Below are 111189 nucleotides of genomic sequence, written 5' to 3' on the forward strand. Positions count from 1 at the left end.
CGAGGGCTACGAGTGCCTGGCCTCGGAGCACGCCCTCGACAACCTCGCGAACGACGTCGCCAACGTACGGCGCAACGTCGCGCGCGCGTCGAATCCGGTCCTGCTGGTCGGTCACTCGTACGGCGGCACCCTGATCACCAACGCGGGTATCGACGAACGAGTTCGCGGGCTGGTCTACATCGCCGCGCTGGGACCCGACGAGAACGAGACGTCACAAGGTCAGCAGAACAACTACCCCAAGACCCCGATCTTCGAGCACATCGAGGTGGCCGAGGACCGGATCTGGCTGCTCAAGTCCGGCGTACCGTTCTTCGCCGGCGACCTGCCGGAGGCCGAGCAGGCGCTGGTGTGGGCGACGGCGATGCCGCCGGTTCCGGACCTGTTCGACCAGAAGGTCGAGGGAACGGCGTGGCGGACGAAGCCGAGCTGGGCCATCGTCGGCACGAACGACCAGACCGTCCAGCCGCAGCTCGAGCGCGACTCAGCCAAGCGGATGGGGGCCAAGACCTTCGAGCTGGACTCCAGCCACGTCCCGATGCTGTCGCAGCCGAAGGCCACCCTCGACATCATCCGCGAGGCCGCAGAGTCGCTGTAGCACTATGCGGCGGGTCCGGTTCTCCGCCGAACCCGCCGCCCGCCGGCTAGGTGCTGCTGCTCTCCGGGTCGGGCTGGGTGCTGATGTCGTCCTTGCTGGCCTTGACCAGGAGTAGGACGGCCACGAAGGCTGCGGTGATCATAGCTGCCCCGATCCAGAAGGCGACGTGGTAGCCGTGGATCGCGGCGGGTGGGTTGAATGCGGAGGGTGGGAGGTGATGGGCAACGACATAGGACGTGACCGCACTCGCGTAGAAGGTGTTCAACAGTGCGGTACCCAGGGATCCGCCGATTTGTTGGGTTGAGTTGAGGACCGCGCTGGCGACTCCCGCGTCATTGTTGTTCACTCCGGTGAGCGCGAGGCTCGACAGCGGCACGATCACGAGGCCCAGGCCGATGCTCATCAGTAGTTCTCCGGGCAGAACATGGGGAGCCCAACTGCTGTTGTCGGAGATGAACGTGAAGGTGCCCAGGCCGATTGCAACCATGGCGAGCCCGATCAGCATGAGTGGTTTGGGGCCGGTGCGCGGCAGCACGGCCGACACTGCGCCCGAGGTGACGATGATGCCGATGCTGAACGGCAGGAACGCGATGCCCGACTTGAGTGCGCTGTAGCCCAGGTTGTACTGGAAGTAGTAGCTCAGGAACAGGAACATCGCGAACAGCCCGGCGAAGACGAGCAGTGAGGCGAGGTACGAGCCGCCGCGATTGCGATCGAGTACGACCCGCATCGGCAACAGCGGGCTCGTCGTACGCAACTCGACGAGCACGAACGCGACCAGCAGGATAACGGCGCCCACGAGATAGCCGATCACTTCGATCGAGAGCCAGCCGACGCCGGTCTTGGCCGCTTGGGTGAATCCGTACACGAGGGCGACCAGTCCGGCTGTGCCGAGGATCGCGCCAGGGATGTCGTACGAGCCTCCGCCCGCGGACTTGCTCTCGGTGACCAGGATCGTGCCGGCGATGAAGGCGGCGATCGCGATGGGCACGTTGATCAGCAGGCACCAGCGCCACGATGCGTACTCGGTCAGGGTGCCGCCGAGGATCAGGCCGATCGCGGAGCCACCGCCTGAGATTGCGCCGTAGACGGCGAACGCCCGGGACCGCTCCTTCAGCTCGGTGAAGGTCACCGAGACCAGTGACAGCGCTGCGGGCGCGAGGAGCGCTGCGAACGCGCCCTGGAGGGCCCGGGCACCGAACAGCGTTGCGCCGTTCTGCGCCGCACCACCGAGCGCCGACGCCGCGGCGAACCCGAGCAGCCCGACCAGGAACATCCGCTTACGACCGGTGTAGTCGGCGATCCGTCCGCCAAGCAACAGCAGGCCGCCGAACGCGACGGTGTAAGCGGTGACCACCCATTGCCGGTCGGCGTCGGAGATGCCCAGGTCGCGTTGCGCCGATGGCAGCGCGATGGTCACGACGGTGCCGTCGAGCACCACCATCAGTTGAGCGATCGCGATCACCGCCAGGGCCCACCATCGATGGCTGGGTGGTGCTTCGACCGTTTCCCCGAGCGACTCGAGCCGGTTCTCGTCGGCCCGCTCAGCGTCTGAAGTCATGATCAGCGGGCTACGGCCTGAGGACGATCTTGCCGCGGGTGTGGCGGCGTTCGAGCTCGGTGTAGGCCTCGCGGACCTGAGCCAGCGGATAGACCCTCGCGATCGGTACCTCGAGAGCTCCGCCGGCGACCAGGTCGGCCAACTCCGCGAGCACCGTGGCGCCCGGCCCGGCTGCTGCGCCGCCCTCGGTCTTCACCCCGTATTTCTGGGCGGCCGCGAAGTCGACGATGGTGTCGATCCGCTCGGCCGCGACGCCGAGTGCGAGGGCCAACTCGACGTACCTGTCGCCGTTGGTGTCGATGAAGGCGTCCACGCCGCTTGGCGCGGCGGCCGTGATCCGGTCGGCGACGCCGGCGCCGTACGCGACAGGGATCACGCCGTGGCTCTTCAGCCACTCGTGGTTGTTCTCGCTCGCCAGGCCGATGACCGTGGCCCCGGTACGGCGTGCGAGCTGTACGGCGAGCGAGCCGACGCCCCCGGCGGCTCCCGAGATGACGACGGTCTCGCCCTCCTTGGGCTCGACTGCGTGAACTGCCCCCCATGCGGTCGTGCCGGCGACATACAGGCCACCGCCGACTTCCCAGGAGACCTTCTCCGGCTTACCTGTGAGGTTGCCGACCTCGACCAGGACCAGCTCGGCCTGGGAGGCCCGCGTGTCCGAGAACCCGATGACTTCGTCGCCGGGCGAGAATCCGTTGACCCCGGCGCCGACCTCCTCGATGACGCCGGCGAGGTCGCTACCCTGCCCGGAGGGGAACGTCGACGGGAACAGCTCGGCCACTGCGCCGGTGCGGATGACCGCCTCGCTGGGGTTGATGCCGGCCGCTTTCACCCGGACGAGGACCTGCCCGTCGCCGGGTACCGGGCGTTCCACCTCCTCGACCCGAAGCACGTCGATGCCGCCGAACTCGTCGTACCTGACTGCCTTTGGCATTTCTGCAGCTCCCTTTGGTTCGAATTCGCCGGGCATTCCCTGCCGGATGTGGGCCCAACTAGCAGGCTTGCTGTCAGGCAGGTGAGGAAGCGTCACCGGATCACGGTGATTCCCGAGTAGAGCGGGCGGATCACCGCGATCCGGTGACGACCGATCACCTGCTGGGCGGCAAACCTGAGTTTGTTGCGAAGGTCCGCCCGGCCCGTTGGAGGAGATCGACATGACTGCCGACGACGAGCAGGTGACGTCACGGATATCTCTTGGTACGTCGGTGCCCGCGGTACGGGTTGAGGGTGTGAGCAAGCGGTTCGGGACGACCGTGGCGCTGGATGGCGCTGGGCTGGAGGTTCCGGCGGGGATGGTATTTGGTCTGCTCGGCCCGAATGGTGCGGGCAAGACCACGCTCGTGCGGATTCTGGCCACGCTGCTGGCGCCCGATGCCGGCCGTGTGGAGGTCCTCGGCCATGACGTGACGGATGAGCCTGCCGCCGTCCGGGAGCTGATCGGCCTCACGGGTCAGTTCGCGGCGGTCGACGAACTGTTGACCGGACGCGAGAACCTGGAGATGTTCGGCCGTCTGTTCAATCTGTCCCGCGAGGACGCCCGCCGTCGCGCCGGGGAGCTGGTGGAGCGATTCGGCCTGGCGCAGGCGGCTGAACGGTCGGCCGGCACGTACTCCGGCGGCATGCGCCGCAGACTGGACATCGCCTCGAGCCTCGTCACCCGCCCGCGGATGCTGTTCCTCGACGAGCCGACCACAGGCCTGGATCCGCGCAGCCGCAACGAGATCTGGGCGATCGTGCGCGAGTTGCGGCGCGAGGGGACGACGATCCTCCTCACGACGCAGTACCTGGAGGAGGCCGATCAGCTGGCCGATCGGATCGCGGTCATCGACCGCGGGAAGGTGATCGCGGAGGGAACCGGGAACGAGCTCAAGGAGCGCGTCGGCGGCCAGATTCTGGAGGTGGAACTATCCAGCGCAGGGGACCGCGACCGCGCACAGGTCGTGCTCTCGAGGGTCGGTTGCGGCGAGCCGCAGCCGGACGAGCGGCCGGACCGTCTCACTCTTCCGGCCCCGCGCAACGGCCTTGCGTTGGTGGAGGAGGCTGCCGCCGGGTTGCGCCAGGCGCAGATCGCCGTCAGTGACATCGGGTTGCGCCGGCCCACCCTGGATGATGTCTTCCTGCAGCTGACCGGTGCCGCGCCGAGTGAGGACGGCAGCGAACCTGCACCTCGGCCTCGAGCCCAGCAGCCGCCGCCGAAGGGGCCGGCACCTCGCCGGCCCGCGCCTCGTCGTCCGGTCGTGCGGCTCCGCCGTCCATCGCCGCAGGCCGTGCGCTCGGCGGTGACAGACACTGCCGTCGTCACGATCCGCAACCTGCGTCACTTCATCCGCCAGCCGGATCTGCTGGTCTTCTCCACCATCCAGCCGGTCCTGTTCGTCCTGCTGTTCTTCTACGTGTTCGGCGGCGCGATCGGCCGCTCCTTGCCGGATGGCGTGGCGTACGTCGACTTCCTGCTGCCCGGGATCTTCGTCCAGTCGGTCACGTTCGGCGCCTCGCAGACCGCGGTCGGCCTGAAGGAAGACCTGACTCGCGGGGTGGTCGACCGGTTCCGGTCGATGCCGATGGCCCGTTCCGCGGTGCTGGCCGGGCGTACCATCGCCGACCTGGTCCGCAACATCGCGGTCATCGGGCTGATGATCGCTGTCGGGTACCTGGTCGGGTTCCGTTTCCTCGGCGGGGTTGCCGGTGCGATTGCGTGCGTTGCAGTCGTCGCCGCGTTCGGCTTGGCCCTCAGCTGGATCTTCGCCTTCGTGGCGCTGACGGTGCGCGGCGCGGAAACGGCGCAAACGGCCGGGTTCGTCGTGATCTTCCCGCTCGTCTTCGCCAGCTCGGTGTTCGTGCCGGTGGCCACCTTTCCGGAGTGGCTGCAGACGCTCGCAAGATTCAACCCCGTTACCGTCACCGGTGACGCCGCCCGCTCCCTCGCGTTGTACGGCTCCTCGGCGTCACTCGGCGCGGCCGCGGCGTGGGTCGCTTGCCTGCTGGCCGTGTTCATCCCCCTGTCCGTATGGAGCTACCGACGGATCGGCTGACCCCAGCGCCTGCCCCGCTGCTCAGATCGTGTCCAGCTCGGCGACTGCGTCGGGCGGCAGGGGCAGGGCCGCGCCCGCGATGTTCTCGCGCAGGTGATCGACCGACGACGTGCCTGGGATCAGCATGAGATTCGGTGAGTGCTGGAGCAGCCAGGACTCGGCGACCGCCGTCGTGGTCGCACCGAGCTGGTCGAGGCTGACCGTGCTCAGGCCGAGGTGCCGGATGAGACCTTGCCCTTGCAGTTCAGCGAGCGCCTCGAACTGGGGTACGAGCGTGTCTGTAACCGTTGCGCGGTCATCGATCCCGACGAGGGTCCGCAGGTTGACTATGTCGAGTACGTCGAGTCCGAGCCGGCGGAGGTTGTCGTGTACTTGCGCACGCAGCGCCTCCGGGGAGTTGGCAGCCAGCCAGCCGCCCTTCTCGTCGCGGACCACTCCGACCTTGGTCGCGATGTGCACCTGGCCGTCGTACGGGAAGAGCGCTTCCCGGATGATCTCGTTGGTGATGTACGGCCCGTACGCGTCGGCCGTATCGATGTGATTGACGCCCAGCTCGACAGCGGTCCGCAGCACCTCGATGGCGGCGGCGCGGTCGCGCGGTGGCCCGAGAACACCAGGGCCGGCGAGCTGCATCGCGCCGTAGCCGATTCGGTTCAGCTCGAGGTCTCCGACCAGGTACGAGCCGGCCCGCGCGGCCGGTGGGTTGATGACGGTCATGGATTTCCCTTCGGCTGACTGTGTTCAGTGCGTGCGGGCGGACGCCGCCACTGCGGACGCGTAGTCAGGCAGGATGCCGAGCTGTGCGTACAAGGTGGTGAAGGCGATATGGCAGTCGAACACCTCGACCTTGCCGTTGCGCAGGTACCAGAAGTCGGCGGTCGGGAAGTCGACCTTGGCCCCGGTGGGCTTGATCACGCCGGCGGGTGTCTCGAACCCGCCGAGGAAGGTGCCCTGGATCGACAGTTCAATACTGACGACGTCACCGTTCACGGTGATGTGCTTGAGCTCTCGGTGCACGTCCGGAAGGAATGTGCCCATCCAGACGATCAGACCGCCCAGTTGTTGACCCCGCAGGCTCGACTGTCCCTCGACGCCGCCGATGCCGTTGAGCACACCGTCCCTGGCGAACAGGTTCATGAATCCCTGGGCGTCCAGAACGTCACCCTCACCCGCGTGGTACGCACGCAGGACGACGGCGAGGTTGGCCTTCTCACGCTTGGTCAGATGGCGGTTGGTGAGCGGCAGTTTGGACAGGTCGGTCGCGCTCAACGTCGCGCTGACCTTCGGACTCTGGACGAGAGTCGCAGCCTGTGACGGCGTGCCGCTGATCGCAGGCGGCGCGGCGCCGATGGCAAGAGCCAGGCCGGCGGCCATGGCGGTGATCGTCTTCCAGCGATGAACCTTCATGGTCGTGCCCTCCTGTGCTTCAGAACCTGGGATCCAGGACGTCCAGGTTTGCCGTCAGGACGGTGGGAGGTGGTCACCGGATGCCGGTGATTCTTGCGTGCCCGACCATCCGTCCCGGGATTCTGCTGATGTGTGATCCGGGCTGAGCTGACGAATCTCGATCAGGTCGAGGGCGAGGGCCTCGATCTCCGCAAGTACGCCGTACAACGCTGACCGGTCCAGCAACCCGGTCAGCACGGTGTCGGAGCCGTCGCGCCGCGACGCCAGCGCCGGGAACGCAGACAGCACGCCGGCACCGAGGTGGCCGTGGATCCGGATGGCGTACCAGGCGGGCATGGCGTCCATGAAGCACATGGTCAAGGCCGGGCAGGTGACCGAGCATCACTGCTTTGAGGTGAACCCGGGCTACCTCGTGCGGCGGGCCGACAGCAATCGGAGTTCCCGCGCGCGCCGTACCGCCGCAGAGCGGTCGCCGACCTGGAGCTTGGCGTAGATGCTGCGCACATGCGTGCTGACGGTGTTCTGCGACACAGACAGTTCGTCGGCGATCTCAGGCCGGGTCAGGTTCGTCGGGAGATAACGCAGCACTTTCAGCTCGCCGGGGCTGAGCTCTCCTGTCGGTGGCAACGAGGATCCCCTCTTGGCCGGCGGAAGAGAGCCGTGCAAGCTATCGAGGATGTCGGCGGCCAGCGCGGCGTGCGCTGTTGCATGCCCGGGGAGCGCCTCGAGTAGCTCGCGGGAGCCTGTGATCGCGAACGGGAGGATCAACCGGTCAGACTCCGCCAGGTCCAGCGCCCGCTCAGTCGCCTGGTTTGCCGCGCGCTGGTCACCGAGCTCGCGATGGGCGAGCCCGGCCAAGAGGTGTGCCTCGATGACCGTGACGTCCCCGAAGACCGCCGCCGTGCCATTCAGAACGTCGGCTACTGCTGTCAGAGCCCCAGCCGGCTCGCTTTCGGCGAGGCGGATCACCGCGAGGGCGTTCAGGATCTCACCGGAGCCGGCCGACTCGTCATCGAGCGCCGCCAGCAAGGCGTGAGCCTCGTCGACCATTCCGAGGCGGGCCTGGGTGGCGAGCAGCCACCGGGTGGTCCGGGTTGCCAACGCCCGCGAGTCTGCAAGCTGCGATCCCATGTACTCGGCGGCGGTGAACTCCTCGAGCGCTTCCTGATGGCGGTTGCGGCCGGCGTGCAGCAACCCAGCAGTCTGGTGCAGGAGGAGTGTGATGTCCGGGCCGGTGTCTGTTTCCAAGGCCTGTCTGGTTCGTTCCAGCCATTGCTCGCCCTCGTCGAACTCACCCGTCCAGATCAGATTGGCGGCGAGCATGATCAGGGCAGGCGCGATGATCGGTTCTGCGCCCCATCCGTATCGCTCGGCCAGCGCGATCGCCTCACGGCAGCGCCGCTGGGTCGTGGCGAACGAGTGGAGGACCAGCGATGCGAACCCGAGTTGCGCCAAGCAGCCGACTTCGAGGTACGGGCGACCGATCTCCCGCGCCAGCGTGGCGCCCTCCCGCAGATGCCGTTCGGCGTCCGGCGCGTCTGACAGCCCGAGCGTCCACGCCTCGGCCGTCCCCAGGTTCATCAGCGCGACCGCCCGCAGATCGTTGCCTAGTGCAACGTCCCCGTCGGGCTGCTCAGTGAGCGGGGAGGCCAGGAATCCGGCCTGCTCGATCGCACCGGCAAGCTCGCCGCGCCGCCTGGCCAGCGACAGCCTCAGCGACGCGACCGCCACCAGGAGGCGTCGCCGGCGGTCCGATGACGTCGCCTGCACGTGCGCCTCGGCGAACGCAAGCTCGCTGGCGGCCTGGTCCAGACGTCCCTGCGAGAGGTCACCCATCGCGCGCACCAGCGCGAGCTCGGGATGTTCTGCATTCTTGGGAAAATTCTGCACCAGCGCCTGCATGGTCTGCGCTTCCCCGTCGAGGGTCAGGCTGAACGACTGATCCGCGAGCAGCCGGGCGGCATCAGGCCAGTCGCCCGCTGCCTGGGTGTGCTTGATGGCGTCAACGACGCGCCCGTGCGCGGTGAACCATCCAGCGGCGCGTCGGTGCAGCGCCGGCACTTCCTCGGCCAGCCTCCGGCGAAGCTCCAGCCGCAAGAGATCCGCGAACAGATGGTGGTACCGGAACCACGTGCGCTCGGGGTCCAGTGAGACGACGAACGCGCTCGCATCTTCGAGCTCCAGCAGGATCCGTTCCGAGCCGGACCCGTCGGTCAGCAGGTCGGCGAGTGCGCCGTTGACACGGTCGAGCAGGGAGGTACGGAGAAGCAGGTCCTGGACGTCTGGCGGCTGGCGTTCCAGCATCTCGGCGATCAGGTACTCGCTGACCGTGCGGTCGCTGCCGGAGAACTCGGCGACGAACCGCTCCGGATCGGGGCGACCGGCCAGGGAGAGGGCGGCGAGCCGCAGACCGGCGGCCCACCCCTCGGTTCGCTGGTGCAGCAGCGCGGCCCCAGCGGCCGACAGTGTGATGCCCGAGGCGGCGAGAAGGTCGCGTGTTTCGCGCCCCGAAAAGCGCAGGTCGGCCGCGCGGATCTCCGCCAGGTCGCCGGCCAGACGCAGTTGGTGCAGCCGCAGACGTACGTCGTGGCGCATGGTCAGTATCGCGTGTGCCTGAAGGGGAAGATCCGTCAGCAGCCGGGTGAGCTGAGCGAGGGCCTCGGGCGAATTCAGCTCGTGAAGATCCTCGATGACCAAGGTGATGTCCTGCGCGTCGGCGAGTTCCGACAGCACCCGGTCGACCATCGCACGTGCATTGAAGTCAGGTGTCGCTGCTTGCGGTTCCACGCGGCCAGCGGCAGCCGTACCCGGGCCGATCGCGTCGAGTACGGCCAGCCAGAACTGCTGGGCGTCGCGCTCGTCGCGTTGCACCTGCACGAGAGCGAGCCGGGACGTCTGCCCCGGCCGGTCGGCCCACGCGCGCAGCAGGCACGTCTTCCCGCTCCCTGCCGGAGCCGAGATGACTGTTACCTTCCGCGCCGCCGCGCGATCCAAGGCAGCGACAAGGCCACCCCGGTCGATAAGCCGTGCACTTGCTGGAGCCACCGTCAAAGGCCCGCCCTTATCTCCACACCGGACAAACTGGCGCCGGCTACCCGCGCTTGAGTTCGAGGACGGGGATAGTGCGGATGCCCGCGGTCTGGCGTTCGTACTCGGCGAAGCCGGGGTAGCGCTCGGCCTGGACGGCGTAGATCCGGTCGTGGTCGGGACCGGTGATCTCGCGGACCGTGACGTCGTACGTCTCGGTCCCGCGCTCGATGGTGGCGTTGCCCGCGGCGGTGAGGTTGGCGTACCAGTCCGGGTTGGTCGGGGCGCCGCTCTTGGTTGCGAAGATGTAGATGGTGTCGGGGTCGGTCTCGTGTGCGAGGTACATCGTGGGGGTCACGTACTCTCGTCCGCTCTTGCGGCCGCGGTGGTGCACCAGAACCATCGGCGCGCCTTCGAACGGGCCGCCGACCTTGCCTCCGTTGGCTCTGAACTGGGTGATGGTCTGGGTGTTCCAGTCACTCATATGCACTCCTGTGGTTCGATCAATGCCGGGGCTCGATGCCAGCGAGGGTGACTTCGGCTGGCAGGGGCTCTGCCGACAACAGTGCCTTGAGTTTGGGCCCGTTGTTTGTCCAGCGCGATATCGGCCGCAAATGCAGCCTGCCGCAGGATGGCCTCCAGGGTCGAGCGCTGCTCGGTAGTCACCGATGATCTCCCTCCACACGAACCGTCGTAAGTATCACCGCAGGTGACGTGCCCGGGCGTCACCAGATCCCGGTGATTCATTCGACGTGGGACTTGGTTCGAGAACAGACGGCGGCTGAGTCGCGTTCTCAGCTGACGCCGTTTGTCGCCACCCTCCGCCTTATCCTCGGCGGCTCCGCCCAACCCCGAGACCTCCAACACCTCGCCGCCGTCTGCGGCGAACGCGACGAAGAAGTCCGCAACGGGAGCCGCGTCTCCGACGGCGGCCGCACCACCTCCACCAGCACCCGGCGTCATCCGTACCTCCCCTTCGGCACCGGCATCCTGTGGCCCGCACCGCCCCACCCATCCTCCTCACCATGACTCCCTGGACCGACCGCACCGACGCCGACCAGATCCGCGCGAGCATCGGCAAGGCCACCCTCCGATGAACCGCGATGAAGAACTCGCCAGAGCCCTGGCCTTCGCTGCGCCCCCGGACCCCTACATCGTGTGCTGGCGCGACCTTGACCCCGCCAGCACAACCAAAGAACTAGAGCACTTCGCCGAATGGGTGTCCTGGGCAACCATTCGTTACAACCTCGACCACAAAGTCATCCCACCCTGCTGGCCCCACCGCGGCGCCATCGTCGAAGAACTCTCCGCCCTCCGCACCTACTGGGAATCCTGCTACCAAGACGCCGCCGCCCCCTCAGACCCACTTGCCTTCCACCGAGACCACATCCTCGCTGTACGCCGCATCCGCGACTGGACCTCCCTACTCGGATGCACCAGAACTACTCACCGACCCCAAACTGCTACATGAAGCCGGCGGCTTGATCCACGAGCAAGTGCGATACCGAATGTCTGGTCCGCGGGTTTATGGGCAGTGGGTTCACCGTTGACAGCGGTTGCGCGGCAGAGGATGGTGAGCCGCAATAGGGCGTATGCGAGTGGTGGTCTAAGGCGTATCCGTCGGAGACACCTAGGGGCGACCGGGGGGCCGCTACAAGGGGCGCACTCGCATGGCGAATCTGAGCGCACTGAGACGTACCGCGATCATCGCGGGCGTGTTCTATCTGGCCACGGAGATCACCTCGATCCCGGCGCTGTTGCTTTATCAACCTGTTCTGCGTGACGGCAACTACCTGACGGCTGCCGATGCGGACAACAGAGTGCTACTCGGAGGGTTTCTCGAGTTACTACTCGTTGTGGCCTGTATCGGCAGCGCGGTCACGCTGTATCCCGTCGTCAAGCGACAGAACCACAGCATCGCGCTCGGCTACGTCTGCGGCCGGCTCCTCGAGTCCGCGATCATCGTCGTCGGCGCTGTCAGCGTCCTGGTTGCCGTATCACTCAGACAGGACCTGAGCGGTACGGCGGATGCCGGCAATCCCGCGGTCGCTGCGATCGAGCGGTCGCTGGTGGCGATCCACGACTGGACGTTCTTGCTCGGACCTAGCTGGGTCCTTGGTTTCAACAGCTTCCTGCTTGCTTACCTGGTGTACCGATCAGGGTTGGTGCCGCGGGCTATCGCCGTACTGGGGATGAGTGGCGGGGCACTGGTCACCTTGTCTGCGACGGCGATGCTGTTCGGCGTCTATGGCCAAGGTGTCCACACCGTCCTGGCGCTGCCTGTGTTCGCGTGGGAGGTCAGCTTCGCCATCTGGCTCATCGTCAAGGGCTTCAGGCCGTCGGCGATCACGGCGATCAGGTCTCCCGAGGTAGCAGGGCACACGCCGCTGCCTCTTGGGTGAGACGCCCGGCTTCATCTGTGAGCAAGCCCTTTGGGAGATGGTTGTAGTGACAACATCTGTGGCATACCCGGTACATGTGAACGCGGCGACGGATCCGAGGTCGTCGCGGTGGCTCTGGTTGGTCAAGTGGATCCTCGTGATCCCGCACTACGTCGTACTGGCGTTCCTGTGGCTCGGATTCATGCTCGCCTCGGTGGCCGCGTTCTTCGCGATTCTCTTCACCGGTCGTTATCCGCGCGCCATCTTCACCTACAACGTCGGCGTGATGCGGTGGTCCTGGCGGGTGACGTACTACGCATACGGTGCACTCGGCACCGATCAGTACCCGCCGTTCACGCTGGCCGAGGTCGAGGACTACCCGGCGCACCTGTCGGTGGACTACCCCGAGCGTCTGTCCCGCGGCCTGGTGCTGGTGAAGTGGTGGCTGCTCGCGATCCCGCACTACATCATCGTCGGCATCTTCGTCGGCGGTGGAGCGTGGGCCGCAAACCGGTCCGACAACTGGCAATGGAACATCGGCGGCAGCGGTGGCCTCGTCGGGATCCTGGTAATCATCGCCGCCATCATCCTGGCGTTCACCGGCGCCTACCCTCGGTCCCTCTACGACCTGATCCTGGGAATGAACCGCTGGGCGCTCCGGGTCGCGGGCTATGCCGCCCTGATGACCGACGCGTACCCACCGTTCCGCCTCGACCAAGGCGGCAGCGACCCCGTCCTCGCCGTACCGCCTCCTTCATCCGGCGCCGACAACTCAGCATGAGCATCACCCCCACGTCACCGGCCGTACCCGACTCGGATCAGCGCGGTCCGTCTGGCCCTGATACCGGGCGCAGGGGACGGATCGGTTTGGTCGTGGCCGGTTTGTTGGCTGCTGGACTACTGGCTGCTTTGCTGTTCGTTGCGGCGCCAGTCGTGCCGGCGAAAGACAGCGAGGTCGTCGGCGCTGTGCTGTGCGGATTCGCGCTCGGCTGGGCATTGTTGGCGATGCTGTCGGTGCGGTTTACCGATCAGCCGCAGCGGTGGGCTGTGGTTCCTGCGCTCTTCATGGGTTTGAGCGGTCTGCTTCTGGTGCTGTTCGGCTCCAGGGTGGACGACGTGCTCAAGTGGGTGTGGCCGCCGGCCCTGCTGGTGCTGGCGATCTGGATGGCAGTCCGTGTCGGGCGAGAGCTTCACAGCCGAGGTGGACGGTGGCTGCTGTACTCAGTGATCGCGATCCTGGCTCTCGCCTCGATCGGCGGCGGGTACGAGACCGTCCGGGAAGCCGCGGACGCCAAGGCCTATCCGCCGCCCGGCCGGCTGATCGACGTCGGCGGGCACAGCCTGCATCTGAATTGCACCGGCTCAGGTAGTCCGACAGTCGTGCTCGAAGCCGGCGGCGGCGAGATGTCGTCGAATCTCGGCTGGATCACACCGGCCGTCAGTGGAACGACGCGGGTCTGCGTCTACGATCGCGCGGGTCGCGGGTGGAGCGAGTCCTCAAACTCCCCGCAGGACGGTAAGCAGATTGCGACCGATCTGCACACCTTGCTGCACCGCGGAAACGTGCCTGGACCCTACGTGCTCGCGGGTCATTCCTTCGGCGGACTGTACGTACGCACCTTCGCGGCCAGCTACCCCGATGAGGTCGCCGGAATGGTCCTGGTGGACTCCACCGCTGCGAAGTCGTCGGCAGGATCACCGGCGGATCCAGCCTCCTACGACCCGATAGGCCGTGTCTCCGCGCTGGTTTCGGCCTCGGCCCGAGTTGGTCTGGTGCGCCTGTACAACCAAGTTTCCTTCGAAAGTCTGCCGCCGCGGTCTCGCGACGAGGTGCGTGCTACCGGCGCGACCGCGAGCAATCTCCGCAGCACGATCGACGAGTACGTGCAGGCGAACAGCTCGATGGAGCAAGCTGCCGCTTTCAAAGATTTCGCAGGCAAGCCTTTGGTCGTCCTGACGGCCGGTAGCGGAAATGACGCCGCCTGGCAGGCGAAGCAGAAAGACCTGGCCGGCTTGTCGACGAACAGCTCGCAGCGCATCGTCCGGGGCGCGAGCCACGAGGCGCTGGTCGGGGACGAAGAGTACGCAGCCGCCACCACTCAAGCGATCCTCGACGTCGTCTCCGCGGTCCGGAGTCCCGCACGCTGATCGGAGAAAGAGGTTTCAGATGGACATCGACAGAGATCGGTGGAGCAGCACGGTCAACGCACGGAAGGTCGCCACCTTGACGGGTTGGTTGATGGTGGTCACCTTCGTCGCCTCGATCCCGGCGTACTTCGTTCTGTACGCGCCGGTGCGGGATCATCCCGGCTACATCACCGGAGTGGGCAACGATCCCACCGCGAGCGTGGCTTTGGGGGCCACGCTCGAACTCATTGTCATCATCGCCAATATCGGTACAGCCGTAGTGCCGTATGCGATCTACCGACGGTTCAGCGAGTCTCTCGCCCTGGGCTACGTCGCAGCGCGCCTGGTCGAGGCGACCTTCATTGCTATCGGCATCGTCAGCCTTCTCACGTTCCTGTTGATGCGACAAGAAGGAACGGCCGGTACGGACGCTGCACTCGGTCAGGTTTTCGTCGCGATCTACGATCGGGCATTCCTGATCGGGCCGGGTTTCTGCGCCGGCTTCGCCAACGGAATAGTTCTGGGCTACCTGATGTACCGGTCCGGTTTGGTGCCACGCGGCATGGCGATGCTGGGACTCGTCGGAGGTCCGCTGATCGTCGTCTCGGGAATCGCGGTGATGTTCGACGTCATCGAGCGCGGCGGCACGGTCCAGGGGATCGCAACGATCCCGGAGTTCTTCTGGGAGTTGTCATTCGGTATCTACCTCATCGTCAAGGGCTTCAAGCCGTCTCCGATGCTGGCGGGCCAGAGGGCGAACTTGTCTGCCGCGAAAGTAGACAACCGGCCGTAGACCTGACGGTCTTCGATCAACGATCGCGAAACCCAGGAGTCACATCGACCACGCTCATCGGTGGAGCCCGCCTGACGGTCTCTTGAAGTAGGACGGTGTACCAGGAAGGCCTGTCGGTTTCAGCTCCGCCCGTTCGCCGCCGAGTTCTCCACCGAGCCGCGAGTGCTTGCGCCACCTCGCTGGAACCACCTCGTCTGGTACGACGAACCCGTTTCCACGACCCATGTCGAACACCCCGGCATCGACCACTGAATCCGCGCCGAAGGATCATCTGCTCGCCGTGATCGGCGGATGCTCGCGAACGGTCGTTTATGGACAGTCGGTCCTGTACGGCAAAAGCGATCCGGATGTCCGCCGCCGCTTGTTTCGAGGTGACGGGCGTAGTCCTGACCGTCCGAGCGACAGAAGCAAGCGTCGCGGCGGTGCCGGGGGCTTAGCCTGCTGGTGTGAGGCGATCATGGCGTGGGCGTGGGGCGGCGGTTCTGGAGTTGGAGCGTGGCCCTTCGGGGGTTGGCGGTGCTGCTCTGGGCGTTTGCCTGGTCGGCAGGGCGTCAACTCGGGACCGTTCGCGGGGGCGTGTGTCTGGGTACCGGTCACCGACATCAGCAGCAAGGTGCATGCCTCGCTTCTGCTGCCCTAGCAAGGCTTGACTAGGTGTCTGTCCTCGGCAGCAGCCGAGAACACGTACGCTGCTCGAGGTTGATGCGGCCTCGTTGGTCGGCGGCGCAGAGACGGTCTGGAGATGATCTGATGAGTCCCGACGCGGATCAGAGCCACGATGCTTCGATGCCTGGCCTGACCGTTCAACGTCAAACCCCCAGCGTGGCGTTGCAGGCTGGGTTGATCGGAACCCTCGAGATCGACACCGTCACAAACTGCCTGGTTGTCCGCACCCAGATCAGCTTCGCAGTCGGCGTCCACAGCCTCGTCGACATAGATGTGGCCTGGCCTCTAGGCTGGAGTGTCGCACTCCGTGACGGTGTTATCGCCCTGCTCGATGCAGCTGGACAGATGGCCGGTCGCCTGGGCGACGAGGTAATCGTCGGTGGAGGTTTCGTAGATACAGCCATAGCCGATGTCGTCTCGTGCACAGGTCAAGAGCGAATATTCCAGGCGTACGAGCTCACGCGCACTTGAGCGTACTTGTCGAAGCTCGACGACGATGCCCTGTCCTCATGGCCCAACTCTGCTCGCGAACCAGAGTCAGTGATCCAACTGGTGACGTCCCCAGTCCACTTGTCCTTCGTGGTCGGGGGTGTTCGTCACCTGAACCAGACCGGTTCCGTTTGCTCGCACGGTGAAGATGTCATCCTGCCCGAGGGAGGGCAGGTACATGCTGAATGCGATGTGCTTGCCGTTCGGCGACCATACGGGTTCGAACGCGTCGTACCAACTCTCGCCGGTACGGAGAGGGATCTTGTGCAGACCGTCGCCATTCGGGTGCACGACAAACAGCGCGTGCTTATCCGGTGCTGGTGCGTCGAACAGGATCCATCGCCCGTCAGGCGACCAGCTGGCGGTACAGCAGCCGCCCTGACCCCAGCGGGTAATTTGCCGACTCCTGGATCCGTTGGTGTCCACAACGAACAGGGCCTTGTTGTGTCCTTCAGCGAGGTTCGGGTTCTCGCGCACAAACACGATCTGCGAACCGTCCGGTGAGTAGTCACCTGGGTCGTCGATCCCGCCGTACGGGTTCTTGGCCAGGCGCACCAGACCGCCACCGTCCGAGCTGCGAACCGTGTAGACACCGCTGCGAGATGGATCGTTGTCGTCCCAGCCGCTGCAGGCCAGTCGCTTCCCATTCGGTGACCAAGGAAAACAGCCGAGGTTCAATCCGGCAACTGGAATAGGCAGGACGTGGTAACCACTGCCGTCCGGGTTCACGATCGCAGTTCCGATCCGGCCATCCGGAGTGGGCCAGCCGGCCGGCCCAGCCAGGGCAAGCCTGCTGCCATCCGGTGACCAATCGGCGCAACAGCCCCCGACACCCAGCGGATGTTGCCCGGACCCGTCCGGATTGCTCGTAATGATGGCTTCGCCATCGGCACTCACACGATCGAAAACGATCTGACCGTTGTGGCTGTACACGTGCGCCTTAGCAGGCGGCGCGGATGCGCGTGCTTCAGCGGCACGCGTACTGCTCATCATCCCCATGGCGAGCACGAGCACGAGCATGAGCACGAGCAATGCTCTCCCCATGCGTCCAGTGGCCTGCACCCCAAAGATCTGCATCGCCCCCACGACCCCTCAATTCCCTGCCAATCAGTGTGCCGACCCCTCGATGCCGTGTACAGGCCGTGCGAACCCGAAGCCTGAGCGGGAGTTTCGACACGACTGCGGAGCGAACCTTCCTGGTCAGACGCAACGATCTGCGCTGATCTGTAGGCCGGGCCGCCGTCGTGCACCAGGTGCCAGCTCTACCCACGCTCGTAGTCAGGACCTACGGTGGGTCCGATTGGGGGAGGGGCCATGAGGAGATGGCTTGTAGCTGTATTCGCGCTGGTCGTGGCAGCGTGCCTTCTGTCTGCTCCGACCGCGGCATCGGCCGGCGGTGGACGGTCTGGCAACGGGCAGTGGATCGCTTACCAGTCGAGCCGATCGGGCCAAGAAGGTGTGTGGCTCATTCGCCCGGACGGGACCCACAACCACGAAGTGGCAACCGACGCTCCCGGCGAGCGCTTGCTGCCGGATTGGTCGCCGGACGGCCGCTACCTCGCCTTCATCTCACGCTCGGAGAACGGCGACCTGATCTATGAGTACGACACGATCAAACACACGTCGCGGCAACTGTTTGACTGCAACAGTCCCTGCGTGGGGTACGACGAGCCCGCCTATTCCCCGGATGGGCGGCACATGGCGTTCATCCGCTACCTGGGTCCGTTCAGCGACGAGGGACTCCCGGCGGACTGCAGCTTGTGGATCGGCGATCGTCGCACCGGCGCGGTACGCCAGATCACCAGCAACCGCGGCACCGAGTGCGACCGCGAGTACAACCCGACATGGTCACCGGACGGCAAGCACCTGGCGTACTGGCGTGATCCGTACGTCGATGGCCGTCCGACAGGCACCGCGGTATTCACGATCCGAGCCGACGGTACGGGCGAGCATCGACTCACCAACCCGGCGATGTTCGCGGGCTCGCCGTCCTGGTCACCTGACGGGCAGTGGATCGTGTTTTCGACGTACCCACTGGCGGAGTTCCAGTGCTGTCAGATCTCCAACCTCTACCGCATCCGCCCCAATGGCACTCGGATGCAGAAGCTCACCAACCTCCGGACCGACCAACTGCGGGCAACCCAGCCGCGCTACGCCCCAGATGGAAAGAACCTCGTGGTCACCGCTGTGACGCCAACGACGCGCAGCCTCTGGATCCTGCCCGCCACGGGCGGACGACCGCGGACCGTTGCGCCAGGCGGACCGTTCCCCGACTTCTACACGCACGGCACCTGGCAACCGAAGCATCGCTAGGTGCTGGCGCAGTCATCTACTACCGCTGCGCCAGATCCTCGATAGCCCGAAGGGCCCGGAATACCGCACACCTCGAATATGCACCGGTTTCCAACCCATCGGCTCTGCCCGCTGCGCGACGCCCATGGGGCGCGTACCCCTGGCTTGCCGACATCGAAGCCGGAACGCCGGACGATGTCGCACAGAGGAGTCATCCCCGCTCAGGAGCCGTGATGGCTGGGCGTGACACGGTTCGTCACGCGAACTGGAATCATCTGCTGGCTGTCAGAGGCTTCCAGAGAAGCGCGTCAGCCATTGCCCTGACAGCCGGATACGACGACAACGCGATCAGTGGCCCCATCACCGCAATGTCCCTCAGTTCGACCCCGTTCGAAACTTACGCGACTCGGCACGGGCGCGTCGTACTCTACAGCGCACAAAGCTCGGGTCGTCGCCATGAGCAGCGATATCAGCGACACCCGCTGAGTCGACGGAAACAGAGAAATCAGAAAGGATCAAAATGCGAGTCCCACGATTGTTCGCAGTATTCGCCGTAACCGCCATATCAGTTCTCGGGGTGAGCACGGCAAGCGTTGGCATTGCCTCCGCCGACATCGCCTCGGCAACCGGGTTTCCGCCCGGGACCGGGGACGGGGCCTGGCGTGCTTACGGCAACACCAACCCGATCACCTCGAGTAGCAGCACATGGAAGTGCACCAAGTCCATCGGCGCGGGGTGGAAGATCAACGCGCAGCTCTGCGCGGTCAGGTCGGCGTTCAGCCCCGGTGCCCAGACTGCAGTGATCGTGCGCAACAACTCTGGGGACCTCGTCACCGCAGTAGCGTACGCGGAGCTCTGGGACCAGCCCCACGGGGACATCATAGGGTCGTGGGGCTGCGGCAAATCGGGAGTGGCCGCGAATTCATGGTCGGTGTGCTTCGGACATACTGTTCCTTACGCCTACCCGGTATACGCGGCTAGCGGATATGTCACCGCCCTGGGCGGCACGAGCTACTTCACCGAGTCCACCCCAACTGTGTGAGCATGTGCTCTACATCTTTCTGCCGATGGTCGGGTGATGTGGGGGCTAGGGAGCGCCGGTGACACGCTCCACCTCCGGACCAGACAACCCTTGAATGGAGGTCCCCTTATGATGCCCGTCATGGTGGTGTCGCAACATGGCATCTCGCGCTGAGCCTGTCGAGGTGACTCAGGGAGACCAGTTGTATTGGTCGAACTCTTCCCGTTCGAGCGCTGGGGCGAGTAAGTCAACCGGTTGAGAATTGATGCGGGATCAGGCGGTATCCCAGTGTTCGATCTCGGCCGCACGTAAGCAGCGTCTCACTAGCTCATAGACGGCAGCTTCGCGCGGCGTCGGTCCCTGCGCCATCGGCTCCACCTCCCGATCCGCTGCACTTCCGCGGTGTTGGCAGGCTATTGCCACCACCTTCCAGCTCTTCCCTGTGTTGAAGTGCCGGGGGGGGGGAACCTCCCCATCGCGGCCATGCCTCGCCTCCCACCTACTGGGCCGCGCAACTGGGTGCGTCCCCGGGGTCACGCGTGTCGACAGTACTTCGCGCCGGCCAGACTGGCATCAGCACAACGCACGTCTCCCGGGCATCGCGCGGTACGTCGTCTCGGCCCGGCTTCGGACACGCCGAAGCTGGACCGCGAACTGCGCCACCGGGCCATCCACCGGGTCGAGCTGCTGCTCCCTGCGGGGCATCCGTTACCCCTTGGCCAGGAGTGGCGGCGGTCGGCGACGAGCGCGGTACCTGCCTTGATGGCAGCCTCGATGCGAGGGAGACGAACACGCCTTCACCGAGGGTCTGGCTGATTTTCAGGGCCGGCTAGAGCGAAACCGCGGTTCGACCAGGCTGCTCGGGGGGTGATCCTGGACGGGGCTCTCGAGGTGGCTCGATGCGTCGGCTGCGGCCGGAGTTCCGCGTCTCTGATTTCAGAGGGGTCGGAGGTCGGTGCCTGGGATCCAGGTGATGTGGCCGTTCTTGTCGCGGACTCGGCCTAGCCATTCGCCGTTGTCGCGGATCCAGACGTCGAGGTCGCCGGTGGACCAGGCGGCGCGCTGGACCCCTTGGGATGGCTGGACGTGCCGGATCGCGTCGGGTGGCCGTGGGCGTCGTACTGGATGTCGAGGTCGGACGCCAGTTCGCGGGCTTTCGGCTCGTCGGTGATGGCTGTTGCGTGCCATCCGTTGACCGCGCTGTCCCAGACGCCGAGCGTGTTGGATTCGGCGTCGGACGGGCGCACTTGAACCGATCGTGCATGACGTCGGAGTGCATGTTCTTCGGACATACGTTCTAGTCAGTTAGGTGTGCGCTGCTCCGTCACTGCTCCGTGAGGTGCTGCGAAATGGCGGTCAATGACGCGAGTTGATGAGTGTGGATCGGTCGGATGCGCGGCGGCCTGGGGGCACTCCTCAGGCCGCCGCGGTGGAGCGCTGGCTCGTTAGTTTTGGGAGGCTTTGAGCTCTTCGCGGTGCTTGTCGAGCCAGTCGGCGAAGGACTCCAGTTCGGGGTTCAGTTCGCGGACCTTGGCGACGTCGCGGTCGCCGGTGAAGCGCTTGTGGTCCTCGGCGTAGAACTGGAACATGTTCGACATCTCGACGGCCATCGGGAAGGGGTATTCGCGGAACTCTTCCCAGCTGGGGGCGTGGTAGAGGACTTCTTCGCCGAGGGCTTCGGAGAGGGCGGCGGCGTACTGGTCGCCGGTGAGGTGGTCGCCGGCGATGCTGATGGTTTCGCCGATCAGGTCGGGGTGCTTGAGGATGGCGAAGGCGGTGCGGCCGATGTCTTCGGAGGCGACGCCGGACAGCGGGCGGTCGGCCATCGGGATGGTGATGGTCAGCTTGCCGTCGGCGTTGCGCGCCGGCGGGAGGCCGGCGATGAACGCGTCGAAGTAGAACGTGGTCCGCAGGAACGTCGTCGGTACGCCGTACTTCGTGAAGATCTCGTCGGCCTCGCCCTTCGCGTCGAAGTGCGGGACCTTGTAGCGGCCGTCGTCCAGGCTCGGTACGTCGTCGCGCCCGGCGAAGAACGTCCTGGTGTCCTCGAGCGTCGACCAGACCACGTGCTGTACGCCGGCGTCGCGGGCGGCCCGCGCGGCGATCTCGGCCTGGTCGAGCTCCATCTCTGCGCGGGTGCGGGCGGCCTCTTCCTCCGGGGTCCGCTCGACCCAGTAGTTCGTCACCACGAAAGCGCCGTACACGCCGTCGAACGCGGCCCGCACGCTCGCCTCGTCGTCGAGGTCGGCCGCGACCACCTCGGCGCCCGCCGCAGCGAGCTCCTGGGCCTTCGCGGACGACGGGTTCCGCGTCAACGCGCGGACGGCGTACTCGCCGGACGTGTCGGCCAGGATCGCGCGGACGAGACCGCCGCCCTGGTTCCCGGTGGCGCCGACGACAGCGATCAGCTTGGTCATATCCAGTCACTCCTCGATGAGTTAGGTTGATGTGTCAACTCGACCGATCGTAGCTCGTTTGGTTGATGTGTCAACCCGACCGGGTAGGATGGGTTTCGTGAGCAAGGAACCGTGGCTCGACGACGACGAGCAGAAGGCGTGGCGCAGCTATCTGCTGATGACCCGGACGCTGGAGACGCACCTGGAACGGCACCTCCAGCGGGACTTCGGCCTGTCCAAGTCGGACTTCGAGATCCTGGTCAACCTGTCCGAGTCGGAGTCCGGCCGGATGCGCGCGTTCGAGCTGAGCCGGTCGACCCAGTGGGAGAAGAGCCGGCTGTCGCACCACCTGACCCGGATGGAGAAGCGCGGCCTGATCCGCAAGGAGGCCTGCGAGTCGCGGTACCCGGAGATCGCCATCACCGAGGAGGGGATGGCCGCGATCAAGGCGTGCGCGCCGGCGCATGCGGCCCGGGTCCGGGAGTTCTTCGTCGACGTGTTCGGCCCCGATCGCATGTCGGTGCTCGGCGAGGTGTCGGACGAGGTCGTCGCGACGATCGGCAAGCACTGCGACACCGACTGCCCGCTGGAGGACCGCTCCTGAGAGGTGCTCTCAGAGAGCTTTCAGCAAGACTTGACGGTGGCTTGATCTTCTCTTGGAGTGCGGCTGAGGGGCTTCGGCCGAGGCTGATGCCATGGTCACCACAGGCAAACCCCAGTCCACCCGCCGGCGCTGGTTGCACCGGGCGTCCGCAGCCGCGATAGCCACTGCCGTCCTCGGCGTCGGCGCGACCGGGATCTCGGTCGCGGTCGCGTCGTCGAAGAGTAACGACAGCACCGGTACGACGGCCACCTCGAGCAACTCCGACGACAACAGCGGCTCCAGTTCGAGCAGCAGCTCCGACGACAACAGCGGTTCCAGCTCGAGCAGCGGGCTCGGCTCGTCCAGCTCCGGCTCGACGTCGCAAGGTGGGAGCAACGGGTCATGACCGCCTCCCGAACCTGGACCGCGTGGAGTTGTACGGTCCGGCTGACCGTCGACGACCCCGCCGTACTGGGGGCGGCCTGTGGTGAGCTCAAGACGCTGATGGACCGAGTCGACAAGGCCGCCAGCCGCTTCCGTCCGGACTCCGAGCTGTCGGCCGTGAACAGTCGCGCCGGTGCGCTGGTACCGGTGTCCCGCCTGCTCGTCGATCTCGTCGACGTCAGCCTGGTCGCGGCCCAGATGAGCGGCGGCGCGGTCGACCCGACCGTCGGCCAGGCGGTCGTCGCGGCCGGGTACGACGCCGACATCGAGGCGGTACGGCGCCGCTTCCCGCAGGCACCCGACGACCCGAAGCCGGTCGCGGGCTGGCAGGAGGTCCGCCTCAACCGCAAGCTAGCCCTGCTCGGCGTACCGACGGACAGCGCGCTCGACCTAGGCGCGACCGCGAAGGCCTGGACCGCCGACCGTGCCGCGAACGTCATCAGCAAGCGCTACGGCTGTGCCGTCCTGGTCGAGATCGGCGGCGACCTCAGGGCCGCCGGTACGCCGGCCAAGCCGTGGGTAATAACTGTCGCCGAGCGCGCCGGCGAGAAGGGCGTCCTCGTCACGCTCGCCCATGGCGGTCTGACCACCTCGACCCGCACGGTACGGCGTTGGCAGACCCCGACCGGCTACGCGCACCACGTCATCGACCCGCGCACCGGACTGCCCGCGGACGGCCGGTACCGGACCGCATCCGTTTGGGCTCCGACCGCAGTACGTGCGAACACCTTCAGTACTGCGCTTGTCGCCACAGGGGACGCCGCGCTCGGTCGGCTGAAGCTGGCCGGTCACCCTGCCCGGCTGATCGCTGACGACGGCGAGGTCACCGAGCTGTCAGGCTGGCCGTCAGCAAGCAGGGCTGCCTGATGACCCTGTGGTACCTGGCCCGCGCGGCCGGCGTGGTCACGATGGTGATGTTCACGCTGTCGGCCGTCCTCGGCATGGTCATGCCGAACGTCCGGCGACCGGAGCGCCGGTTCTGGCTGCAGTACGTGCATCGCTCGGCCGCAGTGACCGGGCTGGTCCTGCTGACCACCCACGTGGTCGCAGTCATCGCCGACAGCTACGTGGCCATCAGTCCGACCGTCCTGGTGCGGCCGTTCGCCTCCGGCTATCGACCGTTCGCCATGGTGGTCGGCGTACTGGCTCTCTACAGCTTGGTACTGGCGTCCCTCGTCGGAGCGTCCCGTGGTCGGTTGGCGTCGTCCGCGACGTTCACCAAGTACTGGCGCAAGCTCCACATCGCGGCATCGGTCGGCTGGCTGCTGGCCGTCGGGCACTCGCTGCTCGCCGGCACAGACCGCAGTACGCCGTGGATGCTCGCGATCACGATCAGCTGCCTGGCTGCCGTCGCCACCGCGGGCGTGTACCGCCTCAACGCCGCCCCGAAGCTCACCCGTGCCTGGAGGACCCAATGATCACGCTCGACGACACCCGGGTCATCGGTGAGGCCAGAGTCCTCGCCGGACTCGGCCAGGGCCGCCTGGACCTGCAGCGTCACCTACTGACTCACGGCAGCTTGCCCACCCTCACCCGCGACCAGTACACCAAGCTTGCTGAAGCGGTAGGACTCAGAGGACGCGGTGGAGCGGCGTTCCCGGTCGCGCTGAAGCTGCAGGACCTCCCGGCTCGCGGAGTGGAAGCTGTCGTGGTCAACGGCTCGGAGAGCGAGCCGGTCAGCCGCAAGGACCGCCTGCTCCTCACTCAGTCACCGCATCTCGTGCTGGACGGCGCGGTCGGTCTGGCGCACGCACTGGGCGCGCCGCACGTGCTGATCGCCGTACATGACACACAAGCTGCCACCTCGGTCCGTGAAGCTCTGATGGAGCGCGACGACCGGCTCGCGATCGAAGTACAGGAGACTCCGGGGCGGTTCGTCGCGGGGGAGGCCCGTGCGGTGTTGAGCGTGCTGGAGGGAGGTACGGCGGTGCCGCCTGGTCGGAGAGTGTTGCCGACGCGGAAGGGGTACCACCGGCGCCCGACGTTCCTGTCGAACGTCGAGACGTTCGCCCAGCTCGCCGTACTGGCGCGGCTCGGGTCACGCGGGTTCAGCAGCACCGGCCTGATCAGTGAGCCCGGCACGCAGCTGCTGACGATCGACGGCGCCGTCCAGCGGCCCGGAGTGATCGAGACACCGACCGGTATCCCACTCGACACAGTCCTGCAGTACGCCGGCGCGCAAGCCGGACCCGTACTACTCGGCGGCTACCACGGTCGCTGGCTCGAGCACACCGAGGGCGTGACGCTGCAGCGACCGGAGGTGTCCGCCGGCATCATCCTGGCGCTCGGGTCCGACACCTGCCCGCTCGGTGAGATCACCCGTGTCACCCAGTGGCTGTCCAGTCAGTCAGCCGGCCAGTGCGGGCCTTGTGTGTTCGGCCTCGCCGCTCTGGTCGACGACTTCGCCAGGCTGACGGTCGGCGATCCGCAGGGATGGCACGACGCCCACCGGCACCTCGGTCTGGTTCCGGGGCGCGGGGCGTGTGCGCACCCGGACGGGACTGCGAGATTCCTCACGTCCGCGCTCGAGGTGTTCGACGACGACGTACAGCATCACCTCTCCGGACAGGGGTGCGGCCGGCCGGTTCTGGGAGTCCTGGGAGGTACCCGATGAACAAGCTCGAGATCGACTGGACCAGGTGCGACGGGCACGGCCTCTGCGCAGGTCTGGTGCCCGACGACATCCTGCTCGACGAGTGGGGATTCCCGGTGCTGCGCGGCCGGGAAATCACCGCCGGTGAACTGTCGGATGCACGCCGCGCAGTCCTCGCATGTCCGGCTCTGGCCCTCCGCCTCAACAATCGATGACAGGCCCGTCCCGACACCACACCAGTGACAAAGGTGGACTAATCTCTGAGTGACCGCACAACGTCGTGCGGTCCGGCGAGAGCGACGCCGAAGTCACATGTGGAGACGGTGGGGAATGCAGAGCAAGCTGGACGTCCAGAAGGCAGACGTGCTCGCCAAGGCGGTGGCCGCGGGCACCCATGGGCACGACAAACTCGTCGACCCGGGCAAGCTGAGGACGTTCCTGGATCAGTACTACCGGCACGTCGCCGCCGAGGACGTCGCCGAGCGCCAGCCGAACGACTGCCTGGGCGCCGCGCGGCACCACTACAAGTCCGCGATGAGCCGCCCGCAGGGTACGGCGAAGGTGCACGTCTTCACCCCGACCGTCGACGAGCACGGCTGGTCCGCGAGCGGCCGGACCGTGGTCGAGATCGTCATCGACGACATGCCGTTCCTGGTCGACAGCGCCTCGATGGCGATCACCGAGCACAACCTCGAGCTCCAGCTGCTGATCCACCCGCAGTTCGTCGTACGGCGTGATGTCGCCGGCACGCTGCAGGAGGTCCTGGACGACAGCGCCGCCGCGGACGGGCACGACCTGGTCCGCGAGAGCTGGATGCACCTGGAGATCGAGCGGATCGCTGACGTCGCCGAGCACCGCGCCCTCGAGCAGGCGCTGCAGAAGGTGCTGAACGACGTCCGCGAGGCGGTCGAGGACTGGCCGAAGATGCACGAGAAGGCGGTCAGCATCGCCGCAGGGCTGACGGCCGACGACCTGCCGGTCCCCGAGAGCGAGGTGGAGGAGGCCCGCGAGCTGCTGGAGTGGCTGGCCGACGAGCACTTCACGTTTCTCGGCTACCGCGAGTACGACTTCACCATGGAGGGCCAGCAGGGCATCCTGCGCGGCCGGCCCGGGACGGGGCTGGGCATCCTCCGGCCGGACCCGAAGCCCGGCTCCGGCAAGCTGCCGCCCGAGGTGAGCGCCAAGGCGCAGGAGCGGAAGCTGCTGATCCTGACCAAGGCCAACTCGCGCTCCACCGTGCACCGGTCGACCTACCTCGACTACGTGGGCATCAAGCAGTTCGACGAGAACGGCGAGCCGGTCCGGGAGTGCCGGTTCATCGGCCTGCTCTCCTCGACGGCGTACACCGAGAGCGTCATGCAGGTGCCCGTACTGCGGCGCAAGGCGCTCGAGCTGTTCCGCCTGACCGGCTTCGACCCGAACAGCCACAGCGGCAAGGGCCTGCTCGACGTACTGGAGACGTACCCGCGTGACGAGCTGCTGCAGGCCCCGGTGGAGGACCTGCTGCCGATCGTCCAGTCGGTGCTGCACCTCCAGGAGCGGCGCGCGGTCAAGCTGTTCGTACGGCGTGACGTCTACAACCGGTACCTGTCCTGCCTGGTGTACCTGCCGCGTGACCGCTACACCACTGCGGTCCGGCTGAAGATGCAGCAGATCCTGAAGGACGCCATCGGCGCGGAGACCGTCACGTACGCCGCGTACGTCACCGAGTCGGTGCTGGCCCGCGTGCACTTCGTCGTCCGGATGAAGCAGGGCGAGACGGTCGGGGAGTACGACCCGGACCTGCTCGAGCAGCAGGTGATCGACGCGACCCGTGCCTGGGCCGACGACTTCACCGCGGCGCTGCACGCGCAGGGCGGCGACGGTGCGGTCACCAAGCTGTCCCGCCGATACGCGCAGGCGTTCCCGGAGGCGTACAAGGAGGACTTCGACGCGCGCGTTGCGGTCAACGACGTACACGTCCTGGAGAGCCTGCCGGCCGAGGACGGTCTGGCCATGTCGCTCTACAGCCCGATCGAGGAGGAGTGGGAAGGCGAGCGCCGCTTCAAGGTCTTCCGGCGAGGTACGGCGCTGTCGCTGTCGCAGGTGCTGCCCCATCTGAGCGCGATGGGCGTCGAGGTGATCGACGAGCGGCCGTACGAGATCCGCTGCGACGACGGCACGATGGCCTACATCTACGACTTCGGCCTGAAGGCGCCCGAGGACACCCAGGAGCGCGAGGAACTGCGCAAGCTGTTCTCGGACACGTTCCAGGCCGTCTGGGAGGGCCGGGCCGAGTCCGACAAGCTGAACGCGCTGGTACTGCGCGGCAACCTCAGCTGGCGGCAGGTGTCGATCCTGCGCGCGTACCAGCGCTACATCCGCCAGGGCGGTACGCCGTTCAGCCAGGACTACATCCAGAACACGTTCCTGAACCACGTGGACGTCGCGGGCCTGCTGGTGCAGCTGTTCGAGACCAGCTTCGACCCGGCCCGCGGCCCGGCCGACGATCCGGACCGGGCCATGCGGGTGGACCAGCTGGAGAAGGAGATCCTGGCCACGCTGGACACCGTGCAGAGCCTGGACGAGGACCGGATCCTGCGGTCGTACCTCACCGTGATGAAGGCGACGCTGCGGACCAACTACTTCCAGCCGGGTCCCGACGGGCAACCGCGGTCGTACCTGTCGCTGAAGCTGGAGCCGAAGGCGATCCCGGACCTGCCGCAGCCGCGGCCGGCGTACGAGATCTTCGTGTACTCGCCGCAGGTCGAAGGTGTGCACCTGCGGTTCGGCGCGGTCGCGCGCGGCGGTCTGCGCTGGTCGGACCGGCGCGAGGACTTCCGCACCGAGGTGCTCGGCCTGGTCAAGGCGCAGATGGTGAAGAACTCGGTGATCGTGCCGGTCGGCGCGAAGGGCGGGTTCTACGCCAAGCAGCTGCCGGACCCGTCCGTCGACCGGGACGCCTGGCTGGCCGAGGGCATCGCGTCGTACAAGACCTTCATCTCCGGACTGCTGGACATCACCGACAACATCGTTGCCGGTGACATCGTTCCGCCGAAGGACGTGGTCCGGTACGACGGTGACGACGCCTACCTGGTCGTTGCCGCCGACAAGGGCACCGCCACGTTCTCGGACATCGCGAACGGGGTCGCAAAGGAGTACGGGTTCTGGCTGGGCGACGCGTTCGCGTCCGGCGGCTCGGTCGGCTACGACCACAAGGCGATGGGCATCACCGCCCGCGGCGCGTGGGAGTCGGTCAAGCGGCACTTCCGCGAGATGGGTGTGGACTGCCAAACCGAGGACTTCACCGTCGTCGGCGTCGGCGACATGTCCGGTGACGTGTTCGGCAACGGGATGCTGCTGTCCGAACACATCCGCCTGGTCGCGGCCTTCGACCACCGGCACATCTTCCTCGACCCGGCGCCCGACGCGGCCTCGTCGTTCGCCGAACGGCGGCGGCTGTTCGAGCTGCCGCGGTCGTCGTGGGCGGACTACAACGCCTCGCTGATCTCGGCCGGCGGCGGGGTGTTCCCGCGGACCGACAAGGCGATCCCGATCTCTGCCGAGGTGCGCGACATACTCGGTATCGAGGGCAGCCCGACCACGCTGACGCCGGCCGAGCTGATGAACGCGATCCTGAAGGCGCCGGTCGACCTGTTCTGGAACGGCGGTATCGGCACGTACGTGAAGTCGTCGGCCGAGTCGAACGCCGACGTCGGCGACAAGGCCAACGACGCGATCCGGATCAACGGCGCCGACCTGCGCGCCCGCGCGGTCGGCGAGGGCGGCAACCTCGGCTTCACCCAGCTCGGCCGGATCGAGTACGCCGCGGCCGGCGGCCGGATCAATACCGACTTCATCGACAACGTGGCCGGCGTGGACACCTCCGACCACGAGGTCAACATCAAGATCCTGCTGGACAAGGTGGTTGCCGACGGCGACCTGACCGAGAAGCAGCGCAACGACATCATCGCGTCGATGACCGACGAGGTCGGCGCGCTGGTGCTGAAGAGCAACTACCGGCAGAACATCGCGCTCGCCAACGCCGGCGCGCAGGCCGTGGCGTTGATGCATGTGCACCAGGACTGGGTACGGCGCTTGGAGCGTCAGGGGCTGCTCGACCGCGAGCTGGAGTTCCTGCCGAGCGTGACCGAGTTCAAGCGGCGCAAGGCCGAGGGCCGCGGGCTGACCTCGCCGGAGCTGTCGGTGCTGATCGCGTACACCAAGATCGTGATGGAAGCCGAGCTGCTCAAGACCACGCTGCCGGACGACCCGTTCCTCAAGCACAAGCTCGCCAGCTACTTCCCGAAGGCGATCCAGGAGCGGTTCGGCGATCAGATCCAGAGCCACCAGCTGCGGCGCGAGATCATCACCACGCAGGTCGTCAACGAGTTCGTGAACACGTCGGGCATCACGGCGTACCACCGGCTCTCGCTGGAGACCGGCGGGACGGTCGAGGACGTCGTCCGGGCGAACCTCGCCGCCAGCAGGATCTTCTCGCAGCCCGAGCTGCTGTCGCGGAACGCCGAGCTGGACAACATCGTCGACGCCGAGACCCAGACCCACATGCGGCTGGAGACCCGGACGCTGGTCGAGCGCGCGACGCGCTGGCTGGTCAGCAACCGGCGTCCTCCGGTCGACATCGAGGAGCTCATCGAGTTCTTCGGTCCGGGGATCGCGAAGCTGACCGCGGCATTGCCCGACGTACTGCGGGGTCGCGCGCTGGCCCTGTTCGAGCAGCGCCGGGAAAGCCTTGTGCAGAAGGGCGTTGCGGACGATTTCGCGACCCGGATCGCGGTGCTGCCCCCGGCGTACGCCGGACTCGGCGTCGTCGAGACCGCGTCCCGGGACGACATCGACATCCTCGAGGTCGCCAAGGTCCACTTCGCGCTGGGCGAGCGGCTGCAACTGGGCCGCTTCCTGGAGCGGATCATCGGCCTGCCGCGTACCGACCGCTGGCAGACGATGGCCCGCGCCGCCCTCCGCGACGACCTGCACGCCGTCCACTCGCGCCTCACCCGCCAGGTGCTGGCCACCACGGACGCCTCGGCCGACCCCGAGGACCGGGTCATCACCTGGCAGGACCAGAACGCGGTCGCCTTGTCCCGCGCCTCCTCGATGCTCGAGGAGATCGTCGAGACCGACGGCCCGGAACTCGCCCAACTCTCGGTCGGCCTCCGGCTGGTCCGCACGCTGATCGCGAACCAGGGATAGGGGTCAGCGTTCGGAGACGACCACGTCGACCGAGTAGTGGTCGGCGCGGTAGCAGTGGGTGGCGTATTCGACGGGGGAACCGTCGGCGGCGTACGCGGAGCGGGTCATGGTGACCAGCGGCTCGGCCTTGGACATGTGCAGTGTCCGGCGTTCGTCGGCGGTGGCGTTGCGGGCGCCGATGCGTTGGCGTGCGACCGTCGGGCGGATGCCGCGGGCGCGGAGTACGGCGTACAGGCCTTCGTGGGTGAGTTGTTCGAGGGTGAGGTCGTTGAGGGCCGGAGGCAACCAGTTGCGCATGATCGCGAGCGGTACGTCGTCGGCGTAGCGGAGCCGGACGATCGAGACCAGCGGCGTGCCGGCGGGCAGCTCGAGGATGGTGGCGGCGCGATCGTCCTGCGCCTCGCAGTCGAGTGACAGGACCTCGGTGCGCGGCGCGCGGCCCTCGCGTTCGAGATCGTCGTACAGGCTGGTCAGCTCGGCCTTGCGGTGCACCATCTGGCTCGCGACCGTGGTGCCGATGCCGCGGCGGCGGACCAGCAGGCCCTGGTTGACCAGCTCCGCGATCGCGCGGCGCACGGTCGGCCGGGACAGGCCGAGGCGGTCCGACATCGCGATCTCGTTCTCGAACGGGTCTCCCGGGCGGAGCGAGCCGTCGGTGATGGCGGACGTCAGTTGCTCGGCCAGTTGGTGGTAGAGCGGCACCGGACTGGCCCGATCGATACTGACCGGGAGAGCAATCATGGCCGGGATGTTACATGAGGAAGGTATGTATGTCTTGATGTGAAAATGTGTTTACAAAGGCTTGACTCCGGTGGCACCTGCCGGAAAGCTGACGGGGGCGTGCTGGGCGAGCAGAGAGGTGACCGGGATGCGGATCGGGTTGGTCGGGGTCGGGCGGATCGGGGCGTTCCACGCCGCGACGCTCAAGGATCTGCCGGCGGTGGATCAGGTGGTCGTCGCCGACGCGGATCCCGGCCGGGCGGAGCTGGTCGCGAAGGATCTCGGTCTCGAGTTCGCGCCTGACGTGGACGCGCTGCTCGCGAGCCGTCCGGACGGCTTCGTGATCGCGGCCGCGACCGCGGCGCACGCGGAGCTGATCGCGGCCGGGGTCGCGGCCGGCATCCCGACGTTCTGCGAGAAGCCGGTCGCGCTCGACCTGGCCGAGACCAAGCGCGTGCTCGAGCTGGTCGAGGGGTCCGGCGTACCGGTGCACATCGGCTTCCAGCGCCGGTTCGACCACGGATACCAGACGGTCGCGGCGCAGGTGCGGTCCGGCGAGCTCGGGTTCGTCCATCACATCCGGGCGAACACGAACGACGCGTTCCCGCCGCCGGCCGAGTACATCCGGACCAGCGGCGGCTTCTTCCGCGACTGCACCGTGCACGACTTCGACATCATCCGGTTCGTCACCGGGCGTGAGGTGGTCAGCGCGTTCGCGACCGGCGCGAACCGCGGTGAGTCCTTCTTCGGCGAGTACGGCGATGTGGACGCGGCGGCTGCGCTGCTGACGCTGGACGACGGCACGTTCGTCGCGGTCAGCGGCACGCGGTACAACGCGGCCGGGCACGACGTACGGATGGAGGTGCTCGGCAGCCTCGGATCGGTCGCGGTCGGACTCGACGAGCACACGGCGCTGCGCTCCGCCGAGGAGGGCGTGACGTTCCCCGGTGGTCAGCCGCATGCGACGTTCATGGATCGCTTCCGCCCGGCTTATGTTGCCGAGCTTTCGGCCTTCACCGAGGTCGTGGCGGGTCGGCGGGAGGTGCCGTGCACGGTGCGGGACGCGTACCAGGCTTTCCGTACTGCGGACGCTTGTGAGCTGTCCCGCCGGGAGAATCGCGTGGTGACCTTGGACGAGATCGCATGAGTGGAGGAGAGCGGCCGATGACTGACTTGGTGCACCGGATCGCAGGGGCGCCGATCTCGTGGGGTGTGTGCGAGGTCCCGGGCTGGGGCTGGCAGTACGACCCGCAGACGGTGCTGGCCGAGATGCGCGAGGTCGGCCTGGCGGCGACCGAGTTCGGGCCGGACGGGTTCCTGCCGGACGATCCGGCGGAGAAGGCGAAAACCCTTGCAGATGTGGGGCTTCGAGCGGTCGGCGGGTTCGTGCCGGTCGTGCTGCACGATCCGTCGTACGACCCGTCGCTCGATGTGGCGACGGCGCTCGAGGGATTTGTCGCCGCCGGTGCGACGACGCTGGTGCTTGCTGCCGCGACCGGGCAGGACGGGTACGACGATCGTCCGGTGCTCGACGAGGCCGGCTGGAGCACGCTGCTCGGCAACCTGGACAAGCTGGCCATGCTCGCGGCGGCGAGTGGGGTGCTCGCGACGATCCACCCGCACGTCGGGACCATGGTCGAGAACGCCGCCGATGTCGACCGTGTCCTGAGCGGGTCGTCGATCGGGCTCACGCTCGACACCGGTCATCTGCTGATCGGCGGGGTCGACCCGGTCGCGCTCGTGGTCAAGCACACCCGTCGGGTCCGGCACACGCATCTGAAGGATGTCGACGCCTCGTGGGCGCGGCGGGTGCAGGCGGGTGAAGTCAGCTACACAGACGCCGTACGGCAGGGGATGTACCGGCCGTTGGGTGCCGGGGACATCGATATCGCGACGATCGTGGCGACGCTGGAGCAGGCCGGGTACGACGGTTGGTATGTGCTCGAGCAGGACACGATCCTCCCGGACCGGCCGACCGGCGAGGGGCCGGTGGTCGACGTACGGACGAGCGTCGCGCATTTGCGTGAGATTGCGGGTCGGGTCTGATGGTGGACGACGTACTGACGATCGGGCGGATCGGGGTCGACCTCTATCCGCTGCAGGCCGGGACGCATCTCGAGGACGTGGAGTCGTTCGGGAAGTTCCTCGGCGGGAGCGCGACGAACGTGGCGGTCGCGGCGGCGCGGCACGGGCGGAAGTCGGCGGTGATCAGCCGGACCGGGAACGATCCGTTCGGCACGTTCATCCACCGGACGCTGGGCGAGCTCGGGGTGGACGACCGGTTCGTCTCGCCGGTGGACGGGTTGCCGACGCCGATCACGTTCTGCGAGATCTTCCCGCCGGACAACTTCCCGCTGTACTTCTACCGGTTCCCGAAGGCGCCGGATCTGGTGATCAATCCTGCTGAGCTCGATCTGGATGCGATCCGGGAGGCGCGGATCTACTGGTCGACGGTGACCGGGTTGTCGGCTGAACCGTCGCGGTCGGCGCACTTCGCGGCCTGGGAGGCGCGCGGACGGCGGCCGATCACGGTGCTGGATCTCGACTACCGGCCGATGTTCTGGGCAGATCCTGATGAGGCGCATGAGCAGGTGTCTCGGGCGCTCGAGCACTGCACTGTTGCTGTGGGCAACCGTGAGGAGTGTGAGGTCGCGGTCGGGGAGACCGATCCGGACAAGGCCGCGCAGGCGTTGCTGGATCGGGGGTTGGATTTAGCCGTGGTGAAGCAGGGGCCGCGGGGGACGCTGGCGCGGACCCGCGACGAGCGCGTCGAGGTCCCGCCGTACCCGGTCGAGGTGGTCAACGGGCTTGGTGCAGGCGATGGTTTCGGTGGGGCGCTCTGCCACGGTTTGCTTTCTGGTTGGCCGCTCGAGAAGGTCATCCGCTTCGCGAACATCGCCGGCGCCATCGTCGCGTCCCGCCTCGAATGCTCCACCGCCATGCCCACCACCGAAGAAGTCCTCTCCAAGCTGGGTGATCCTTCATGACCAGACGCGACCAGGACGACTACGACGAAACCGCCCGAGCCATCCCCATCCAACGCCCCACCCCCGACGAAGAAACCATCCACGACCCAGGCCCCAACGACCCCACAATCGCGACCCGCCGCCCCCCAGCCAACTCCCCGTTCGCGCCGCAGGCGGGCGCGAACGACCCGACAGTTGTTGTGCAGCGTCCGGGGCCCGGGGAGAACGATCCGACGCTTGCTGCTGACCGCCGCGAGCCCACTAGCCCCAGGCAGGGCGGGGCCCCGGCGTGGCAGGACGAGGCGACGGTTATCGCGCAGCAGCCAGGCAACCCAGGCACGCAGGCCTTCGACACCTCGGGCGCTCCCGGCAACTCGGGCGCTCCGGTTGGTACCTCTCAGCCTGCAGGTCCGGGTGAGGCGGCGGCGCATTCCGGGGTTGGGTCGGATGAGCCGACGGTTGAGCGGCCCATGCAGCAGTCCGCGGAGCAGTTGCCCGGCGTACAGCAAGTCGGTGTGGAGTTCGCGGGGCAGCGGCCTGTGGAACAGGGTGTTCAGGTGGGGTGGCGGGGGTATGGGGAGCGGTTGGCGGAGTTGACTGAGATTCGGGTGCGGCATCCGGAGCGGTTGGCTGAGGCTTGGCAGCGGCGGCGGACTCGGGGGTTGGTGGGGGAGGACGGGCGGCTGTTGATTGTGGCGGCTGACCATCCGGCGAGGGGAGCGCTGGGCGTCAGAGGGGATCGGATGGCGATGGCCAGCCGGCCCGACCTGATTGCTCGGTTGATGACCGCGCTGGAGCGCCCAGGTGTTGACGGCGTCCTCGCCACCCCGGACATCCTCGAAGACCTCCTGCTACTCGGCGCACTAGAAGGCAAGGTCGTCATCGGCTCGATGAATCGCGGCGGCCTCCAAGGCGCAGCGTTCGAGGTGGACGACCGATTCACCGCCTACCGGACCGCGGACGAGATCGCCTCCCGCCGCCTCGACGGCGGCAAGATGCTGACCCGCATCGACCTCGGCGATCCCGGCACCGTCTCGACCCTGGAGTCCAGTGCCGCCGCCGTCACCGGCCTGGCCGAGCACAAGCTGATGGCGATGGTCGAACCGTTCTGGTCGACCCGCGCCGAGGACGGCCGGGTGACGAACCTGCTCGACCCGGACTCGGTCATCAAGTCGATCCACATCGCCTCCGCCCTCGGCGCGACCAGCGCGTACACCTGGCTCAAGCTCCCGGTCGTCGACGAACTGGATCGGGTGATGGAGGCAACGACCCTCCCGACCCTCCTGCTCGGCGGCGACCCGACCGTCGCCCCGGAAGCGACGTACGCCTCGTGGGGCAAGGCCCTCAGCCTCCCCTCGGTCCGCGGACTCGTCGTCGGCCGGGCGCTCCTCTTCCCACCCGACGGCGATGTCGCCGCAGCCGTCGACCACGCCGCAACGCTCGTCCACGGAGGTGGCGCATGACCGAATGGTTCCGGCCTGCTGGGTCGACCGCGCACGAAGGCTTCGAGCTCATGGTCCGGCCGGGCGAGCCCGACTGGCATCACACCGGCCTGTCGATCCGCACACTGCTCCCCGGACAGTCCGTCGAGATCGACACCGGCGACTGCGAGTACGTCGTTCTCCCGCTGAGCGGATCCGCCGAGGTCGTCATCGACGGCGACTCGATCCCCCTCGCCGGCCGGGCCGACGTCTTCGCCGGCCCGACCGACCTGGCCTATATCCCCCGCAACACGACCTTCGCCGTCGTCAGCGCCGGCGGCGCAAGGATCGCGTTCCCGAACGCCAAGGCCGCGAAGGACGTCCCGTTCCAGCGGATCGCGGCCGACGACGTCGAGACCGAGCTCCGCGGCGCCGGCGTCTCCTCCCGCCAGGTCCGGAACTTCGGCGTACCGGGTGTGCTCGACGCCGACTCGATCATCGCGTGCGAGGTGATCACGCCGGCCGGCAACTGGTCGTCGTACCCGCCGCACAAGCATGACGAGCACCGGCCGGGCAAGGAGAGCGAGCTCGAGGAGATCTACTACTTCGAGCTGCAGCTGTCCGACGACGTACCGGAAGGTGTCAAGGGCAACGATCCGATCGGCTACCAGCGGGTCTACGGGACCGACGACCGGCCGATCGACGTACTGGCCGAGGTCCGCAGCGGCGACCTGGTGCTCGTCCCGCACGGCTGGCACGGTCCGGCGATGGCGCCGCCCGGCTACGACATGTACTACCTGAACGTGATGGCCGGCCCCGGCACCGAGCGGCAGTGGCTGATCACCGATGACCCGCAACATGCCTGGGTCCGCGAGCTGTGGAACTCCCAGCACATCGATCCGCGCCTGCCTTTCGGACAAGGAGTAGCAGATTCATGACGGTCCGCCTCACGGTCGCCCAGGCCCTCGTACGCTTCCTGAGCGTCCAGTACTCCGAGCGGGACGGCGTCCGGCAGCGGCTGATCGCCGGCTGCCTGGGCATCTTCGGCCACGGCAACGTCGCCGGCGTCGGACAGGCGCTCCTGCAGTCCGAGCTCGAGGACCCGAAGGCGCTGCCGTACATCCTGGCCCGCAACGAGCAGGCCATGGTGCACACCGCGGCCGCCTTCGCGCGCACCACCAACCGCCTGCAGACCTACGCGTGTACGGCGAGCATCGGCCCCGGCTCGACCAACATGATCACCGGCGCCGCACTGGCAACGGTGAACCGCCTGCCGGTCCTGCTGCTGCCGTCGGACACCTTCGTGACGCGCGTCGCCTCGCCTGTCCTGCAAGAGCTGGAGAACTTCGGCGCCGGCGACATCAACGTGAACGACGCGTTCCGCCCGGTCTCGAGGTACTTCGACCGCGTCAGCCGCCCCGAGCAACTCCCGTCCGCGCTGATGAACGCGATGCGAGTCCTCACCGACCCGGTCGAGACCGGCGCGGTCACCCTCGCGCTCCCGCAGGACGTGCAGGCGGAGGCGTTCGACTGGCCCGACGAACTGTTCGCCGAGCGCGAGTGGCATGTCGCCCGTCCGTTGCCCGAGACAACCATCCTCGACCGGGCCGCCGAGCTGATCCGCAACTCCCGCCGTCCGCTGATCGTCGCCGGCGGCGGCGTCGCGTACTCCGAGGCGAACGACGTACTGCGAACGTTCGCGGAGGCGACCGGCGTCCCGGTCGGTGAATCCCAAGCAGGCAAGGGATCCCTGCCCTACGACCACCCGCAGTCCCTCGGCGCGGTCGGCTCGACCGGCACCACCGCTGCCAATGCGGTCGCCAGGTCCGCCGACCTGGTGATCGGCATCGGCACCCGGTACGCCGACTTCACCACGGCGTCGCGCACCGCGTTCCAGAACCCCGACGTACGGTTCGTGAACATCAACGTAGCCAGGTTCGACGGCGGAAAACACGCCGGTCTGCCGGTCGTGGCCGACGCCCGCGAGGCGCTCGCTGCGCTGACCGCCAAGCTGGACGGTTGGTCGGTCGGCGACGAGTACCGCGCCGAGACGCACCGCCTGGCGCAGGAGTGGGACGCGACCGTCGAGCGGACCTACAACCCACCGGCCGAGGTGACCGAGAAGCTGGCCACGGGTCTGCTCACCCAGGGCGAGGTGCTCGGTTGTGTGAACGAGCTGTCCGACCCCCGCGACGTCGTCGTCTGCGCAGCCGGCTCGATGCCGGGCGATCTGCACAAGCTCTGGCGGACCCGCGACGGCAAGGGCTACCACGTCGAGTACGGCTACTCCTGCATGGGCTACGAGATCGCCGGCGGGATCGGCGTACGGCTCGGTGCACCCGATCGGGACGTGTTCGTGCTGGTCGGCGACGGCTCGTACCTGATGATGTCCAGCGAACTGGCAACCGCCGTCCAGGAAAACCTCAAGATCATCGTCGTCCTCGTCCAGAACCACGGATTCGCCTCGATCGGCGCGCTCTCGGAATCCCTCGGCTCGCAACGATTCGGTACGGCGTACCGCAAGCGCACCGGCGACGGACGGCTCGACGGCGACTACCTCCCCGTCGACCTGGCCGCGAACGTGCGCAGCTTCGGCGTCGAGGTGATCGACGTCCACAGCCGGGCCGAGCTGGAGAAGGCGATCCAGACCGCGAAGGCCGCCACCGGCCCGATCGCGATCCACGTCACCACCGATCCGCTGATCGGCGCCCCGGACAGCGAGTCCTGGTGGGACGTTCCGGTCAGCGAGGTGTCGACCCTCGAGTCGACCGCGGCGGCGCGGGCGGCGTACGAGGAGAGCAAGAAGGCCCAGCATTCGTACCTCGCTCCGGTCGAGGGAGACAGCTGATGGGTAAGATCAGCATCGGTACGGCGCCGGACTCGTGGGGAGTCTGGTTCGCCGACGATCCGAAGCAGACCCCGTGGACGCGGTTCCTCGACGAGGTCGTCGCGGCCGGATACACGCGCATCGAGCTCGGGCCGTACGGCTACCTGCCGACCGATCCCGTCAGGCTGAAGGCCGAGCTGGACAGCCGCGGCCTGACGATCACCGCTGGTACGACGTTCGAGCAGCTGCATCGCCCGGACGGCTGGGAGTCGACCTGGCGGGACGTCGTCAAGACAGCCGAGCTGACCGCCGCGATGGGCGCGAAGCACTTGGTCGTGATGCCGTCGATGTGGCGTGGTGACAACGGCGAGATCGTCGAGGAGCGGTCGGACCACGAGGGTCAGACCAAGCACGGACGAGCGGTGACCGAGCTGGGTCGCCGGCTGGCGGAGGAGTTCGGCCTGCAGACGCAGTACCACCCGCACGCGGACGGCCACATCGACACGCAGGACACCGTCGAGCGCCTGCTCGAGGAGACCGACGCGACGTACGTGAACCTGTGCCTGGACACGGGGCACATCAGCTACTGCGGCGGCGACAACCTGGAGCTGATCCGCAAGTACCCGGACCGGATCGGCTACCTGCACCTCAAGCAGGTGGATCCGAAGGTCCTGGCCGAGGTCGACGCCGAGGGCCTGAGCGTCGACGAGGCCGTACGGCGGGGCGTGATGTGCGAGCCGCCGAACGGCGTACCCGAGCTGCCGCCGGTGCTGGACGCGCTGGCTGCGCTCGACCACGACCTGTTCGCGATCGTCGAGCAGGACATGTATCCGTGCCCGCCCGACGTACCGCTGCCGATCGCCGAGCGGACGTTGGCATATCTCACTGCACTCGGGGGTGCCGTATCGAGCTGACGACCGGCGGAGTGTGACACTCTCTGGTCCCACGCAAGTCCGCGGACTCGCCGCGGTACATCTGAAAGGCTGGTCGAAGTCATGGTTCGGTGGCAGAAGAAGGCGGTGGCCGCGGGTGCCGCGGTTGCGCTGGCCGCGGCACTGGCGGCGTGTAGTTCGTCCGGGGGCAAGCAGTCGGAGCAGAGCTCCGGCGGCAGCGGCGGGAACGTCGCCGACACCCCGCGCATGAAGGTTGCCCTGATCACCCATTCGGGGGCCGGCGACACCTTCTGGGACATCGTCCGGCGCGGCGCCGAGGCGGCCGCGAAGAAGGACAACATCGAGCTGCAGTACTCCGCCGACCCGGACGGCGCCGCGCAGGCCAACCTCGTGCAGACCGCGATCGACTCCAAGGTCGACGGTATCGCCGTGACCCTGAACAAGCCCGACGCGGTGATCCCGAACGTCAAGAAGGCGATCGCGGCCGGCATCCCGGTGACGGTCCTCAACGGCGGCCTCGACCAGTGGAAGACCACCGGGGCGATCGGGTACTTCGGTCAGGACGAGCGGATCGCCGGCCAGGCCACGGGGGAGAAGCTCAAGCAGCTCGGCGCCAAGAAGGTCCTCTGCGTCATCCACGAGCAGGGCAACGTCAGCCTCGAGGCCCGCTGCCAGGGCATCAAGGACAAGCTGCCGACCACCGAGAACGTCAACGTCAACGGCACCGACCAGCCGGGTACGTCAGCGACGCTGACCTCGAAGCTGCAGCAGGACAAGACCGCCGACTACGTCGTCGCGCTGAACGCCGGTATCGCGCTGACCGCCGTCAAGGCAGCCAAGGACGCCGGGTCGTCGGCCAAGATCGGCAGCTTCGACATGAGCAAGGAGATGGCCAAGGCGGTCGCGGACGGCACGGTGCAGTTCGCCGTCGACCAGCAGCCGTACCTGCAGGGCTACCTGGCGGTCGACGCGATCTGGCTCTACCGGACCAACGGCAACACCATCGGCGGTGGCGAGGCCACCCTGACCGGGCCGGCGTTCATCGACAAGTCCAACATCGCGGCGGTGCAGAAGTTCGCCGAAGCCGGGACGCGCTGAGGTAGCGCCATGGCATCGACCATCATTTCACCGGCTCCGGCCGACGACCGCGTCTCCGCCCGCTCCCTCGGGGCGCGACTGCTGAGCCGGCCGGAGATCGGCTCGCTGGTCGGCGCGGCCGTGATCCTGGTGTTCTTCCTGATCGCCGCGCCGCCGTTCCGCGAGATCAACAACACCGGCACGATCCTGTACCAGGCCGCGCTGATCGGCGTGATGGCGGTGCCGGTCTCACTGCTGATGATCGGCGGCGAGTTCGACCTGTCGGCGGGGGTCGCGGTGACGACCTCGGGTCTGACGGCGGGTCTGTTCGCGTACCAGTTCAGCGTGAACGTCTGGCTCGGCGTGTTCGTCGCGCTGCTGCTCTCGCTGGCGATCGGCGCGTTCAACGGCTGGCTGCTGATGCGGACGGGACTGCCCAGCTTCCTGGTGACGCTCGGCACGTTCTTCATCCTGCAAGGCCTCAACATCGCCGTCACCCGGCTCGCCTCCGGCGCCGTCGCGTCGAACTCGATCAGCGACATGGACGGGTTCAGCGGGGCGAAGGCGATCTTCGCGTCGGAGTTCAAGCTCGGCGGCGTGACGATCAAGATCATCGTCGTCTGGTGGATCGTGTTCGTCGCGGTCGCGGCCTGGGTGCTGCTGAAGACCCAGATCGGCAACTGGATCTTCGCGGTCGGCGGCGACGCGGCGGCCGCGCGGGCGGTCGGCGTACCGGTCCGGAAGGTGAAGATCGGGCTGTTCATGACGGTCGGGTTCTTCGCCTGGTTCACCGGTATGCAGTTGCTGTTCGTGCAGAACGGCGTCGTGCAGTCCGGTGAGGGTGTCGGGAAGGAGTTCCTGTACATCATCGCGGCGGTCGTCGGCGGGTGCCTGCTCACCGGCGGCTACGGATCGGTGGTGGGCGGCGCGGTCGGTGCGCTGATCTTCGGGATGGTCCAGCTCGGTGTCGTGTACGCCGGCTGGAACCCCGACTGGTTCAAGGCGTTCCTCGGCGTCATGTTGCTGCTGGCAACCATTGTCAACCTGGTCGTCAAGAACCGGGCGGAGGCACGATGACCACCACGGAGTCGTTCGCGGACGAGGTCGCCAGTCCCAACAGCCCGATCGTGCTGCTCGAGGATGTCGGCAAGAGCTACGGGAACATCAACGCGCTCCGCGGGGTGTCGTTGTCGGTCCGGCAGGGCGAGATCACCTGCGTGCTCGGCGACAACGGCGCGGGGAAGTCGACGCTGATCAAGATCATCGCCGGACTGCACGACTACACGTCGGGCCGGATGTCGGTGAACGGCGAGGAGCGGCACTTCGGCTCGCCGCGCGAGTCCCTGGACAGCGGTATCGCGACCGTCTACCAGGACCTCGCACTGGCCCCGCTGATGTCGGTCTGGCGGAACTTCTTCCTCGGCAACGAGATCACCAAGGGTCCGTTCCGGCAGCTGGACACGGCGAAGATGAAGCGGATCGCGCAGGAGGAGCTGACGAAGATGGGGATCTCGATCCCCGATCTCGAGCAGCCGGTCGGGAAGCTGTCCGGCGGTCAGCGGCAGTGCGTCGCGATCGCCCGGGCGATCCATTTCGGCGCGAAGGTGCTGATCCTCGACGAGCCGACCGCCGCGCTCGGCGTGAACCAGTCAGGCGTGGTGCTGAAGTACGTCGTGAAGGCGCGCGACGCCGGGATCGGCGTCATCTTCATCACCCACAACCCGCATCACGCCTACCTGGTCGGGAACCACTTCGTCGTACTGAAGCTGGGGCGGGTGGCGCTGGACACGCACCGTTCGGAGATCACGCTGGAGCAGCTGACCACCGAGATGGCGGGCGGCTCCGAGCTCGAGGCTCTGAGTCACGAACTGCGCAGCGTCAACCCCGAGTTGGTCGTGGAGAATGAAACGCAGCGGCAGGAGGACACATGAGCGATCTGCGGGTCGGGATCGTCGGCGTGGGGGTGATGGGCGCCGACCACGCCGAGCGAGTCGTGCGGAAGACGGCGGGTGCGCGCCTGGTCGCGGTGTCGGATCCGGACTGGGCGCGGGCCGAGAGCCTCGCGTCGAGGCTTGATGCTCGCGTCGTGGCCGACCCGCTCGAGCTGATCGCGAGCGACGAGGTCGACGCAGTGATCCTGGCGTCACCGGGGTTCGCACACGCCGAGCAGCTGTTCGCCTGTCTGGAGCACGGCAAGCCGGTCCTGTGCGAGAAGCCGCTGACGATGGATGCGGCCTCGGCCTTGCAGGTCGTCGAGCGGGAGCACAAGCTCGGGCGGCAGCTGATCCAGGTCGGGTTCATGCGGCGCTTCGACCCGGAGTACGCCGCGATGAAGCAACTGCTCGACTCGGGCGAGCTCGGGCGGACGTTGCTGCTGCACAACGTGCACCGGAACCAGTCGGTGCCCACGACGTTCCGGAGCGAGATGATCGTGCGGGACTCGATGGTGCACGAGGTCGATGTCGCGCGCTGGTTGTTCGGCTCGGAGATCACCCGGATCACCGTGCGGACGCCGCAGCCGACGAGCCTGGTGGCGGACGGCGTACTCGATCCGCAGCTGGCCCTGTTCGAGCTGGCGAACGGCGCGATGGCCGACGTGGAGGTGTTCGTGAACTTCCAGGTCGGGTACGAGGTCCGGTGTGAGGCTGTGGCCGAGCGCGGGAGCGCGACGATCGGTCTCGGGTCCGGCGTGTTCACCCGGGCCGGCGGGCAGTGGGGCGGCGCGATGCCGGCCGACTTCCGGGTGCGGTTCGAGCAGGCGTACGACGTCGAGGTGCAACGCTGGGTCGATGCCACCGTGCGCGGTGAGATCGACGGGCCGAGCGCTTGGGACGGGTACGCCGCGGCCGCGGTCTGCGAGGCAGGCATCGAGTCGCTCAGCTCTGGTAGACCGGTCGACGTCACCCTGGCCGACCGCAGCAAGGTCCTCGGATGAAACACCTTCAGGAATTCGGCAGTGAGGAAGCATCGTGAGTACTGAGATCAAGCGCATCACCCACCTCGTCGGTGGCGGCTCGTGGACCGGCGTGGCCGAGCGGACCAGCAAGGTCTACAACCCGGCGACCGGCCAGGTCACCGGTGAGCTGGACCTGGCGTCGGCGGCGACCGTCGACGAGGTCGTCAAGGTGGCTCACGAGACCTCGAAGGCGTGGGCGGAGACCTCGCTCACCCGCCGCGCCCAGGTCCTGTTCGCGTACCGCGAGCTGGTGAACCGGGACAAGGAGCGGATCGCGCAGATCATCACCGCCGAGCACGGCAAGGTGCTGTCCGACGCGCTCGGCGAGGTGACCCGCGGTCTCGAGGTGATCGAGTTCGCCTGCGGGATCCCGCATCTGCTCAAGGGCGGGTTCAGCGAGGGTGTGTCGACCAAGGTCGACGTGTACTCGATCCGCCAGCCGCTCGGTGTCTGCGCGGTGATCTCGCCGTTCAACTTCCCGGCCATGGTGCCGATGTGGTTCGTCCCGATCGCCGTTGCCTGTGGCAACAGTGTGGTGATCAAGCCGTCCGAGAAGGACCCGTCGGCGGCGAACGCGATGGCCGAGCTGTGGAAGGAGGCCGGTCTGCCGGACGGCGTGGTGAACGTCGTACACGGCGACAAGGAGGCTGTCGACCGGCTGCTCGAGCACCCGGACATCAAGTCGGTCTCGTTCGTCGGCTCGACCCCGATCGCTCGCTATGTCTACGAGACCGGCACTGCTCACGGCAAGCGGGTTCAGGCCCTCGGCGGAGCCAAGAACCACATGATCGTGCTGCCGGACGCGGACCTCGACCTGGCCGCCGACGCCGCGGTCAACGCCGGCTTCGGCTCGGCCGGTGAGCGCTGTATGGCGATCTCCGCGCTGGTCGCGGTCGAACCGATCGCGGACGAGCTGATCGGTAAGATCAAGGAGCGGATGGGCAAGCTGAAGACCGGCGACGGCACGCGCGGCTGCGACATGGGACCGCTCGTCACCGGTCCGCACCGCGACAAGGTCTCCGGGTACGTCGCTGCCGGTGTCGAGGAAGGCGCCGAGCTGGTCGTCGACGGCCGCGAGGGTGACTTCGACGGCGCGGCCGACGGGTTCTGGCTCGGTCCGACGCTGTTCGACAAGGTCACGCCGGAGATGTCGATCTACACCGACGAGATCTTCGGCCCGGTGCTGTCGGTCCTCCGGACGGCGTCCTACGACTCGGCGCTCGCGCTGGTGAACTCGAACCCGTACGGCAACGGGACGGCGATCTTCACCAACGACGGCGGCGCGGCGCGACGGTTCCAGAACGAGGTCGAGGTCGGGATGGTCGGTATCAACGTGCCGATCCCGGTCCCGATGGCGTACTACTCGTTCGGCGGCTGGAAGAACTCGCTGTTCGGTGACACCCACGCGCACGGCACCGAGGGCGTGCACTTCTTCACCCGCGGCAAGGTCGTCACCTCGCGCTGGCTGGACCCGTCGCACGGCGGGATCAACCTGGGCTTCCCGACGCACGACTGAAAGCCGGCTTTTGGGTGTAGCGTCGAAGACGACCCCCGGGGCACGAGGAGTACCGCGGTGCAGGCAGGGCCGTCGGCCCGTCCGAGATCTGCGATCCTCGAGCCCCGGAGTGCGTCATGGCGAAGAACAAAGGCGGACGTGAAGTCCGCAAACCCAAGCAACCCAAACAGCCGAAACCCAACCCGAACGACAGCGCGATCATCCCGCCCACCAAGCAGGGGCGGAAATAGCGGCCGTTGACCGGCGAGGTGAGGTTGGGTAACTTCTTGAGGGCGTCGTGAGGACGCGTCGAGACTCGCCGGAAGGCTGGAAGCCACCTCACGTTCCTCTCTCTGCCTGCCCGTGCGAGTCCGGGCCGGAGAGGACGCGTCATGAAGTTGCTGCCGGATCGGCCGACGATCGAGTTCCTGCGCAAGGAAGCCAAGGATCTGCTGGCTGTACTGCGTGAGACCTCGCCGACTGCCTCGCTCGCGGACGCCCAGCGTGCGCTGGCGGGCCAGTACGGACTGCGGGACTGGCCTGCACTGAAAGCTGAAGTCGAACGCCGGATCGCGGCGACGCCCGCCGTACCCGATGGGTTGGCCGAGGCGCTGGCCGCATCGTTCGGCCTCGGCACGATGCTCCGCCCGCCCCGCCCTGTCGCGTTCACCGCGATGGGGCGGTGCTGGGAGCTGACCACCGACCGCGGGCGGTGGCTGGCAGTGACAGTCTTCGACTGGATCACGAACGAGCAGGCCGAGCTCGGTGCCAAGCTTCGGGACGCCGCTGTGGCGGTCGGAGTGGCGGCGCCGGTCGCCGTACGGAGTCCGCGAGGACTTCTGATCGAGCCGGTGCAGGGCGAGAACTGGCGGGTCCACGAGTGGCTCGAGGTGGGGCCGTCGCCGGCGTTGCCGGTGTCCGCGGCGGTGGCGCGGCGGGCGGGTGCGGCGTACGGGAAGCTGCATGCGTTGGCGATCCCGACCGAAGAGCCGATGAATCCGTACGTCGTTTGGCGGCGGCCGGAGTCTGAGTGGGACAAGCTGCTCGAGCGGGCTCGGGTCGCGGGCAAGCCGTGGGCGGACCGGCTGGAGGCGATCCTGCCGGTCTGGCTCGATCTGCAGACGATCGAGACCGCGGTCGATCCCGGTGAGCTGATTCTCTGCAACAGCAACCTGATCCCGACGCATGTCCGGCTGGGGCGTGACGACGAGCTGATCGTGATGGAGTGGGACTTCGCGGGCTCGATGACGCCCGCGCTCGAGCTGGGGTCGGCGCTGACGCAGTGGGTGATGCGGCCGACGCTCAACACCAAGGCGGTGGCGGCGTTCCGCGAAGGGTACGGCGATTGGCCGACGCTGGAGCTGTCGTCGTTCGGTGTGGCGATCACGGCGTGGCTCAACTGGGCGTACAACGCGATCTGCGAGGCGATCGATCCGCAGGACTCTGACCATGCGGAGTTTGCCGAGCGGGAGGCTGTCGGGGTGCTCGATCGGCCGATGACACGGGCGGGGCTCGAGCAGCTACTTGGAGAGTGCGGCGGCTAGGGCTGTCGCTGCCGGCTCGGACAGGTGGCCGTGGAGGAGTTCCGTTCGGTGGACCAGGCGCGGGCTGGTGAGCGGGACGGCTACCTGAGCCGGCGCTGATCGCGGGAGGACGGCGAGGCCGTGGCCGTTGGCGATCAGCGTGAGGAGGGTGTGGAGGTCGGTTCCGGCGTACGTGATCGCGGGGCGGAAGCCATCGGAGCCGGTGGTCGCGCGGAGGACCGCGAGCGGCGCGGCCAGGTCGGGCGCGTTGATCCAGCGGGCGTCGGCGAGGTCGCGCAGGGCGATACCTCGCCGGGAGGCCAGCGGGTGATCGTTGGGCAGGGCAACGACCAGGTCGTCGTGCGCGACCGCCGTCGTACGCAGGTGCATGGAGTCCGAGAGCCGAAGCGGATCACTCGGCGCAGCCACACCATCAACCAACCCAAGCGCAAAGTCTCCGCTGGCCACACCCTCCACAACCTCCTCCCGCCCACAAACCGTCAACCGCACCTCAGTCCCCGGATGCAACCGCCGCACCTGCCGCAAAGCAGCAGACAACAACCCACCAGGCGGCCCGGGAGCGGCCGCGCCGCTCGACCTGCCGCCGCCGGACGCCAGTGGTGTGGCGGCCACGGTGAGCGGGGTGGGGGTCGTGCTGACGGCGCGGCGTACGTCGGCTCGGGCGGCGGTGAGGCGGAGAAGGATGGGGGCGGCGTGTTCGAGGAGGCGTTCGCCGGCGGGGGTCGGGGTCACGGGGCGGCGGCGGAGTAGCGGCGTACCGAGGTCGTTCTCCAGGGTGGAGATGTGCTGGGAGACGGCTGACTGGGTGTAGCCGAGGCGTTCTGCGGCGGCGGAGAACGAGCCGCACTCGGCCACCGTCACGAACGTCCGCAGCAGGTGAGGATCCACGCGGATCAGTATTGCTTATGTACAGTGCAGAGATCATCGTTGGCGCTGATACCAGTGTCGCCGTGAGGATGGACCCATGAACGCCTACTCCGGCCGCATCGCCCTCGTCGCCGACCGCTCGCCGCACGTCCGCTCCCACGTCCGCATACCGATCCTCCTCGACCGTCTACGCGACCGCGACAACCTTGACTTCGACGCCTACTGGATCCCGACCGACCAGGTCGACGAGGCACTCGAAGGCTTCGACGGGATCTGGCTGCTCCCCGGCAGCCCGTACCGCAGCGAGGCGGGCGCGATCACCGCGATCCGGATCGCCCGCGACAACGGCATCCCGTTCCTCGGCACCTGCGCCGGGTTCCAGCACGCGATGCTCGAGTTCGCCCGCAACGTCTGCGGCGCCACGAACGTCGAGCACGGCGAGAACACCCCGGACGCGGACGACCTGCTGATCGTCCCGATGGCGTGCTCACTCGACGGCCACGAGGGCGCGATCCAGGTAACCCCGGGCACCCGAGCGGCCGCCCTCCTGGGCGCCGAGCGATCCATGGAGCGCTACCACTGCTCGTACGGCCTCGACACCACCAGGCTCGGTCTGCTCCGCGACCACGGCCTCGTGTTCAGCGGGTACGACGACGACGGCGACCCGCGCATCGCCGAACTACCCGACCACCCGTTCTATCTCGCCACGCTGTTCCAGCCGGAGCTGGCCGGCGACGGCACGCGACCGCACCCGTTCATCCAGGCGTTCGCACACGCCATCGCCGACCGCAGTGCTCAGACGGCCGACGCCGGCCTCGGAGTCATCCCGGCAGCCACGTAGCAGGCGTCGATCAGCTCCATCGTCGCCAGCGCATCGTCGACGTCGGTGAGCACCGGAGCCCCGTTGCGGACGGCTCCGGTGAAGGCCTCCAGCTGATAGGTGTACGACGTACGCGTGCCGCGGTGCTCGACCCAGGTGTCCTCCTTGGTCGTCACCACCACCCGGTCGTCGCGCTGCGGCAGCACGTAGAACGGCGCGAACGCCTCACCGCGACTGCCGACGACCTTGAGGCTGAACTCGACCTCTTCGGCCGCCATGCTGGTCCGCACCGCACCGGTCGCCCCGTTCGGGAACTCCAGGTCTGCGTTCAGCCACTCGTCCACACCAGGCAGCCGCTTCCGCTCGCCGGCCCGGGCGCTCACCAGTCGAGGCGCCCCACCGGCGTACGGCGTGAACATCCGCTGCGCGTGCAGCGCGTAACAACCGACGTCCATCACAGCGCCGCCCGCCAGCGGCAGCGACCAGCGCGGGTCGTCCTCCGGCGGCGGAGGCATCACCATGGTCGCCTCGACGTGCTGCAGCTCGCCGAGCTCGCCCTTCGCGACCAGTTCCAGCAGCCGCCGCATCACCGGGTGGTACGCGTAGTGGAACGCCTCCATGAACACCAGTCCGGAGGAGCGGACGGCGTCCCGCACCTGCATCGCCTCGGCAGCGTTGCTCGCCGAGGGCTTCTCGGTCAGCACATGTTTGCCCGCGGCAAGCGCCTTGAGGTTCCACGGCCCGTGCAACCCGTTGGCCAGCGGGTTGTAGATCGCCTCGACCTCGGGATCGTCGAGCAGCGCCTGGTACGACGCGTGCACCCGCTCGACCCCGTGCTCGGCGGCGAAGGCCTCGGCGCGGTCAGCGTCGCGGGCAGCGACCGCGACCAGCCGGGCGCCGGTCAGCTTGGCCGGCTCGCCAATGGCCCGGCCCGAGATCCGGGCGGCACCGAGAATCCCGATCCGCAACGGTTCCATGCCTTCTCCTTCGAGGGTCGGCCGCACGGGCGGCGTACGGCGATCAGTCCACGAGGCGCGTGTTCCGCCGGTAAGGGTAGCTCCCGGGGCGGACAGCGAACGCGCCATCCTGCCTGACGATCGCTCCGGCCCGACAGCGGCTGCCCGTGATCCGGACGTGGTTCACCGAACGTTCACGCGTTTCTGTCGTGACTCTGACGCCTGCCGGCGTGCTCGACGAGTGCCTGGTGCAACTGGTGTGGGTGCCAACGCTCCGTGACCGCGGACCGCAGTACGTCGGCCTGGGACTGCGGCGCGAGACCGCCGATCGGCTGGTCGCGATCGAGATTGGTCGGGAACGCGTAGCCCTCTGCTGTTGCCGCGATCACGTGTTCGGCTGCCACCGGGTCGGTCAGCGCGAGGAGCACGGGATAGACCGCTTCGATCATCCGGGCCCGGTCGATGCTCTCCATCGCGCGCCCGAAGGCCGAGGAGATCTGCAGGAGGTTCGCCATCCGCTTGATATCGGCCGAATGGTTGCTCCCGGCAGCGTGGAACAGCGCCGGGTTGAAGAACACCGCGTCGCCCTTCTCGAGCGGCAGCTGCACATGGTTCTGGACGAAATGCGACTGGAACTCCGGTCGCTGGTAGGCCAGGTAGCCCAGCCCGTACTTCTGCGAATGCGGCAGATACAACGTCGGCCCCGACTCCACCGGCATGTCACAGTGCGCGACCGCGCCCTGCAATGTCAGCACGGACGAGAGCCGATGCACATGCTCCGGGTACTGCGCCGCGACCTCGTCGGACTGGAATCCCAGGTGGTAGTCGCGGTGCACCGTCTGCCCCTCGCCGCCTGGGTTCACCACGTTCACCTGCGAGGTGACCTGGTACGCCGGACCGAGCCAGGCGGTCGCGACCAGGGCGAGCAGGTCGTTCGCGTAGTACGCCGTGAACACCTCGGGCGCACCGACCGCGAGCTTCTCGAGTGCGTTCCAGACCCGGTCGTTCGCACCCGGCTTCGCGAAATGGTCTCCCGCCGCGACCCCGGACTGATGCTGATCGTCGATCAGCCGGTTGAACTCGACAGTCGTGGCATCGACCACATCGTTGCTGAAGGCCCCTTTCAGGACGACGATCCCGGGTCCGTCGGCGAACGCCCGGACGAACTCGGTCTGCACTGCCCGCGCATCGGCCGCCCGGACCCGCGCGGCGTCGTACACCGGGACCTGCTGCTCGATGGTCGCGGCCTGCGGGTACTCGGCCGGGTCGGTCTGGTCCTTCAGCACGGCCAGCAGGTCGTCGAGTCGGGCGTCGGCGGGGTTCAGCCACATGAGATGGCTCCTCTCGGTCTACGTCCAGCTAAGCACCTGCCCACGTTCGAGCAAGCGAGCCTGGAGTCTGGCGACATCCATTTGCTGTACGTCGGTCTGCGCGCGGAGCGATTGCACTGCGGCGACTGCGGCGGATTCGGCGAGTACGCAGAAGACAGGTTCCATGCGGGTGGCGGCGTACCCGATGTGGGAGGCGGACAGGCAGACCGGGACCAGGAGGTTGCCGGTCTGCTCCGGAGTGATGGCCCGGTAGGGGACCGGGTACGGCCGGCCGGTGCCGAGGTGGCCGCCGATGAACATGTCGCCCTCGGTGGCCACGCCCAGCTGACCGGATGCGTTGCGGCTGGCGATGCGTCGTACCGGATAGACGTCTACGCCGAAGAGTGCGAGGCCGATGCTGTCCGGTGGTTCGGTCTGGTTGATCACGTCAGCGTGGGTGATCGTGTACTGACCTGCGAGCCGTCGGCACACCCGGATGTACAGCTGCGGCGGCCAGCCCTCTGTCTCCGGGAAGACGCTGCCGTCCAGTCCGTACGCCGCTGTCTCCGCACGGAACGCTGCGGGAACGGACGGGTCGGTGGACAGGAAGTGGTGGAGTCCACGGAGGTAATCGAGGTGTTGGCGCCAGATACGCGAGCGGACGTCCCAGCTGCCGTCCTGGTACTCGCGGCTCAGACCGAGCGGGGCGTTGGTGATCAGCGAACCACGCTGGTAGTTGTACTCGCCCGAGTTGATCCAGCCGGGGAAGATGCCGGACAGGTCCTCCGAGTACTGCAGGTACCGGCGGACCAGCTCGTAGTCGGCCGGCGAGTAGTTGTCGGGCGGTGTGAGCTCGACGCGCTTGGCACGGTCTGCGGTGACATAGAACCGGTAGTTGTAGGCCTGCGTGTAGCCATCGGCTGCACCGACAGCCAGGCCGTGGTCTTCTTCGACCAGCGGGAGCAGTCCGCTGCTCCTGTCACCAGGTACGACGTACGGGTCGATCGGGGTCCAGTTGGTGACTGGACGGACTCCCGCGACCTCCTCGGCGTACGTCTCCTGGGACTCGCGTCCGATGCGGTAGGGGACACCGGCAAGAGCCATCAGGTCGCCCTCGTACGACGTGTCGATGAAGAACTCCGCGTGGACCTCGCGGTCCGGGCTCGACTCGGCCGCGGGTACACCCCACTGGTCGGGCGGCGACGTTTCGAGCTGGATCGAGGTGATCCGGTTGCCCGAGCGCGTCACCGATCGCACGCGGCGTTCGAAGACCACCTCGATGCCAGCGGCGGCGATCCATGCGTGGAACGCGCGCATCACCTCGTGCGGGTGATTGCCGAAGCCGAACACCACGTCGCGCGTCAGCCCACCGGCGGCGGCCGGTACCGGGCAGTCCTGCGCCGGTTTGATCCCCGCACCCAGCATGCCGCCGAGCCAGCGACTCGGCTCGATCAGCACCACCGACGCGCCTTCCTGGTGCGCCGTCATCGCCGCGACACAGCCCGCGGCGGTCCCTCCGTACACGCAGACATCCACCATGTCATGCACTCTGCAACAGCCACCGCATGTTCAAAATAGCCGTTCTGAGCACGTCCATGTACTTTCTTGCCATGCTCGAGTTGGACGGTTACCTGCTCGCGCCGCCGCGCGCGCAGTTCAACCTGGCCTTCGACACCTACGACACCTGGTGCCTGCTGCTGCCCACCGCCGGCTCGTTCGACTACGAGGTCGGCGACGCGCACGGGACCGCGAAGTTCGGCGACATGGTCGTCTGCCCGCCCGGCGGCACCCTCCACCGCCGCATGCGCACCCGGACGTCGTTCTTCCACGCCCGCTTCACCACAGAGCTGGATCCCCCACCCGGCGGCACCCGAGTCCGCGACCTCGACCGCCTCCGCGGCAACCTCAAACTGCTCGAGCACGCCGACAGTGCGATCGCCACCCACGTCGTGACCGACCTCGCCCTGATGATCCGCCGCACCCGCTCCCCGCTGGACCCGCTGGTCCACAGCGCGCTCACGTATCTCAACGAGCACTACGCCTCAACAGACATCTCGTTGACCGACCTGGCCGCCGTCCTCGGCATCAGTCCGTCGCAGCTCTCCCGACGATTCCGCGCGGTCCGCGGCATCACCCCCGTCGCCTACTTGCGTGACCTCCGCCTGCAGAAAGCGCGTGAACTGCTGACCGAGACCGACCAGACGCTCCAGCTCATTGCCGAGCAGACCGGCTACCGCAGCGCGTTCTACCTCAGTCGGGTCTTCAGTGCGCAGACAGGGCAGTCGCCGTCGGAGTATCGCCGTACCAGCCGGGTCTGAGGCGTTCTAGGGTTAGCCATGCGCACAGACCACGGGCTGCCGGTGGTACGGCTGGGACTGATCGGGGCCGGCCGGATCGGCACGATGCATGCCGCCAACATCGCCCGGAACGTACCCGGCGCCGAGCTGGCGGCCGTCGCCGACACCAGGCCGGAAGCCGCCCGGCAACTCGCAGCGCGGTACGACGCAGCGCCGGTGACCGTCGACGAACTGCTGAAGGATCCGGAGCTCGACGGCGTGGTGATCACGTCTCTCGCGATCTCGCACTCCGAGCTGATCATCCGCGCGGCCGAGGCAGGCAAGGCGGTCTGGTGCGAGAAGCCTGCATCTCTGACGCTGGCGGAGCTGGACCGGGCGATCGCCGCGACCGACCGCGCGGCTGTCCCGTTCCAGGTCGGCTTCAACCGTAGGTTCGCCAAGGACTTCGCGGCGGCGCGCCGCACCATCGAGGACGGCGGTATCGGAACACCCCAGCTGATGCGCTCGGTCACTCGTGACCCCGGCCGTCCCGGAGGCCTGCGGCACGCCGCGCACGTTCCGCAGTGGACGATCTTCCGCGAGACGCTGATCCACGACTTCGACATCCTGCTCTGGCTCAATCCCGGTGCGCGACCGGTCGAGGTCTTCACGACGGCCGATGCTTTGGTGGCACCGGAGTACAAGGAAGCTGGACTGATCGACACCGCGGTCGTGGTGATCAGGTTCGACAACGGTGCGATCGCGACGGCCGAGGCCAACTTCTCGTCGTACTACGGGTACGACGTACGCGGTGAGGTCTTCGGCAGTGAGGGCATGGTCGTCGCTGGTCAGCTCGCCGGCAGTGCACTCGCGCACTACAACGCCGGCGGAGTGCACCAGCAGACGCTGCGCAGTGACGAGGAGATGTTCCACGAGGCGTACGTGCAGGAGCTCGCCGACTTCGCGGACGTGGTGCGGACGAACGGCGTACCGCCGGTGACCGGGCAGGAGGCGCGGGCCGCCTTGCAGGTGGCGCTGGCCGCGATGGCGTCGTACGAAGAGCACCGGCCGGTGCAGATCATGTGATCAAATCCGGGTGGTGGGTCGACGGAATCGGGTCCAGCATTCAGGATGTGCCCATGAGTACCGTCCAGGTCCAGGTCGATCGGAACAGCCGTACGCCGTTGCACGTTCAACTGGCGCAGCAGCTCGAAGCGGCCATCCAGGGCGGTGAACTGCCGGTCGGCTCCCGGCTGAGCAACGAGGTGGACCTGGCCGAGGCCTACGGGCTCAGCCGCCCCACCGTGCGCCAGGCGATCGCCCGCCTGGTCGACCAGGGCCTCCTGGTCCGCAAACGCGGCGTCGGCACGCAGGTGGTCGGCAACTCCGGTCAGGTACGCCGGTCGCTCGAGCTGACCAGCCTGTACGACGACCTCGCCGCCGCGCGCCGCAAGCCCGAAACCGAGATCCTGCGCTTCGGCATCTCGCCCGCGACCGCAGAAGTCGCCACCGCACTCCAGTGCGAGCTGGGGGACCGAGTGCTGAGGCTGGAGCGACTGCGCCGTGCAGACGGCGAGCCGCTGGCCCTGATGCGCAATTGGCTGCCGCCGGAGCTCCTGGAGACCGACCCGACCACGCTGGCCGAGCGAGGCCTCTACCAACTGCTGCGCGCCGAGGGCGTCCGCCTCAAGGTCGCACACCAGACCATCTCGGCCATCCCGGCAACACCCGAGCAGGCGCGGCTACTGTCGGAGGAGCCGGGCTCACCGCTCCTCGCGACCACCCGCATCACGTACGACGACCACGGCCAGCCGGTCGAGTACGGCTCCCACCTGTACCGCGCGAGCCGGTACTCCTTCGAGCACACGCTGGTGCACCGCTAGGAGACGCGCGGCGGGTACACCCAGAGCTTGCTGCGAGCGATCTGCGTTAACTGCGCGATCGAGAGGATCGGAGCGGGCCGGCTGTGCTCGACGCCCTCGTCCTTGGGCGCGTTGTAGTTGCTGATACTGATCTGCCTGCCGTCGCGGTAGAACAGCTCCACAGTGGTCACCGTGATACCGCCCGGGTTCTGCTGGTCGGCGTACAGCGGCCGGTTGGCGTAGGCGACGTACACCGTGCCGTCTGGCTCGACCGTGCAGGTCCCGGCAGGGGAGCCGTTGCAGTTGGTATTCGCTTGCGCCGTCATCAGGTCGACCGTGAGCAGTCCGGCGCCGCGGCCGTCGTCGAGTACTACGGACAGAGTGCCGTCTTCAGACGTGGTGGTGTGACCGCGGTGCAGGCTCTGAGGCAGTAGTTCGGCCAGAGTCTCCGCAGGCGTCGACGGCGTCGAGCGGTGCGAGCTCGGCGTACCGGCCGGCTCCACAGTGGGGGCTGCGTCGTGCTGGAGCAGCTGAGTGCTGCCGAGGATGATGCCGACCGTCGCCAGGACCGCGGCTGCGCCCGAGAGGCCGGCCAGAGCGGTCCGGCGGTGGCGTAGGACCTTGCCGCGACGGATGCCCCGGGCAACCAGCTCGGGTGTGGCCGGTTGGAGGTCCTCGGTGGCCCGCCGCATCAGGTCGGGGAGGCTGTCGTGAAGGTTGGTCATGGTGCTCCCAGCTCAATGTGCGGTCAGGTGGACGGCTTCGTCGCCGAGCACCGCTCGTAGGCGGCCCAGCGCGCGCGACGTACGCGTCCTGATCGCACCGGTGTTCTTACCGAGGTCCTGCGCCACCTGCTCGGTACTGCGGTCCTCGAAGTACCGCAGGACCAGCACGGCACGGTCCAGCGGGGACAGCTCTGCCATCGCCTGCAGCAGGGACAGGCGTAGCGCGTGGTCACCCGGAGGGTCCGCACGGTCGGGTGTCCGCTCGACTGGCCGCTCCGTCGAGCTCTTGCGCCGCCGCTGGGAGATGTACGTCCGCGCCAGCACGGTCTGTGCGTACGCCGCCGGGTTGTCCGCCTGCTCCACCCGCCGCCAGGCCCGGTAGAGCTTGGCCAGCGTCTCCTGGACCAGGTCCTCCGCCAGGTGATGCTCGCCGGCGAGCAGCCAGGCAGACCGGTACAGCTGCGGAGTCCGCGCCCGCGCGAACTCCTCGAAGTCCTGTGTAGACCGTGTCAAAACGCCCTCCCGAGGTCGTCTACACCCGGTTCGACGCCACGAGTCGGCGTTCTGTTACCGCCGGATTGCAACAAGCTGCAATTTCCTGGACCGGTGGTGAGGCGATGGATACGGTGAGTGAGCCTTCCGCGTGTCACGGTTATCCACAGGGCCGCTGACGCGAGTGGCGCCGGCCGCTCAGGAGTTGAAAGGATGGTCGCGCATGGTGACCGCGTGGTCGCCAGACGGGACACTCACGGGGAGATCGATGACAGCGGACAGACTCGACGCGCACCGATCCGGCTGGGACGGTGCCATCGAGTTGATCGACGCCCAGGTGCGCGACGTCGTGCGCCGCGAAGGCATCGATCCGCTCCGCGATCCCGGCGCGGTGAATGCGATCGTCGCCCTCGTCGTGAAGGAGTACGACGAGCGCAGCCTGACCGGAGTCGTCCCGCCGATCGGCGACGTCGAGGCGGTCAGCCGCGAGGTCCACGACCGGGTCGCGGGCTTCGGGCCGCTGCAGCGTTACCTCGACGACCCCACCGTCGAGGAGATCTGGATCAACGAGCCGAGCCGGGTGTTCATCGCCCGCGAGGGCCGGCACGAGCTGACAACGACCGTGCTGACCGAGGAAGAGGTCAGCGACTTGGTCGAGCGGATGCTGAAGACCACCGGCCGCCGGATCGACGTGTCCCAGCCGTTCACCGACGCCCGGCTGCCGGACGGAAGCCGGGTGCACATCGTCCTCGGCGGCATCACCCAGCGGTATGCGGCGATCAACATCCGCAAGTTCACCGTCCGGGCGACCCGGCTGACCGACCTGGTCCAGCTGGGTTCGCTGACGCCGCACGCAGCCGCGGTGCTCGAGGCATCCGTTGCCGTCGGCCTCAATGTGCTGGTCTCCGGCGGCACACAGGCCGGCAAGACCACGATGCTGAACGCATTGGCCGGTTCGATCCCCGGCAGCGAGCGGGTGATCAGCTGCGAGGAAGTCTTCGAGATCAAGCTGCCGATCCCCGACTGGGTCTCGATGCAGACCCGTCAGGCCGGTCTCGAGGGGACCGGCGAGGTGCGGCTGCGCGACCTGGTCAAGGAGTCGCTGCGGATGCGGCCGTCACGCTTGATCGTCGGCGAGGTGCGCGGCGAGGAGTGCCTCGACCTGCTCCTCGCGCTGAACAGCGGCCTGCCCGGCATGTGCACGATCCACGCGAACTCCGCCCGCGAGGCGCTGACCAAGATGTGCACGCTCCCGCTGCTCGCCGGTGAGAACATCGGCTCCCGGTTCGTACTGCCGACCGTGGCGGGATGCGTCGACATCGTCGTACACCTGGGGATTGCGGCGGACGGGCATCGGCGGGTTCGGGAGATCGTCGCGGTTACCGGGCGGGTCGAGGAGCAGGCGATCGAGACCGAGTCGCTGTTCGTGACGTACGACGGGTATCTGCGCCGGGCCGAGGGGCATCTGCCGCATGCCGAGCGGTTCCAGCAGGCCGGATACAACGTGGCCGGACTGCTCACCGAGCTGCCGCGGGGCGTGGGCTGATGGGTCTCCTGATCGGGCTGTTCTTCGGGGTCGGGCTGCTGCTGATCATCGCTGCGTTCGTCTCGCCGTCCGAGGCGGTGGTCGGCTCGGAAGGGCCGCTGCGTCGCAAGAGTCGCGAATTGCTTGCGAGTGCAGGGATCGAGGGCCTGACGCCCGGGGCCTTCATGGGTGCGTGTGTGATCACTGGGTTGGCCGGGTTCGTGCTGATGTTCCTGGTGTCCAGGGCATTGCCGGTGGGTGCGGTGTTCGGGTTGATGGCGGGTTGGTTGCCGATCGCATTGGTGCGGTCCAGGGCCCGTCGGCGGCTGGCCGAGTTCCGTGAGTTGTGGCCTGACGTGGTGGACAACGTCGCGTCCGCGGTTCGCGCCGGGTTGTCGTTGTCCGAGGCATTGGCTCAGGTGGGTGAGCGCGGACCGTTGCCGCTGCGCGAGCCGTTCCGCCGGTTCGGAGCGGACTACGCGTCGACGGGCCGGTTCGCCGAATCGCTCGACCGGTTGAAGGCGCGGCTGGCCGACCCGGTCGGTGACCGCGTGGTCGAGGCGCTGCGGATCGCGCGCGAGGTCGGCGGTGGCGATCTCGGCCGGCTGCTTCGATCGCTCTCGACGTTCCTACGCGACGACGCGCGGACCAGGTCCGAGCTCGAGTCCCGGCAGTCCTGGTCGGTCAACGGCGCTCGGGTCGCGGTCGCCGCGCCCTGGCTGGTGCTGGCGATGCTGTCGTTCCAGGGCGATGTGATCCAGCGGTACAACTCGCCGGTCGGTGCGCTGATCATTGCCGCGGGCGCGGTCGTCTGCGTGCTCGCGTACCGGTTGATGCTGCGGATCGGCCGCCTGCCCGAGCCGGAGCGGGTGCTGCGATGAGCCCGATGCTGGTCGGCGGTTTCCTCGGCGCACTGCTCGGCGCCGGGTTGCTGGTCGTCGTACTGCGGTTGCCGTTCCTTCGCAAACCGACGGTCGACGAGCGGATCTCGCCGTACCTGCGGGATCTCGGGGCGCCGGATGTCTTTGTCGGCGTGGTGGATTCGCGATCGCCGTTCTACGCGATCCTGCGGCTGTTCGGTCCGTCGCTGCGCTCGGCGGCCGCGCGGCTCGAGCGGATCCTCGGCGGGGCGAACACGATCCGCCGTCGACTGCAGCGCGCCGGGATCCAGCGAACCGTGGAAGAGTTCCGGATCGAGCAGTTGCTGTGGGGAGCGCTGGCCTTCGGCGCCGGCCTGGTGATCTCGATCATCGCGGCGGCGTTCAACACCGGAGACCCGGTTGCGCTGATGGTGTTCTGCCTGGTTCTCGGTGTCCTCGGAGTGCTTGGCCGCGACACCTATCTGACCTCACAGGTACGACGCCGCGAGCGGCGACTGCTTGCCGAGTTGCCGACTGTTGCCGAGCTGCTGGCGTTGTCGGTCGCAGCCGGCGAGGGGCCGGCGGCGGCACTGGACCGGGTGACGCGATCATGCCGGGGCGACCTGGCCGACGAGCTGGAACGGGTCCTGGCCGAGACCAGGGCGGGGGAGTCACTGGTCCGCGCGCTCGACGCGCTCGCGGACCGCACCGGATTGCTGGCGCTGTCGCGTTTCGCGGACGGGCTGGCGGTGGCGCTCGAGCGCGGCACCCCGCTGGCCGACGTACTGCGGGCGCAGGCCGCCGACATCCGGGAAGCGGGGCGCCGCGAGCTGATCGAGTCGGGCGCACGCCGCGAAGTAGCCATGATGGTGCCGGTGATCTTCCTGGTCCTCCCGGTGACCATCGCCTTCGCCTTCTACCCGGGCGCTGTCGGAATCCGGCTGATCGCCGGATGAATCGAGGAGAGGTCATGTCCCTACACCTGACGAGACTGTTCGTGGCGTTGCTGCTGAAGCCACGCCCGGCGCGGAGCGAGCGCGGCGACGTCCCCGGCTGGGTGCTGATCACCGTGATGACGGCCGGTCTGGTCGTCGTGATCTGGCGAGTGGCCGGCGACCAGCTCGCCACCATGCTCAAGGACGCGCTGTCCTCGGTCTCCAACAAGTAATGCCCAGGGCCCGTGGCGAGCGGGGCGCGGCGGTTGTCGACTTCGTCCTGGTCTCGACGCTCGTGGTGCCGTTGTTCCTCGGGATCCTGCAGGTCGGCCTGTTCCTGTACGTACGCAACACGGTGACCGCCGCCGCCTCCGAGGGCGCGCACTACGCGGCCGTGCTCAACCGGGAGCCGGCCGACGGCGAGGCACGCACCCGCGAGCTGATCAGCGGCGTGGTCCGGGACCAGTTGATCGACTCGGTGTCGGCGGAGGCGACCGATATCGACGGACAGCCCGGTGTCGAGGTCACCGTCCAGGCACACATGCCGCCCCTCGGCCTGTGGGGACCAGGCATCTCGTTCAGCGTCCAGGGGCACGCGGTCAAGGAGACGGGCGAGTGAGGCGCCGACGGGACGAGCGCGGGAGTGCGATCGTCGAGTTCTCCTGGCTGGCGATCCTGCTGATGGTCCCGTTGGTCTACTTCATGCTCGGCGTGTTCGACGTCCAGCGGGCGTCGTACGGCGCGACCGCGGCGACCCGCGCGGCCGGCCGGGCATTCGTGATCGTGCCGGACGGGGTGTCCGAGGACGAAGCGCGCACCCGGGCGTTCGAGGCGGCCAAGCTGGCGATGAAGGACCAGGGGATGGAGCTCAGCCCTGACGAGCTGACGATCAGCTGCAACCCGGCCTGTCTGCAGCCGGGGTCGACGGTGACCGTCACGATCGACACCGAAGTACGCCTGCCGCTGATCCCCGACGCGCTCGGCGGCGAACCGCCGGCGATCCGCATCAGCGCCGCGCACACCGAGGCGTTCGGCGACTACCGCGAAGCCAAGGGCAACTGATGAGGCGGCGGAAGCACGGTGAGGATGGGCAGATGACCGTCCTGATCATCGGGTTCACCGTGGTCATCCTGTTGATGGTCGTGGTGGTCACCGACATCTCGAAGGCGTTCCTGGTTCGCCGCGACCTCGACGCAACCGCCGACGGCGCAGTTCTCGCCGCGGCCAACGGCCTGGCCGCGGTCTACGCCCAGCCCGGCGCCGGCGGCAACGCGGCGATCGACGCCGACCAGGCCGCCCGACTGACCGCCGACTACCTCGATGAAGTTGCTGCCAGCAACAGATTCGACAGCCTCGACTGGTCCGTGGACGTCGAAGGTACGACGGTCACCGTCCACCTGACCTCCACCGCGAACCTCCCGTTCCATCCCCCGGGCTTCCCCACCTCAACAGATCTGTCATCCGAAGCCGCGGCCATCGTCCCGATCCGCTGAGATCAGAACAGCCCTGGGTTGTCGGTCAGCCAGGTCGTGAAGGTGCGGCCCGTGTGGCCGGTGAGCAGCTCGACGCCGGGCTCGATGCGCTGAGGTGAGCCGACACGCGACTTCCAGTAAGCCATCAGCGTCTCCCGCTGCCCCTCGTCACGCATCCGCAGTTCCCCGCGCGCTTCTTCCGGGCTGAGGTCAACAGCCTCGATCGGTACGCCGGTCGTCGCGGTGATGAGCCCGATCTGATGCCGGCGGGTCATCGATTCCGGCCCGGTCAGCGGATACCCGCGACCGTCATGCCCGTTCCCGGGCCCGTCCAGGAGGACCCGGATCGCCGCGTCCGCGATGTCCTGCTCGTGGATCGGCGCCTCCTCCGCATCGAGGTACGGGAGCCGGATCTGACCGATCGCCCGGACCTGATGCGCCCAGTGCCTCGTGTTGCTCATGAACGCACCAGGCTCGAGACAAGTCGTCGCATACGACCCGTCGGAGATCACCTGCTCGGTCTTCGCATGCGGATCCTCGGGACCGTCGAGCGACGACAGCGACGAGAGCAGCACGACCTGCTTCACCCCGGCAGCCTCGGCTGCGGCCGCGAAGGCGGGTGCCGTCGACGGGTCGGAGTACAGGAAGACCTGGCTGATGTCGGCCAGGGCGGGTGCGGGGTCGGCGGGGTCGTAGCCGACCGCCGACGGGAGGGCAGAGGGTTCGCGGCTGGCGACGCGGACGTCGTGGCCGGCCGCGATCAGACCCGCGGTGACGGCGCGGGCGATCGCGCCGCGGCCGCCGGTGACGAGAATTGTCATTGGATACGCTCCAAAGATGTAGTGACTACATGATTGGATTCAGTAAAGCAGGTGCTCTACGGTGTGGCAATGGAGGTCGGGCGGCGGGAGCGCAAGAAGCAGCAGACGCGGCATGCCATCTCGGATGTGGCGACGCGGCTGTTCCTCGAGCGCGGGTTCGACGCGGTCACCGTCGCGGAGGTGGCGCGCGCGGCGGATGTCGCCGTACAGACGGTGTTCAACCACTTCCCGGCGAAGGAGGATCTGTTCTTCGACGAGTCGGGGTGGTGGCTGGGGCCGGCGCAGGCGATCCGGGAGGCGCCGGCGGATGCGGATCCGGTCGATGTGCTGGAGGCGCATTACCTGGCCGAGACGCGGGATCGGTTCGAGGTCGGGCATCTGGCGACGTGGAAGCAGTTCGTCCGCACGATCGAGAACAGCCCGGCGCTGGAGGCCCGTCGCCGGTGGCAGGCCGCCGAGCTCGAGGTCACGCTCACCGCGGCGCTCGACGAACGGGCTCCCGATCACCTGCGCAACCGGCTGATCGCAGCGCAGTACGCCGCCGCGCAGAAGGTGCTCGAGGAACACCTGATGCGCATCCTGCCCGACGACGCGTCTGCGCAGGAGCTCGCAGCCGCGCAAACCGGGCTCGAGCAGGCGGTCGCCCAGATCTTCGGCGTTCTTCGTCGAGGTCTCGCCTGAGGTACGCTGTTTCGTTGTGGCTGGACTGGATTTTGACGCGGAGCTGAAGCAGCTCGACGTGACGATGACCTCGATCGAGAAAGTGCTTGATCTCCCCGCACTGCGCAAGGAGATCGACGAGCTCGGCGAGCAGGTCGCTGCGCCCGACCTCTGGGACGACCAGGCGAACGCGCAGAAGGTGACGTCGCGGCTTTCCGGCCTGCAGTCCGACGTGGAGCGGGTGACTGCGCTCCGCAGCCGGCTCGACGACCTCGGCGCGCTGATCGAGCTCGGCCGCGAGGCGAACGACGCCGAAACCCTGGCCGAGGCGGAGAAGGATCTCGGCCCGCTGGGCAAGGCGATCCAGTCCCTCGAGGTCCGCACGTTGTTGTCCGGTGAGTACGACGAGCGCGAGGCGCTGGTGACGATCCGCTCCGGCGCGGGCGGTGTGGACGCCGCGGACTTCGCCGAGATGCTGCAGCGGATGTACCTGCGCTGGGCCGAGCGCCACGGCTACCCGACCGAGGTCTACGACACGTCGTACGCCGAAGAGGCCGGGCTCAAGTCGACCACGTTCGGGGTCAAGGCGCCGTACGCGTACGGCACGCTGAGTGTCGAGTCGGGGACGCACCGGCTGGTGCGGATCTCGCCGTTCGACAACCAGGGTCGCCGGCAGACGTCGTTCGCCGCGGTCGAGGTGGTCCCGGTGCTCGAGCAGACCGACGAGATCGACGTACCGGAAGAAGAGCTGCGGATCGACGTGTACCGGTCGTCCGGTCCGGGTGGTCAGAGCGTCAACACGACCGACTCCGCGGTCCGGATCACGCACATCCCGACCGGCACGGTTGTCTCCTGCCAGAACGAGAAGTCCCAGCTGCAGAACAAGGCCAGCGCGATGGTCATCCTGAAGGCCAAGCTGCTCGCGCTGAAGAAGGCCGAGGAGCGGGCCCAGCTGGACGCGCTGCGCGGTGACGTGGCCGGTTCGTGGGGCGACCAGATGCGCTCGTACGTCCTGCACCCGTACCAGATGGTGAAGGACCTGCGGACGCAGTACGAGTCCGGTAACACGTCCGGGGTCTTCGACGGTGAGATCGACGAGTTCATCGAGGCCGGCATCCGCTGGCGCCGTACCGGCCACACGGTTGCCGAACAGAACTGACCTCCGCGCCGACTGCGGTAGTTGCGTCGGCCTCTGCTGTGTCGTGCTGACGCTGACCAGGTCGGCAGACTTCGCGATCGACAAGCCCGCCGGCGAAGCCTGCCCGAACCTGGCTGACGACCACCGCTGCACCATCCACGGTGAGCTGCGGACCAAGGGATTCCCGGGCTGCACTGTCTACGACTGCTTCGGAGCCGGGCAGGAGCTCACCCGGCGTGGCCGGCCCGGGGCGGAGCTGCCGATCCTGCGGCAGCTGCACGAGCTGCTCTGGTACCTGACCGAAGCTCTTGAATACAACGAGAATCTGCAGCCGGCCATCGGCAGAGTCGAGGCCGTCGGCCGTACGGCGGACCTCACGACCGTCGATGTCGCCGCCGAGCGAGCTGTCGTCAACGAACTGCTGCTGGAGATCAGCCGACAGGTCCGCGGCAAACAGCCCAAGAAGAAGGAACGCCGCGGCGCGGACCTGATCGGGGCCCGCCTCCGCGGCGCCGACCTCGCCAAGGCCAACCTGCGCAGCGCCTATCTGATCGCCGCGGATCTGCGCGACGCCGATCTACGGCAGGCCGACCTGATCGGCGCCGACCTGCGCGACGCCGATCTCCGCGGCGCCGACCTCACCGGCGCGCTGTTCCTCACCCAGTCACAGGTCAACGCGGCCCGCGGCGACCACGCGACCAAACTCCCACCGGCCGTCGAGCGGCCGGCGCACTGGTCGCAGGCCTAGCGCCGCAGTGGTCACAGCCTTAGCGCCGCAGTGGTCACAGCCTTAGCGCCGCTGCGGTCACAGCCTTAGCGCCGCAGTGATCACAGCCGCAGCGTGACGTATCGCGTCGCGCCTGCTGCGCCGGTCACGTCGACGGTCACGTCCGCGCCGAGCAGCGCCCGCCGTACCGTCACACCGTCGTCCGCGCTCACCAGGCGCGCACCAGGTGCCAGCACCTGCAGGCGTAGCGAGGTCGCGAGCTGGGTCGGATCGGAGATAGCGATCTCCACCGTGCGACCGGTGATCCGACGGATGACCGAGCAGGGGTCGTGAGCGATCAGCCCGCCCACCTGGCCGGCCTGCCAGAAGTTCGCCAGCGTCAGGCCGAGCTTCGGTTCGAGCACCGCCTGCACCATCGAGTTGTTGCCGAGGACAACGACACCAGGATTCCGCGACAACGCCTTCGTCCGCGCGGCCGTCGCACCCGGAACGAGCAGATAGCTGTACGACGCCTCACTCGGATCGATGCCGTGATCCAGCCACATGGTCAGGTAGCGCCGGGTGATCGCACCGGTAGGACCGCCGGTGTTGACGTCCCGCCACTGACCCGACCGAGCCTCACGTCGGACCTGAACATCCGCGCCGCTCAGGAACACGTAACCGGCGACGCCCTCCACATGTGCCCAGCGCGCATCGGAGACTGTCGCTGACTGCCCCAACTCGGACACCTGCGGAGTGCCGTTGACGATCAGCGCATTGTCGCCATCGCTGTGCAGGTTCCGGTTCTCGACGACCGTCTCGACCGGATACCCGCTGCTCCCGGTAATCCCGGCGCCCAGCGCAACAATCCCGGAATCCAAGCAGAACCAGGACTTGTGCGCACGCATCGGCGAGCTAGGCCCCTGCAGGTCCTGGCCGATCGCGGCGTACCCGTCGAGGGTGCTGCCCCCGACCCAACTGGTGGTCGGCCGCGCCGCGCCCCATTCCCCACCCGCCTTCGGTGCGAGCGGCAACTTGTCGACCGTGGTCCCCGGGAGGCGGTAGCGATCCACGGTCGGCCAGAACGCATCGGCGTACTGGCCGTTGTCGTGGTCGTAGAGGTAGGTCATCCCGGACCCGGCGTGCCAGCCCTCGTTGTTCTCGCCGTTGCCGCACTCGTAGTACGCGATCCGGCGGCTGGCCATCGAGATCGAGTACGCCCAGCCGGAGCGGCGGTGCACGGACCGGTCCATGCTCGCGAACAGCGTGTGCCCGTCCGCCTCGGCGGCCGGCTGCACGCCCTGCACGGACTTGATCAGCGCCACCCGCGGAATGCTTGCCCCCGACAACATGTTCCCGAACGTGTCGCGCTGCAACCAGCCCGCGACTGCGGCGCGCCACGGCCCGGCGAGCGAGGCGTCGACCCCGGCGGCCAGGCGCAGGATCGCCTCGGCGGCGATGTAGGCGTCGTCGTGGTCGGACTCGGTGTTCCGCGACACCGCGCGCCCGCGGACGAAGTCCATCATCCGCAGATCGTGGACGACCGGCAGGAACGTCTTGGCGACCGAGTCGAACAGGATCTGCCGCTTCGGGTCCGTGACCGCCCACGGCGAGCCGGCCAGCAACGCGAGCAGCTTCCCGATCCCGCCGAGCAGCACCTGGCCGTACGTGCCGGTGTACGCGACCCAGGTGTGCTGGACGAACGAGCCATCGCGGTAGAACCCGTCGCCGGTGGTCACGTACTGCCAGACATCGCTGAGGCCGTCCCGCGCGTGCACCAGCTTCGCCTCGTCCTCGGTGACGAGCGAGCGGACGATGGTCGCCTGGCACAGATCGACCCGGTTGGCTCCGGTCGATACGACCGCGCGGGCCGGCGGGAACATCAGGTACGGGTCCGGCACGAAGTGGTCGATCGCGGCGCAGTACCGCTGCCGGGCCTCGGCCGGGAGTTCGTCGTACAGCAGGACCATGACGTTCGCGAGCGGCCGGGTCGCGCCGATCTCCCACGACCACCAGTTGCCGAACTCGGCCTGGCCGGGGTTGTAGCTGAGCTGGTCCATCGATTCCAGCGCGGCCTGGATGTCAGCGAGCAGGCTCGCGGATCCCTGGTACTGCGAACCCGGCGTGGCCCACGCGGTCGCGAGCTGCTCCAGCCGGACGTACGTGTTGGTAACCGACGGATCGGCGGTGAGCGGGTAGTCGGTGAAGACCTGCGTGCGCGACGCCGAGCGGTCGAGCTTCGCGAGCGAGGCGGCGACGCCGGTGTCGAGGCGGTCGAGGGCGGCGCGGAAATCCGGGTCGGTGGGGTCGAGTTGCGCACCGCCGGTGAGGGCGTCGGCCCACTTGGAGCGCAGTGCGCCGAAGTCGGCGGGGGTGGCGAAGGAGGGCAGATCGAGTGTCATGGCGGCGGCGGTTGCGGTCGAGGCGGCCAGGAAAGTCCTGCGTTTCATGATGTCTCCTGCAGTGGTGGCGGAATCACTGAGGGCTGCTGACGAATGAGTCTGTGCCAAGTCATTCCCTGGGTCAACAGATTCATAGGAATGAATTTCCTGAGATCGGCCGGTAGAGTCAGCGCCGTGACTGAGGTCGTCCGCGGGCAGAAAGCCCGGCAGCTGGCCGCCGAGCTGCGCCGCGGGATCGCCGAGCTGCGCTGGCCGGGCGGCAAGCTGCCGACCGAGCAACAGCTGGCCACCGAGCAGGGCGTCAGCCTCAACACCGTCCGCCGTGCGGTCGACCTGTTGGTGCAGGACGGCCTGGTCTACCGGCGTCAGGGCTCCGGAATGTACATCTCGAGCCCGAGCACCGGGCCGCTGATCGGCGTCGCCGTACCGTCGATGACGTACTACTTCCCGCGGATCATCGTCGGCATCGAACGCGAGCTGGCCAAGCACGGCGCACAGATGCTGCTGCGCAGTACCGAGTGGGACTCCGCCCAGACCAAGCTGGCGATCGACGGCCTGGTGAGCGCCGGCGTGGCCGGGCTGATCGTCGCGCCGGACACGGCCGAGTTCGAGGAGCTGGACCTGCCGGTGGTGCTCGTCGAGCGCGGGCTGGAAGACCCGGCGACACTGCACGAGTTCGTCGGCACTAACCACGCGGCCGGGGCGCGGTTGGCACTGAAGCACCTGAAGGAGCTCGGCCACACCCGGATCGGCTATCTCGAACGCACCAGCCCGCACACCGCACCCCAGGTGCGCTCCGGGCTGGGGGACGTACCCGTGCTGAGCCGTGTGCTCGACCGCTGGACCCGTGCGGATGCCGAGCGCTTCCTGGCCGACGTACGGCGGGAGCACGTCACCGCCGTGATCTGCTTCGCGGACCGTGAGGCCAACCTGTTCCTCAACGTCGCGCTGGCACAGGGTGTCGACGTACCAGGGGAGTTGTCGGTGATCAGCTACGACGACGAGATCGCCGAGCTGGCCGACGTACCGCTGACCGCGGTGTCGCCGGCGAAGCTGGAGGTCGGTCGCCGGGCGGTCGACGTACTCCGGGCCCGTTTGGCGGACCCGGAGTCACCCCGACGGCAGGAGTCGCTCGTCCCACGGCTGATGGTCCGCGACTCGACCGGACCGGGACCGGTGTCTTAGCGGCTGCGGAGCTGGCTGGTCACCGGCGTCATCAGCAGCGAGATCGCCGTGATGGCCAGCGCTACTGCGGCCAGTGCGCCGCCTTGGCCCCAGGAGCTGCCGGCCAGCGACAAGTACGCCGTACCGACCGTGGCTGCGCCTAGTGCGAGGCAGGTCTGCTGGCTGGTGAGCAGGATGCCGCTGCCGAGACCTGCTTGCGCTGCGGGGACCTGGCCGAGCACCACACCCATCAGCGGGACCATGACCAGGCCGGAGCCGAAACCTGCGATCAGCATCGGCAGCGCGAGCTTCAGCGGGTTCACGTCCGGCCACAGGGTAAGTGCCACGGCCGCGAGTACGGCGTACCCGATGCCCTGGATGATCCAGCCGCGCACGATCAGGCCGGCGCCGTACCGCACCTGCAGACGCGGGCCGTAGATCGAGGTGATCAGGAACCCGACCGCCATCGGCAGCAGGCTCAGACCGCCTTCGAGCGGGGACATGTGCGCCTCGCCCTGGGTGGCGAGCGCGAACACGAACATGAAGCCGCCGAACGTGGTGAAGAACGCCACCGCCAGCAGCAGACCGATCCGCATCGCCCGCAATCGCAGGACCGTCGGCGGGATCAGCGGGGACCGGCTGGCCCGCTCCGACCTGTGCTGGTGCAAGCCGAGCACCGCGACGGCCGGAATCGTTGCTGCGAGGCAGAGCCAGGTCCAGAGCGGCCAGCCGAGCGGCCTGCCCTCGGTGAGCGGCAGGAGCAGCAGCACCAGCGTCAGCGCGAGCAGTGCAGCTCCGACGAGGTCCACCCGCTGTGCCTTGCCGGCCTTGGTCTCGGGGATCTGCCGGCTCGCCGCAACCACACCCAGAACGCCGACCGGCACGTTGACGAGGAACACGGCCCGCCAGCCGAGGCCGAACACATTCGCCTCGACCAGTACGCCGCCGAGGATCTGACCGAGCGCCGCCGCCGCACCGCCGGCCACGCCGTACATGGCCATGGCTCGGGCACGGTGCTCGCCGGTGAGCAGGCTGGTGATCGTCGCCAGCACCTGCGGGGTGACGGCCGCACCGGCAGCGCCCTGTGCGACCCGGGCGACCAGAAGTACGCCGATGCTCGGGGCGATCGCACAGATCAGTGACATGACGGTGAAGCCGATCAGGCCGATCAGGAACAGGCGTTTGCGGCCGAAGGTGTCGCCGAGGCGACCGCCGACCACGAGCAGGGTGGCGACAGCGATGCCGTAGCTGCCGACCACCAGTTGGAGTTCGCCGGACGATGCCCGCAGGTCGGAGCCGATCGCGGGCAGGGCGACGTTGATGACGAAGAAGGAGAGCATCGGCAGGAAGGCGCCGAAGATCAGAGTCGTGAGTGCCACCGGCTTCAGCGCGGCGTGCGGCCGGGCGTCGACCGGAAGGGCGGTGGCTTGGAGCTGGTCTGTCATGCGTCCAGCCTGGACGGAGACCGAGCCTGGTGGTGAGAGCCTGCTTATCCTATTACTGACAGCACCTGGCACCAGGATCGATCCATGCCCATGATGGAACCATGACCACTCTGCCAGTCGCCACCGACAGAGCCGACCGGACTGTGCCGGCCCAGCGGCGAGAGCTCGGGGTGTTCCTGCGCAGCCGGCGGGAGCGGATCCGGCCGGACGAGGTCGGCTTCGCTCCGGGCGGTCGACGGCGTACGCCGGGACTGCGCCGCGAGGAGGTCGCGCTGCTCGCCGGGGTCGGGGTCACCTGGTACACCTGGCTCGAGCAGGGGCGGGATATCAACGTGTCCGCCCAGGTCCTGGATGCGATCGCGACGGCGCTGCGGTTCGACCGCCAGGAGCGCAATCACCTGTACCGGCTGGCCGGGGTCCGGGTCGGTCCCGCGCAGGGGGCGTGCTCGGCCTTGCCACCGACGGTGCAGAAGACGCTCGACGCGGTCTCGCCGTACCCGGCGCTGGCGCTCAACGACCGGTACGACATCCTCGCGTTCAACGACGCGTACTGCCGGGTCGTCATCGACCTGGAGAAGGTGCCGGTCGAGGACCGGAACATGCTCTGGCTGAACTTCGTGTCGAACGCGTGGAAGTGCAGTTTCGTCGACGCCGAGTCGACCAAGCATCACATGGTCGCGGCGTTCCGCGCGGCCTCGGCCGATCACGTCGGCGACGCGCTCTGGCAGGACCTGATCCAGAGCCTGCTCAGCACCTCGCCGTACTTCGGGGAGCTGTGGGAGCGGTACGACGTCGACGCGCCGAGCACCCGGACCAAGGTGCTGGACGTCGACGGGCACGGCATCCTGCGGATCGAGCCGATCAACCTGTGGCTGTCGCAGCTCGGCCCGCTGCGGGTGACGGTGTACACGGCACTCGACGAGGAGACCGAGACCAAGCTCCGGCAGATCGTGAAGCCGGGCTAGGCCGTGTCGCGGTCGGGCCAGGCGGCCTTCAGGGTTTCCAGCGTCACGCTGATCGCCGGTCGGCGTGAGGTGGTCGTGCGCCAGACGGCGTAGAGGCGGCGGGTCGGCGCAGGCTGGAGCGGTACGACGACCACGCCGTCGGGGACGGCGCCGCGGCCGAGGCGCGGGAGCAGGCCGATACCGATGCCGCGGGCAAGCATCGCGAGCTGGGTCTGGTACTCCGCGACCGAGTACGCGACGTCCGGCTCGACGCCGGCGCGACGCATCGTCCGGATCAGCCACTCGTGGCAGATCGACCCGACCGGCTGGCAGATCCAGCGTTCGCCGACCAGGTCCTCCGCGCGGACGAACTCCTTGCCGGCAAGGCGATGCGACGCCGGCACCAGTACGTCGGCCGGATCCGAGCCGAGCTTCACCCGCGACAAACCCTCCGGCAACGCGAGTGGCGTGTTCTGCCAGTCATGCACGATCGCGATGTCGATCTCGCCACGGTTGACCCCGGCCACTGCCTCGAACGGATCGGTCTCCTGGACCCGAACGTCGAGCCCGTCGTGGTCGCGGACCAGCCGCGCCAGTGCCGACGGCAGCAAGCCGCGCGCCGCGGTCGGGAACGCGGCGATACTCAGCGTCCCGATGACCTGTCCGCGCTGCTCGTCGAGCGTGAGCTCTGCGTCCTCGACCAGCGCGAGGATCCGGGCCGCCGTCGCCGCGAGCTGCTGGGCCGCGTCGGTCAGCACGATCCCGCGGCCCTGACGCTCGACCAACGTCGTGCGCGTCTCCCGCTCGAGCTTCGCCAACTGCTGCGACACCGCCGACGGTGTGTACCCGAGCACCTCGGCCGCCCGGTTGACCGAGCCGTACTGCGCGACCGCGTGCAACGCGCGCAGCCGACCGAGATCGATCATGTAGCACTCCTACATTGAAGGCGGTACAAATCGGTGCTGGTCCTTAAGTGTACCGCCACCCACACTGGACCGTATGAAGCCTCGTGACCTGCTCCTCGCACTCGCCGTCGTCGTTGTCTGGGGCATCAACTTCGTCATCATCGAGGTCGGTCTGGAGGGCGTGCCGCCGCTGCTGCTGTCCGCGCTGCGGTTCTTCTTCGCCGCCGTACCGGCGATCTTCCTGCTCGGCAAACCCCGCGTGCCCTGGCGGTACGTCGTCGGCGTCGGGCTCGCGCTCGGCGTCGCGAAGTTCGGGCTGCTGTTCATCGCGATGGATCACGGCGTACCGGCCGGCCTGTCGTCGCTCGTGCTGCAGGCGCAGGTGATCTTCACGGTCCTGTTCGCGATCGCCGTACTGCGGGAACGCCCGCGGCCGGCGCAGCTGATCGGCATCGTGATCGCCTGCGTCGGGATCGCGCTGATCGTGCTCGACCGCAAGCTCTCCGCCCCGCTCGGCGCGCTGGTCCTGGTGATCGTCGCGGCTGGTTTCTGGGGCGTGTCGAACACGATCACCCGGTACGCCAAGCCGCCGGACACGCTGCGGTTCATGGTCTGGGTGAGCGCGGTCGCCGTCGTACCGCTGCTGATCCTGTCGCTGATCACCGAAGGACCGCAGGCCGACGTGGAGGCCATACGCGACATCAACCTCAGCGGCATCGGCGCGATCGCGTACCTCGCCTTCGGCGCCACACTGTTCGGCTTCGGGGTGTGGGGCTACCTGCTCCGGCAGTACGACGCCAGCACGGTCGCGCCGTTCTCGCTGCTGGTGCCGATCGTCGGGATGTCCGCGGCGTGGGTACTGCGGGGCGAGGCCGTCGGACTGCAGCAGGGCATCGCGGCGGTGCTGGTGATCGGCGGTATGGCCTGCACGATCATCCGGCGCCGGACCCCGCGCGCGGTGGAGTCCGGCGATCCGGAACTGACGTCAGTCGCCTGACCCGACCGTGATCGGCATCTTCGGCATCTGCCAGCCGCGCGCGAGCGACGACGCGTACGCCGGGCTGCCGCCGGCGAAGTACTCGGTGAACTTCATGATCAGCGGATCCCACCGCAGCGGGTCGATGTAGCGGTCGTTGCTCATCAACAGATCCTCGCGGACCCGGACCCGCTCGACCTTCATCTCCAGCGAGCACAGGTGCGAATCGGGCCCGCCGATCTCGTTGATCGCCACGACCCGGCCTTCGAGGTTGATCGGGCTCTCGAGGACGGAGTCCGGGCCCGCTCCGCTCGGCTCGCGGGTGAGGCCGGCGGCGGCGAACTTGTCCGGCTCGTACCGGTAGCCGCGGGCTCGCTTCGCATCGGACATCTCCTGCGACCCGGTCAGCAAGGCAATGCGGTCGAGCGCGGCAACCATGTCCGGGTCGACCAGGTTCAGCACGATCTCCGGCCGCTCGACGAGGTTCTTCACGGTCTGCGCGCTTGTGCCCATCCCGAGCATGGCGGTGTATCCCAGCCACCACGCGGACGACATCGGGGCGAGGTTCGTGCTGCCGTCGGAGTTGAGGGAGCTGATCAGGACAACCGGGGTACCGAAGTACAGGACCTTCGGTTCGACAGTTCGCTTCATGTGAATGGAACGGTGTGGCGCCGAGATGTGTGAGGGCTACTCGTACGGGTTGACCGGCGCCGTCGTCGGGGTGATGGTCTCGACGGTCAGCGCGGCGACGTCGCCGTCTACGCGTCTGGTCGGCTCGGCCCATTGGCCGGTGATCGTGACCCACTGGTTCTTCGGTGGTGCGGCCTGGCCGCGGACCTCGACCATGTACGCCGTACCGTCCGCGACGCAGCAGGTCAGGCCGATGCGGGTCACGTACCAGACGCCGTTCTTCGCCGGGGTGACGAAGCCGGTGAGCTTGAACGAATGGCCTTTCATGCTGCTCTGCTCCCACACCGCCCAGACCGCGTAATCGCGGACCGCCAGGTTTGTGGGTTCGCTCGTGTTCCCGCCTAGCCAAGACGTTCCTTGGGACTCGGCCGGCTTCGCGGCGACCGGTGACTGGCGCTGGGCCGCGTCGGCGCCGAGAGCGGGCGGATCGACGACGAGCAGCGCGAAGATCGGGACCAGGAGCAGCCAGGCCGTCCGCGGCAGCCCGTGCTCGTGGTCCTCACGGCTCTTGATCAGCACGTCAGTAACTGCCAGAGCGATCAGGATCAGCCCCGCCGCCAGCAGCATCCACCGCATGCCCGGTTTGACGTAGCGCAGATAGGTCCCGGACGTCGCGAGCTGCATCACCGCCGCACCCACGAACACCATCACCAGTCCAGCGATGCTCCGCTTCACAGCAACCACCACCCGACCAGCAGACTCGCAACCAGCGCGACCACGAAGGTCGCCGGCGCGAACCGTACGGCGAACCTCGGCCCGAACGTCCCGGTCTGCAAGGCGATCAGCTTCACGTCCACGATCGGCCCGACCACCATGAACGCCAGCCGCGCGGTCAACGAGAACTGCGACAAGCTCGCCGCGACAAACGCGTCCGCCTCGGAACAGATGGCCAGCAGTACGGCGAGCAGCCCGAGGATCACCACCGACAACAGCAGATTCCCGGCGACGTGATCCAGCCAGGTCCGCGGGACCACGACGTTGAGCGTCGCCGCGGCCGCAGCGCCGATGACCAGGAACCCGCCGGCGTGCAGGAAGTCGTGCAGCATCGCGGAGCGGAAGACGTCGAACTTGCCCGCATCGTGCGCATGCCGGTTCTTGGGCGGTTTCATCCCCTTGCCGGTCAACAAATACAACCAGCCAAGGATCATCGACACCGCGAGCGACGTCACCGCGCGAGCGACCACCACCTTCGGCTGCCCGGGAAACGCGACAGCCGTCGACGTGAGCACGACCGGGTTGATCGCCGGCGCAGACAACAGGAACGCGATCGCCGCGGCCGGCGTGACGCCGCGGTTCATCAACGCGGCCGACACGGGCACCGACGCACACTCACACCCCGGCAGTACGACGCCGGACGCGCTGGCCACAGGGACCGCGAGGGCCGGGTTCTTGGGCAGCGCTTTGGCGAAGAACGAGGCCGGGACGAACGCGGTCAGCGCAGCCGACAGCAGCACGCCGAGCACGAGGAACGGCATCGCCTGCACGGTCACGCCGACGAACATCGTCGCCCAGGTCCGGATCCCGTCCGCCGTGAACCAGCCGGAGAAGATCCGCCGCCCGAACAGCGCAGTACCGACCAGCAGGATCAACGTCGCGGTGAACGCGATCGAGGATCCCGAGGACTCCTCCTGGTTGGCCGTGCTCATGGCGGAATGCTGGCAGAAATTCTTTGGAAATGAAAATCACCGTCATTGCGCGGTCTGTGGCAGTGTTGAGGTATGGACGCCGACATCGTGCGCGCAGTCAACGACCTCACCACCCGCTGGGCCACGAGCCTGCCGGCGGGTAACACCGTGGTGTCCGGGCTCGGGTTGTGGCCGCTCCTGGCGCTGCTGGCGACGGGCGCCGACGAGCCCGGTCGGAGCGAGCTGGCCGCGGCCGCCGGGGTGGACGCGGCGAACGGCTCGACCGACGCGATCCGGCTGATCGAGGCGATCGAAGAATCCGCCGACCTGCACGCCGCGCTCGGTGTGTGGGTGAGCGAGCAGTTGAAGCTCGCGGAGTCCTTCGATGCCGTGATGCCCGCGCCGCTCGTCGGCATGCTGACCGGCAACCCGAGCGTGGACAAGCCGAAGCTCGACGCGTGGGCCGCGGATCACACCGACGACCTCATTCGCGAGATGCCGCTCGAGCTCGACCCCGACGTACTCCTCGTCCTCGCATCGGCCCTGCTGCTCCGCACGACCTGGGTCCGTCCGTTCACCGAGCAGGTCCGCCACGTACCGAACGGCCCGTGGACCGGTTCGTGGCACTGGCTGGAGCGCGTCGACTCCGATCTGGACGCGGTACGGCGGTACGACGACCTGACCGTAGTCACTGTCCAAGGTGATGCCGACGTCGACGTACTGCTTGGGATCGGACAGCCGCACACCCCGCGGGCAGATGTGTTGACAGGCCTGCTGAACGCCGACCCAGCTGGAGGTGTCTCCGGCCGGGCGCTGATCGAGTTGGGGGAGCCTGGGGACGAAATCGCGCCTGGGGTGCGGATCGCGCAGACGACGTCGGCCCGTCCGGATCTGCGGGTTTCGTTGCCGTCGTTCAGCGTCGAGGTCGAGCACGACCTGATGCAGTCACGCGAGCTCTTCGGCCTGACCGCTGTCACCTCGGATCCTGGAGATCACGGCCACTTCAGCGCACTCAGCCCCACGCCACTCCGGGTCGGCCAGGCAAAGCAGAAGGTGCTCGCCCGCTTCTTCGCGACCGGTTTCGAGGCCGCCGCCGTCACCGCGATGGCGATGACCCGCGCCGCGATGATCACGACCAAGCAGCGTCGGCTCGACCTCGCGCTGGACCGGCCGTTCGCGTTCACCGCCGTACTGCGTGAATCGCGGCTGCCGATCGTGGCCGGCTGGGTCGAGACGCCTACTCAACCGGGAGACTGAACAGCCGGTTGAGCAGCGCGGACGCCTCGTCGACGCCCGCGTGATCGCCCGTCAGCAGCAGATCGAACAGCAGGCCGCGGGAAGCCGCCAGACCGAGCCGCGCGTACGCCGGTGCCTCGTCGGCCGGCAGACCCGCGCGGATACACAGCTCGATCAATGGCGGCAGCCAGACGTTGATCAGGTCCGCCTTGAGCGACTCAGTGTGCGGCAGGTCCTGCATCGCGTGCGCACTGAGCTCGAAGAACAACGGGCCGTAGATCAGCGCCGCCTCGGTCACCCGGCGCCAGAACAGTTCGCTCTGCTCGGCGATCGGGAGATCGGTCGCCAGCACCTCGGCCAGCAGGTCGCGCTGTTGCTGCTCGACCGTGCGGACCACCTCGGCCAGCAGCCCTTCGCGTGAGCCGAAGTGGTAGATCAGCATCCGGTGACTGGTGCCGACCGAGGTCGCGATACTGCGCAGGCTGGCGTCGCCGATCCCGTTCTTGGCGAAATGCTCGACCGCGTCAGCCAGCAGACTGTCGCGACTCACTGATCTCCTTCAGCTTCGCCGTCTCCGTGGCGATGTAGCGCCTGGTCAGGCCCGCGTACAGCCTGCCGAAGAGCCAGCCGAGCGGACCCTCCTGGATGATCGTCGCGGTCGCGACCGTGCCTTCCGGGGTCCTGATCACGCGGTGGCCGCCGGTCGTCTTGATCCCGGGCGCCTTCGAGACCCATTCGAAGTACTCGCCGTCCTTCAGCTCGGTCACCTCCCAGACGGCGACCGGGAGCTTGGGCTGGCGGATGCGGGTGCGGGCGCCGATGTGGATGCGGCCCGCGTCGAGCCGCTCGACGGAATCGACGGTCGGGGTCCAGTCGGGCCACCGCTCGACGTCGCTGAAAACATCCCAGACCACCTCTGCTGAGGCCTGGATCGTGCTGGAGTGATCGAAGCGCATGTACCAAATGGTACATCAGGTCTGTGTGAGGCTTCGGCGGGCGGTCTGCCGGGCCGATCCCGGCGGCAGGTAGGGTCTTGGCCCATGGCTGACCAGAACGTCCCGCAGAACGTGGACAACGAGCAGGACCCGGGCGCGAACACGCAGATGTTCCGTGCGTTCGTCAACGAGGGCGCGACCGAGACGACCCGCGATCCCAAGATCAACGGCCGCGTGCTCGCCGTCATCGGTGCCGCCGTACTGCTGATCGCAGTGATCGCCGCAATCGCAGTCCTGTAGTTGACCGACCTGCACGTCGAGGTCGTCCGGGTCTTCACCGACCCCGACGGCCGATTCGGTAACCCTCTCGGCATCGTCGACGGCGCCCTCGTCCCCGAGTCCGACCGCCAGGCGGTGGCCACCGCCCTCGGCTACAGCGAAACCGTGTACGTCGAAGACGCGCCGACCGGCACCCTCCGCATCTACTCCGCCACCGCCGAGATGCCCTTCGCCGGCCACCCAACCGTCGGCGCAGCCGCCTGGCTCCACGCCACCGGCCACCCGGTCGACACCCTCCACGTCCCCGCCGGCCCCATCGCAGTCACCCGCAGCGACGACATCTTCTCCGTCCGCGCCGACACCACCTGGGGCAGCACCTGGGACTGGCACCACCTCGACTCACCCGAAGCAGTCCTCACCGCCGACCCCACGACGTACGACGCCGGCCACACCTTCCTCTGGTCCTGGCAAGACCAGTCCCGCGGCATCATCCGAGCCCGAGCCTTCGCCCCCGCAATGTCCGTCCCCGAAGACGAGGCCACCGGCTCCGCCGTAACCCAACTAACCGCCCAACTCACCCGCAACCTCCACGTCATCCAAGGCACCGGCTCCCACCTCCACACCACCCACGAACCACCGACCCACGCCACTGTCGGCGGCCGGGTCCGGATCGGCAGCCCGCGCACCATCACGATCTGACCCCGATCCCGGCATCCGTTGACGGTTGGTGGGGAACGGATAGAGCATGGGACCTCTACTTGGGGAGGTCTTGTGGCAGACGTTGTCAGGGCGGCCTTGGTGCAGACGTCGTGGACCGGTGACAAAGAGTCCATGATCAAGGCGCACGAGGACTACGCGCGGCAGGCGGCCGCGGCGGGTGCGAAGGTGATCTGTTTCCAGGAGCTGTTCTACGGGCCGTACTTCTGTCAGAAGCAGGACGCCGAGTACTACGAGTACGCCGAGTCCGTGCCGGGACCGACGACCGAGCGGTTCGCCGCGCTGGCGCAGGAGCTCGGGATGGTGATGGTGCTCCCGGTGTACGAGCAGGAGCAGCCGGGCGTGCTGTACAACACCGCGGCCGTGATCGATGCCGACGGCACCTATCTGGGCAAGTACCGGAAGAACCACATCCCGCAGGTGAAGGGATTCTGGGAGAAGTTCTACTTCCGCCCGGGCAACCTCGGCTACCCGATCTTCGACACCGCGGTCGGCCGGATCGGCGTCTACATCTGCTACGACCGGCATTTCCCGGAGGGCTGGCGGGCCCTCGGCCTGGCCGGCGCGAAGATCGTGTTCAACCCGTCGGCGACGAGCCGCGGGCTCTCGGCGTACCTGTGGAAGCTGGAGCAGCCCGCGAGCGCGGTCGCGAACGAGTACTTCATCGGGGCGATCAACCGGGTCGGCATCGAGTCCGAGTTCGGCGACAACGACTTCTACGGTACGTCGTACTTCGTGGACCCCGAGGGCAAGTTCGTCGGGGACGTCGGCCATGACCACGATCCGGAACTGATCATCCGCGACCTGGACCTCGGGCTGCTGGACACGGTCCGGGACCGCTGGCAGTTCTACCGCGATCGCCGCCCGGACGCCTACGGAGACCTGACGAAGCCTTAACCCCCGAACCCCCTCTTCTTTCCTTCCTATGAAACAAGCGCTACCGCTCAAAGGGGAGTGGCATAGATGTCTTTGCTGGTCAAGGGTGGAACCGTTGTCGGACCGACCGGGACGCGGGTCGCGGACGTGCTGGTCGAGGGCGAGAAGATCGTTGCCGTCCTCGACCCGTCGTTCACGCCGACGATCACCGCCAACGAGGTGATCGATGCCTCCGGCAAGTATGTGATCCCGGGCGGGATCGACGCGCACACGCATATGGAGATGCCGTTCGGCGGTACGTCGGCCAGCGACACGTTCGACACCGGGACCCGCGCCGCGGCGTACGGCGGGACCACGACGATCATCGACTTCGCGATCCAGCGCACCGGCGAGGTGGTGCAGGACGGGCTGGCGGCCTGGCGCGCGAAGACCGAGGGCGAGTGCCACATCGACTACGCGTTCCACATGATCCTCGGCGGCGTCGACACCGACGCGCTGAAGGCGATGGACCAGCTGGTCGCCGACGAGGGCATCACCAGCTTCAAGCTGTTCATGGCGTATCCGGGCGTCTTCTACTCCGACGACGGACAGATCCTCCGCGCGATGCAGACCGCGCGGGCCAACGGCGCGATGATCATGATGCACGCCGAGAACGGCATCGCGATCGACGTACTCGTCCAGCAGGCGCTGGAACGCGGCGAGACCGACCCGATCTACCACGGCATCACCCGCCCGGCCGCACTGGAGGCCGAGGCAACGAACCGCGCGATCGCATTGGCCGAGGTCGCGCAGGACTGCCCGCTCTACATCGTCCACCTGTCCGCGAGTCAGGCGCTGGCCAAGGTTGCCGAGGCGCGGGACGCCGGCCGCAACGTGTTCGCGGAGACGTGTCCGCAGTACCTGTATCTGACGTTGGAGGACCAGCTCGGGGCGCCCGGTTTCGAAGGTGCGAAATGGGTCTGCTCGACACCGCTGCGGAGCAAACACGAATCGCATGCTCGCGATCTGTGGAAGGGGCTGCGGAGCAACGATCTGGCGATCGTGTCGACGGACCACTGCCCGTTCTGCATGAAGGATCAGAAGGAGATGGGCATCGGCGACTTCTCCAAGATCCCGAACGGGATCGGCGGCGTCGAGCATCGTGTCGACCTGATCTTCCAGGGTGTTGTCGACGGCCACCTCTCGCTCGAGCGCTGGGTGGAGACGATCGCGACCACGCCGGCCCGGATGTTCGGGCTGTACCCGCAGAAGGGGATCGTCCAGCCGGGATCCGACGCCGACCTGGTGATCTACGACCCGAACGGTACGACGCGGATCGGCGTCGAGACGCATCACATGAACATGGACTACTCGGCGTACGAAGGGGTCGAGATCCAGGGCCGGGTGGGCACCGTGATCTCGCGCGGCGAGGTAATCGTGGCTGACGGCAACTACCATGGCCGCAAGGGCCGGGGGAAGTTCCTGAAGCGTGGCCTGTCGTCGTACCTGATGTAAGGGGGAGCCGTGGACTTCGGTGTGGTGTTCCAGTGTGATCCGCCCGCGTCCACGGTCGTGGAGCTGGCCCGGAAGGCGGAGGACGCCGGGTTCGACTACGTGTGGACGTTCGACTCGCATCTGCTCTGGCAGGAGCCGTTCGTCATCTACAGCCAGATCCTGGCCAGCACGCAGCGGGTGATCGTCGGGCCGATGGTGACGAACCCGGGGACGCGGGACTGGACCGTGATCGCGTCCCAGTTCGCCACGCTGAACGAGATGTTCGGCAACCGGACGATCTGCGGGATCGGTCGCGGCGACTCCGCGCTGCGCACACTCGGCGCGAAGCCGGGGACGATCGCCGAGATGAAGCAGTGCGTCGAGGTCGTGCGTTCGCTCGCGCGCGGCGAGACGGTCGAGTACCGCGGTCAGCAGCTGAAGTTCGCCTGGGTCGACAACGGTGCGCTCGACGTGTGGGTCGCGGCGTACGGTCCCCGGGCGTTGGCCGCGACGGGAGAGGTCGGCGACGGCTACATCCTGCAGCTGGCGGATCCCGATATCGCCGAGTGGATGATCACCGCCGTACGGCGTGCTGCCGAGCAGGCGGGGCGCGATCCGATGGCGATCAAGTTCTGCGTCGCGGCCCCGGCGTACGTCGGCGACGACCTGGAACACCAGCGCGAGCAGACCCGCTGGTTCGGCGGCATGGTCGGCAACCACGTCGCGGACATCGTGGAGCGCTACGGGTCGAGTGGCGCCGTACCGCAGGCCCTCACCGACTACATCGAGGGCCGCAAGGGCTACGACTACGCCGAACACGGCCGCGCCGGCAACACCCACACCACCTTCGTCCCCGACGAGGTCGTCGATCGCTTCTGCACCCTCGGCCCCGTCGAGAACCACCTCACCCGTCTGAATGAGCTGAAGGATCTCGGCGTCGACCAGTTCGCGCTCTACCTGCAGCACGACGCCAAGGAAGAGACCCTCGCCGCCTACGGCAAGGACATCATCCCGAGCTTCTGAGCAGCCTCAGCCAACCGCAGACCCGGTGGCGTGGCGAGGTAGACGGTTGATGGCGGGTAGTCGGAGGTGACTGTCCGGCTGATCAGGTCCGCCGCCTCGAGCTCCTTCAGCGTCAGCGTCAACGCGCGCGGCGTGATGTCCGGGAGCGCCCGCCGGAGCTCCGAGAACCGGCGTTCCCCGACCAGCAGGGTGAGCGTCGGCAGCGACCACTTCTTCAGCCCCACGTCCGTGACGTCCAGTTCGTCGAGCAGTTCTGTGAGCGTGGCGGCCGATGCACCGAGCACGGGGGAGGTCAGCAGGTATTCCGGGCGCAGCGGGTGGCCCTTTCCCGGGTTGCGCTCGATCAGCCCGGTCTCGGTCAGGAACGTCAACGTCCGCCGCAGCGACTCGCGGCTCACACCCAGGGTGTGGCTGAGGTTGACGAAGCGGCCGCCGTGGCCGCGGTGCAGCTCGGCCAGCACCGGGACGGCCCAGCGGAAATGAACCAGGCGGGCAAGCGTTGACACGAAAGTAAGCTTAGTATAAAAACAGGACTATGGGTGGGATCGAGTACGACGGGCGCGCGGTCTGCGCGCTGGACGTTTCCGACCTGGAGCGGGCCGTGCAGTGGTACGAGCGGGCCCTCGGCTTCGAGGTCGTACACCGGCTGGAGTCCTGGGGCTGGGCCGAGTTGAGTACGCCGTTACCCGGGATCTCGATCGGGCTCGGCCAGGTCGAGGACCCGAAGACCGACGGCGGGGTCGTGGTCACGTTCGGCGTCCACGACATCGACAAGTCCCGCGCGCACCTGGAGTCGCTGGACACCCGCTTCGACGGCGAGACCCGGCAGATCGCCGACGAAGTCCGCCTCGCCACGTTCTACGACCCGGACGGCAACGCCTTCATGCTCGCGCAGAGGTTGGTGTGAGCACGCCGCCGCGCCCGGGCATGGAGAGCCTCACGCTGGTCCTGCTCCGCCGTCCGGCGACTCCGACGGACTTCACCGAGGACGAGGCGGACCGGATCCAGCAGGCCCACCTCGACTTCCTCGACGGCAAGCGGGCGGCCGGCGTGATGGGCGCGGCCGGCCCGTTCCGGGACCACGATGACCAGGTACTGCGGGGTTTGTGCGTCTACCGCACCGGCCTCGAGGAGGCCCGCAAGCACGCGGCGGAGGATCCGGCGGTGCAGGCGGGCATGCTCGAGGCGGAGGTCATCACCTGGTGGTTCCGCGACGGTGAGATCAGTCTGGGTTAGGCGTCCAGCGGTAGGCGCCCGGGAGTAGGTCGGTGGCGATGACGGACCTGGGGCCGTCGTCGGTCGGCAGGATGACGCGGATGCCCGGGTGGTAGTCGACCAGGACCTGCCGGTCGCGTCCGCACGGGCCGACGACGCCGCGGCCTTCGTTGCCGACGGCCACGATCGTGGTGAGTTCGCGGGCACCGTCCGCGCGGGCACGGCCGAGGGCGACCAGTTCGGCGCAGGGACCGCCGGTGAAGTGGTACAGGTTGATACCGGCGTACATCCGGCCGTCGATCCCGCGGACCGCGGCGCCCATCGTGTAGACGCCGTCGGGTCCGTCGGTGTTCGCATCGACCGTACGGCGGGCCAGCTCGATCAGCTCGCGGTCGTCGTCGGTGAGCGGTTGCAGGGAGAGCATGCGGCCAAGCCTGCCACGTCGGCCCACGCCGGATGGAACAAATTTGGCGCGGGCGTGGTTGGATGTACTAGGTCTAGTTTCAGTAGCTGTGGTTTATCTCGATCTTTCCTTGCGAGAGATGGTGTGCCGCGCCGGTGCGACGAACGCCGGGCCTGCCGCGACCGCGGTGCGCCTCATCTCTGACAAGGGAGCAACAACATGGCACAGGGAACTGTGAAGTGGTTCAACGCCGACAAGGGCTTCGGCTTCATCACCGTCGACGGCGGCGGAGCGGACGTTTTCGTCCACTACTCCACCATCCAGACCGACGGGTTCCGTAGCCTCGACGAGAACCAGCGGGTCGAGTTCGACATCGCCCAGGGCCCGAAGGGCCAGCAGGCGGAGAACGTCAAGGTCGTCTGACTCCGAACAGCCGCGGCTCCCACTCGTGGGGGCCGCGGCTGTTTCGTTTCAGCCGGCGATGCGTTTCAGCTCGGCCTCGGTGACGGACTTCACCTTCTTGATCTCCGCGGCCGGGTCGGCGCCGCTGCGGATGATCCGGTTCAGCGCGTCGGAGTACGCCGTACTGGCTTTGGGTGACCAGAGCATCGGGTTCTGCGGGCGGCCGTTCTCGTTGAGCAGCTTGACCGCGTCCGCCGCCGGGCCGGACTTCAGCTTGTCCGCCTTCGCGGCCAGGCTCTTGCGCGCCGGGACGTGGAAGCCGTACGACTGCGCGAAGTCGAGTTGGTCGTCGGTCTGATCGACCCACAACCACCTGATGTACTTCTTCGCCGCGTCGATGTTCTTCGACTTCGCGTTCACGCACGCGCCATAGGCGCCGACGGGGACGCTCGCCTCGCCGGTGGTCGCGTTGAGCTTCGGCCAGGGGAGTACGCCGTAGTCGCCCGGCAACGCCTTCTCGATCACGGGAAGCGTCCACAGCCCGGTGAACTGCATCGCGGTCAGGCCCTGCGTGAACGCGGCCGGGTCGGACCAATCGGTCGGTGCCCCGAGCAACAGAACCTTCGAGGTCCAGAGCTCGCGCAACTTGCTCAGCGACTCGGCCGCGCGCGGGTCGTCGAACCCGAACTGGTTGTCCGCGGTCAGGTAGTCCAGACCGGCCGACCAGAGCGCAGGTCCACCGAGCACGCCGACCCCGCCGTCGTTGCCGACGAACAGACCCTTCACCTTGTCGTTGGTCAGCTTCTTCGCCGCGGCCAGCAGCTCGTCGACGGTCTGCGGCGGCTGTACGCCGGCTGCGCTCAGCATGCTCTTGCGGTAGACCATCAGCTGCATGTCGATCACCTGCGGGATCGCGTACAGCTTGCCCTGGTACGACATCCGCTGGACCAGCGCGACGTTGAAGTCGTTCTTCGCGTCACCCAGGATGTCGCCGAGGTCCACGACCTGGTTGCCCTTGATCATGTCGATCGTCGGGCCGTTCGGGTACTCGAACGTGTCCGGACCCTGGTTGGTCAGCAGCGCGGTCGAGGCCTTCTTCTCGTAGTCGCCCGGCGACCATTGGATCGTCACGGTGGCGTCCGGGTAGGCCTTCGCGTACTTCTCGACCGCCTGCTGCGTTCCCGCCTCGCCGTACTGGTGGTACCACTGCTGGAGCGCCGGCTTGTCGCCGCTGCCGCTACTCGAGGGCCGCCCGCTGTTGGATCCACACCCAGCCACCGCCATCGCCGCCAGCCCGGCACCGAGCCCCAGCACCCGCCGCCTGCTGATCCCACCACTCATCACACCGTCTCCAGTCCCGCACGGTCCCACAGCCCGTGCGCATCTGCTGACCCTAGTCCGTGTGCGGGTACCCTGCTGGGACTCCCGAACCGTCAGCGAGAGGGAATGGTTCTGTGGATCCGAAAATGCAGGACGTATTGCTCCATCTGGCGCGCCATTTCACGACCGAGAACGCTCCGGCACTTAGCGCGCCCTTCGACGTCCCGGGGCTGGACGAGCTGCTGGATGTGCAGCCGTCCCTGGAACGCCTGGCGAGCCTCGACTATATCGAGGCCGAGCGCGTGGACGGACATAGAGTTCTGCTGATCACCGATCTCACGCCTGCCGGTTGGGACGCGGTCTTCAGTCTCACGGCGAGGCTCGCTGGCGGTGCTTTTACAGTCAGTGAGCAGGTGGCCGGTCAGCAGGAGAGCAGCTCCGAGTCAGTTGACGTCCAAAGCATGGCACTTGAGGCGCTGGATGCCGGAGATCTGGTGGCGGCGAAGACGCTTTTGCGCCGAATCACACCTCCCGAGCCTGTTGTCCAGCATCTCCTGGGAAAGATCGCGCTACGCGAAGGGGACCTTGAGGAGGCCCGTGCTTTGATGGCCGACGCGGCTGCGTCTGGCGTCGACGAAGCCAACCGCGATCTTGGATTCGTGCACGAGCAGCTGGCGGAACTCGATGCCGCCGCAGCGGCATACAGCCGCGCGGCAGAGTCAGGCAGTATCCATGCCTATCGCGATCTCATCCGCGTGTACGAGATGCAGGGGAATGAAGAAGCGGCGGCCGCCTGGCGACACCGCCTGGACGATCATATTGACACGGCCCAAGGTGGGCGGCGCCTCGTCATCCCGTCGATCACAGGTGACGCAGTCGAGGGCCGTCCGGACCTTCTTGAGATCGACGGCGATGCCCAGGCGCTCGCGGCTCTGATCGCGTCCAAGCAGCTCGAGCCCCCGCTAGCAGTCGGCCTGTACGGCGAGTGGGGCAGCGGCAAGACGTTCTTTATGAAGCGTGTTCAGAAGAACATCGATTTGTTGGCGGCTCGAAGTCGTGCCGAGGAGGCGGTCTTTCACTCCGGAATCGAACATGTCTGGTTCAGCGCCTGGCACTATGCGGAGGGAAATCTATGGGCAAGCCTTCTCCACCATGTGTTCGCCTCCCTGCATCCGCAGAAGTCGCGCTATCGCGCGGCGTTCGATGCAGCGGTCGAGAGCGTAGGAGGCGCTCGGCAAATGACTTCCGCGGCGACGGCCGAGGTCGTTGCGGCCAACGCGCGCCTGGAGACGGCGAACCATGCGATCGTCGACGCCGAAACGCGCCACGAGAAGGCACTGCAGAAGGCCCGTCAGTTGCGTGGTAGAGATCTGTGGACTGCCGTCGAGTTGCGGGCCTCGGAGCAAGGTCTCACCGATGAACTCGTCCGGGCCGCCAACGAGCTCGGGGTCCCGGCCCTGGTAGAGACAGCACACGATGTTTGGACGACCGCTCAGCGTGTAGGCGAATTGGCGACGCGAGCAAGAGTCCTTGCAACCTCGGGGCCTCGGTATCGAACGCCGCTGGCCTACGCCGTCTACGCCGCCGTGCTGGTTGGTGTTGGCGGCATCGTGCTCGGCGATTGGCTCCGCGACCACGATCAATGGGTCGGAACAATGGCTGCAGTTCTGGCCCAGGTGGTCGCGATCGGCTCTGCGGTTGGTACATGGTTAACACGCCAGGCGGCGCTAGCTCGGAAGTTGCTTGCCCCGGCCGAGGCCTTGCAGCAATCACTCGAAGAGCGCCTGCTGCGGCTGAAGGCGGAGCACGATACAGAGGTCAGGAAACTAGAGAAGCTGGCGGAAATCGCCGCGGCCGAGCTCGCCGCAGCGCAGGCTGAGCTGATGAACGCCGAGCAGGCGCTTCGTGATGCAACTGCGGCTAAGGCAGAGCTCACCGGGGAGGTGTTGCTACGACGGTACCTTGCGGAACGTGCCAGCAGCGGGGACTACGAGCGGTACATGGGTGTCATCGCCCTCGCTCACCGGGATCTACGCGATCTTGATGAGCATCTTCGAGCAGCTCTTCTTGACCGCGGTGGCGAGGAACACACGCTGGACCGGATTGTCTTGTACATCGATGACCTGGATCGGTGTAATCCGACCACTGTGACTGACGTCCTCGACGCAGTCCACCTGCTCCTCGCTTTGCGTCTGTTCGTCGTTGTCGTCGGTGTGGATCCGCGGTGGTTGAGGCAGTCTCTGCGCGAAAGGCATCCGTCGCTCCTCGGCCAGCCAGGGAAGCCTACCTGGACGTCTCCTACAGACTATTTGGAGAAGATCTTCAACCTCACCTATACCCTGCCTCACATGGATCCGCGCCGCGCCGCGCATCTCCTGACCAGCGTTGCCAGAGAAATACAAGGAAACGCTGCAGAACCGGGTTCTGCCGGGGGGCAGTCCACAAGGTATTTGGCGCCACCGGTGACATCATCCGACGGGCCGGACCAGGCCACCACCGGCTCAGTCGCAGATCAAGTTGTAGACATAGATGTCTATGGTGAATTGGCTGAAGCGCTCACCTTGCGGGAAGGTGAGATTTTGGCGCTGGCGGACGTTGCTCCCTTGGTTTCGGACTCGCCGCGTCGGGCCAAGCGGTTCTTGAGCATCTACCTAATCGTCAAGGCGCGGGTCCTCGCTGACCGCAACCTGCGCTATCGGTTGGTGGGTCCGAGCGGGGAGGCCGATGCCGAGCGCGGCTCGCTCCTGCTGCTGGCAATCGCTCTTTGCATGGGAACGCCGTCGACCATCGCGGCATTGGTCCAGGACCCCGACATAGACCGCTCGTCCGATCTTGAGTCGGTTCTGCTGTCGACGGACGTCGATTCTGAGCGAGGAAAGCTACTGGCCTTCCTGGAATGGCGAAGCACCAGCGCTCGACGTATCACCTTCGACGAAATTCTCGGGTGGGTGTCGACCATCAAGCCGTTCCTGCCGTTGGGGTTCGACGAACTGCGCGCTGTGTCGTGACCGACGATAGCCGCAGCAACGTGCGTGCTTATACGTCCGAGAGGCGGGCGATGGTCGCGGAAGCTCGAGGACTATCGGGACTGGGCTCTCGCGCAGGGGTTGCTGAATGCCAAAACGATGCGCGACTGGCCACCCGCGGGGCGTGCCGACTACGGGTGAAGCCAGGAAGGCATCGCTCGCGCCGGTAACCGTCGTACGAGTGAACGGGGAGCAGGAACCTGCTGTTCCTGTCTGGTCGTCGGGTTCTGCGAGCACGCCGTCGGCGCCGTTGGCGTTGACCGACCGGGAGCGGAACCCGTTCGGCCGGTTCGTGCAGCCTTCGAGGTCGGTGAAGGGAGGAGACATCGAGACCGTCACGGACGAGTGCCAGTGACCGAGACGGCATGAATACGACGAATCGATCCCTCCTGATCGGCGAGGGCTGCTGACAGAAGTCGGCGTACACGTCGTCTCCGAACACCGCTGCCAGGCCGATCGTCAGACCCAGCATGGCCGCGGCGATGGCAAAGAACGCGGCGCCGCCAGGGCATGATTCCATATCCGCAGCGGAGATCTCGGTCCCGGTCGTCGAGGCCGATTCGTGGCCGGCATCACCATGTCGCAAACGACCGCTCCTTGTACGAACACACCCTGGACCCATGACTTGTCGTTCACCGGCACGATTACTCCTCAGCGGTTGTCAGCGGTTGTCAGCGGTTGTCAGCGGTTGTCAGCGGTTGCTAGCGGTGTGTGGTCATCCGTAGCATCGTCGTTCCGCTACGGTTACAGACTTCGGAGGACCACCATGCGCCCAGGGGAGGATCGGTGATTCCCGGCTGGCTATCGACGATCGCATTTCTCCTGACCGTGCTTAGTCCTGTCATTCTCGTTGCATGCGTGCTGCTCGGTTCGTATCTGACGCGAATGTCGGATCGCGATCGAGACGTGTGGCGCCATCGAGAAGAGACCATGCGGACGGTGCGCTGGGCTGTAGAGCACATCCTGGCCGATGAAACGGCCGGCGTGGACGCCGGCATCGTGACGTTACGATCACTGATGAGATCGGAGCTCCTGCAGCCAGAGGACTACGACCTCGTGGCCGCACTGACTGCAACTGCGGCCATCGACCGAGTCGGTTCGGCTCCGTCCCAGCGGGAGATCGAGTTGGCGCAGTTGCACGTCGAATCCGCCAGGCGTGCTGGGCGCGCCCCTGAGCCCGCCATTGCCCGTATTGCCAGCCTGGGGTCGAAGAAGACCCGACCCGGCGGGTCTGGGTGAAGTCTCGTCGGGTGGTGCTGTCGGCAACCGTGTTGGTTGCCAACTGCGGTCGGTGGAATGCTTTTTCGTACATACCTCGATTGACCAGAACCCAGACGCGGGAGGATACATGAGCGCGAGAGTGTCTTCGTGACTCCGGCTTGGATGGCCGTGGTGTGTCTCGTCGTAGCCGGCCTAAGTCCGGTGCTCGCAATCGGTGGCGTGGCATTGGGGGCTTACCTAGTGCGTAAGACGGACAGGCAGCTAGATAGTTGGCAGCACCGTGAGGAGACGATGCGGATGGCGCGGTGGGCGGTAGACCAGGTCATCGCCGGTGACGAGGCCAGTATGGATGCAGGTGTGGTGGCGTTGCGCTCGTTGCTCCGATCCGAGCTCCTGCAGCCGGAGGACTACGACCTGGTTGCTGCCTTGACAGCCGCGATTGAGGGCGGACGGTGAGGTCGGTCGATCGGTGGCACATTGCGGAATAGCGCAATCGCGTTTGGTCAAAAATACTCACCCGGGCGTTAGCCCACTTTCGGCGTACATCGTTCGAGCACGCGGTCGAGTTGGCCGAGACGGCGACCTCGACCTGCTTCGCGATGAACGCCACGTGCGAACCGTCGATGACCTGGGCGATGGCATCCATCCGTTCCCAGAAACGTCGCGGACTCGGGACGGATGGCGTTTGTCGTGGGCCGATGGCCCTGACCGAGCGACCGCTCGCCGCGCAAGCAGGTCCGCGGGACCTTCTGCGCGTGGCGTACTCGCACCGGCGGGGTGGTCCGTCGGCCGCGAGTGGACGCGAGCATCGAGGTCGGCAAAGGCGCTTGGAGTTCGACGAGGGTCTCGCGGGCGTCGAGCCCCCAGGTAGCCAGATAGACCAAGCGGCTCGCGTTGGCGAGATCGGCGGACGCCCGGGTGATGACGGCACCGCTGTACGAATGACCGACCAGCTCGACCGGGCCGTCGATTGCCGCCACGAACGTGCGGACACAGGCGGTCGAAGCGCAGGCCGCAGGGCGGGTCGGCGAAGGCGCCGTGGACCAGGACGACCGTCGGGTGCGTTGCAGGTCTGACATGGGAATCGACCGCTTCTGATTGCCGGGGGCCACGATCGGCACCTCGAACCCAGCCATCGGCGGGCGGCGCCCCACATCAGGCAGATAGGTGATCCTTCAGGCGTCCGACTGGCGCGCGATGGTCGCGGACGCCCGCCGCACGATCGGGACCGGCCCGGCGGGGAGCACGTCGCCGACGAACGTGTAGTGCTCGAGGATGGCCGGGTCGACGTCGCCCGGCCGGTGCCGGCTGTGGTCGCGGACCCAGTCGATGATGTCGCCCCAGCCCGGCGCCGCGAGCGATCCGCCGAAGTGCTGGACCGACAGGCCGGCGCAGAGGTTGCTGAACGCAAGCCGATGAGCCAGCGGCCAGCCGCGGAGCGTCCCGAGCACGAGCGACGCGAGGAAGACGTCGCCGGCACCCGTCGGGTCGTACGAGCGGACCGGCAGCGCCGGCACCTGCTCCTCCTCGCCGGTCGTCGAGTCGATCGCCAGTACGCCGTCCGCGCCGTTCGTCACGACTGCCAGCGGCACCCGCTCGGCCAGCTTGTGCAGGGCGGCCTTCGGCGTGTCGGTCCGCGTGTACGACATCGCCTCGGTCGCGTTCGGCGTGAACGCGTAGAACCCTTCCAGTACGTCGAGAACGGCCGGCGACCACTCGTCCGTCGGATCCCACCCGACGTCACCGAACAGCAGCGCACCGGACTCGCGTGCCTCGACCGTCCAGCCGGGCAACTCGTCGGCGACCGGCACGATCGCGGACCGTGTCTTCAGGCCGGGACCGACCAGTTTGCTCGGGTCGCCGGGCGCCTCGTGGGCATGCGTGACCATCGCGCGATCCCGGTCGATCGACATCGAGACGGTGACGGGCGAGTGCCAGTGGCCGATCCGTCGCGAATGGGACAGGTCCACACCCTCCTGGTCGGCCAGGGTCCGCCAGCAGAAGTCGGCGTACACGTCGTCACCGAAGACGGCGGCCAGGCCGCTCTTCAGGCCGAGCCGGGCGGCCGCGATCGCGAAGTTCGCGACGCCGCCGGGGCAGGACCCCATACCTTCTGCGAAGATCTCGGTCCCGGTGGTCGGGGCGGTTTCCAGGCCGGTCATCACGATGTCGTAGAACACGGTCCCTTGTACGAACACGTCGTACATGTCGGGTTCGTCGGTCACGGTGACACCGCTCCTTGTCATCCTGGGTCAGCTTTGTCGGTGGCGGGTGGAATGCTCCTTCGTAACATCATCAGCCGGTCAAAACCATGCAATTGGGAGGCGCGTGCGTGATCCCCACCTGGATCTCGATCGTCGGCGTCGTGATGACGGTGCTCAGTCCGCTGCTCGCGCTCGGCGGCGTCTTCCTCGGGTCGTACCTGGTCCGCAAGTCCGACCGTGAGCTCGACACCTGGCGGCACCGGGAGGAGACGATGCGGATGGTCCGCTGGGCGGTCGAGCAGATCCTCGACGGCGAGGACGACGCGGGCACGGACGCCGGTGTGGTGACGCTGCGCTCACTCATGCGGTCGGAGTTGTTACAGCCGGAGGACTACGACCTGGTCGCCGCGCTGACCGCCGCGGTAGCGATCGACCGGGTCGGCGCGGCCGCGTACGCTGATATTGCGGATGCAGACATCGAGGTCGTCGAGGGAGACAGTGACAATGGCTGAGAAGAAGACCGTGAAGGTCTCCCGCCAGGCCGTCGAGCTGGCCCGGTTGCATGTCGAGGCTGCCCGCAAGGCCGGCCGCAAACCCGATGCCGGCGTCGCGCGGATCGCGAGCGCCCGGCCGGGCAACGGCGCGGGTGCCGCGCCGGCTCCTGCCTGAGGCGCCGTACGAGCGTTTCAAACGCACCGGGTATCGGACGCGCCCGTACGGACCGGCAGGCCTGGTCGGCGGCACGCCCGGGAGCGCCTAGACTGATCGCCGGCCGCTCCGGTGGCGTACGGTGCACTTCGTGGTTACCGTCGCGCCGCTTCCTGTTCCCGACCACGGCCGGATGATCCCGTGATCCGCTTCGAGAATGTGTCCAAGACGTACGAGGGCCAGTCCAAGGCCGCTCTGCTGAACGTCAACGTCGAGATCGAGAAAGGCGAGTTCGTCTTCCTGGTCGGCACCTCCGGGTCCGGCAAGTCGACGTTCCTGCGCCTGGTACTGCGTGAGCACCGGACCACCCGCGGTCACATCATGGTCGCCGGCAAGGACCTGAACCGGCTGGCCAGCTGGCGGATCCCGCAGATGCGCCGCCAGATCGGGACCGTGTTCCAGGACTTCCGGCTGCTGCCGAACAAGACCGTCGCGGAGAACGTGGCGTTCGCGCTGCAGGTGATCGGCAAGCCCCGCTCGCACATCCGCAAGACCGTTCCCGAGGTGCTCGAGCTGGTCGGCCTGGACGGCAAGGAAGACCGGATGCCGGACGAGCTGTCCGGCGGTGAGCAGCAGCGGGTGGCGATCGCCCGCGCGTTCGTGAACCGGCCGATGATCCTGATCGCCGACGAGCCGACCGGAAACCTCGACCCGGGGACGTCGGTCGGCATCATGAAGCTGCTGGACCGGATCAACCGCACCGGAACGACCGTGGTGATGGCCACCCACGACGTGTCGATCGTGGACCAGATGCGCAAGCGCGTGATCGAGCTGGAGAACGGCCACGTCGTCCGCGACGAGTCGCGCGGCGTCTACGGCTACCAGCACTGACCAGGGGACTGACTGACTGATGCGCTTGAACTACATCCTCTCCGACCTCGGTATCGGCCTGCGGCGGAACATGTCGATGACGATCGCGGTCGTCGTCACGATCTGGGTCTCGCTGTCGCTGTTCGGCAGCGCGCTGCTCGCCCGCGAGCAGGTCGACCTGATGAAGGGGAACTGGTACGACAAGATCCAGATCTCGGTCTTCCTGTGCACCAAGGACTCCGGCGGCCGCGGCTGCAGCGGTACCGAGGTGACCCAGGAGCAGAAGAACCGGATCCAGCAGGTCATCCAGACCAACCCCGACACCGCACCCGACGGCGTCTTCTCGGAGTCGAAGTCCGAAGCGTTCGAGTCGTTCAAGAAGCTGTACAAGGACTCGCCGATCGTCAGCACGGTCACCCAGGACCAGATGCAGGAGTCCTTCCGGGTCAAACTGAAGGATCCCCAGCGCTATCAGAACCTGGTGAGTGCGGTCAGCGGCTTACCGGGCGTCGATACCGTGCAGGACCTCCGGCAGTACCTCGATCCGTTGTTCAAGGCCCTCAACGGGTTGCAGGTCGGCGCGCTGATATCGGCCGGCTTGCTGCTGGTCGCCGCCCTGATGCAGATCTCCAACACGATCCGGTTGGCGGCGTACGCCCGGAGACGAGAGATAGGCATCATGCGCCTGGTGGGCGCCTCGAACTTCTATATCCAGCTGCCGTTCCTGCTCGAAGCGGTGCTGGCCGCCCTGGTGGGCGCGGTCTTTGCCTGCGGCACCCTGTGGGTCGGGGTGTACTTCGTTGTCATGCAGCGGGCCCAGGAGACGTTCCGGGTCTGGCAGTGGGTCGGCGCGGCCGAAACCTTCCGCGCGACGCTGATCATGGTCGTGGTCGGCCTGATCCTGGCCGTGATCCCGACATTCCTGACGACGCGGAAATACCTCAAAGTCTGACCCGGGTGACCTATCGTGCTGTATCAGGAGTCACAGAAGTAACAGACGTAACTCCTGTACCGCACGACAACTGAACCCAGAGCAAGGGGTCGACCTGTGGTCCCGCACTTCCCCGGTGCGAACCCGCGCAAGCGGGGGAGCATCAAGCGAGACGACAGCACCGGCACCGCCACCACGCCGTACCAGCGATCACGCACGCGACCGCCGGGCCGGCAGACGGTGGTTGCCGCTTGCTGCCTTGTCCTGTCCCTGTCCGCCGGAGTCCTGGCGGCGGTTCCGTCTGCCCCGTCGGCAGAGGCGAGACCGCCGGATCCAGCCGCCAAGAAGAAACAGCTCGACGCGCAACTCGGTCAGCAGAAGGCCGATCTCGACGACGCGTCCGACCAGCTCGGCAAGTCCGTTGCCGCGTACAACCAGGCCGAGACGAAGTACCAGGCCGTCCAGGTCCGGTACGCCGCCGCGCAGGGCCAACTGGCCGCTGCGAAGGCCGCCGATGCGGTTGCCGCGGGCAAGCTTGCTGCGGCCGAGGCGGCCTTGCGTACGGCGGTGTCCGACGTCGAGGCCGGCGAGAAGCTGATCGCGGAGAAGCGGGCCGTTGCCGGTCGCGCCGTACGGTCGGCGTACCAGCAGCAGAACAGTCTTGTCGGGCTGTCGATCGCGCTGCGCGGGGCCGCGCCCGCCGACATCGCCACCGGGATGCAGATCCAGCGGAACGTGTTCGGCATCCAGAGCAACGCGATCACCAACCTGAACAACGCGCAGGCGGAGCTCGCCAGCCGTCGGGTCAAGGTCGCGGCCGCGGAGAAGGCATCCGAGGCGGCCCGGGCCGAGGCGGCGGCGACCGTACAGCGGGTCACCGAGCTGACCAAGCAGGTCGCGGCCGACAAGGCCGAGGCGGCGGCGGTCGCGAAGGTCAAGCTGATCGCGTTCAAGGCCGCCGAGAAGGAGAAGAACACCGAGCTGGCGCAGTACAACTCGTTGCTGCGTGAGCGGGCGCGGGTCGAGCAGCTGCTGATCGCACGGGCGAAGGCCGAGAAGGCAGCAACCGCGCGGCGGAAGGCGGCGGCCGAGAAGGCCGAGCGGGAGAAGGCGCGCAAGGAGCACCGGCCGCCGCGGAACATCCCGGACCCGGGCGGTTCGGGTGGCGGTCGGTTGAGTTACCCGGTGAGCAGTTACATCACCTCGCCGTACGGGATGCGCTTCCACCCGGTCCTGCACTACTGGAAGCTGCACGACGGCACCGACTTCCGCGCTCCCTGCGGTACGCCGGTGCGCGCCGCGGCCGACGGCGTGGTGACGGACAAGTACTACAACGGCGGCTACGGGAACCGGCTCTTCGTCTCACACGGAGTGATGGACGGTCGCTCGATCACGACCGTCTACAACCACCTCTCGAAGTACAAGGCCCATGTCGGCGAGCGGGTCCGCAGAGGCGAGATCATCGCGTGGTCCGGGACGACCGGCTACTCGACCGGCTGCCATCTGCACTTCATGGTCTACCAGGACGGCAACGTCATTAATCCGATGAAGTGGCTCTGAGCGACCTGCGATACTGGTCGGATGGTGAAACAGACCGGCCAGCAGAAGCCGATCGCGCAGAACCGGAAGGCGCGACACGACTACCACATCGAGGACGTGGTGGAGGCCGGGCTGGTGCTGACGGGGACCGAGGTCAAGTCCCTCCGGCTGGGCCGGGCCTCCCTCGTCGACGCGTTCGCCGCCGTCCGCGGCAACGAGCTGTGGCTGCAGGGCATGCACATCCCGGAGTACACGCACGGCACGTGGACCAATCACGAGCCGCGCCGGGCGCGGAAGCTGCTGCTGCACAAGGACGAGGTGCAGAAGCTGATCCGGGCCGTCGAGCAGCAGGGTGTGTCACTGATCCCGCTGTCGCTGTACTTCAAGGACGGGTACGCGAAGGTCGAGCTCGCGACCGGGCGCGGTAAGAAGGACTACGACAAACGCCACGCCCTGGCCGAGCGCCAGGCCAACCGCGAGGCCCAGCGCGCCCTGTCGGACCGCCACCGTCACTGACCGGGGGTCGCTCAGGGGCTGCTCCGGGCTGAACCCGATGGGGTGAACGGCAGGTCGCGCGCAGAGTGGAAGCATGTCCACTTCAGACCTGCTGGTGACGCCGGCCCAACGGGACCGCGCAGTCGAGATCCTGAAAGAGATGTACGCCGACGGCCGGCTCGACCACATGGAGTTCGACCTCCGGCTCGAGAAGGCCCTGAAGGCCCGCACCCGCGCGGAGCTGAACAGCACGTTCGACGGCCTGGTCGCACGGCCCGTCCCGACGTTCGCGCCGGCCGCCTTCACCCGCCCGGCGCCGATCCAGCGCTACGAGGGTGACGGGCGGGGGATGGGCACGGTCGCGCACTGGCTCGGCTACCCGACCTTCTTCGTCGGCCCCGCCATCGTGGTCGCCACCACCGGCCAGAAGAACCCCGCAGTACGCCGCCACGCCGTCGAGGCCCTCAACTTCCAGCTGACCGCCGTCGGCGCCTTCGCCGCCCTCGGCATCCTCACCGGCTTCACCCACGGCTTCCTCGGGTTCCTCTTCCCGATCCTCGGCATCCTCTGGTTCCTCCTCACCGGCATCGGCGGCCTGGCCACCGCAGCCACCGGCAAGTTCCGCTACCCCTTCACCCTCCGCCTGATCAAGTAGGGGAATGTCAGGTGCGGTCGGTCTGTTGGACTTGATAGTGTGGATCTTCCACCACCCTCCGGGGCGGTGGGAGTTTGACAACTCAACAGGGGGTGAACGGTTTCGACTTTGGACGTTGGTTCCAAGGGAAGCGGGCCGAGGATCCAGGGTTATCTCGTTAACGATCTCTGGAAACCAATAAGTGCCAATAAAACGCGCACTAGCTACGCTCTCGCCGCCTGACGGCCGAGCACTAAAGTAGCGGTCAGCCCGGGGATGCTTCCGACCCGGTTCCTGGCCTCAGCTAGGAAGCTTGCTGTGCTAGCCCGGTCACGGGGTTAGCACGGGACATTCACAGTGACTGAGCCTGTCAGCGAGATGTCTGTACAAACGCTGGGGCTGAGAAAAACGCCATTCAGACTGCGCCCGGAGAAGTCTTGAAACCCCGCCGAAGGACGCGGGTTCGATTCCCGCCACCTCCACGAAGGCGATGGGCGAGGTGTGCCGACGGAAAGCGTCGGCCACCTCGCCTTCGTCGTTTTGTGCGGCTGCGCTTCGCTTGCCGCAAGCGGGGGCTCCGCCACCCGCACCCCCTTGCGCCTTCGCTTCGCTCGGCTCCGTGGCTGGGTTGAGCAGTCAGCTCACCTGCGGTGATGGAGTGAGCAGTCTCCGTGGCTTGTTCAGTCTTCGGAGAGTAGTTGGGCTGTTTGGGCTGTGTCTTCGGTGCCTCGGTAGTGGTAGATCTTGCCGTTGCGGAAGCGCCACCAGTGGTGGAGTTCCATGACGGCTGATTTGCCGGTTCGGGTGCTTGTTGCGCCGAAGCGGATGATGGCCATTACGTCGGTGTCGTTGGATGCGATCGCCAGTGGGGTGAACTCGGTGACGGTGAGTGCTTCGGCGAGTTCTTTGAAGAAGTCCGGGACCTCGGCCTTGCCGTGCTTGACCCCGTGCCAGGGTGCCGGTGCTGCCTCGGAGACGGATGCCCAGTCGACGTCGTCGGTCAGCTGCTCGAGGATGAAGCCGACGTCGCCGCGGCCGAACGCGTCGTAGACCGACTCGACGGTCTTGATGTTGTCGCTTGCGCTGGTCTGCGCCATGGAAGCCTCCCCCAATTGTGTGGCCTCCCCCAGGGACCACGTCCCTTACCTACAGCTATAGGCCGGTCGGCCGCCGATGGGAACCGCTGAGGGAATATTCCGCGCAGCGAATATTCGCTGATCGGGCAGATATCGGGACACTGGCGGGTTGTACCAGTGGGGTGTCAGGCGGGTGACAGCGCGACGGGGGATGGTGGGGCTGTGGAGCAGGGGAGGGCGCAGATGAGTGGCGTGCGAAATGGGCGGCGGGATGTCGTGGTCGCGGACGACGGGGCTGCGATCGAGGTACTGAGCTTCGGAGCGGGGCCGGGGCTCGTGGTGATTCCGGGCAACAACCGGCGGGCTCACCACTACGAGGCACTGGCGCGCGGGCTCGCCGGCGCGCATACGGTGCACGTGATCGAGCGACGCGGCCGCGGGGCGAGCGGTCCGCAAGGCCCGTCGTACGGCGTGGACACGGAAGTCGACGATGCCGTCGCGGTCATGGAGCACACCGGCGCGCAAATGGTGTTCGGTCACAGCTACGGCGGATTGGTGGCGTTGCACGTCGGACTGCGACGGACGGTCGACGCGCTGGTCGTCTACGAGCCCGGCGTGAGTATCGGCGGGTCGTTCGACGCGAGTTGGCTGGAGGTGTTCATCCGGCAGCTCGGGGATCGGCGGCAGGTTGCGGCGATGGCGACGTTCCTCAAAGGGACCGGGTTGTTGCCGTTCCGGGCCTCGCCGTTGCTGTGGGCAATCTCCTTGCTGATGTTGCGTGGGCCCGGTGGGCACGAGACGCGGGCGATGATGCCGACGACGCCGGCGGAGATCGCCGAGATCGTTCGGCTCGACTCCGACGGGAGCCGGTACGCCGGGATCGCGTCGCGGACCCTTCTCCTCGGTGGTGAGAAGTCGCCCGCGTACCTGACCGGAGTACTCCCGCAGCTCGCGACGATCCTGCCGAGCGCCGAGTACACGATCCTGCCCGGCCTCGACCACAACGCCCCGGACGAGAACGCCGCTGACGTCATCGCCCAGCAGATCCGCCTGCACCTGGTCCGCGGGGAGCGCCACGGCTACGTCGACCACGAAGCGGTGGAGTACGGCGTACACCTGGCCGACGAGCGGGTGCCGATCCATCGGGATTGACGATGGATCCGGCGCGGTGGACATTCTGTGTGTGAGCACGGCCGAACAGGACGCCCAGGCGTTCGCTGACCTCTTCCGCGAGACGTACCTGCGGTTCCACCGCCGGGACGGCAAGCGGACCGAGATGTCCGGCGCGAGCCGGGCCGTACTGCACCACCTCTCGCAGACCGGGCCGTTGACCGTCGGCGATATCGCGCTGCACCTGGACCGGGCGCAGTCCGTCGTCAGCGACATCGTGACCCAGCTCGAGTCCAAGGGCGTGCTGGAGCGCGAGCGCGATCCCGAGGACCGGCGCCGCACGCTGGTGTGGCTGTCGCCGGAGGGCTTCGACGTACTGCGTGCCGACCGCGACGTACTGAGTGTCGTCGCGCTGGCGGACTCGTTCGCCCAGCTGCGACCCGGCGACCGGGCAGTGCTGCTCACCACCCTGTCCCAGCTGATCCGAACGGAGCAGAACCATGACCACTAGCTGCGAGAGCTGCAGCATGCCGATCGAGAGCGGCCGGTACTGCGCGTACTGCGTCGATGCCGACGGCAACCTTCAGGACTTCGACACCCGATTCGCGTCGATGGTGTCGTGGCAGGAGCGCCGGCACCCGGGCGAGCCGCGCGAGAAGATCGAGGCCGACACCCTCGCCTACATGGCGACGATGCCGGCCTGGCGCGACCACCCGCGCCTGGTCGACCACCGCTAAACGGCTTGGACGACATCCCAGTGCTCGACGATCTGCTCGCCTTCGAAACGCCAGATGTCGACCACGGCCTGGCTCCCCTCGGCGGTCGTCATGAGGTAGTGCACGACCACATGGGTGTCGTCGGCAATGATGCGCTGGAGGTCGAGCTCGGCCCCGGCGACCGGTGCGCGGGCGATGAACTCGATGAAGGCGTCGCGGCCCGACGGGTTGCCGGGGCTGTGTTCGACGAAGTTCTCGTGCAGGAGCGGGCGGAGCGGTTCGAGGTTGCCGTTGGCAAACTCCTGGAACGCGTGCAGGGTCAGTTCCTTGATCGTCATGCCGACGACGATGAGCCCGCGGCGGCCGCGTTGTCGATTACATCGCTTGTAATTGCCCGGCCCGCGATACTCGGAGGGTGAGTGATGACAGACCGGTCGGCGAACTGCTGCGGGAGTGGCGCCGGCGGCGGAAGCTGAGTCAGCTCGACCTCGCGATCCAGGCGGACGTGTCGCCGCGGCACGTGAGCTTCGTCGAGACCGGGCGGACGATTCCGAGCAGTGCGATGGTGCTGCATCTCGCCGAGCAACTCGCGGTGCCGCTGCGAGAACGCAACCGGCTGCTGGTCGCGGCCGGACATGCGCCGGTATACCGGCAGACGCCGCTCGACGACCCGGACATGGCGCGGGTCCGCGCGGCCCTCGACCAGTTCGTCCGCGCGCACACGCCGTACCCGGCCCTCGCCGTCGATCGCCGCTGGAACCTCCTGCTCGCCAACGATCCGTTCAACGCACTCCTGGCCGGCGTCGACCCGAAGCTGCTCACCCCGCCTATCAACTTGATGCGCCTCGGCCTGCACCCCGACGGCATCGCGTCGCGGATCATCAACCTGCAACAGGTCCGCGGCTACCTGCTGCCACGGCTCGCCCGCCAGGCCGCCGCCTCCGGCGACCCGGAGCTCCATCAGCTGTACGACGAACTAGTTGCCTTCGGCCCCGTCGACAACACTCCACCGGACCCCGCCGACATCGCCCTCACCATCCAGATCCGTCATCGCGGCACCGACCTCACCTTCCTCAACGCGATCACAACGTTCGGCACCGCGTTCGACATCACCCTCGAGGAGATCGCGATCGAGACCTACCTCCCAGCAGACGCGACCACAATGGAGTACTTCCGCCGTACCTAACGAAGCTCGCGGAACGTACGGCGGAGGTCGTCGGTCCATTCCGTTGGGAGCTCCCACGGGATGAAGTGGCCGCCGTTGGGGTGGGCGGTGATGTTGGTGTGGTTGTACCAGGCGGCGCGGTCGCTGGCGAGGAAGTTGTCGACGCGTTCCTGTGGGGTGTGTACGCCGGGCGGGTCCTCGTGGCCGACGAACGTGATCCCGGTCGGCGCTTCGATCACCGGCGTACGGTCGTGGGACGGCGTCCACGGGTAGCGGTTGTTGTTCGCGTACGTACGGATCGAGGTGTCGATCGCGTTGCCGGCCCAGAAGATCGTCGCGTGCGTGAGCAGGTCGTCGTCGGTGAACGCCTTCTCGCTCTCGGCCCACTTCTGCCAGCGTTCCATGATCCACGCGAGCATGCCCGCGGGTGAATCGGCGAGACCGAAACCGAGCGTGCTCGGGTCGAGTACGTGCACGGCCAGGTGGGACGCGAAGCGGTGCTCGAGCTCGAGGATCCGAGCGTGGATCTCCGGCGGTAGACCAGCTGGGATCGGGTTGCCGCCGCTCAGGTCCCACCCTCGGTCGCCGTTGAAGAACGAGAGCTTCAGCGCCGATCCGATGTGCATCCCGTACAGCTCATCGGCGTACTTGTGCCCGAGCTGCCCCGTCACCAGCGCGCCGACGTCACACCCGGCCGCGGCGTACTTCGGGTGCCCGAGAACTCCCGTCATGAGTTCGTGCCAGACGTCAGCGATCTTCCAGAAGTTCATGTCCGGCCGCGTCGGCGTCGAGAACCCGAAGCCGGGCAGCGACGGCACGATCACGTCGAACGCGTCCGCGGGATCCCCGCCGTAAGACGCTGGGTCGGCCAGCGGGTCGATCACCTTCGACCAGTGCCAGAACGTCCACGGCCAGCCGTGGCTGAGGATCAGCGGGATCGGATTCGGACCGACGCCGGGCTTGTGCATGAAGTGCACCGGTACGTCGCCGACGTCGACCCGGTAGTGGTCGTAGGCGTTGATCGCGCGCTCGGCGGCACGCCAGTCGAAGCCGTCGGCCCAGTACTCGACCAGCGGTTGCAGGCGGGTACGTCGTACGCCGTAGAAACCGTCGTCGTTGCCGGCGTCGCGCGGCCATTTCGTGGCGACCAGGCGGCGCCGGAGGTCGTCGAGAACCTCGTCGGATACGTGGATGGGCGTTGGAATCATGGGGAGTCCTCAGCAAGCTCGGTCAAGCGATGGAGTACGTCGACGGAGCCCGCGAGCACGGCACGCTCCTCAGGCGTCAGCTGGTCGACGAGTGCGGTCAGTTTCGCGACCCGGTGCGCGTGCCGGGAGTGGACGATCTCCTGACCCGCGCTGGTCAGGGAGATCAGGCTGGCCCGGCCGTCACTGGGGTCGGGGCGGCGTTGGAGGAGACCGTCCTGCTCGAGCTTCGCGACCAGGCTGGTCAGGGCGGGTTGTTTCAGCTGCTCCGTCGGGAGGAGCTCGGTGAGACGCATCGGGCCGGTCCGGTCGAGCGTGTGCAGCACCGAGAGGGTGGAGAAGTTGAATCTCCGCACCGACGGCAGCCGGATGAAGATCGTGTTGAAGTCCTCGATGACAGTCGTCAGCCGATCGACATCCATGCCGACGACTATATCAATTTTCGATGTATGTTCAAGTCAGTTGCTGAGGGCAACGGATACGGTGAACGCGGTGTCGCCGGATTTCAGCGTCAGGACGGCGGCGTCCGCGCTGTCCGGGAGCTTGCCCTTGAACGTGATCGTGCCGTGCTCGGTGCCGCCGGCCGCGACCTTGCTCGGCCAGTTGCTGCGGCGGGTGTCGGCGCGCAGGGCGGTGCCGTCCGCGGCGGTGAACGTCGCGCCGGCGATCGGGATCGTGACGGGCTCCTTCGCGCCGTTCGCGAGCATCACCTCGACGCGGGTGAAATGGCTCGTGTACGTGACGTTCTCGACCGTGATCGTGACCGCGGAGGAGGGTTTCGCGACGGGTTTCACCAGCCGGTCCTCGCCGGATTCGTTGCCGGTCAGGTAGCCGCCGACGTACTGCGTGCCCGCGGTCAGCGCGAACCCGCCGACGCCGACGCCGACGAGCACGACGGCGATCGCGATCAGGATCGAGACGTCGAACCGGCCAGGCGGGTGGTCCTTCGGCGCGGCCGCGTCGAGCAGCGCGAGCACCATCGCCACCACCAGCGCGATCCCCGGCGGCACCAGCCAGCGCAGTTCGCCGCCGGGTCCGTCGGCGAGGAACGTCACGATGAGGTTCACGATCAGCCCGAGAACGATGATCCCCGCGGCAACGATCAGCACCCGAGGCAGCCGCACGGTCCCGACAGCATCACCCTCGAACCCCGCCGTACGCCCGTCTCCGTCGGTCAGCCGGTCTGCATTCGTACGCCGGTCTCCGGGCAGGCGGTCCGCGTTCGTACGCCGGTCGGGGTTGGCGCGTCGGTCCGCGTTCGTACGGCGGTCGGCGCCGGGCAGCCGTCGCTCGGGCTGCGCACGGCTCGGTTCAGGCCAGCTGTCGGACGTGTTCCAGTTCGGCTCCGCCTGCTCAACCCGAGCCGAAATCTCCCGCGGCGTCCGAACCGGCTCCGGGTTATCCGCCGACGGATACGCCGCCCACCCCCCATCGCCCACCCGATCCTCCACTTCAAACCCCGGCACTACCCCCGCAGCCCCATACTCATCCGCCTCGTACGCCGCCTCGCCGTACTGCCGGCCACCACCCGCGTCCTGGTCGTCCCGGTACTCTGCCGCGTCGCCCTGGTACGCCGGTTCGCCGTACTCCTCGCCACCACCCCCGCCCTGGTCAGCCGGGTACTCCGCCGCCTCGCCCCGGTTCACCGGCTCGCCGTACCGCTCACCACCGTCGGCCGCGCTGGCCCGTCCTACCGGCTCGCCGTACCGCTGGCCATCGACCGCGCCCTGGTCGCCCCGGTACTCCGCTCCCTCGGCCCGGCCTGCCGGTTCGCCGTACTCCTCGCCACCAGCCCCGCCCTGGTCGGCCCGGTACGGCTCCGCCTCGGCCCGGTTCACCGGTTCGTCGTACCGCTCACCACCGCCTGCAGCTTCGTCAGCCGACCATGGCTCCTCGGCCGGCGGAAAGGCCCGGCCCGGCGCCCCGCCCGCAGGTGCGGGAGGTGCAGCTGCCGGCCAGGAGCTGGCAGTCGGAGGCGCGGCCGGCGCGGGCGGCTGAGGAGCTGCTGCCCGTACGTCGGCCTGCTCGGCGTCAGCCGGATATGCCCTCGGCTCGGCCTCAGCCGCGTACCCACCCGGCTCGGCCTCAGCCGCATACTCGCCGGGCTCCGGGGCAGCCGCATATCCGCCCGACTCCGCCCCCGCCGCGTATCCGCCCGACTCCGCCCCCGTCGCGTACCCGCTCGGCTGGGGGCCCGCCGCATACGAGTCGTCCGGCTGACCGCTCGCCGGGGTGACCGGGTCGGGGATGGTCGACTTGTGGAAGGTGAGGACCGAGCGGCCGATGTGGATGCGGTCGCCGGTGGTGAGGGCTGTCGGCGCGGTGATGCGGTGCCCGTTCAGGCCGGTGCCGTTGCGGGACTCGTCGTGGAGGGTCCAGGTGGTGCCGTCGCGGGACAGGCGGGCGTGGATGCGGGAGATCTGGTCGTCCGCCTGCAGGCGGATATCGGCGTTGGAGGCGCGGCCGATGGTGATCGTGTCGGCCTCGGCCGGCAGCGTCCAGCGCTGCTCGCCGAGCGACAGCACGAATTCGGTTTCCACTCACACCCCAGCCGGCGTCATCCTGATCGCGATCCCGTCGCGCCGCTGCCGGCGCGTCGCACCCCGCGGCAGCCAACCCGTCTGCGCGATTCTGCCATCCGCACCCGCCCCTTACCACCGGCAGTACCCACCCACCACCCTCCGCGACACCCCCCTCACGCCCCGGACCGAACGCCCCGACCCCGCGACCCCGGATTGTCACAAATCTCAGGATTCGGGCGCCTTTGTCAGCTGTTAGTAGCGATGACAACGCGGTCAGTTGTCGTAAGGGTGCCAACGGCACGGTAGCGCCTTGCCCGGGTGCGATCGCGGACATAGTGTCCCCCCGCGCGATTCATCAGGGTTGGATGAAAAAGGGGGATTTTTCGCGGTAGCCCGGTGAATAGGCCGGAGGTTCCAGGCGGAGTGGTGCACCGCCTGCAGTCCGGCGAGGCGCAACCCGCCCAAAGCACCGCATTCGCGAAGGGACCAATACCAATGGTCTTGTTCCAGCGTTCTCGAAAGCCTGCCGTCTTCTTGGGCCTCACCGGCCTGGCAGCGGCAGCACTCGCCGGATTCGGTACGTCGGCCGCAGGTGCCGCGCCGAGTGCGGCACCCCCGCCCCGGCCCTCGCAGGCGCAGTCGAAGGCGTTCGCCGTCGACTCCGCGTCGTCGCTGGTCGCCGGCCGGCCGAGCGCACTGCATGCCTCGAAGGACGACAAGTTCACCGCGAAACCGGTGATCTCGGAGCCGTCCGGCCTGCAGTACGTCCCGTACGAGCGCTCGTACAAGGGTCTCCCGGTCATCGGTGGTGACTTCGTCGTCGTCACCGACGCCAAGGGGGCCGTGAAATCCACCTCGGTCGCGCAGACCACCGCCGTACCCGACCTGTCCACGGCCGCCAAGGTGACGGCCGCGACCGCGCAGAAGACCGCCACCAAGCAGCTGAAGAAGGTCGACTCCTCGACCACGCCGACGCTCGCGGTCTACGCGCTCAACGGCACCCCGAAGCTCGCCTGGCAGTCCCGGGTCAGCGGCACCAACGGCAGCGAGCCGTCGAGCCTGTCGGTGTACGTCGACGCGCAGAGCGGCAAGGTGCTCGGTACCCAGGAGCACGTGATGGCCGGCAACGGCACCGCGGCGTACAGCGGACCGAACCCGGTCCACCTGGACACCACCCAGTCCGGCAGCACGTTCTCGATGAAGGACCCGACCACCACCAACCAGTCCTGCCAGGACGCGGCGAACAACACCACGTTCTCCGGTCCGGACGACAACTGGGGCAACGGTACGGCGTCCAACAAGGAGACCGGCTGCGTCGACGCGCTCTTCACGGCCCAGACCGAGAAGCACATGCTGAACGACTGGCTCGGTCGTAACGGCTTCGACGGCAGCGGCGGCGGCTGGCCGATCCGCGTCGGCCTGAACGACGAGAACGCGTACTACGACGGCACGCAGGTGCAGGTCGGTCACAACACGGCCGGCGGCTGGATCGGTTCGATGGACGTCGTGGGCCACGAGCTCGGCCACGGCATCGACGACCACACCCCGGGCGGCATCTCGGGTTCGGGCACGCAGGAGTTCGTCGCCGACACGTTCGGTGCGGCCACCGAGTGGTACAGCAACCAGTCCTCGGCCTACGACCCGCCGGACTTCCTGGTCGGTGAAGAGGTCAACCTGGTCGGCAGCGGCCCGATCCGCAACATGTACAACCCGTCGGCGGTCGGCGACCCGAACTGCTACTCGAGCTCGATCCCGGGCGCCGAGGTGCACGCGGCCGCCGGTCCTGGCGACCACTGGTTCGTGCTGCTGTCCCAGGGCAGCGGCGGTAACCCGAACGTCCCGACCTGCAACAGCTCGTCGGTGACCGGTCTGGGTATCCAGAAGGCCATCAAGATCATGTACAACGCGATGCTGATGAAGACCAGCAGCAGCTCGTACCTGAAGTACCGGACCTGGACCCTGACCGCGGCGAAGAACCTGTACCCGGGCAGCTGCACCGAGTTCAACACGGTCAAGGCGGCGTGGGACGCGGTCAGCGTTCCGGCCCAGTCGGCCGACCCGACCTGCAGCAGCACCGGCGGCGTCACGGTCACCAACCCGGGCAACAAGACCGGCACCGTCGGTACGGCGATCGCATCGTTCACGCTGTCGGCCACCGGCGGCACCGCGCCGTACACCTGGTCCGCGACCGGTCTGCCGGCCGGCATCACCATCGGTTCCTCCACGGGCACCGTGTCCGGTACGCCGACCACCGCCGGCACCTACAACGTGACCGCCACGGCCACCGCGAGTGCCGGAGGATCCGGTAGCGCTTCCTTCACGATCAGCGTCAGCCCGGTCGGTGGCGGCTGCTCCTCGCCGGGCCAGAAGCTCGGCAACCCGGGCTTCGAGACCGGCACGGCGACGCCGTGGTCGGCCTCGACCGGAGTCATCGACAACACCGCCTCCCAGCCCGCACACGGCGGCACCTGGAAGGCGTGGCTGGACGGCTACGGCCAGACCCACACCGACACGCTGAGCCAGTCGGTCACCATCCCGGCCGGTTGCGCGGCGACGCTCTCCTTCTACCTGCACATCGATTCTGCGGAGACCACCACGACTACGCAGTACGACAAGCTGACGGTGAAGGCGGGCTCGACGACGCTGGCGACGTACTCGAACCTGAACAAGGCGAGCGGCTACTCGCTCAAGTCGTTCAACGTCTCGTCGTTCGCCGGCCAGACGGTGTCGATCAGCTTCACCGGCACCGAGGACAGCTCCCTGCAGACCTCGTTCGTCATCGACGACACAGGCCTCAACCTGAGCTGACCCCCTGAAATGAACCCGGCCGCCGCACCTTCGGGGGTGCGGCGGCCGGCTCATGTTTCGGGCGGCTGAGACAACCGCGCCCCGCGCAGGTTCGCCTGCCGGAGAACAGCACCAGTCAGATTCACGTCTCGGAGGTCCAAGCCACGCAAGTCAGCACCTGTCAGGTCAGCACCGCTCAGGTCTGCTCCGCTCAGCCGGGACGACGCTGAGCTGGAACCGGTTGACGGTGGAACCGCGGGCGTGGGATGCGCAACCGGTGCGGGTACTTGTGTCGCCACTCTCTTCGACCCACGCCGGGGGCCTTGTAGACGGCGCCAACGAGATCTCGCCTGTGTCCTCAGTTGTGACCACGGGTTAATGCCCGCACCCAGAACCAAGCCGAGCGCCAGGACCGCCATGTATCCCAGGGCCATAGCGGCGGCGGTCAGACCCCAACTCGCACTGACCGCGGCAAGAGCGGTCACACCACCCACTGGTACGGCCCAAGCCGTTACCCGCCTCACTCGCACGCCGCGTCGCCGTACATCGACGCTCCCTTCGTGTGTCGCTCCTATGATCTCAAGGGCTGACGGTGCGCGTCGGCTGGCGCGCCGAGGTCTGGCTCTGGACGCGGGGCGGGGACATACTGACCGTCAGGGTGGGGAGGTCGTCGAATGCAACGAGATCCCAGGGCACAAGGCACCGAGAGGCCCAAGGAGGGTGTCAAGGCAACCGTGGACGGCCCATGTCCTAAATGCGCGGATGGGGTGGTGAAAGAGGACGGGAACGGCGTCCTGCATTGCACGAACTGTAGTTGGCGACAGCCCGGACCTACCTGATGGCCGCGAGCATCCCGGGAACTGCGGCCTCGATCGGAACACAGATCGGCCGCTACTTCAGCCTCACATCGCTGCTGCCGTCGATGCTGTTCGTCGTGTGGATCGTCGCACTGAGCGGGGCGGCGGAACCATTCGGCGAGTTCAAGCTCAGTGGTGCTGGGCATGCATTCGCTACGTTGACCACACCCAAGGTCGTATTGCTCATCGGGGCTGCACTGCTGCTGGGCTTTGTTATCCATCCGCTGCAGTTCGCCACCGCGCAGTTGCTGGAAGGCTATTGGGGGACGCGCCCGTTCGCAGTCCGGCTCGCAACAGCGTTGGCCTTGCGTCACCGTGAGCGGCAGACCCGGCTGGAGAATACGGCCCGCACACTCGACCAGCAGGCGCAGAGATTGCTCAACGCAATGATCCGGTCGGAGATGTGTGGGGAGGAGTATGCCGCGTTGTCGCCTGAGGAACTGAGCTCCCTTCGAGTGACAATGAGCGCCAGGACGCGCGGGGCGTCTGTGCACGGGTTGCTCCTGGGGCGGTCCGCCGTCTTGAAGGTTTTGGCCACGATGCCACCGCAGGCTGATCGCATGCTGCCGACTCGACTCGGTAACGCGCTGCGACAGATCGAGGACACTGTCGGGCGAAGATACGGACTCAGCCTGGTGGCAGTGGCGCCGCATCTCACCGTGGCGGCTGCGCCGAGCCGGGCGGCGTATGTCGACGACACACGCGAGCAATTGGATATCTCCATCAGGCTTGCCTTCTTCGGACTCTTATCGGCCGTCGTCACCACTATCTGGTTGCTGGCGGCTGGTTGGTGGTTGCTCGTGGCCCTGGTCCCGTACGGGTTCGCGTACGTGACCTATCGGGGCGCCGTCGCTGCCGCCGGAGCGTGGGGCGCGGCGATCAAGACGTGTATGGATCTCGATCGGTTTGCGATGTACGACGCGATGCAGGTCGAACGGCCTGTTACTACTCGGGCCGAGCGCAGGCGCAACGCCGACCTGATGGATGTCCTTGGCGGCAGGTCGGCGGGTACGTCGGTCGCCTACGTTCGGCCCAAGCCGCCTAGCTGAGGGTCATTCTCGGTTCACCATTGACGAGGCCGGTGCCGGCGATGGTGCAGGTGCCGCCGCGGTTTTGGGTGTAGGTCTGGCGGACGCAGTTGCGGAGTGCGAGCTGGGCCCAGTAGTTGGGGTGCAGGGACTCCTGGATGAAGTAGTTCGAGCCGATCGTGGTGACGGTGCGGATCTGGTTGATCCACTCGGTCCTGTCGACGGCGGCCGGCTGGGTCCAGGAGCTGAGGCCGACTTCCTCGTACAGGCCGACGGTTTTCTCGCAGAGACGGCGGCCGTTGAACGCGGACTGGAGTTCGAGGAGGCGGGCGTTGGCCAGGCCGGACTGGCCGATCGCGGCGCGGACGGTGTTGTTGATGGTGACGAGCGCGGTCGCGTTGGCCCAGTCGGCGTCGGCGTTCCAGAAGCCGCAGCCGCCGGTGCTCTGCCGGGTGAAACCGCTCTGGCTGTACCGGAACCCGCTGGCCGACGGGATCGGCGACGGATACGTCTGTACGACGAGGCTCCACGCGGTGTCGCCGTACCCGGCGTTGCGCATCGCGGTGCGGATGTTCTGGAACGCGGTCGCGATCCTGGCGCGGACCGTTGTGATGTTGGCGGACGTGAAGTTGGCGACGACGGACGAGTCGTCCTTGCAGTAGTCGGGATCCCAGGACGGCGACAACAGGAAGTCCTGCACGCACTGGGTGACGATCGACGCGAAGTTGAAGTCGTTGCCGCCGATCGAGACGACGACCTGCTTCACGTTGTGGGCGGCGGCGAACTGCTGCAGCATCTTCGCCTGGCCGAGGTTGCCGGCGCCGTCGTCGTAGAAGTCGATGCCCGGCTTGAAGTAGTCGCCGGTGCCGGTCGTGGTCTTCGCGCCGGAGCAGGCCAGGTTGAGGCCGCCGACGCCGCCACCGATGTACGCCTCGGCGGACAGGCTGCGGTGGCAGCGCGGGATCTGCTCGGCGGTGTGGCTCGCGTTGTCGTGGTAGGCGTGCGCACCGAGCGCGTCGGCCGGTGCCTCGGAGTCGTTCGAGCTACCGGCCCAGCGGCCGGCCTCACCCGAGATGTAGGAATCCCCGACGGTGACGACGTACGGCGTACCAGAGCCGGGACCGTCGGCATGTGCCGGGGGAGCGACCAGGCCGAGCCCGGTCAGGGAGAGTAGGAGGATTGCTGCGGACACTCGACGACTTCTCGGAACTCTCATCCGGAAGGCCTCTCTCGCCGGAGTTCGGTGATCTCAGGACCCCCACCAGATCACCGTCGGCGTCAAGGTACTCCCGGGTAACCCCATCCCGGTAGACCGAGAGTGCTGACACGTTTGCGCCCTGTCACCACCGTGTCAGCCGAGGAGGTTGAGTTCCTCCGGCCAGCGTTGCTGCCACCAGGCGCGCCAGCGGGTCTCGATCGCGTCGCGGTCGACGTCGTCGTACAGCGACAGGATCGCCATCGTGGCGCCGTCCGGCTTCTGCTCGCCCGGCGGGATGTGGCTCAGCACCAGCAGACCGTTGCCCCAGGCATCTACCGTCACGCCGACCTGATGCTCGCTGGTATACCAAATTTCACCTTTGATGGGTTGACCAACGAGCTCGAGCTCGACCGGTGTGCCGGCTTCCTGCGCCGGGATCCCGAGCTCGGCGATCGGAGACACCGCGCCCGTGCCGGAGAAGAACAGCGTGCGCCGGGGCTCGCCCGGATGCCGCTCGACCGCGAACCGCAGTTGGTGCAGGAAGGTGATCCAGCCCTCGGTGACGTCGTCGTAGTACGCCTCCCACTCAGGGTTGGCGCCACGCGGCGCGCGAGTCAGCGTGACCCGGGATCCACCCTCGAACGGCTCGACCTCGAACCGATCCCCGTGGCCGAGCGTCAGCGTCGTACCGTCCTCGGTCGTCTCGGTGAAGTAGATGAGGTCGATCTCCTCCTCCAACCCGCCCTGCGTCCCCTCGTACTCCCAGCCGTGCCAGTGCCGGATCTTCTCCTTGTTCCGCAGGGCGTCCCACACGACCTCGACCGGCGCCGCCACGGTGACCACGATCTTCATGACTCTCCTTCGGTACGGCGGGGTGCCGGATGACCGCCCGCGATCAATCGGTACGGCCGCCCGCCTTCGCTGTCGAACTGCTCGACGACCTGCTGAACTGCCGCGGTCAACGCGTCGGTGAACCGGTGCACCTCACCCGGCTCCGCGAACCGCACCTCGGCTTCGAGCGTGAACGTCAGCAGCCGCTTCCCATCAGCGTCGGCCGCGTTCTGCATCCGCGCTACGTCGCGCACAGTGCCTGCGGCGACCTCGACGAGATGCTCCGCGGCGTACTGATCCTGAATCTCGGTGAACGCATGACCCATCACGCCTGGATCGACCACCAAACTGGCTGACGCGCGCAGGATCCGCTCGGTGAACCCGCGCCGCTGCCGCTCCTCGACGAGCTCGACCAGCCCGGCCTTCTCCAGCTCACGGAGGTGGTAGTTGACCCGCTGCCGGGGCAGGTCGAGCGCGGCCGCCAACTGGGTCGCCGACGCCGGCTCGCGCAGTAACTCGAGCAGCCGTCGGCGGATCGGCGACAAGGCCAACCGCACCTTTTCCGGCTCTTCGACATAGCGCAGCATGTGCCCAATCTCTAATTGACAGGAAAATTTGTCAAGGGGATGCGGTGCAGCGATCCTTCCGTGGGGGAGCATGGGCGGCATGTCTGTGCGAGGGCCGCAGTTGCCGGTGGGGACGCAGGTGGTTATCCGGGTCGCGGCGCCCGATGACCAGGGCGGTACGGCGCAGCGCGGGGCGACCGGGCGGGTTGCCGGCATCACCGCGGACGGGCGGTATACCGTGCGGCTCGTCGACGGGCGGGAGACGGTTGCGCGACGCGATCAGCTCAGTCTGCGGACGGCATACCAGGACGAGGCGATCGAGCTCGAACTGCCGGATGGGGACCGACTGGTCCGCGAACACACGATCTACGCGGCCGTCGTCGGATCGCGGGCGTTCGGACTGGACACGGACGCGTCGGACACGGACACGCGCGGGGTGTACGTCGCGCCGACCGAGGCGTTCTGGTCGCTGGCCAAGCCGCCGACGCATGTGGACGGTCCGGAGCCGGAATGGTTCTCGTGGGAGGTCGAGCGGTTCTGCGAACTGGCGTTGAAGGCCAACCCGAACCTGCTCGAGGTCCTGCACTCGCCGCTGGTGGTACGCCG

At 67.5% G+C, this 111189-nt stretch carries 112 protein-coding genes and 1 other RNA gene (2 of these 113 cut by a window edge); 72 read left to right on the forward strand and 41 right to left on the reverse strand.

Annotated elements, in window-relative coordinates:
* Positions 1-595, forward strand: the 3' portion of a protein-coding gene (locus FDA38_RS06260; protein ID WP_137253084.1) for an alpha/beta fold hydrolase. The gene continues 86 nt to the left of window position 1, outside the view; the window shows 595 of its 681 coding nt (coding positions 87-681); its start codon lies off the left edge, out of view; the stop codon is at positions 593-595.
* 46 nt (positions 596-641) lie between these two features.
* Here the strand turns inward: FDA38_RS06260 and FDA38_RS06265 are convergent, their stop codons facing one another.
* Together FDA38_RS06265 and FDA38_RS06270 are read right to left on the reverse strand one after the other, a co-directional pair.
* Positions 642-2156: an MFS transporter gene (locus tag FDA38_RS06265; RefSeq protein WP_137253085.1), complete on the reverse strand. Its 1515-nt coding sequence runs from the start codon at positions 2154-2156 to the stop codon at positions 642-644.
* Positions 2157-2166: 10 nt separating this feature from the next.
* Positions 2167-3090 carry an NADP-dependent oxidoreductase gene (locus FDA38_RS06270; protein WP_137253086.1) on the reverse strand — a complete coding sequence of 308 codons (924 nt, stop codon included), beginning with the start codon at positions 3088-3090 and terminating at the stop codon, positions 2167-2169.
* A 220-nt stretch (positions 3091-3310) separates the two neighbouring features.
* Between FDA38_RS06270 and FDA38_RS43545 the strand changes: the two genes are divergently transcribed.
* Positions 3311-5188: an ABC transporter permease gene (locus FDA38_RS43545; RefSeq protein WP_325053044.1), complete on the forward strand. Its 1878-nt coding sequence runs from the start codon at positions 3311-3313 to the stop codon at positions 5186-5188.
* Positions 5189-5209: 21 nt separating this feature from the next.
* Here FDA38_RS43545 and FDA38_RS06280 read toward each other — a convergent pair whose 3' ends face one another.
* The 5 genes from FDA38_RS06280 to FDA38_RS06300 all read right to left on the reverse strand — a co-directional run bounded on the left by FDA38_RS06280 (position 5210) and on the right by FDA38_RS06300 (position 10106).
* A complete protein-coding gene (locus FDA38_RS06280; RefSeq protein WP_137253087.1) occupies positions 5210-5905 on the reverse strand; it encodes an aldo/keto reductase in 696 nt (231 codons plus the stop codon).
* 24 nt (positions 5906-5929) lie between these two features.
* On the reverse strand, positions 5930-6595 hold the full coding sequence (locus FDA38_RS06285; RefSeq protein ID WP_137253088.1) for a nuclear transport factor 2 family protein: 666 nt from the start codon (positions 6593-6595) through the stop codon (positions 5930-5932).
* A 54-nt stretch (positions 6596-6649) separates the two neighbouring features.
* A complete protein-coding gene (locus FDA38_RS06290) occupies positions 6650-6940 on the reverse strand; it encodes a hypothetical protein (protein WP_202877569.1) in 291 nt (96 codons plus the stop codon).
* 60 nt (positions 6941-7000) lie between these two features.
* Positions 7001-9589, reverse strand: a complete 2589-nt coding sequence (locus FDA38_RS06295) for a LuxR C-terminal-related transcriptional regulator (RefSeq protein WP_202877570.1) — start codon at positions 9587-9589, stop codon at positions 7001-7003.
* A gap of 97 nt (positions 9590-9686) precedes the next feature.
* On the reverse strand, positions 9687-10106 hold the full coding sequence (locus FDA38_RS06300) for a nitroreductase family deazaflavin-dependent oxidoreductase (protein WP_137253090.1): 420 nt from the start codon (positions 10104-10106) through the stop codon (positions 9687-9689).
* 1186 nt (positions 10107-11292) lie between these two features.
* Between FDA38_RS06300 and FDA38_RS06305 the strand changes: the two genes are divergently transcribed.
* The 5 genes from FDA38_RS06305 (at position 11293) to FDA38_RS06325 (ending at position 16060) form a co-directional block, all read left to right on the forward strand.
* Complete coding sequence (locus FDA38_RS06305) at positions 11293-12024, forward strand: DUF4386 domain-containing protein (protein ID WP_137253091.1); 732 nt, start codon at positions 11293-11295, stop codon at positions 12022-12024.
* Positions 12025-12070: 46 nt separating this feature from the next.
* On the forward strand, positions 12071-12784 hold the full coding sequence (locus FDA38_RS06310) for a DUF4389 domain-containing protein (RefSeq protein WP_233714556.1): 714 nt from the start codon (positions 12071-12073) through the stop codon (positions 12782-12784).
* 92 nt (positions 12785-12876) lie between these two features.
* Positions 12877-14151, forward strand: a complete 1275-nt coding sequence (locus tag FDA38_RS06315; protein WP_202877571.1) for an alpha/beta fold hydrolase — start codon at positions 12877-12879, stop codon at positions 14149-14151.
* A 19-nt stretch (positions 14152-14170) separates the two neighbouring features.
* Complete coding sequence (locus FDA38_RS06320) at positions 14171-14923, forward strand: DUF4386 domain-containing protein (protein ID WP_137253094.1); 753 nt, start codon at positions 14171-14173, stop codon at positions 14921-14923.
* A 750-nt stretch (positions 14924-15673) separates the two neighbouring features.
* On the forward strand, positions 15674-16060 hold the full coding sequence (locus FDA38_RS06325; protein ID WP_137253095.1) for a hypothetical protein: 387 nt from the start codon (positions 15674-15676) through the stop codon (positions 16058-16060).
* A 66-nt stretch (positions 16061-16126) separates the two neighbouring features.
* Here FDA38_RS06325 and FDA38_RS06330 read toward each other — a convergent pair whose 3' ends face one another.
* On the reverse strand, positions 16127-17155 hold the full coding sequence (locus FDA38_RS06330) for a TolB family protein (RefSeq protein ID WP_137253096.1): 1029 nt from the start codon (positions 17153-17155) through the stop codon (positions 16127-16129).
* Between the two features lie 420 nt (positions 17156-17575).
* On the opposite strand from FDA38_RS06330, the gene FDA38_RS06335 reads away from it, so the two are divergent.
* Positions 17576-18391, forward strand: coding sequence for a TolB family protein (locus FDA38_RS06335; RefSeq protein WP_170989600.1), 816 nt, complete (start codon positions 17576-17578; stop codon positions 18389-18391).
* A gap of 645 nt (positions 18392-19036) precedes the next feature.
* Here the strand turns inward: FDA38_RS06335 and FDA38_RS42095 are convergent.
* The 4 genes from FDA38_RS42095 to FDA38_RS06345 all read right to left on the reverse strand — a co-directional run bounded on the left by FDA38_RS42095 (position 19037) and on the right by FDA38_RS06345 (position 21808).
* Entirely contained in the window at positions 19037-19204 is a 168-nt protein-coding gene (locus FDA38_RS42095; RefSeq protein WP_170989601.1) for a hypothetical protein, read from the reverse strand.
* Positions 19205-19964: 760 nt separating this feature from the next.
* Entirely contained in the window at positions 19965-20096 is a 132-nt protein-coding gene (locus FDA38_RS43375) for a hypothetical protein (RefSeq protein WP_267901736.1), read from the reverse strand.
* Between the two features lie 296 nt (positions 20097-20392).
* Positions 20393-20638, reverse strand: a complete 246-nt coding sequence (locus FDA38_RS06340) for a hypothetical protein (RefSeq protein ID WP_137253098.1) — start codon at positions 20636-20638, stop codon at positions 20393-20395.
* A gap of 198 nt (positions 20639-20836) precedes the next feature.
* On the reverse strand, positions 20837-21808 hold the full coding sequence (locus tag FDA38_RS06345) for an NmrA/HSCARG family protein (protein ID WP_137253099.1): 972 nt from the start codon (positions 21806-21808) through the stop codon (positions 20837-20839).
* A gap of 97 nt (positions 21809-21905) precedes the next feature.
* Here FDA38_RS06345 and FDA38_RS06350 point away from each other — a divergent pair, with 97 nt between their 5' ends.
* The 7 genes from FDA38_RS06350 (at position 21906) to FDA38_RS06380 (ending at position 30600) form a co-directional block, all read left to right on the forward strand.
* Positions 21906-22391, forward strand: a complete 486-nt coding sequence (locus FDA38_RS06350; protein ID WP_137253100.1) for a MarR family winged helix-turn-helix transcriptional regulator — start codon at positions 21906-21908, stop codon at positions 22389-22391.
* 91 nt (positions 22392-22482) lie between these two features.
* Positions 22483-22776, forward strand: a complete 294-nt coding sequence (locus FDA38_RS06355; protein ID WP_137253101.1) for a hypothetical protein — start codon at positions 22483-22485, stop codon at positions 22774-22776.
* On the forward strand, positions 22773-23681 hold the full coding sequence (locus FDA38_RS06360; RefSeq protein ID WP_137253102.1) for an FAD:protein FMN transferase: 909 nt from the start codon (positions 22773-22775) through the stop codon (positions 23679-23681). Before FDA38_RS06355 ends, FDA38_RS06360 begins: the two co-directional genes overlap by 4 nt.
* Positions 23681-24232 (forward strand): hypothetical protein, encoded by a 552-nt coding sequence (locus FDA38_RS06365; protein ID WP_137253103.1) that lies wholly within the window; start codon positions 23681-23683, stop codon positions 24230-24232. The genes FDA38_RS06360 and FDA38_RS06365 overlap by 1 nt, the downstream gene beginning before the upstream one ends.
* Positions 24229-25428, forward strand: a complete 1200-nt coding sequence (locus FDA38_RS06370; protein ID WP_137253104.1) for an NADH-ubiquinone oxidoreductase-F iron-sulfur binding region domain-containing protein — start codon at positions 24229-24231, stop codon at positions 25426-25428. Before FDA38_RS06365 ends, FDA38_RS06370 begins: the two co-directional genes overlap by 4 nt.
* Positions 25425-25622: a ferredoxin gene (locus tag FDA38_RS06375; protein ID WP_130444735.1), complete on the forward strand. Its 198-nt coding sequence runs from the start codon at positions 25425-25427 to the stop codon at positions 25620-25622. Before FDA38_RS06370 ends, FDA38_RS06375 begins: the two co-directional genes overlap by 4 nt.
* Positions 25623-25737: 115 nt before the next feature.
* Complete coding sequence (locus FDA38_RS06380; RefSeq protein ID WP_137253105.1) at positions 25738-30600, forward strand: NAD-glutamate dehydrogenase; 4863 nt, start codon at positions 25738-25740, stop codon at positions 30598-30600.
* Between the two features lie 3 nt (positions 30601-30603).
* On the opposite strand, the gene FDA38_RS06385 is transcribed toward FDA38_RS06380, so the two are convergent.
* On the reverse strand, positions 30604-31341 hold the full coding sequence (locus tag FDA38_RS06385; RefSeq protein ID WP_137253106.1) for a GntR family transcriptional regulator: 738 nt from the start codon (positions 31339-31341) through the stop codon (positions 30604-30606).
* Between the two features lie 127 nt (positions 31342-31468).
* On the opposite strand from FDA38_RS06385, the gene FDA38_RS06390 reads away from it, so the two are divergent.
* From FDA38_RS06390 to FDA38_RS06450, 13 genes are all read left to right on the forward strand, one after another.
* Positions 31469-32467: a Gfo/Idh/MocA family protein gene (locus tag FDA38_RS06390; protein ID WP_137253107.1), complete on the forward strand. Its 999-nt coding sequence runs from the start codon at positions 31469-31471 to the stop codon at positions 32465-32467.
* 17 nt (positions 32468-32484) lie between these two features.
* Positions 32485-33366: a sugar phosphate isomerase/epimerase family protein gene (locus tag FDA38_RS06395; protein ID WP_137253108.1), complete on the forward strand. Its 882-nt coding sequence runs from the start codon at positions 32485-32487 to the stop codon at positions 33364-33366.
* Entirely contained in the window at positions 33366-34307 is a 942-nt protein-coding gene (gene iolC, locus FDA38_RS06400; RefSeq protein ID WP_137253109.1) for a 5-dehydro-2-deoxygluconokinase, read from the forward strand. The genes FDA38_RS06395 and iolC overlap by 1 nt, the downstream gene beginning before the upstream one ends.
* Positions 34308-34870: 563 nt before the next feature.
* On the forward strand, positions 34871-35749 hold the full coding sequence (locus FDA38_RS06405) for a Cgl0159 family (beta/alpha)8-fold protein (RefSeq protein WP_137254154.1): 879 nt from the start codon (positions 34871-34873) through the stop codon (positions 35747-35749).
* Complete coding sequence (gene iolB / locus FDA38_RS06410; protein WP_137253110.1) at positions 35746-36645, forward strand: 5-deoxy-glucuronate isomerase; 900 nt, start codon at positions 35746-35748, stop codon at positions 36643-36645. The genes FDA38_RS06405 and iolB overlap by 4 nt, the downstream gene beginning before the upstream one ends.
* Positions 36642-38555, forward strand: a complete 1914-nt coding sequence (gene iolD, locus FDA38_RS06415) for a 3D-(3,5/4)-trihydroxycyclohexane-1,2-dione acylhydrolase (decyclizing) (RefSeq protein WP_137253111.1) — start codon at positions 36642-36644, stop codon at positions 38553-38555. Before iolB ends, iolD begins: the two co-directional genes overlap by 4 nt.
* Complete coding sequence (locus FDA38_RS06420; protein ID WP_137253112.1) at positions 38555-39448, forward strand: sugar phosphate isomerase/epimerase family protein; 894 nt, start codon at positions 38555-38557, stop codon at positions 39446-39448. The genes iolD and FDA38_RS06420 overlap by 1 nt, the downstream gene beginning before the upstream one ends.
* 81 nt (positions 39449-39529) lie before the next feature.
* Positions 39530-40525, forward strand: a complete 996-nt coding sequence (locus FDA38_RS06425; protein WP_137253113.1) for a substrate-binding domain-containing protein — start codon at positions 39530-39532, stop codon at positions 40523-40525.
* A 9-nt stretch (positions 40526-40534) separates the two neighbouring features.
* The gene (locus FDA38_RS06430; protein ID WP_137253114.1) at positions 40535-41581 is read left to right on the forward strand and encodes an ABC transporter permease; all 1047 of its coding nucleotides are present in this window, start codon (positions 40535-40537) and stop codon (positions 41579-41581) included.
* Positions 41578-42435 (forward strand): ATP-binding cassette domain-containing protein, encoded by an 858-nt coding sequence (locus FDA38_RS06435; protein ID WP_137253115.1) that lies wholly within the window; start codon positions 41578-41580, stop codon positions 42433-42435. The genes FDA38_RS06430 and FDA38_RS06435 overlap by 4 nt, the downstream gene beginning before the upstream one ends.
* On the forward strand, positions 42432-43439 hold the full coding sequence (locus FDA38_RS06440; protein WP_137253116.1) for a Gfo/Idh/MocA family protein: 1008 nt from the start codon (positions 42432-42434) through the stop codon (positions 43437-43439). Before FDA38_RS06435 ends, FDA38_RS06440 begins: the two co-directional genes overlap by 4 nt.
* A 34-nt stretch (positions 43440-43473) precedes the next feature.
* Positions 43474-44976, forward strand: coding sequence for a CoA-acylating methylmalonate-semialdehyde dehydrogenase (locus tag FDA38_RS06445; RefSeq protein ID WP_137253117.1), 1503 nt, complete (start codon positions 43474-43476; stop codon positions 44974-44976).
* A 371-nt stretch (positions 44977-45347) separates the two neighbouring features.
* Complete coding sequence (locus FDA38_RS06450; protein WP_137253118.1) at positions 45348-46499, forward strand: phosphotransferase; 1152 nt, start codon at positions 45348-45350, stop codon at positions 46497-46499.
* Here FDA38_RS06450 and FDA38_RS06455 read toward each other — a convergent pair.
* On the reverse strand, positions 46476-47387 hold the full coding sequence (locus FDA38_RS06455) for a LysR family transcriptional regulator (RefSeq protein ID WP_137253119.1): 912 nt from the start codon (positions 47385-47387) through the stop codon (positions 46476-46478). The genes FDA38_RS06450 and FDA38_RS06455 overlap by 24 nt on opposite strands.
* 76 nt (positions 47388-47463) lie before the next feature.
* Here FDA38_RS06455 and FDA38_RS06460 point away from each other — a divergent pair, with 76 nt between their 5' ends.
* A complete protein-coding gene (locus FDA38_RS06460) occupies positions 47464-48207 on the forward strand; it encodes a CTP synthase C-terminal region-related (seleno)protein (RefSeq protein WP_137253120.1) in 744 nt (247 codons plus the stop codon).
* Here FDA38_RS06460 and FDA38_RS06465 read toward each other — a convergent pair.
* The 3 genes from FDA38_RS06465 to FDA38_RS06475 all read right to left on the reverse strand — a co-directional run bounded on the left by FDA38_RS06465 (position 48162) and on the right by FDA38_RS06475 (position 51976).
* Positions 48162-49163: a Gfo/Idh/MocA family protein gene (locus tag FDA38_RS06465; RefSeq protein ID WP_137253121.1), complete on the reverse strand. Its 1002-nt coding sequence runs from the start codon at positions 49161-49163 to the stop codon at positions 48162-48164. The two genes, FDA38_RS06460 and FDA38_RS06465, sit on opposite strands and share 46 nt — an antisense overlap.
* A gap of 173 nt (positions 49164-49336) precedes the next feature.
* Positions 49337-50473 carry a phytanoyl-CoA dioxygenase family protein gene (locus tag FDA38_RS06470; protein WP_137253122.1) on the reverse strand — a complete coding sequence of 379 codons (1137 nt, stop codon included), beginning with the start codon at positions 50471-50473 and terminating at the stop codon, positions 49337-49339.
* Between the two features lie 18 nt (positions 50474-50491).
* A complete protein-coding gene (locus tag FDA38_RS06475; RefSeq protein ID WP_170989603.1) occupies positions 50492-51976 on the reverse strand; it encodes an FAD-dependent oxidoreductase in 1485 nt (494 codons plus the stop codon).
* An 86-nt stretch (positions 51977-52062) separates the two neighbouring features.
* Here FDA38_RS06475 and FDA38_RS06480 point away from each other — a divergent pair, with 86 nt between their 5' ends.
* The 3 genes from FDA38_RS06480 to FDA38_RS06490 are packed head-to-tail and all read left to right on the forward strand — an operon-like array spanning position 52063 to position 54611.
* The gene (locus FDA38_RS06480; RefSeq protein WP_170989604.1) at positions 52063-52770 is read left to right on the forward strand and encodes a helix-turn-helix domain-containing protein; all 708 of its coding nucleotides are present in this window, start codon (positions 52063-52065) and stop codon (positions 52768-52770) included.
* A gap of 18 nt (positions 52771-52788) precedes the next feature.
* Positions 52789-53814 carry a Gfo/Idh/MocA family oxidoreductase gene (locus FDA38_RS06485; protein WP_137253125.1) on the forward strand — a complete coding sequence of 342 codons (1026 nt, stop codon included), beginning with the start codon at positions 52789-52791 and terminating at the stop codon, positions 53812-53814.
* Positions 53815-53867: 53 nt separating this feature from the next.
* On the forward strand, positions 53868-54611 hold the full coding sequence (locus FDA38_RS06490; protein ID WP_137253126.1) for a GntR family transcriptional regulator: 744 nt from the start codon (positions 53868-53870) through the stop codon (positions 54609-54611).
* Here the strand turns inward: FDA38_RS06490 and FDA38_RS06495 are convergent.
* Both FDA38_RS06495 and FDA38_RS06500 read right to left on the reverse strand, forming a co-directional pair.
* The gene (locus tag FDA38_RS06495; protein WP_137253127.1) at positions 54608-55315 is read right to left on the reverse strand and encodes a hypothetical protein; all 708 of its coding nucleotides are present in this window, start codon (positions 55313-55315) and stop codon (positions 54608-54610) included. The two genes, FDA38_RS06490 and FDA38_RS06495, sit on opposite strands and share 4 nt — an antisense overlap.
* A 12-nt stretch (positions 55316-55327) precedes the next feature.
* On the reverse strand, positions 55328-55828 hold the full coding sequence (locus tag FDA38_RS06500) for a SigE family RNA polymerase sigma factor (RefSeq protein ID WP_137253128.1): 501 nt from the start codon (positions 55826-55828) through the stop codon (positions 55328-55330).
* A gap of 247 nt (positions 55829-56075) precedes the next feature.
* Here FDA38_RS06500 and FDA38_RS06505 point away from each other — a divergent pair, with 247 nt between their 5' ends.
* The 7 genes from FDA38_RS06505 to FDA38_RS06535 are packed head-to-tail and all read left to right on the forward strand — an operon-like array spanning position 56076 to position 60620.
* The gene (locus FDA38_RS06505) at positions 56076-57353 is read left to right on the forward strand and encodes a CpaF family protein (protein ID WP_137253129.1); all 1278 of its coding nucleotides are present in this window, start codon (positions 56076-56078) and stop codon (positions 57351-57353) included.
* Positions 57353-58213, forward strand: a complete 861-nt coding sequence (locus FDA38_RS06510) for a type II secretion system F family protein (RefSeq protein ID WP_137253130.1) — start codon at positions 57353-57355, stop codon at positions 58211-58213. Before FDA38_RS06505 ends, FDA38_RS06510 begins: the two co-directional genes overlap by 1 nt.
* The gene (locus FDA38_RS06515; RefSeq protein ID WP_137253131.1) at positions 58210-59148 is read left to right on the forward strand and encodes a type II secretion system F family protein; all 939 of its coding nucleotides are present in this window, start codon (positions 58210-58212) and stop codon (positions 59146-59148) included. Before FDA38_RS06510 ends, FDA38_RS06515 begins: the two co-directional genes overlap by 4 nt.
* A gap of 14 nt (positions 59149-59162) precedes the next feature.
* Positions 59163-59360, forward strand: a complete 198-nt coding sequence (locus tag FDA38_RS06520) for a hypothetical protein (RefSeq protein WP_137253132.1) — start codon at positions 59163-59165, stop codon at positions 59358-59360.
* Positions 59360-59746, forward strand: coding sequence for a TadE family protein (locus FDA38_RS06525; protein WP_137253133.1), 387 nt, complete (start codon positions 59360-59362; stop codon positions 59744-59746). Before FDA38_RS06520 ends, FDA38_RS06525 begins: the two co-directional genes overlap by 1 nt.
* Complete coding sequence (locus tag FDA38_RS06530) at positions 59743-60189, forward strand: TadE/TadG family type IV pilus assembly protein (protein ID WP_137253134.1); 447 nt, start codon at positions 59743-59745, stop codon at positions 60187-60189. Before FDA38_RS06525 ends, FDA38_RS06530 begins: the two co-directional genes overlap by 4 nt.
* A 32-nt stretch (positions 60190-60221) precedes the next feature.
* Positions 60222-60620, forward strand: a complete 399-nt coding sequence (locus FDA38_RS06535) for a pilus assembly protein TadG-related protein (protein WP_137253135.1) — start codon at positions 60222-60224, stop codon at positions 60618-60620.
* 2 nt (positions 60621-60622) lie between these two features.
* On the opposite strand, the gene FDA38_RS06540 is transcribed toward FDA38_RS06535, so the two are convergent.
* Positions 60623-61420 carry an SDR family oxidoreductase gene (locus tag FDA38_RS06540; RefSeq protein WP_137253136.1) on the reverse strand — a complete coding sequence of 266 codons (798 nt, stop codon included), beginning with the start codon at positions 61418-61420 and terminating at the stop codon, positions 60623-60625.
* Positions 61421-61489: 69 nt separating this feature from the next.
* Between FDA38_RS06540 and FDA38_RS06545 the strand changes: the two genes are divergently transcribed.
* The 3 genes from FDA38_RS06545 to FDA38_RS06555 are packed head-to-tail and all read left to right on the forward strand — an operon-like array spanning position 61490 to position 63966.
* Complete coding sequence (locus FDA38_RS06545; protein WP_137253137.1) at positions 61490-62101, forward strand: TetR/AcrR family transcriptional regulator; 612 nt, start codon at positions 61490-61492, stop codon at positions 62099-62101.
* 16 nt (positions 62102-62117) lie between these two features.
* Complete coding sequence (prfB, locus tag FDA38_RS06550; protein ID WP_137253138.1) at positions 62118-63239, forward strand: peptide chain release factor 2; 1122 nt, start codon at positions 62118-62120, stop codon at positions 63237-63239.
* A complete protein-coding gene (locus FDA38_RS06555; protein ID WP_137253139.1) occupies positions 63223-63966 on the forward strand; it encodes a pentapeptide repeat-containing protein in 744 nt (247 codons plus the stop codon). Before prfB ends, FDA38_RS06555 begins: the two co-directional genes overlap by 17 nt.
* Positions 63967-64046: 80 nt before the next feature.
* Here the strand turns inward: FDA38_RS06555 and FDA38_RS06560 are convergent, their stop codons facing one another.
* Positions 64047-66374: a polysaccharide lyase 8 family protein gene (locus tag FDA38_RS06560; protein WP_233714557.1), complete on the reverse strand. Its 2328-nt coding sequence runs from the start codon at positions 66372-66374 to the stop codon at positions 64047-64049.
* 126 nt (positions 66375-66500) lie between these two features.
* On the opposite strand from FDA38_RS06560, the gene FDA38_RS06565 reads away from it, so the two are divergent.
* Entirely contained in the window at positions 66501-67511 is a 1011-nt protein-coding gene (locus FDA38_RS06565; RefSeq protein WP_170989605.1) for a GntR family transcriptional regulator, read from the forward strand.
* Here the strand turns inward: FDA38_RS06565 and FDA38_RS06570 are convergent.
* Positions 67508-68935: an MFS transporter gene (locus FDA38_RS06570; RefSeq protein WP_137253141.1), complete on the reverse strand. Its 1428-nt coding sequence runs from the start codon at positions 68933-68935 to the stop codon at positions 67508-67510. The two genes, FDA38_RS06565 and FDA38_RS06570, sit on opposite strands and share 4 nt — an antisense overlap.
* A gap of 101 nt (positions 68936-69036) precedes the next feature.
* Between FDA38_RS06570 and FDA38_RS06575 the strand changes: the two genes are divergently transcribed.
* The gene (locus FDA38_RS06575; protein ID WP_137253142.1) at positions 69037-69900 is read left to right on the forward strand and encodes a helix-turn-helix transcriptional regulator; all 864 of its coding nucleotides are present in this window, start codon (positions 69037-69039) and stop codon (positions 69898-69900) included.
* Here the strand turns inward: FDA38_RS06575 and FDA38_RS06580 are convergent.
* The gene (locus FDA38_RS06580; RefSeq protein WP_137253143.1) at positions 69897-70805 is read right to left on the reverse strand and encodes a LysR family transcriptional regulator; all 909 of its coding nucleotides are present in this window, start codon (positions 70803-70805) and stop codon (positions 69897-69899) included. The genes FDA38_RS06575 and FDA38_RS06580 overlap by 4 nt on opposite strands.
* A gap of 73 nt (positions 70806-70878) precedes the next feature.
* Here FDA38_RS06580 and FDA38_RS06585 point away from each other — a divergent pair, with 73 nt between their 5' ends.
* A complete protein-coding gene (locus FDA38_RS06585) occupies positions 70879-71781 on the forward strand; it encodes an EamA family transporter (protein ID WP_137253144.1) in 903 nt (300 codons plus the stop codon).
* Here the strand turns inward: FDA38_RS06585 and FDA38_RS06590 are convergent.
* Genes FDA38_RS06590 through FDA38_RS06600 form a run of 3 tightly spaced genes read right to left on the reverse strand, consistent with a single transcriptional unit; the run spans position 71770 to position 74096 of the window.
* Positions 71770-72411 (reverse strand): flavin reductase family protein, encoded by a 642-nt coding sequence (locus FDA38_RS06590; RefSeq protein WP_137253145.1) that lies wholly within the window; start codon positions 72409-72411, stop codon positions 71770-71772. The genes FDA38_RS06585 and FDA38_RS06590 overlap by 12 nt on opposite strands.
* Before the next feature lie 36 nt (positions 72412-72447).
* On the reverse strand, positions 72448-73125 hold the full coding sequence (locus tag FDA38_RS06595) for a TIGR03943 family putative permease subunit (protein ID WP_137253146.1): 678 nt from the start codon (positions 73123-73125) through the stop codon (positions 72448-72450).
* Positions 73122-74096 (reverse strand): permease, encoded by a 975-nt coding sequence (locus FDA38_RS06600; protein WP_137253147.1) that lies wholly within the window; start codon positions 74094-74096, stop codon positions 73122-73124. The genes FDA38_RS06595 and FDA38_RS06600 overlap by 4 nt, the downstream gene beginning before the upstream one ends.
* Before the next feature lie 72 nt (positions 74097-74168).
* On the opposite strand from FDA38_RS06600, the gene FDA38_RS06605 reads away from it, so the two are divergent.
* Positions 74169-75332, forward strand: coding sequence for a serpin family protein (locus tag FDA38_RS06605; protein ID WP_137253148.1), 1164 nt, complete (start codon positions 74169-74171; stop codon positions 75330-75332).
* On the opposite strand, the gene FDA38_RS06610 is transcribed toward FDA38_RS06605, so the two are convergent.
* Together FDA38_RS06610 and FDA38_RS06615 are read right to left on the reverse strand one after the other, a co-directional pair.
* Positions 75313-75861, reverse strand: coding sequence for a TetR/AcrR family transcriptional regulator (locus FDA38_RS06610; RefSeq protein WP_137253149.1), 549 nt, complete (start codon positions 75859-75861; stop codon positions 75313-75315). The genes FDA38_RS06605 and FDA38_RS06610 overlap by 20 nt on opposite strands.
* Complete coding sequence (locus FDA38_RS06615; protein WP_137253150.1) at positions 75836-76267, reverse strand: SRPBCC family protein; 432 nt, start codon at positions 76265-76267, stop codon at positions 75836-75838. The genes FDA38_RS06610 and FDA38_RS06615 overlap by 26 nt, the downstream gene beginning before the upstream one ends.
* Positions 76268-76351: 84 nt before the next feature.
* Here FDA38_RS06615 and FDA38_RS06620 point away from each other — a divergent pair, with 84 nt between their 5' ends.
* The 5 genes from FDA38_RS06620 to FDA38_RS06640 all read left to right on the forward strand — a co-directional run bounded on the left by FDA38_RS06620 (position 76352) and on the right by FDA38_RS06640 (position 80614).
* A complete protein-coding gene (locus tag FDA38_RS06620) occupies positions 76352-76546 on the forward strand; it encodes a hypothetical protein (protein WP_137253151.1) in 195 nt (64 codons plus the stop codon).
* Positions 76547-77224: a PhzF family phenazine biosynthesis protein gene (locus tag FDA38_RS06625; protein WP_137253152.1), complete on the forward strand. Its 678-nt coding sequence runs from the start codon at positions 76547-76549 to the stop codon at positions 77222-77224. It begins immediately after the preceding gene.
* 72 nt (positions 77225-77296) lie between these two features.
* The gene (locus FDA38_RS06630) at positions 77297-78139 is read left to right on the forward strand and encodes a nitrilase-related carbon-nitrogen hydrolase (RefSeq protein WP_137253153.1); all 843 of its coding nucleotides are present in this window, start codon (positions 77297-77299) and stop codon (positions 78137-78139) included.
* Between the two features lie 66 nt (positions 78140-78205).
* A complete protein-coding gene (gene hydA, locus FDA38_RS06635) occupies positions 78206-79612 on the forward strand; it encodes a dihydropyrimidinase (protein WP_137253154.1) in 1407 nt (468 codons plus the stop codon).
* 9 nt (positions 79613-79621) lie between these two features.
* The gene (locus FDA38_RS06640) at positions 79622-80614 is read left to right on the forward strand and encodes a TIGR03842 family LLM class F420-dependent oxidoreductase (RefSeq protein WP_137253155.1); all 993 of its coding nucleotides are present in this window, start codon (positions 79622-79624) and stop codon (positions 80612-80614) included.
* Here FDA38_RS06640 and FDA38_RS06645 read toward each other — a convergent pair.
* Positions 80584-81120, reverse strand: a complete 537-nt coding sequence (locus tag FDA38_RS06645; protein ID WP_137253156.1) for a winged helix-turn-helix transcriptional regulator — start codon at positions 81118-81120, stop codon at positions 80584-80586. The genes FDA38_RS06640 and FDA38_RS06645 overlap by 31 nt on opposite strands.
* 29 nt (positions 81121-81149) lie before the next feature.
* Between FDA38_RS06645 and FDA38_RS06650 the strand changes: the two genes are divergently transcribed.
* Positions 81150-81521 carry a VOC family protein gene (locus FDA38_RS06650; protein WP_137253157.1) on the forward strand — a complete coding sequence of 124 codons (372 nt, stop codon included), beginning with the start codon at positions 81150-81152 and terminating at the stop codon, positions 81519-81521.
* Positions 81518-81850, forward strand: a complete 333-nt coding sequence (locus tag FDA38_RS06655; protein WP_137253158.1) for a YciI family protein — start codon at positions 81518-81520, stop codon at positions 81848-81850. Before FDA38_RS06650 ends, FDA38_RS06655 begins: the two co-directional genes overlap by 4 nt.
* On the opposite strand, the gene FDA38_RS06660 is transcribed toward FDA38_RS06655, so the two are convergent.
* Entirely contained in the window at positions 81837-82253 is a 417-nt protein-coding gene (locus tag FDA38_RS06660) for a cytidine deaminase family protein (protein ID WP_137253159.1), read from the reverse strand. The genes FDA38_RS06655 and FDA38_RS06660 overlap by 14 nt on opposite strands.
* Positions 82254-82451: 198 nt before the next feature.
* Between FDA38_RS06660 and FDA38_RS06665 the strand changes: the two genes are divergently transcribed.
* Positions 82452-82655 (forward strand): cold-shock protein, encoded by a 204-nt coding sequence (locus tag FDA38_RS06665; RefSeq protein WP_134104957.1) that lies wholly within the window; start codon positions 82452-82454, stop codon positions 82653-82655.
* Positions 82656-82703: 48 nt separating this feature from the next.
* Here FDA38_RS06665 and FDA38_RS06670 read toward each other — a convergent pair whose 3' ends face one another.
* The gene (locus tag FDA38_RS06670) at positions 82704-83975 is read right to left on the reverse strand and encodes an ABC transporter substrate-binding protein (RefSeq protein ID WP_137253160.1); all 1272 of its coding nucleotides are present in this window, start codon (positions 83973-83975) and stop codon (positions 82704-82706) included.
* A gap of 113 nt (positions 83976-84088) precedes the next feature.
* Here FDA38_RS06670 and FDA38_RS06675 point away from each other — a divergent pair, with 113 nt between their 5' ends.
* From FDA38_RS06675 to FDA38_RS42615, 3 genes are all read left to right on the forward strand, one after another.
* Positions 84089-86962, forward strand: coding sequence for a P-loop NTPase fold protein (locus tag FDA38_RS06675; RefSeq protein WP_137253161.1), 2874 nt, complete (start codon positions 84089-84091; stop codon positions 86960-86962).
* A gap of 804 nt (positions 86963-87766) precedes the next feature.
* Entirely contained in the window at positions 87767-88219 is a 453-nt protein-coding gene (locus FDA38_RS06685) for a hypothetical protein (protein ID WP_202877572.1), read from the forward strand.
* 279 nt (positions 88220-88498) lie between these two features.
* On the forward strand, positions 88499-88657 hold the full coding sequence (locus tag FDA38_RS42615; protein ID WP_202877573.1) for a hypothetical protein: 159 nt from the start codon (positions 88499-88501) through the stop codon (positions 88655-88657).
* A gap of 719 nt (positions 88658-89376) precedes the next feature.
* On the opposite strand, the gene FDA38_RS06700 is transcribed toward FDA38_RS42615, so the two are convergent.
* Entirely contained in the window at positions 89377-90426 is a 1050-nt protein-coding gene (locus FDA38_RS06700; RefSeq protein WP_233714558.1) for a carbohydrate kinase family protein, read from the reverse strand.
* Positions 90427-90533: 107 nt separating this feature from the next.
* On the opposite strand from FDA38_RS06700, the gene FDA38_RS06705 reads away from it, so the two are divergent.
* From FDA38_RS06705 to ssrA, 8 genes are all read left to right on the forward strand, one after another.
* Positions 90534-90917, forward strand: a complete 384-nt coding sequence (locus FDA38_RS06705; RefSeq protein ID WP_233714559.1) for a hypothetical protein — start codon at positions 90534-90536, stop codon at positions 90915-90917.
* A complete protein-coding gene (locus tag FDA38_RS42100) occupies positions 90910-91074 on the forward strand; it encodes a hypothetical protein (protein ID WP_157997087.1) in 165 nt (54 codons plus the stop codon). Before FDA38_RS06705 ends, FDA38_RS42100 begins: the two co-directional genes overlap by 8 nt.
* A gap of 180 nt (positions 91075-91254) precedes the next feature.
* Complete coding sequence (ftsE, locus tag FDA38_RS06710; protein ID WP_130444829.1) at positions 91255-91944, forward strand: cell division ATP-binding protein FtsE; 690 nt, start codon at positions 91255-91257, stop codon at positions 91942-91944.
* A 19-nt stretch (positions 91945-91963) separates the two neighbouring features.
* Positions 91964-92875, forward strand: coding sequence for a permease-like cell division protein FtsX (ftsX, locus tag FDA38_RS06715; RefSeq protein ID WP_137253164.1), 912 nt, complete (start codon positions 91964-91966; stop codon positions 92873-92875).
* A gap of 96 nt (positions 92876-92971) precedes the next feature.
* A complete protein-coding gene (locus FDA38_RS06720; protein WP_137253165.1) occupies positions 92972-94414 on the forward strand; it encodes a M23 family metallopeptidase in 1443 nt (480 codons plus the stop codon).
* Positions 94415-94435: 21 nt separating this feature from the next.
* The gene (gene smpB, locus FDA38_RS06725) at positions 94436-94909 is read left to right on the forward strand and encodes an SsrA-binding protein SmpB (protein WP_137253166.1); all 474 of its coding nucleotides are present in this window, start codon (positions 94436-94438) and stop codon (positions 94907-94909) included.
* Positions 94910-94982: 73 nt separating this feature from the next.
* Positions 94983-95543, forward strand: a complete 561-nt coding sequence (locus FDA38_RS06730; protein ID WP_137253167.1) for a DUF1707 and DUF4870 domain-containing protein — start codon at positions 94983-94985, stop codon at positions 95541-95543.
* A gap of 88 nt (positions 95544-95631) precedes the next feature.
* Positions 95632-96007: a transfer-messenger RNA gene (gene ssrA / locus FDA38_RS06735) on the forward strand.
* Positions 96008-96202: 195 nt separating this feature from the next.
* Here the strand turns inward: ssrA and FDA38_RS06740 are convergent.
* Positions 96203-96619: a nuclear transport factor 2 family protein gene (locus FDA38_RS06740; protein ID WP_137253168.1), complete on the reverse strand. Its 417-nt coding sequence runs from the start codon at positions 96617-96619 to the stop codon at positions 96203-96205.
* A 222-nt stretch (positions 96620-96841) separates the two neighbouring features.
* Between FDA38_RS06740 and FDA38_RS06745 the strand changes: the two genes are divergently transcribed.
* From FDA38_RS06745 to FDA38_RS06755, 3 genes are read left to right on the forward strand one after another with little or no spacing between them, the layout of a single operon-like run.
* The gene (locus tag FDA38_RS06745) at positions 96842-97750 is read left to right on the forward strand and encodes an alpha/beta fold hydrolase (RefSeq protein WP_137253169.1); all 909 of its coding nucleotides are present in this window, start codon (positions 96842-96844) and stop codon (positions 97748-97750) included.
* A gap of 31 nt (positions 97751-97781) precedes the next feature.
* The gene (locus tag FDA38_RS06750) at positions 97782-98219 is read left to right on the forward strand and encodes a MarR family winged helix-turn-helix transcriptional regulator (protein WP_137253170.1); all 438 of its coding nucleotides are present in this window, start codon (positions 97782-97784) and stop codon (positions 98217-98219) included.
* Entirely contained in the window at positions 98209-98445 is a 237-nt protein-coding gene (locus tag FDA38_RS06755) for a hypothetical protein (protein WP_137253171.1), read from the forward strand. The genes FDA38_RS06750 and FDA38_RS06755 overlap by 11 nt, the downstream gene beginning before the upstream one ends.
* On the opposite strand, the gene FDA38_RS06760 is transcribed toward FDA38_RS06755, so the two are convergent.
* Complete coding sequence (locus FDA38_RS06760) at positions 98442-98762, reverse strand: nuclear transport factor 2 family protein (RefSeq protein WP_137253172.1); 321 nt, start codon at positions 98760-98762, stop codon at positions 98442-98444. The genes FDA38_RS06755 and FDA38_RS06760 overlap by 4 nt on opposite strands.
* A gap of 77 nt (positions 98763-98839) precedes the next feature.
* Between FDA38_RS06760 and FDA38_RS06765 the strand changes: the two genes are divergently transcribed.
* Positions 98840-99610, forward strand: a complete 771-nt coding sequence (locus FDA38_RS06765) for a helix-turn-helix domain-containing protein (RefSeq protein WP_202877574.1) — start codon at positions 98840-98842, stop codon at positions 99608-99610.
* Here FDA38_RS06765 and FDA38_RS06770 read toward each other — a convergent pair.
* Genes FDA38_RS06770 through FDA38_RS06780 form a run of 3 tightly spaced genes read right to left on the reverse strand, consistent with a single transcriptional unit; the run spans position 99607 to position 103334 of the window.
* Positions 99607-100797: an epoxide hydrolase family protein gene (locus FDA38_RS06770; protein WP_137253174.1), complete on the reverse strand. Its 1191-nt coding sequence runs from the start codon at positions 100795-100797 to the stop codon at positions 99607-99609. The genes FDA38_RS06765 and FDA38_RS06770 overlap by 4 nt on opposite strands.
* Positions 100794-101216, reverse strand: coding sequence for a MarR family winged helix-turn-helix transcriptional regulator (locus FDA38_RS06775; protein WP_137253175.1), 423 nt, complete (start codon positions 101214-101216; stop codon positions 100794-100796). The genes FDA38_RS06770 and FDA38_RS06775 overlap by 4 nt, the downstream gene beginning before the upstream one ends.
* A gap of 36 nt (positions 101217-101252) precedes the next feature.
* Positions 101253-103334, reverse strand: a complete 2082-nt coding sequence (locus tag FDA38_RS06780; RefSeq protein ID WP_137253176.1) for an FHA domain-containing protein — start codon at positions 103332-103334, stop codon at positions 101253-101255.
* Between the two features lie 477 nt (positions 103335-103811).
* Between FDA38_RS06780 and FDA38_RS06785 the strand changes: the two genes are divergently transcribed.
* The gene (locus FDA38_RS06785; RefSeq protein ID WP_137253177.1) at positions 103812-106124 is read left to right on the forward strand and encodes a M4 family metallopeptidase; all 2313 of its coding nucleotides are present in this window, start codon (positions 103812-103814) and stop codon (positions 106122-106124) included.
* Between the two features lie 50 nt (positions 106125-106174).
* Here the strand turns inward: FDA38_RS06785 and FDA38_RS43615 are convergent, their stop codons facing one another.
* Positions 106175-106537 (reverse strand): pentapeptide repeat-containing protein, encoded by a 363-nt coding sequence (locus tag FDA38_RS43615; RefSeq protein WP_137253178.1) that lies wholly within the window; start codon positions 106535-106537, stop codon positions 106175-106177.
* A 404-nt stretch (positions 106538-106941) separates the two neighbouring features.
* On the opposite strand from FDA38_RS43615, the gene FDA38_RS06795 reads away from it, so the two are divergent.
* Positions 106942-108009, forward strand: a complete 1068-nt coding sequence (locus FDA38_RS06795) for a hypothetical protein (RefSeq protein ID WP_137253179.1) — start codon at positions 106942-106944, stop codon at positions 108007-108009.
* Here FDA38_RS06795 and FDA38_RS06800 read toward each other — a convergent pair.
* The 3 genes from FDA38_RS06800 to FDA38_RS06810 form a co-directional block, all read right to left on the reverse strand.
* On the reverse strand, positions 108002-109180 hold the full coding sequence (locus tag FDA38_RS06800) for an SGNH/GDSL hydrolase family protein (RefSeq protein ID WP_137253180.1): 1179 nt from the start codon (positions 109178-109180) through the stop codon (positions 108002-108004). The two genes, FDA38_RS06795 and FDA38_RS06800, sit on opposite strands and share 8 nt — an antisense overlap.
* Before the next feature lie 159 nt (positions 109181-109339).
* Positions 109340-110038, reverse strand: coding sequence for an SRPBCC family protein (locus tag FDA38_RS06805; RefSeq protein WP_137253181.1), 699 nt, complete (start codon positions 110036-110038; stop codon positions 109340-109342).
* Positions 110035-110604 (reverse strand): winged helix-turn-helix domain-containing protein, encoded by a 570-nt coding sequence (locus FDA38_RS06810; protein WP_137253182.1) that lies wholly within the window; start codon positions 110602-110604, stop codon positions 110035-110037. The genes FDA38_RS06805 and FDA38_RS06810 overlap by 4 nt, the downstream gene beginning before the upstream one ends.
* A 79-nt stretch (positions 110605-110683) precedes the next feature.
* On the opposite strand from FDA38_RS06810, the gene FDA38_RS06815 reads away from it, so the two are divergent.
* Positions 110684-111189, forward strand: partial view of a nucleotidyltransferase domain-containing protein gene (locus tag FDA38_RS06815; protein WP_137253183.1) — the 5' portion only. 412 nt of this gene lie beyond the right edge of the window; the window shows 506 of its 918 coding nt (coding positions 1-506); the start codon lies at positions 110684-110686; its stop codon lies off the right edge, out of view.

Origin of the sequence: Kribbella jiaozuonensis, from assembly GCF_005233875.1 — a bacterium.
In the GTDB taxonomy this organism is placed as follows: domain Bacteria; phylum Actinomycetota; class Actinomycetes; order Propionibacteriales; family Kribbellaceae; genus Kribbella; species Kribbella jiaozuonensis.

Excerpts from the sequence above, each read along its gene's own strand:
- FDA38_RS06265 (WP_137253085.1), bottom strand. The coding sequence starts at position 2,156 with ATGACTTCAGACGCTGAGCGGGCCGACGAGAACCGGCTCGAGTCGCTC.
- FDA38_RS06270 (WP_137253086.1), bottom strand. The coding sequence starts at position 3,090 with ATGCCAAAGGCAGTCAGGTACGACGAGTTCGGCGGCATCGACGTGCTT.
- FDA38_RS43545 (WP_325053044.1), top strand. The coding sequence starts at position 3,311 with ATGACTGCCGACGACGAGCAGGTGACGTCACGGATATCTCTTGGTACG.
- FDA38_RS06280 (WP_137253087.1), bottom strand. The coding sequence starts at position 5,905 with ATGACCGTCATCAACCCACCGGCCGCGCGGGCCGGCTCGTACCTGGTC.
- FDA38_RS06285 (WP_137253088.1), bottom strand. The coding sequence starts at position 6,595 with ATGAAGGTTCATCGCTGGAAGACGATCACCGCCATGGCCGCCGGCCTG.
- FDA38_RS06290 (WP_202877569.1), bottom strand. The coding sequence starts at position 6,940 with ATGGACGCCATGCCCGCCTGGTACGCCATCCGGATCCACGGCCACCTC.
- FDA38_RS06300 (WP_137253090.1), bottom strand. The coding sequence starts at position 10,106 with ATGAGTGACTGGAACACCCAGACCATCACCCAGTTCAGAGCCAACGGA.
- FDA38_RS06305 (WP_137253091.1), top strand. The coding sequence starts at position 11,293 with ATGGCGAATCTGAGCGCACTGAGACGTACCGCGATCATCGCGGGCGTG.
- FDA38_RS06320 (WP_137253094.1), top strand. The coding sequence starts at position 14,171 with ATGGACATCGACAGAGATCGGTGGAGCAGCACGGTCAACGCACGGAAG.
- FDA38_RS06325 (WP_137253095.1), top strand. The coding sequence starts at position 15,674 with ATGAGTCCCGACGCGGATCAGAGCCACGATGCTTCGATGCCTGGCCTG.
- FDA38_RS06330 (WP_137253096.1), bottom strand. The coding sequence starts at position 17,155 with ATGCAGATCTTTGGGGTGCAGGCCACTGGACGCATGGGGAGAGCATTG.
- FDA38_RS43375 (WP_267901736.1), bottom strand. The coding sequence starts at position 20,096 with ATGCCCCGCAGGGAGCAGCAGCTCGACCCGGTGGATGGCCCGGTGGCG.
- FDA38_RS06345 (WP_137253099.1), bottom strand. The coding sequence starts at position 21,808 with ATGACCAAGCTGATCGCTGTCGTCGGCGCCACCGGGAACCAGGGCGGC.
- FDA38_RS06355 (WP_137253101.1), top strand. The coding sequence starts at position 22,483 with ATGGTCACCACAGGCAAACCCCAGTCCACCCGCCGGCGCTGGTTGCAC.
- FDA38_RS06360 (WP_137253102.1), top strand. The coding sequence starts at position 22,773 with ATGACCGCCTCCCGAACCTGGACCGCGTGGAGTTGTACGGTCCGGCTG.
- FDA38_RS06365 (WP_137253103.1), top strand. The coding sequence starts at position 23,681 with ATGACCCTGTGGTACCTGGCCCGCGCGGCCGGCGTGGTCACGATGGTG.
- FDA38_RS06370 (WP_137253104.1), top strand. The coding sequence starts at position 24,229 with ATGATCACGCTCGACGACACCCGGGTCATCGGTGAGGCCAGAGTCCTC.
- FDA38_RS06375 (WP_130444735.1), top strand. The coding sequence starts at position 25,425 with ATGAACAAGCTCGAGATCGACTGGACCAGGTGCGACGGGCACGGCCTC.
- FDA38_RS06380 (WP_137253105.1), top strand. The coding sequence starts at position 25,738 with ATGCAGAGCAAGCTGGACGTCCAGAAGGCAGACGTGCTCGCCAAGGCG.
- FDA38_RS06385 (WP_137253106.1), bottom strand. The coding sequence starts at position 31,341 with ATGATTGCTCTCCCGGTCAGTATCGATCGGGCCAGTCCGGTGCCGCTC.
- FDA38_RS06390 (WP_137253107.1), top strand. The coding sequence starts at position 31,469 with ATGCGGATCGGGTTGGTCGGGGTCGGGCGGATCGGGGCGTTCCACGCC.
- FDA38_RS06395 (WP_137253108.1), top strand. The coding sequence starts at position 32,485 with ATGACTGACTTGGTGCACCGGATCGCAGGGGCGCCGATCTCGTGGGGT.
- iolC (WP_137253109.1), top strand. The coding sequence starts at position 33,366 with ATGGTGGACGACGTACTGACGATCGGGCGGATCGGGGTCGACCTCTAT.
- iolB (WP_137253110.1), top strand. The coding sequence starts at position 35,746 with ATGACCGAATGGTTCCGGCCTGCTGGGTCGACCGCGCACGAAGGCTTC.
- iolD (WP_137253111.1), top strand. The coding sequence starts at position 36,642 with ATGACGGTCCGCCTCACGGTCGCCCAGGCCCTCGTACGCTTCCTGAGC.
- FDA38_RS06420 (WP_137253112.1), top strand. The coding sequence starts at position 38,555 with ATGGGTAAGATCAGCATCGGTACGGCGCCGGACTCGTGGGGAGTCTGG.
- FDA38_RS06425 (WP_137253113.1), top strand. The coding sequence starts at position 39,530 with ATGGTTCGGTGGCAGAAGAAGGCGGTGGCCGCGGGTGCCGCGGTTGCG.
- FDA38_RS06430 (WP_137253114.1), top strand. The coding sequence starts at position 40,535 with ATGGCATCGACCATCATTTCACCGGCTCCGGCCGACGACCGCGTCTCC.
- FDA38_RS06435 (WP_137253115.1), top strand. The coding sequence starts at position 41,578 with ATGACCACCACGGAGTCGTTCGCGGACGAGGTCGCCAGTCCCAACAGC.
- FDA38_RS06440 (WP_137253116.1), top strand. The coding sequence starts at position 42,432 with ATGAGCGATCTGCGGGTCGGGATCGTCGGCGTGGGGGTGATGGGCGCC.
- FDA38_RS06450 (WP_137253118.1), top strand. The coding sequence starts at position 45,348 with ATGAAGTTGCTGCCGGATCGGCCGACGATCGAGTTCCTGCGCAAGGAA.
- FDA38_RS06460 (WP_137253120.1), top strand. The coding sequence starts at position 47,464 with ATGAACGCCTACTCCGGCCGCATCGCCCTCGTCGCCGACCGCTCGCCG.
- FDA38_RS06465 (WP_137253121.1), bottom strand. The coding sequence starts at position 49,163 with ATGGAACCGTTGCGGATCGGGATTCTCGGTGCCGCCCGGATCTCGGGC.
- FDA38_RS06470 (WP_137253122.1), bottom strand. The coding sequence starts at position 50,473 with ATGTGGCTGAACCCCGCCGACGCCCGACTCGACGACCTGCTGGCCGTG.
- FDA38_RS06480 (WP_170989604.1), top strand. The coding sequence starts at position 52,063 with ATGCTCGAGTTGGACGGTTACCTGCTCGCGCCGCCGCGCGCGCAGTTC.
- FDA38_RS06485 (WP_137253125.1), top strand. The coding sequence starts at position 52,789 with ATGCGCACAGACCACGGGCTGCCGGTGGTACGGCTGGGACTGATCGGG.
- FDA38_RS06490 (WP_137253126.1), top strand. The coding sequence starts at position 53,868 with ATGAGTACCGTCCAGGTCCAGGTCGATCGGAACAGCCGTACGCCGTTG.
- FDA38_RS06495 (WP_137253127.1), bottom strand. The coding sequence starts at position 55,315 with ATGACCAACCTTCACGACAGCCTCCCCGACCTGATGCGGCGGGCCACC.
- FDA38_RS06505 (WP_137253129.1), top strand. The coding sequence starts at position 56,076 with ATGACAGCGGACAGACTCGACGCGCACCGATCCGGCTGGGACGGTGCC.
- FDA38_RS06510 (WP_137253130.1), top strand. The coding sequence starts at position 57,353 with ATGGGTCTCCTGATCGGGCTGTTCTTCGGGGTCGGGCTGCTGCTGATC.
- FDA38_RS06515 (WP_137253131.1), top strand. The coding sequence starts at position 58,210 with ATGAGCCCGATGCTGGTCGGCGGTTTCCTCGGCGCACTGCTCGGCGCC.
- FDA38_RS06520 (WP_137253132.1), top strand. The coding sequence starts at position 59,163 with ATGTCCCTACACCTGACGAGACTGTTCGTGGCGTTGCTGCTGAAGCCA.
- FDA38_RS06525 (WP_137253133.1), top strand. The coding sequence starts at position 59,360 with ATGCCCAGGGCCCGTGGCGAGCGGGGCGCGGCGGTTGTCGACTTCGTC.
- FDA38_RS06535 (WP_137253135.1), top strand. The coding sequence starts at position 60,222 with ATGACCGTCCTGATCATCGGGTTCACCGTGGTCATCCTGTTGATGGTC.
- FDA38_RS06540 (WP_137253136.1), bottom strand. The coding sequence starts at position 61,420 with ATGACAATTCTCGTCACCGGCGGCCGCGGCGCGATCGCCCGCGCCGTC.
- FDA38_RS06545 (WP_137253137.1), top strand. The coding sequence starts at position 61,490 with ATGGAGGTCGGGCGGCGGGAGCGCAAGAAGCAGCAGACGCGGCATGCC.
- FDA38_RS06560 (WP_233714557.1), bottom strand. The coding sequence starts at position 66,374 with ATGAAACGCAGGACTTTCCTGGCCGCCTCGACCGCAACCGCCGCCGCC.
- FDA38_RS06570 (WP_137253141.1), bottom strand. The coding sequence starts at position 68,935 with ATGACAGACCAGCTCCAAGCCACCGCCCTTCCGGTCGACGCCCGGCCG.
- FDA38_RS06575 (WP_137253142.1), top strand. The coding sequence starts at position 69,037 with ATGACCACTCTGCCAGTCGCCACCGACAGAGCCGACCGGACTGTGCCG.
- FDA38_RS06580 (WP_137253143.1), bottom strand. The coding sequence starts at position 70,805 with ATGATCGATCTCGGTCGGCTGCGCGCGTTGCACGCGGTCGCGCAGTAC.
- FDA38_RS06585 (WP_137253144.1), top strand. The coding sequence starts at position 70,879 with ATGAAGCCTCGTGACCTGCTCCTCGCACTCGCCGTCGTCGTTGTCTGG.
- FDA38_RS06590 (WP_137253145.1), bottom strand. The coding sequence starts at position 72,411 with ATGAAGCGAACTGTCGAACCGAAGGTCCTGTACTTCGGTACCCCGGTT.
- FDA38_RS06600 (WP_137253147.1), bottom strand. The coding sequence starts at position 74,096 with ATGAGCACGGCCAACCAGGAGGAGTCCTCGGGATCCTCGATCGCGTTC.
- FDA38_RS06605 (WP_137253148.1), top strand. The coding sequence starts at position 74,169 with ATGGACGCCGACATCGTGCGCGCAGTCAACGACCTCACCACCCGCTGG.
- FDA38_RS06615 (WP_137253150.1), bottom strand. The coding sequence starts at position 76,267 with ATGCGCTTCGATCACTCCAGCACGATCCAGGCCTCAGCAGAGGTGGTC.
- FDA38_RS06620 (WP_137253151.1), top strand. The coding sequence starts at position 76,352 with ATGGCTGACCAGAACGTCCCGCAGAACGTGGACAACGAGCAGGACCCG.
- hydA (WP_137253154.1), top strand. The coding sequence starts at position 78,206 with ATGTCTTTGCTGGTCAAGGGTGGAACCGTTGTCGGACCGACCGGGACG.
- FDA38_RS06650 (WP_137253157.1), top strand. The coding sequence starts at position 81,150 with ATGGGTGGGATCGAGTACGACGGGCGCGCGGTCTGCGCGCTGGACGTT.
- FDA38_RS06660 (WP_137253159.1), bottom strand. The coding sequence starts at position 82,253 with ATGCTCTCCCTGCAACCGCTCACCGACGACGACCGCGAGCTGATCGAG.
- FDA38_RS06665 (WP_134104957.1), top strand. The coding sequence starts at position 82,452 with ATGGCACAGGGAACTGTGAAGTGGTTCAACGCCGACAAGGGCTTCGGC.
- FDA38_RS06670 (WP_137253160.1), bottom strand. The coding sequence starts at position 83,975 with ATGAGTGGTGGGATCAGCAGGCGGCGGGTGCTGGGGCTCGGTGCCGGG.
- FDA38_RS42615 (WP_202877573.1), top strand. The coding sequence starts at position 88,499 with ATGGCGCGGTGGGCGGTAGACCAGGTCATCGCCGGTGACGAGGCCAGT.
- FDA38_RS42100 (WP_157997087.1), top strand. The coding sequence starts at position 90,910 with ATGGCTGAGAAGAAGACCGTGAAGGTCTCCCGCCAGGCCGTCGAGCTG.
- ftsX (WP_137253164.1), top strand. The coding sequence starts at position 91,964 with ATGCGCTTGAACTACATCCTCTCCGACCTCGGTATCGGCCTGCGGCGG.
- smpB (WP_137253166.1), top strand. The coding sequence starts at position 94,436 with ATGGTGAAACAGACCGGCCAGCAGAAGCCGATCGCGCAGAACCGGAAG.
- FDA38_RS06730 (WP_137253167.1), top strand. The coding sequence starts at position 94,983 with ATGTCCACTTCAGACCTGCTGGTGACGCCGGCCCAACGGGACCGCGCA.
- FDA38_RS06740 (WP_137253168.1), bottom strand. The coding sequence starts at position 96,619 with ATGGCGCAGACCAGCGCAAGCGACAACATCAAGACCGTCGAGTCGGTC.
- FDA38_RS06745 (WP_137253169.1), top strand. The coding sequence starts at position 96,842 with ATGAGTGGCGTGCGAAATGGGCGGCGGGATGTCGTGGTCGCGGACGAC.
- FDA38_RS06755 (WP_137253171.1), top strand. The coding sequence starts at position 98,209 with ATGACCACTAGCTGCGAGAGCTGCAGCATGCCGATCGAGAGCGGCCGG.
- FDA38_RS06760 (WP_137253172.1), bottom strand. The coding sequence starts at position 98,762 with ATGACGATCAAGGAACTGACCCTGCACGCGTTCCAGGAGTTTGCCAAC.
- FDA38_RS06770 (WP_137253174.1), bottom strand. The coding sequence starts at position 100,797 with ATGATTCCAACGCCCATCCACGTATCCGACGAGGTTCTCGACGACCTC.
- FDA38_RS06775 (WP_137253175.1), bottom strand. The coding sequence starts at position 101,216 with ATGGATGTCGATCGGCTGACGACTGTCATCGAGGACTTCAACACGATC.
- FDA38_RS06785 (WP_137253177.1), top strand. The coding sequence starts at position 103,812 with ATGGTCTTGTTCCAGCGTTCTCGAAAGCCTGCCGTCTTCTTGGGCCTC.
- FDA38_RS43615 (WP_137253178.1), bottom strand. The coding sequence starts at position 106,537 with ATGGCCCTGGGATACATGGCGGTCCTGGCGCTCGGCTTGGTTCTGGGT.
- FDA38_RS06795 (WP_137253179.1), top strand. The coding sequence starts at position 106,942 with ATGGCCGCGAGCATCCCGGGAACTGCGGCCTCGATCGGAACACAGATC.
- FDA38_RS06805 (WP_137253181.1), bottom strand. The coding sequence starts at position 110,038 with ATGAAGATCGTGGTCACCGTGGCGGCGCCGGTCGAGGTCGTGTGGGAC.
- FDA38_RS06810 (WP_137253182.1), bottom strand. The coding sequence starts at position 110,604 with ATGCTGCGCTATGTCGAAGAGCCGGAAAAGGTGCGGTTGGCCTTGTCG.